This window comes from Clostridium sp. BL-8 (assembly GCF_002006495.1).
Classification (GTDB): domain Bacteria; phylum Bacillota; class Clostridia; order Clostridiales; family Clostridiaceae; genus Clostridium.
Genome location: NZ_LZZL01000014.1, coordinates 1 through 85,530 on the forward strand (window position 1 = coordinate 1; position 85,530 = coordinate 85,530).

Below are 85,530 nucleotides of genomic sequence, written 5' to 3' on the forward strand. Positions count from 1 at the left end.
CAGCGAAAATTTCATAAGTCCTGTGGAATAAAAATGTATGTGATTTCGGTAAGTTTCCAGATAACTCTAAGTTCAAGTTTATAATAAAATATCTCCTTTTTGTAATTCTATCACAAAAAGAAGATATTTCATCTGCTCAATCCCACATATTAACTTTAATTAGAACTATTGTCCTACATGTGTTCCAGTTTTCCCTAAATTCACTTGATGGTCTAGTCCTATAAATTTTCCGTTAGCCTGCCATAAAGTAGGTTGTACAAGTGCTAATTTTTGAGTATCAACAGTTTTAAAATCATATTCTAAGATCCCACCAGTATCACCTGAGTTAGGATTTAAGCACCAAAATGTATGGCTTATGTTATTTTCTTTAATTGTATCAGCTAATGCCTGCATCCATTTTTGATTATCTCCGCCATCCATTTGTCCTCCCCATTCGCCTATTAATAATGGTGCTATATTTTCCTTTTGTATATAAAACCAATTAGGTTCCCACGCATCCTTCATTAAACTATCTTTAGTAAATCCAGCCTGAAACCATGGCTGCGCTGAAACACTTGGACCATAGTCATGAGGTGAATATACAACTTGATTTGGATGATTTGCTATAGTTACTGGATGATCTTTAACTCCTCGAAGATTTCCTCCCCACCAAGTTCCATAATAATTATTAACATCCTTAGTAGTGTAATCAAAACCTTCCTTTGGATAAGTTTCTACCCCTTCTACCATTACTAAAAGGTTTGGATTAATATCTAAAATTTCTTTACCTACTTTTTCCGCTTCATACTTCCAGTTATTTATATCTGTTGTGTTATCCCATTTTGCAGTAACTTCGCCTTGGTAAACCTTTCCATGAGGTTCATTAAAGATATCCATGGCAATTACAGTATCATCATTTTTATAATGATCAGTAAGCCACTTCCAACATTCCTCATAATCATTTACACTATAATCATTTGTATACCAAGTATTTGATTGACTTCCATTTATAACTCTATGCATATCAAGCATAACTTTTATTCCCTTTTCTTTACACTTAGCCATAGCCATATCAAGTATTTCTAAGCTGTTCTTACCTGTCAAATCTGGATTAACATAATCATTAATAGAATCTGGCATTGGGTAAGTTCCCTGTCTCCACTGATTAACTAATTGTACGGATAAAGGCACCCTTAAGGTATTAAAGCCATTATCTGCCACCTTATCTAAAATATCATCCATTGTGTTAGCCCATAATCCATGAAAAGAATTATTTGGAGTTTCAAATCCAAACCATGCTATTCCAGTCATTCTAACCTCATTACCTTTAGAGTCTAAAATTTTGCTTCCATTAGTGTGAAGGTAATCGTCATTACTGCCATTCTCTGCTGCAAACACTATGCTACTTGGTGTCATTAAAGAAAGTACCATAACCAACGTCATTGCAATGTTTTTTAAATTACTTTTCATTGTTAAAACCTTCCCTTCTACAAAATATAATTATTAGAATAACTTTATCTTTGTAAAATTATTCTATTTGATTATAATTTTATATTTTTGCATACGTAATTCAAGATTCTATGCTTTATTGCCCATTTTTTTGTCAAGAAATAAAACATATTTTATATTTTGTATTTTATGTTTAAAATTCAACATTTTAAGGATCTTAAATATCTATAGCTTCATCCATATGCATAAATTAAATACGGAATGACATATTATTGGTATCCATAACGACTTATATTCTTTAAAAAGATATCCTAACACAAGGCTAACTATTGAAATATTAACAGCTGATTTTATAATATCTCCATTAGAATTTATAAGCCATGTTGGTATATGAAATAATATAAATATTACTGTAGTCAGTGTATTTGCCTTCCAAAATCTCATATTTTCATTGAGCTTTTGTAATATGAATCCTCTAAATGGAATTTCCTCTAAAAATCCCACGAGTAAACCACTTACCCATAACATTTTTATATCCAATTTATCGAAAGCAAATACACCATTTCCATTTTTGTAAAATAGTAGTATTATAAAAACAGAACTTATTACAATTCCTATAAGTATGCCCCGTTTAGTATTTCCTAAGAGTCTTAAATAAATTAACGGATTAACCTTACTTTTGAATTTTAGATATAAGAATATTGGAATTATAAATAAAATCAAATATGTTAAAATGCCCTTAACTAATTCTGATATATTATACATGTTAAAATCCACCTCCAAATAAGAAATGATTCATAACAATAGTATAAGATAAATAATACTTTTTTCCAATATACACCATTCGTAATTTCTTTTAATACATAAAAACTTCTGTTTTAATCCGTTTCTCTTTAACTTTTATAGAGAAAATAACATAATAATAGTATGGTATTAGAAAGGTGTTGGATATTTATGAGTATTTCTAAAAAATTAAGTCTAGGCTGCTTAAATTTTGTGAAAAATAATACTACTTCTTCAGAAGATGATTTAGAAAAAATTTATTATGGTATACAGATTTTTTGGATAAATATATTAAAATTCATCCTTTTATTTATAACTGCATATTTATTAGGAGTCCTAAGGTATACGTTTACTGCCTTTGTTATTTTTGCAATTCTTAGAACCTTTGCTTCAGGAGTTCATGCAAATTCCACACTTCAATGTATTATTATAAATTATATATTGTTTTTAGGGAACGTATATCTAAGTTTAAACATAACTTTAAACTTAAATATCAGAACTATTATATACGTCATTAGCTTTGCACTACTTTTATTATATTCTCCGGCTGATACTGAAGAGCGTCCTTTAATAAGTAAGAAATTAAGAAAAATTTTAAAAATAAAATCAATATTAGTTATCATAACCTTTTATATAATAACCTTATTTATTGTAAGCAATGAATACATCAATTTAATAACCTTTTCTATTTTAGAGGAAACCATAGTAATTACACCTATGGCTTATAAATTATTAGGCAAAAAATACGCAAATTATAGAAACGTTAGTATTTAGCACGTTTTCCACTTTATATCATACAAAATTAACTATTAACATGCTTTTCTAAATATATTAGTATTTTTTATTTAAGGAGGTTAATAAAATCATGCTTAATGTTATTATTTGCGAGGATAATGCCGTTCAAAGAAAAGAAATTGAATCTATTATTAACGGAATATCAGATTTTCATGATGAAATTGCACTTTCTACCGATAATCCAAAAGAAGTTCTTACCTATATAGATAATACTGCTGAAAGCTTTATTTATTTTCTTGATGTAGAATTAAATGCTGATCTTAATGGTTTTGAATTAGCTCATTTAATTAGAACTATTGACACTACTGGATATATTATTTTTTTAACTGCTCATGCTGAATTAACTCTGCTTACTTTCCAATATAAAGTACAAGCTCTCGATTATATAATCAAAGGTAATTCTAATATCTTAAAAGAAAAAATATTAGATTGTTTTAAGGCTGTAAATAATTGTTTAAATATTTCAAAATCTAAAATTAATAATAAAATTCCTATAGACATAGGTAATAATATCGTCTTTTGGAACTTTGACGATATTTTGTTTTTTGAAACTGCGGGAAAAGGACATAAAATATCTATACACACAAAAAGTGGGCAATCTGAATTTTATGGAACTTTAAAAAATATAGAAAAAAACGTATCTTCTGACTTCTATAAAACTCATAGATCCTATTTAATTAATACAAAAAAAATCAAATCCATTAATAAGAGCAGTATGGTTGTAGAAATGATAAATGGTGAAATATGCTATGTATCCATAAGATATTTGAAAGGACTGTTAAGGAAATGCTTACATTATTAATAGATATTTTATATCCACTAATTTCTGTACTCACTATACTTGTTCCAGTTATAAATTTCACCTTCTTCACTAAATTAAACAAAAGAAATCTAGTAATATTTACATTCATTCTTTATATATTTACAATTTTTTTATGCAAATACAAATTAAATTATCTATCTACTATCACTTTGTTTATAGGAAGTTTTATATATATATTATTAATTTATAAAACGATTGTTGCATCTATTGTTATTTCGATATTTATAGGAAGCTTTGTCTTTGTTTGTGACGCCATTACAGGCTTTTTGTTTGTGTGTATTTTTCAGTATCGTTACTTAACTTTACTTAACGATACTTTATTATATTTTTTATCTGGGCTTTGTGTTCTTTTATTTAGCTATATTTTCAGTAAGTTGTCGAGAATAATTATATTAAAAATTCTCAATAAAATTGATGTTAACTTAGAATTTCCAAGCAAATTTCGTAAATTAGTTATAATCACTCTTATTATTCCAGCGTCTATATTTTCAATTTTGGTAGGATTTTTAAAAGGAGAAGTAAATATTGGGGACACATCTATAATTTCGATATATACATTAGCAGCATTCTTATTACTGCTATCTGCAGTAACTTTAATATATTATACTTTTAAAACATTAATAAATACTTATAAAGAAAAGGAGTTTATTCAATTAAGAGATTATACCATTATGCTTGAAAATATGTACAAAGATTTACGAAGTTTTAAGCATGACTATTTAAATATACTTTCAACTTTGGAGACATTCATCCAAAATCTAGATATAAATGGACTAAAAAAATACTATTATAAAGATCTATTACCTGAAAGCAATAATATAATGAAGAAAGATATATCATTATCATTGCTATCCCATATTAAGCTCAATCCTTTAAAGGCATTATTATCTTCAAAAATTATTAATGCTCATTCCAAAGGAATTAATGTAAAAATAGAGATACTAGATGATATTGAAAACCTTAATATTAGTACAATTCACATTTGTAGAATTATTGGTATTTTAATGGACAATGCCATTGAAGGAAGTGCTTTATGTAATAATAAATTTATTCACTTCGCTATTATTAAAACTGATACTGATGTTATTTTTAATATAACTAACTCATGTTTAGAATCTACCCCTCCAATTCAAAAGATTTACCAAAAGAATTTTTCTACAAAAGGCGAAAATAGAGGCATTGGTTTAAATACTGTACGTTACCTAATTGATAAATATTATAAAAATATCCTTCTTAACACTTCCATTGAAGATTGTATTTTTAAGCAAGAACTTATAATACATAGCTAGATAAAAACTGTTGCAAGATTTGTGACAGTTTTATAATTTTTCTTAAATTGTAACTATCTTCTTTTTACTACTTGTAATCTTTTCTTATTTCTATTATTAATCAAACTACTAATTTTTTCTATAATATTTCTTAATCGAGAAATACATATTCATTATATAGTATATTTTTACCAATGAGTTTTTTTAAGTTGATATTGTATCATTTTAGGAATTTTATTAATTACAATATAAGACAAGATACTCTTGATCTATAACCGATCAAGAGTATCTAAATCACACACCAAAGTTATATTTAATCAACTTTGTATAGAGATTTTGGCATTTTTATATCTTCAAATCCATAAACTATACACATAGAAGATGAAGTTGCTGCCAAAAACATTGACACCGCAGCTAAGCTAACCGCAATAAGATTTTTAATTTTACTAATTTTCATATAATACACCTCCAATTTATTAACAATAAATGTTATAACATTAGTTTACATAAATATATGCCATCGCTTTTCCGCTATGATAACTTATATATTATGAATTTCATATTATATCATATGTATTAGCTGGATTTCTCTATTTATATAGTACAACATTTTTTATTTTTTGTAAACTTTTTCCAAAAGCACTCCTGAAAACATAAAATAACAGGAATTCTACTCTTGTTTGTTTCATTGTTCACTTAACAAACAAAAGTAGAATTCCTGCCATTAGCCATCATTTTAAACGATAGAATTTCACTTTCTATATCATAGCCCCGTCCTCTCCTAGATAATATCCATCTACATATGTATTATATGCCATAGAACCATCAGAATTTAAATAATACCATGTTGTTCCATCATTTATCCATCCAGTTTGCATTACTCCATCAGCATCCATGTAATACCACTTTCCTCTTACACTTTGCCATCCAGTTGCTGGGCTCCCTTGTTTAATAAGTATCCATTTACCATCTTTAGTCTTTCCCCAGAAGTCTCCTTGAATTCCTGTACTTGGTGAAGTACTTACAATAACATTTCCTAAATTTGAATCTACGGTTGAATTCGTTGTGGAAGAAGAGGAATTAGAACTACTATCCTTTTTAGTAGTAGAGTCTGTCGTTTGTTCGTCTGAAAATGAATTTTTATATGAGTCCACCTTATAAGTGCTTTTATCTATATCATCTTTCTCCCATCCAGGAGTCATATTATCTAATTCATCCTGACTATATTGTTTATTAGTACTACTTGATGAACTTGCTGCATAAGCATAAGCACCTTGAGCTAAAATAGCTATTATTGTAAAAAGTAGAATTCTCAATTTATTTCTTTTCATTCTTATCATCTCCTAGAATATTTTATGTAAAATTTTAATGTCGTCATAGTCCATATTCCTATAATTTAATATCGATTTAATTTTAAAATTCTTAAGCTTAAATTTTTAAAATTTCTAATTTATATTATGATAAGAATTAATTTATTTTCGATCAATATACTGATTAAACTATTAAAGATACATAGTTTTATAAAATTATTTTCAATTAAATTAAGTTCCAATTAATCAACACTTAATTGGAACTCATTATCTAATCATGATATTTATTTTTTATTATAAATTACTTTCTAAAATAAATCTTTAAATAAATGAATGTCAAAACTTTATTATTCTTTATCTTTAAATGAATACGTAGGTTTGTTTATTTATTGAACTTCTTACATAACTCTATCATATCCTCTTGAGCATTAACATTTTTGCCTTCTGCCTCTACCTTTGTATACGATCCATCTGAAAGCAGTATTCTGCTTTTAACATTATCTCTTATATACATCCCCAACATTTCTTTAAGCTCCTTCTTTATGGTTGTGTCCTCAATTATTGTCATAGTTTCAACTCTTTTATCTAAGTTTCTATACATCCAATCAGCACTTGATATATAGATATCTTCTTTACCTTCATTATGAAAGTAATATATCCTACTATGCTCTAGATAACGCCCCACTATGCTTCTAACCGTTATATTTTCACTTAATCCTTTAATTCCGGGTTTTAAACAGCAAATTCCTCTAACTATAAGTTCTACTTTAACACCTGCTTCTGAGGCTTTATATAAAGCTATCATAAGTTTTTTATCTACTAAAGAATTCATTTTAGCAATTATTTTAGCATGTTTACCATTTTTAGCATGCTCGGTTTCTCTTTCTACCAAGTATTCCAATTTTTTTCTTAATCCATATGGTGCAATAGTAATTTTACTCATATTTTCTGGCTTAAAGTATCCTGAAAGCATGTTGAAAATTACAGACGCATCTTCCCCATATTCTGATTTTGATGTTAAAAGACCTATATCAGTATAAAATTTTGCAGTCACATCATTGTAATTTCCAGTTCCTAAATGGACATATCTCTTTATGCCTTTCTTTTCCTGTCTAACTATAAGCAATATCTTACTATGAGTTTTGAGACCTATGACCCCATAAATAACATGACATCCTGCTTTTTCAAGCTGCCTAGCCCAATGAATATTGTTTTCCTCATCGAATCTTGCTTTAAGTTCAACTAAAACGGTAACCTGTTTCCCATTTTCTGCTGCCTTTGAAAGAGCTGCAATAATTGGTGAATTGCCACTTACTCTATATAGAGTTTGTTTTATAGCTAGTACCTTTTCATCTTGTGCAGCAGTTTCCACTAGCTTTACAACTGTAGAAAAACTTTCATAAGGATGATGTAAGAATATATCTTTTTTGCTTATAGCTTGAAACATATCACACTCTTGAAATTCTTTAACTGGTAAGCTCTTTAGCTGTTCAAATTTAAGTTCATTATATCCTTTTATACTATATAATTTATTAATAAAGGTTAAATCAATAGGACCTCTTATCCGAAATATTTGATTACTTGTAATTTCAAATTCCTGCTCTAACTTACTTATAACTCTATTATCATGAGTATCTTCAATTTCTAATCTAACTGCAAGCCCCCATCTTCTTTGTTTTAATGATTCTTCTATAGTCTCAAGTAAATCTTCTGCACCTTCTTCATTTAAACTTAAGTCAGCATTTTTTGTTATTCTATAGCAGGCTGTTGTTAATACTTTGAATCCAAATAATTCGCTTAAATGATTCTTTATTACATCCTCTAATAATATAAAATTTTCCCCTTCACTTCCTGGAATCCGCACCAATCTATCTAATACAGATGGCACCTGAATTGTTGCAAATACTTCATGCTCACTTTTGTTTTCTTTTAATATTACCCCAATATTTAGTGTTTTATTTAATAATAATGGAAATGGTCTTCCTGAATCAATTACCATTGGCGTTAACACTGGATAAAGTACATTTTTGTAATAATCATTTACATAATTAATTTGTTCTTCATTTAACATGTCATATGTAAAAATCCTTATCTTCTTATTTCCTAAATGATCATATAAATGATCATATGTTTGATATTGATCATTTATCATTCCTCTTACTTTATCTAATATTTTTTCGATTTGTTCACTAGGGGTTAATCCTGAAACTTCCCTCTCTTCAAATCCAGCTTGAATTTGACTGTATAACGATCCAACTCTCACCATAAAGAATTCATCTAAGTTAGAACTAGTTATAGCTAAAAATTTTAATCTTTCCAAGAGAGGATTTGTATTATCCTTAGCTTCATTTAAAACTCTTTGGTTAAATTCTAACCAGCTAAGCTCTCTATTAAAAAAATTCTCATAATTATCATATGTATAAATTCTATTCATAATTATTCCCCTTATCCGTTAAGCAAATTTTTTTGTATTATATTTAATTATTTGTAATTATAGTATTTAAAATACTCTTTGAATAATGTAATATATACTAATATAATCTAACATTTTTGTTAACTATATGTTAACACTTTATTATTTATAAGTTAACTTTTTGGCATATTTTATGATAAAAGGAGAATATAAATGAAAAATATTGCAGTTATTGATATTGGCTCTAATTCTATGAGAGTTTTAGTTTATGAAATCTATGAAAATGACTCGTATAAAATAATAGATGAGGAAAAAAGGATGACTAGACTAGGTCAATATATTGATAAGAACGATAATTTGTCATACGAAGGAATCGAAAAATTATTGATTACCTTAGAATTTTTTAAAATTTTATGCGAAAAAAATAATGTTATTGAAACAATTGTAGTAGCTACTGAAGCAATTAGAAGAGCAAAAAATAAAACAAAAATATTAAACTTAGTAAAAGAAAAACTTAATTTTGATATTAGAATATTAAGCGGTCTTGAAGAATCATCATATGGATATACAACAATAAAAGCTACCATGGATATCAATGATGCCATTCTTGTTGATATCGGTGGTTCCAGCATGGAAATCACTTTAGTCAAAAACAGAAGAATTTTAAATGGCATAAGCCTTCCACTAGGTTCAATTCCATTAACTAAGCGTTTTCCTTTTGATTTACCTCAAGAGAAGGATGATATATATGAATTTAAAAAATATATTTTCAGTCAGTTCGATAAACTGCCTTGGCTAAATGATGTCAAAAATCTCCCCCTAATAGGCATAGGCGGAACAGCTCGCTCAATAGGTAAAATCCATAAAAAATTCATTAATTATCCTCTAGATTTATTACACAATTATACTATGTCATTTGAAGAAGTAGAAATAATATATAATCATGTCCTTAGCTTAGATATAAATCAAAAAGCTAAATTAAAAGGACTTCCTAAAGAAAGAGCAGACATATTTACTGCACCTTTTTCTGCCCTAGTAATGCTTATGAATTATTGTAGCTGCCCAATTTTAAAAATTAGCCAGTATGGAATTCGTGAAGGCGTTCTATATGAAAAACTTTTAGGTAAAGACATAGAAAACATTGATATTTTGGATTTTTCTTTAAATAACATCTTAACTAATAATGATTTAAATATTGTTCACGCTAGAAAAATTAGTGATCTATCCCAAGTTCTTTTTAATTACCTAGAGGACCGTACTGTAAAACACTTAAAGTTAGAGCGTAAATTACTTGATGTTTCTGCAAAATTACATGATTTAGGCGTTACTATATCTGTAAAACATTCTTACAAGCATAGTTTTTATATTACAATTAATTCTTTAATATCTGGACTTACTCATAAAGAAATATTGATGGTTGGATATACGATTGCGCTAAGTGGTAAATTCGATTATAAATTAGCTGATGAATATAGAGAATTGCTTAATAAGGATGATATCATGATATGCAAGAAACTTTCTGTTCTTTTATGTCTTGCTCATAAAATTGATAAATATTTTTACAACAGTTTAGCTGAAGTCATTATTAGAAATGAAAAAGATTCTTTTAAAATAGCTCTTTCTAAAAGCAGCGTAAAGTATATGAAAGACAGCTTGCCTATAGAAATGAATGAAAGTTTTAAAAAATGTTTTAACAAAAACTTATCAATTATAGCTATTTAAATGTCAAACTTTGAACTTTGCCTTAAGCGTATATGAATCGATATATAATTTATAATATGTTATAATGTAAGCAATTATATATGAATTACTGTTACCACTAAATTTAGATATTTACAACAAATTCCAAATATATAGCAGTAAAAATAACACCTAACAAGGAGATAAAAACCACTTTATGAAAATTGAATTTGATAAAAAACTACTTAAGTACTCTATATATATCGCTATTACTACGGTCGTAATATATGTCGCATTTTTAGTCATATCAAATGTAGGCACAATATTCAAGACTATATTTGATATTCTAGGGACCGTTCTAGATTTAATTAAACCATTAATTATAGGTATAATAATTGCTTATCTTTTATATCCAATAACTAAAGGTATCGAGAATTTTTTAGAAAAAAATAAATTATATAGAATCCATAAGGCATCACCAAGGCGTATTTTATCTATTATCTGCGCATATCTTTTGATAATAGGCATCTTTTTAGGATTAATATCTGGAATTTATTATATGATTGGTGGGCAAATTTCAAATAATACAACTATATTAAATATGACACAACATATTTCCTCATATGTTAGCAGTACTTCTTTTTCAACAACGTCGATTAAAGAAACCCTAGATAAAATTAATAACCCGTTTATAGATAGTGTTGAGCCGTACATCATAAATGGAATTATTTATTTACAAGAATATGTTAAGGATAATATTGGAAATATGACCTCTTATGCAATGTCTATCGGAACTAGTGTTGCAACATTTTTTATTGCACTTGTAATTAGCATATATTTATTGAAAGATTCTGAATACTTTTTCGGCTTATGGTATAAATTTTATTACTTAATATTTAGAAATAGCAATGTTGGAAATAAGATAACTTATGTTTTTAGAGTTATTCATGAATCTTTCGCTAAATATATAAAAGGACAATTATTAGAAGCATTTTTCGTAGGAATTTTATCAGCTATAGCCCTTTCAATTGCTGGTATAGATTATGCTTTTGTTATTGGTATTATTGCAGGTATCTCCAATATGATTCCATACGTTGGTCCCATTGTTGGAACCGTCCTTGCAGCCGTCATGGGATTGCTTAGTGGAACACCAATTAGGATCTTATATGCTATTATTGCTATGGTAATTGTTCAACAGTTTGACGGCCATATTTTAGCACCTAAGATTGTTGGTGACAGTGTTGGTTTACATGCTGTCTTTATAATACTAGCAATTTTAATTGGCGGCAATGTAGGCGGATTACTTGGAATGCTAATTGCAGTCCCCATTGCTGCTTCCTGCAAAGTACTAATTAATAATTGGTATGAGAATTATAAACATAACCAACCTGAAGCATAAGCTCAAATATATACTAAAATAATATAAATTTAAATTTGTTCCTAATGAGTTTATTTACATAAAACTTATGACATGAAGGCTGTTCTAAATATTTATATAAAACAGCCTTTTTATTAATTGCTTAAAATTAATTGTCCTAATATAACTCATAATTATAAAATTATTTAATTATCTTCACAAACTTCTTTTTACCAATCTTGATTATATCACCGCTTGTAATAACCGCATTTTCAAAATCAGCTATCTTTTCTTTATTTATATATACTCCGCCTTGATTTGCAATTCTTTTAAATTCATTTGCTGATGGTATAATTTTTTCTTTAACAAGAAGTTTACCTATTTCTTTTAATTTCTTGTACTCTTCAGGTATCATTATTTCGGGGACTATATCTGGTAAATTACCATTCCTAAATACATTTTCAAAATATTCAATTGCTAATTGAGTTTCCTCTTCTGTATGATATAATCTGGTGATAGTTTTGGCTAATTCAAGCTTAACGTCTCTTGGATTTTCTCCATTCTCTAGTCTTTCCTTAACTTTTTCAATTCTATCAGGATGCTCATCCGTAGCTAATTCAAAATATTTTATTATAAGATTATCAGAAATCTCCATTACCTTCTTAAACATTACTCCAGCATCATCTTCTATACCAATATAATTTCCTAGACTTTTACTCATTTTTTCTATGCCATCTAAGCCTTCTAAGATTGGCATAAATATAGCGATTTGCTGCTCAATTCCTTCATTTTTTTGAAGTGATCTTCCCATTAAAATATTAAACGTTTGATCTGTTCCTCCTAATTCTACGTCAGCTTTTAATGCTACTGAATCATAACCCTGCATGAGTGGATAGAAAAATTCATGAATTCCAATTGCTATATTGTTATTATAACGATTTTTAAAATCATCTCTTTCTAACATTCTAGCCACAGTAGTAGTTGCTGCTAATTTTAGTACATCTTCAAAATTTAATTTTGACAGCCATTCGCTATTAAATCTTATTTCGGTTTTCTCCTTATCTAATATTTTGAAAATCTGTTTTTCATACGTCAAAGCATTTTCCATTACTTGTTCCTTTGTAAGTGGCTTTCTAGTTTTAGATTTACCAGTTGGATCTCCAATTTTGCCTGTAAAATCTCCAATTACTATTACTGCCTTATGCCCCAAGTCCTGCATCTGCTTAATTTTTCTAAGTACAACAGCATGACCCAAATGAATATCTGGCGCTGTTGGATCTAATCCTAGTTTAATAATCAATGACTTATTTTCCTTCTCAGACTTAATAAGTTTTTCTTTTAATTCTTCTATACTGATTACATCGGCTGCTCCTTTCGTTATAATTTTAATTTGTTCTTCGATAGTTCTTCTCATTTCTTTTAACTCCTTACATATTTTTAATATAAATAACCTATATAAAATTCAATATGCAATAAAAAAACTCTTGTCCTCTACATAATAAAGGACAAGAGTATATCTCTCGTGTTACCACCTTAAATTCATTAACCGCTCACACGATTAACCTCTTCAAGTACGCCAAAAACTTGGTTATACTTTAGCACTATAACGGGTGCAGGGTTCCGTCATCACCTACTCAAGACAATTCTTTTTCAGCTTGAAGCTCTAAGATGTATTCAAAATTAGTTCCCATGCACCTCTCATCATCCGGTAACTTTCTGTTTGGTTTAGACATGCTAGTTAAACACATGCCTTATCTAATTCCTACTTATTCTTTTCATTGCTTTTATTGAAAACATCATGATTAAAAATAAACTCATAAATTTAATCACATTATATATTAAATTAATAAAATTATATTAGAAAACTCCGCTTCTGTCAATATACTTATAGAACTTAAAATTCACATATAATTACAGAATCATAAATTTATGATATCCATGCTCCACTGGAATCAACTTTATATCCATCAATTATAGAATTTACTGCCATGGCTCCACTACCAGGATAGCAATAATACCATTTTCCACTGGAATATATCCAACCAGTTTGCATCACTCCATTATTTCCCAGGTAATACCAATTACTATCAATGATATTCCATCCCATTGCATAATTTCCTGTATTTTTTATAAAATACCAAGAGCCATTAGTAAACTTCCAATTACCATCTATATTTGATATGTATCCACTTGAAGCTTGCTTAGTAATATTTCCTGTTGTTAAATTACTGGTGCTAAGACTTGAATCATTATTTACTTCATAATATTTCTCAGTACATGCTGGATATTCATCGCTATTCCAAGTAAATCCATCTTTCTTCAGCACATCATCAGAGGTTAGGAAATACTTATCTGAATTTGTTGCATCATTGTTTGTTATGTCTAGCTGGTACCACTTATTATTAAGCCTAACCAAATTCCATCCGTGTCCGACTCCATTTATTTTTCCAACAACAATCCTATTTTCAATTCCTGCTAGCTCAAGCATCTTATAAGCAGTTAATGCATAACCTTCACATGTAGCTTTACCTGTTGTTAATGCTGTATATGCCGTATCAGATGTAAGACCATAATCATAATCAAGCCTATTTACTAAATAATCATTTATTTTCTTAACTTTATCAACATCCGTCATATTATCTGTTATTATAGATTTAATTACTTTATTCAATTCCGTATTGATATACTCTTCCTCACTCTTAGTTGTTTTATATGTTATGTATAATTCATCAGTATTTTTATTAAAAACCAATTCCTTAAGAGATAAACTCAAATAATCATCCTTTTCAGCAATATTTCGAACTACATCAAGTACATCACTATTATTATAATCAAGATTAAATTCTGTATCCCAATTTTCTAAATGATTATATACATATGTATTTAAATCATAATCTGCTGCTAATACAGTTTGTCCACCTATTGCTGATATTATCATTAATATTAATAATAAATTTCTAATAAATTTCTTCATCAACAAATACCTTCTTTCCTTTATGGATTTTCATGCATATAAATATTATCTATGAGCTATATAAAATAAACATATTTATATTATATAACAGAATTTTTTTCAAAACTATAATTTAATATATTAAGAAAAAATAACAATTATCTAACATTTTTTTATTATGTCCTATATTAGATAACTGTTACTTATAAATTATTATTAGACTTCAAAACTACTCTGATCCATCCATTTATATTCTGGTCTTATAGCTTTAATCTCCTTTGCTAATAAATATAACGCTTCATCCTTTTGCTTGCATTCTAGCATAACATCAAAATCTCTATCTAAAATTTTAGCTTTTTCCAAAAATTCAATAAAGTCTTTTGCATTTATATAATCAGCATGTTTTCTATCTTTTCCATGATCCTTAGGTGTAGAAAAGTGTATTTTGGGATTTAATCTCTCCTTATTCCATGTATTAAAAATTTCTTCTAATAACTCTTCTATTTTTTCACCATTATTATTGCAATTGTGATGATGTACATCTAGTACCATTGGAATTTCTAAAGTCTTACATAATCCTAATACTTCTTTTGCTGTATACATTTTATCATCATTTTCTATTATTAATTTTGATGTTATTTCCTTTGGAGCCATCTTAAAATTATATATAAATCTCTTAATCCCCTCATCTTTTCCTCCTGTCGCTCCACCAACATGCAGTACCATTTTTCCTGTACTATAATTTAGATCTTCAAACCATGCAGCCTGACTCATTAAATTTCCTATAGTATTTTGAACGACCTCAGGATTGGTGCTATTTAACACGTTAAATTGATCAGGATGAGTGTCAATTCTCATATTATTTTCGTTGATTATTTTTCCTAAATACTCAAAATCCTTTTTAAAAATTTCTCTGTGTCCCCAGTATCCTACTTCTGGATGTGTCTCTAACGGGATTAAAGCAGAAGTTATTCTATAAAAATGTATATTATTTTTTATGTTATATTTAAGTATTATTTCTAAATCATTTAAATTTGAAATAGTAATGCCTTTAAGCTTATCTAATTTATCTTTTTCAGATATTAATTTTTTGTAGTTAGCAAAAGTAACTGTACTTGAGCTAGTAACCTTTTTCCCTAATCTCATGGATACTGCCACATAACCTAATCTCACTTTCATCTATTTCTCCTTTGTAACATTTATTATGTTTACCTATATAATTTTTCACTTTGTCAGTTTATATATACATTAATACTATCATTTTAAACAATGTGATTTTTCAACAAAAAAAGAACTCCATCACTGGAGTTCAATCCTATTATGTAAAGAGAGATTAATGAGTAATTTCAAAGATATTCTTAAAGTTACCCTAATAATTTAGAGCAAACTTTTATATCACTTTTTTACCCATTTCATTTTTTATTATAACTCTTTTATTTTTACTTGTAAACATTTTCTTGTATATACTTTATAATTTTTTTGCATTAATCTGACAATCTATGTTTAAGCCATTTATTTCCACTAAGTCTAATACAATACATAGTTCCTCTTACAATCCAATCTATATACATTGCTATCCAAATGCCTAATACTCCTATTTTTAAAATCACACCTAGAAGATAACCCATAAATATTCTAAAAATCCACATCCCAATGAATGCAGTTAACATTGTAAATCTTGTATCCCCTGCGCCCTTAAGTCCAGATGAAAGTATAAATGATAATCCCCATGCAAGTAAAGCAATACTATTGCTTCTAATTAATACTTTAGAAATCCCTATAACTTCAGGAACATTTGTATATAATGATGCAACCCATCCAGCTATAGGTATAAAGATTAGCCCTAAGGTCACCAAACAAAATGTTCCAAACTTAGTTAGATAAATTAAGGTATTCTTTGCTCCCTTTATATCATTTCTCCCCACATATTGTCCAACTAATGCAGTAGCTGCTAAACAAAGTGCATTTCCTGGAACATTAACCATTATTGCAACTGATGATGAAATGGCATTAGCAGCAATAGAAGCTGTCCCCATTGTCACTATAAACATTTGTACTATTAATTTTCCTGCGTTAAAAATAACTTGTTCCATACCAGCTGGTATTCCTATATTAAATATACTTTTTTGCAAATCAAAGTCAAATTTAAAAGGAATAATGTTTTTAATTTTTATAATTTTGCTTCCTCTAAATAAAACAAACACTATAACAAAAGTTCCAATAAGTCTTGCAATAGCAATAGCAATTGCTGCACCACTTATTCCAAATGAAGGGATATAAATTGCATCAATTCCAAATATCAGTATATATCCTAAAAGTATATTTATACCGTTCATAAACATAGTTATTTTCATAGGAGTTTTTGTATCTCCACACCCTCTTAATATTCCATTGGCGATTTGTTCAATAGCAATAAATGGATATGTAAGTAAGGTAAATTCCAAATATAGTTTTGCATCTGTTTTAACTAATTCTTCTGCTGATCCATATAATACATTAATTAACTGTAATCTAAAGATCCATAAAAGTAATGTTATCACGGAAGATACCAATATACCTGATACAATAGCCTGCTTTGCAGTCTCATTTGCCCTTTTGGGTTTACCTTGTCCAATCTGCTGTGCAACTACTACTGTTGCTCCAACTGATAATGCAGCAAAAAATGATATGAACATATTGTTTATTGAATCGACCATTCCAATTGCTGAAACAGCTTGTTCACCAATATGTCCCGCCATCATTGTATTGCATGTCCCAAGCAGCATGACAAAAGTCTGCTCTACTATTATTGGTATTGCCAATTTTAATACATCTCTTCTTATGAACATAGAATATCCTTCTTCCTCTTAAGCAACTCGTATATTAAAACAAGGGAAATTCTTATTTTAGAGAAAATCCAAGAAATTCCCCTGTATATATTATTATATTAGCTACGAGCGATAAAAAATCTTGTATTTACATATTTTTAAATGTATAAGTTATTCTCTACTTAGTAATTTAATCAATGTTTTTTCTAATTTTCTTTAATACATAAGTTTCTCTAAAAATCCAATTTGCAATTGGTTCAATTCCTGCCGATATTATCTTCTCATTATTATTAATAGCATCTTCTAATGTAATCCATTCTGGTTTAAATCCTAGTTCTGCTTCATATGGATCTAATTTTTGACTCCTTTTTTTATTCAGCACCTCAGCAAAATAATAGTAAGATATCATTTTAAAAACTCTATTATTAACATATCTATCCTTACTTCGCTCTACTACAATTCCAGCTCTATCATTAATTTTGCTGCAGATATAGCCCGTTTCTTCTTGTATTTCTCTTGCTAATGCATTCATATGCCCTTCATCTTTTTTTATTCCTCCACCAGGAAACTTATAATCTTGATTTTTAGAATGCACCATTAAAATTTTCTTATCCTTTATAATAATTCCTCTAACTGCTTCCCTAAAATTAATATTTCCCATAGAATCACTTACTTTATCTATCTCAAAGAGTTTATTAAATAACATAAGCATCACCTCATATTCTATTCTACAAATTCTTAGAATCCAAATTCCTTCTTATGGTCTATACTATCTAAATTAGATAGCATAAAGATAATATTTTTTATATTTTCTGCTCTTCCATTCTAAAATATCCCCATTATAATTATTTATAAAAAATGCCATAACATAAATTATACTGTAATTTATTCTAATTGTAAAAAACAATTAGAATAGCAATTATTTGGTTTCGGTGACTTAATGCCTATATCATACATAAATCTCCAAAAATTATAGGTCCATAAGGCTATGTGCTAACCTTATGAACCTTATATAAATTTCATGGAATGTACGTAATTACTCTAATTAATATCTGTAAGAAATAATTTGTTTGTGTTTCATAGAATGCATTCTTAATGATGTGTGAGCATCAAGAATATTTTGTATGATTAATTATAATATATTATTTAATGGTATGTGATCAATAAATAATATAACTATGGTGGTTAATTACTTTTGTTTACAGCAGTGTGCTGTCAAGAATATTTTCTATTTTAACTTCATAATAATTTTTTTCTATCTAAAATATTAGATAGCATTTACATAGAATGAGGTTTTTATACTTAAAGCGAGGTCATGCGATAAGTATCCTTGAAGCATATTTTTTATGGTGTATTCTTTAACTTTATCATATATGTTGAAGATTATTTTTGCATTCTTACTATCATTGTATACCTTCCAGTATCCGCATAATAGACATTTCTTAGTGGTACATTCCATAAAATCTTTAACATCATCAAAAGGTATTCCCAGAAACAACCCTAATTCATGTGGACAGTGATATTTATCATACCTAGATTTTAATGTATTCATATATTCATCCATTTCTACTTTAGAAGGATAACCTATGCCATTTAAAAATTTTATATAAGATTCCTGATTTAATTCTTTTTCTAGTATTCTTTCATCATAAATCATAATTATTATAGAATTATCGCTTTCTCTTAATTCTATAAACCTTAAATTTAAGTTCTCCAAAAAAATCTTTCCAAACATATTCCAGCTCTCATATAACTTTATGTTATTTTTCTTCAAATTCACTGTTACAGCTGGTTTTACTCCAGCAATTACTAATGATGAATTATACACTAAAAAATTTTCTATATACTCTTTATTTTTCATAGACTCCAATCTCTTATAAAAATCTAGATATTCCATATCACGCCACCACCAACTCAATTTATATACTAGCTATTTTCTTACCAAGATTTATGCACTCTTCTGCCATTTCATCTGGTTCATTTTGAACTATTAATGGTTCATCTATTATAGTGCATCCATAGCCTGTCATTCTTTCTTCAAATTCTCTCATCCATTTACCATCTCCCCAACCATAAGAGCCAAATAGTGCAACTTTCTTTCCTGATACCTTAGTTGAAATTTCCTCTATAAAAGGTTCAAACTCCCCTTCTTCTAATACTTCATCTCCCATTGCTGGGCAACCTAAAACAAGAATCTCTTCATCTAATAATTCTAATAATACACTTATATCTATATTTGAAATATTTATAACCTCAACTTCTTTTCCACTTTCAGTTATTCCTTGTCCAATTAATTGAGCCATTTTTTCTGTATTTCCTGTTCCTGACCAATATACTATTTTCATTTTCTATCTCTCCTTTACTTTTTTAATTAATTATGAGAATCATTTTCAATTAAATAATATTATATATAACCACTTTTGTCAAGTTTTATATTTATTTTTTCACTATCCAATTTGCTATACTTTAGCTTTATAAAAATTATAGCGTATAGATAATTACTAACATTATCTATACGCTTTCTAATATATTATTCTACTAACTCTAAAACTGGTCTATAACCAACTGTTTCATATCTTAAATCTTTAATTGATTGACTTGAATATAGTGTAGCATAAAATCCTCTTATTATACAAAACTTCTCACTTTGCAATTCTTCACTTTGTGTAAAACTAGAAAACTTATACCAATGCCAAAGCTTATTATTTTCTCCATTTAATTTTTTCTCACTATCCTGTTTTGAATTTATATCTGCATCGATAGCACTATTTTTAGGTAATCCGCTAATTTTATCAGTATTTACTATATATTTATCCCATTCATTAGCTTTATGATTTTTCTTTTCACTATAACCAGACAAAAGTCTTAAAATATATTTCTTATCTTCTATCATTACTACTTTACCAAAAATTAAATTTTGCTTATTTAATTCATTCCATGAAATTCCTTTAATAATATTTCTGTCACATATTAAAAGTTTTTTGGCATTATCATCTATTTCTACCCATGACAACATATTTTCATTATTTCCATCCGAATTTCCTATTTCTATTTTTTGACCATTATATTCTGGAATATCACTAAACTCTATGAAGTCTACTGGATTCTTCATCTTTTCATCATCTAAATATAATGTTCCAAATTTTCTAATATTACCTGTAATGTATTCATTTTTTTCTGAAATATTTTGGGCTTTATTTTCTTTAAATTTTTTATGTGCAACTACAGCTATTACACTACTTAAAGCTGCCATTGTTCCAACTCCTAAACCAGCACCAATCAATTTGAACTTTTTATTTTTATCCATGAATCACTTCCCCTTTTCCCCTAAAATCATTAAATATTTTTATGCACTGTGTTATTCTTCTATACCTTATTTATTACTGTCTTCATTCTCTATAATATTTTTTGTATTTTTAATATATTATTTCTTATTATTTTTATTATAATACATTTTTATCAACATTATAACTTAAATTTACATAAATACTATGTTACCGTCTGCAAATTTATTTATTACTTATCTATATCAGCCTATGTTTAAGCCATTTATTTCCCCTAAGTCTAATCAAATACATTGTTCCACGAACACACCAATCGGTATACATTGCAATCCATATTCCAAGAATTCCAACCTTAAGCAATATTCCCAAAACATATCCCAAACATATTCTAAATATCCACATACCTATAAATGCTGTTAGCATAGTATATCTAGTATCTCCTGCTCCTTTGAGTCCTGATGAAACTACAAATGAACTTGCCCAAAATAAAACTGCTATGCTATTACTTTCAAGAAGGATTGATGTAAGCCTTATTACCTCCGGATCGCTTGTATAGAAACTCGCTACCCATCCTGAAATAGGAACAAATATAGCTCCAACCGTTACTAGACAGACAGTTGCGAATTTTGCTAAATAAAATAATGTACTTTTTGCTCCTTTGATATCATCTCGTCCAACATATTGCCCAACTAAAGTTGTGGCAGCTAAGCAAAGTGCATTTCCTGGAACATTTATTATTTGTGTTATGGACATTGTAATAGCATTAGCCGCAATAGACGCTGTTCCCATTGTAACTATAAATACTTGTACAAGTAACTTGCCCATTTGAAAAATCACCTGTTCCATTCCTGCTGGTATTCCTATATTAAATATATCCTTTTGTATTTTCAAATTAAATTTAAAAGGATATATTTTATCAATTTTTATATTTTTGCTTCCTCTAATTAAAACTATTATTATAATTATTGCTCCTATTGTCCTAGCAATAGCTATGGCCATAGCAGCTCCCATTATTCCAAATGGATGTATATGTAAGAGATCTACTCCATATATCAATGTGTATCCTAAAATTATATTCACTATATTCATAAACATAGAGATGTACATCGGTGTTTTAGTATCTCCAGTTCCTCTAAGTATCCCATTAGCAATTTGATCAAGTGCTATAAGCGGATAAGTTAACAATGTAAATTCTATATATAATTTTGCATCTGATTTTACTAATTCTTCTGCAGATCCATAAAGAAAATTTATCACTGGAATCCGTAAAATCCATAGAAGCAAGGTTATAGTCACTGAAACTGCGATTCCAGACACTATAGCCTGTTTTGCAGTCTCATTAGCCCTTTTAGTATAACCTTGTCCAATTTCTTGTGCGACAACTACAGTTGCTCCAACTGATAATGCCGCAAAAAAAGCTATGAATAAGTTATTTATTGAATCGACCATTCCAATAGCTGAAACGGCTTCTTTCCCAATATGCCCTGCCATCATGGTATTACACACTCCTAGCAGCATAACAAAAGTCTGCTCCACCATTATTGGTATTGCAAGCTTCAATATATTTTTTCTTATAAGCACTAGACAACATCATCCTTCCTTACAACCATCATATTCAATTGCATGAAAATTGCTTCTTTTGTTCACGTTTTCACAATTACTAGTTAATTATACCACATATTTTAAATTTTCAAACAAAATACATATTTATCCTAAAACCTTTCTAAAACTTCTTAGAATAAATATGTACATGCTTTATACTTAATTATAAAAATTCAAATTTTTAATTATTAATAGATATTCTATTTTCTGCGACTTCGTTCTTTATAAGCTTATTTCCACTTTTAGATATAATCCCTTTTGAATATGACTGTAGTAATTCGCCTTCATACTTAATGGTCTTTTTACCTATAAGCTCTGAGACACTATTTGAGGCTTTATCATTTATGTAAACATCTCCTGAATAATCGATTATTATATCTTCTCTTGCTACTGGACTTTGTAGCGTTAATGTATGCCATTGAGATTTTTCATTATTTAATACTTTATAATATATTTTGGTTATCTTGCCACTTGCCTCTTCTCCAAAATATACATTATCATTAACATCACTGCCTAATACCCTCGTAACTCCAACATTAGGTATTTCTATATCCGGACCATTTAATATGGTTGCCCCATTCCCCATTTCCATCACTGCATTTGTACTTGTTGTTGGTACCACCACATTTCCTATTTCCTTGTTTGACCTTACCTTTTCCAATTCATTCATTATATTTGCATAATATAAATCGCTCTTTCCACTTGTCTTCTTCACTTTTATATAAAGAGTATGAGTTGCAGTAGAAAATATTACATCATCAACTGTGTCACCTTTATTTACATTTATATTTAATTCATTATAATTAAAATCTGTTAGTTGTCGTGTTTCACCCTTTTGTGCATTAAATGATACTGGTTCAAAATAAGATCCATTATTGGTTTGTACTTGTTGAATAACAATTATACTATTTTCATTTGTTAACCATTTATAAAATACTACTTTTCCGTTATCTTCACTTTGAAATTCTTTTTCACTATTATCATTGCTATCTAATACTTTAAGTTTGCTATCATCTAAATAAGCAGCGAATCTTCCATCCGATGATACTGAAACTTTATCTACACCATTTTTTATATCAATCTCATTTTTTTGCTCTGGAGTAGTTTCCTTTTCTTCAACTTTCTCAGCCTGTATTTTTACATCTGAAGCTAAATATACATTCTCTATATATAAAAATATACCTTGCTGAATTACTAATGCCATAAGTGTCCATGCAATTATTCTTACCAGGTTTTTCATACTTAATCCTCTCCTAAAAATACTTCTTATTCCTATCTCCACTTTACTAATATAATGTTAACCATAACTTGAGATTCTATAAGAAGTTATACTTTATTCAACATAAAATGCAGTAGCAACAGATCTTTCTCCATCCCAAGCATTTGGAGAATTTATTACCTCTCCCTTATAATACATTGTCGATGAATAACCACCATCAAGAGCACCAGCATTAATGGCACCTCTATCTAACATAATTTGCTGAACATCATAAAGACTAGCTCCTGGGGCAGTAATTTTTCTACCATCAATGACCAAAAAAATTACTGTTCCGTCTTCTTTTTGTCCAACTGCTGTTCTAGGATTTAAACCATCTGCATTTTTGTCTTTTACTTGTGGTTCTCCATTAATGATAATATTAGGTCTTCTAAAACACATTGCTTCCTGTACGTTTAATTTCTGCAATTCTGCAAGAGTATGATCTCCAACAATAAGCTTGCCTTCTTTAGTAAAAGCTATAACATTTTCTACATTATCTCTTTTTACATTGCTTTGAGGATATATAAGTTTTCCTCCTGATATTACAAATCCCCCTGGAACTGCTCCTGTTCCTGCATATAAAGTTCCATCTGAAGATTTATCAACAAAAGCTCCTCCATTAATAGCAGCAATAGCATTATGTTCCTCAGCCATTTCACTTGTCTTTTGTCCCATTTTCCCTAAATACTTCGTCATTGCCACTCTGACACCCAATGGATTTTTTATTTCTAGCACATATCCATTATATCTATCTGTATGTATATCGTATCTGGTAATTTCATTTCCACTTGTATATTTAACTTGAACTTTGTTTAAATCTGTAGCGCTTTCCTTAGCTGTATCTTCATTTGTTTCCTCTGCTGCTTCATTAACTCCTAAAATTTCATTTATCTTATCTTGCGATAAGAAATCAGTTAATAAGTAAGCATGCCTCGTTCCAAGCAAAGTTGATACAAAAACCTTGCGCGTATTTTCATATGGTCCAAAAAGTAACACAAGTGGGGTACTTATACTTAAAAAAAGAACTATATAAATTATCCCTGCAAAAAATACTAATATACTAAATTCCTTTTTCTTTGGTTGTTCTTTTACTGGCTTACTATTTTGCATGCCCATAATTACCTCCAAGTTGTTTTCATTTAAAAATTCTAACCATTATATATATATTATAGATTAATATTCTAAAACTCCTAACCAGTTTATTCCATAATTAACTTGCATGTAGTAAACTTGTTTTTCGCTATGTTTCCATATATCTCACTATATATACTCTGCATTTATAAATCAACTATAAAACAGTTTTATTAATCTTAAGAATGATACCTTTAAATTTTCACATTACTTAAGCAAAAATTATATGCACAATGTACAATATCTATAATATATATTTTGTACATTGTGCATTAATTTTAAATATAATTATTAAATATATTTTTTAAATATAATAAACAATTATCCATATATAAACATTCCTGTTATACTTTAGATATTATCTTCTAGCGTCAAGCCTATTTCATTTGGAAATGGATGCTTGTGCGTACTTTCTTGATGCTCCTTTTGAAGTTTAACTTCTTCTTCTAAATTCTTAAATGCAACAGATAGCATTAATTTAATTCTATTTAATTGATTTACATTTGAGGCACCTGGATCATAATCTATAGCCACTATATTAGACTTAGGATATCTTTCCTTTAATGCTTTAATCATTCCTTTTCCTGTTACATGATTAGGCAAGCAAGCAAAAGGTTGAAGGCATACTATATTGGATGCTCCACTTTCTATAAGCTCTATCATTTCAGCAGTTAAAAACCATCCTTCACCTGTTTGATTTCCAAGTGAGAGTATAGGTGATGCCATATTTGCTAGTTCTTTTATGTGTTTTGGCTTAGAGAACCTTTCACTATTTTCTAAAGCTTTTTTCATAGTTTTTCTATATGACTCTATATATATAATTGCAGCATTACTCAAATTTCTTGTCATTTTGCTGCCTGCAAGATATTTAGCTTTAAAATCAGCATCAAAAGCTGAATAGAAAAAGAAATCTAAAAGATCTGGAACAACTGCTTCCGCTCCCTCACTTTCCAAAATTCCTACTACATCATTATTAGCTGTTGGATGGAATTTAACTAAAATCTCCCCAACGACTCCAACTCTTGGTTTCTTAATATTTAATAATGGCAGATTATCAAAGTCACTAATTATTTCTTTTATATTTTTATTAAATTCTTTCTTACTTCCATTTATTAAATTAGCTTTAACTCTTTCAGCCCATTTTCTATGAAGTTCATTTGCAGATCCTTTAACTTTTTCATAAGGCCTTGTTCTATATAGAACACGCATAAATAAGTCACCATAAACCAATGACATTATTGCTCTATGAAGCAGCTTCAATGTAATCTTAAAGCCTGGCTGCTTTTCAAGACCAACCGCATTTAACGATATAATTGGAATATTTTCAAAACCAGCATGTTTTAAAGCAAGCTTTATAAAACCAATATAGTTAGTAGCTCTGCATCCCCCTCCAGTTTGAGACATTATAACTGCAGTACTATTTAAATCATATTTTCCCGATTTAAGAGCTTCAACTATCTGCCCAACAACTATTATTGAAGGATAACAGGCATCATTGTTAACATATTTTAATCCTTCATCAACAGCTTTCATATCCATTGAAGGCATGACCTCTAAATTATATCCTGCAGCTCTCGCAGCTGTTTCTATCAATTCAAAATGAATTGGTGACATTTGAGGACATAAAATTGTATGAGTTTTTCTCATCTCTGGTGTAAATACTGGATTATTATAAACTATCTTTTCTTCAACTGGTTTATAATTCTTTCTTTCTCTCTCATCCACAGCAGCTTTTAATGATCTTATTCTTATTTTAGCTGCACCTAAATTATTTCCTTCATCTATCTTTAATACTGTATATATCTTTCCTTTTGATGATATAATTTCTGAAACTTGATCTGTTGTAACAGCATCTAATCCACAGCCAAAAGAGTTTAACTGAATTATTTCTGTGCATGGCTCATCAGCTACAAAAGCTGCTGCTCTATATAATCTTGAATGATACATCCACTGATCTACAACTCTTAATTTATCCTTTAATCTTCCTAAATGAGATACACTGTCTTCAGTTAATACAGCCATATCAAAAGAAGTTATAATATCAGGAATACCATGATTTATTTCTGGATCTATATGATATGGTCTTCCACATAATACAATTCCCTTTTTATTATTTTTTCTTAAATACTCAAGGACTTCTTCACCCTTATTTCTTATATCTTGTTTATATGCTTCTCTTTCCTTACTTGCTGCTTCAACTGCTTCTTTAGCCTCATCTAGGGTAACATTAAACATCTTAAATTCGTGAGCGATTCTTTTAACAAGTTCTTTATCATTATCTAAAGATAAAAATGGTTCCATAAAGTTAATATTATTAAGCTTTAATTCATCCATATTATTTTTAATTGATTCTGGATAAGAAGTTACCATAGGACAATTATAATGATTTTGGGCCTCTTCAAATTCTTTTTTCTCATATGATATGCAAGGATAGAATATATTTTTAATTCCCCTGTTTATTAAATTCATTATATGTCCATGAGCAAGTTTAGCTGGATAACATGCTGACTCTGAAGGAATTGTTTCAATTCCAAGTTCATATATTTTTTTGTTTGAATGTGCTGAAAGCTTAACGCTGAATCCTAAGTTAGTTAACAATGTAAACCAAAATGGGTAATTTTCATACATATTTAAAACTCTAGGAATCCCTATTACTCCACGCTTTGCTTCTTCTTCTTTAAGTGGCTTATAATTAAATGTTCTCTTATATTTGTAGTCATATAAGTTTGGCAATTTATTCTCTTTAGACTTCTCTATTCCAAGTCCTCTTTCACACCTATTTCCAGAAATAAATTCTTCTTCAGTAGAAAATTTATTTATAGTTAGTAAGCAGTTATTTCCACACTTACCACATCTTCTAAACGATGATGTCATTTCAAATTTATTGATTTTCTCTTTTGGCAGCAATGTTGATTTAGTTTCTTCAACATATCTGTCCTTTGCTATAAGTGCACATCCAAAAGCTCCCATCAGTCCTGATATATCTGGCCTTATGGCTTCTCTTCCAGAAATAAGTTCAAAACTTCTAAGTACAGCTTCATTATAAAAAGTTCCACCTTGTACTATTACCTTTTCACCTATATCTTTTTCATCTCTTAACTTTATTACTTTATATAAAGCATTTTTTATAACTGAATATGAAAGTCCAGCTGAAATATCCGAAATCTCAGCGCCTTCCTTTTGTGACTGCTTAACTCTAGAATTCATAAATACAGTACATCTAGAACCCAAGTCTACTGGTGCTTTTGAACGAATTGCTTCCTTTGCAAAATCTTCAACCTTCATATCTAATGACTTAGCAAAACTTTCAATAAATGAACCGCATCCTGATGAACAAGCTTCATTTAATATTATACTATCTATTGCACCATTTTTTATTTTAATGCATTTCATATCTTGTCCACCTATGTCCAAGATAAAATCTACTCCCGGTAAGAAATAATCTGCAGCCTTGTAGTGAGCAATTGTTTCAATTTCACCAATATCTATATGAAGCGCTGCCTTAATTAAAGCTTCTCCATAACCTGTAACTGTGGAATTTACAATTTCAATGCCTTCTGGAAGCTTTTCATATAAATCTTTAATTATGTGAACAACTTTCTTTAATGGGCTTCCTTCATTACTTCCATAGAAGGAGTATAACAATTCAGAATCTTCTCCTATAAGTGCAACCTTAGTTGTTGTAGAGCCTGCATCAATACCTAAGTACGCTCGCCCCTTGTAGTTTTTAAGTTCTCCTCTTTTTACTACAGCATGGTCATGTCTATTTTTAAATTTGTTATAGTCTTCCTCTCTCTTAAATAATGGTTCAAGTCTTTGATCTGTATCATCTTTTACTTTAGAGATATGAGCAATTTTATCTGCTATTTGTTCTAAAGATGTTATTGGTTCCTTTTCTGCCAAGAGAGCAGCTCCCATTGCAACAAAAAGCTGAGAATTTTCTGGAGCAATAATTTGATCTCCACTTAAATTTAAAGTTTCTATAAATCTATTTCTTAATTCTGATAAGAAGAATAGTGGCCCTCCAAGAAAAGCTACATTTCCTCTTATAGGTTTACCGCAAGCGAGTCCACTAATAGTTTGGTTTACTACTGCTTGGAATATTGATGCTGCTATATCACTCTTTTTAGCCCCTTCATTTATTAAAGGTTGTACATCTGTTTTAGCAAAAACTCCACACCTTGAAGCTATTGGGTACAATACTGTATATTCTTTAGCATATTCGTTAAGACCCAATGCATCCGTATTTAATAGTACTGCCATTTGATCAATAAAAGCTCCGGTCCCCCCTGCACAGCTTCCATTCATTCTTTGCTCTATTCCACCTTTAAAGTATGTTATCTTGGCATCTTCTCCACCAAGCTCTATTACAACATCAGTTCGCGGAATAAATGTTTCAACTGTTTTTGAACACGCAATTACTTCTTGAACAAAACCAAGACTTAACCACTTAGATACAGATAGTCCTCCCGAACCAGTTATATTAATCTTGCAGCTAATATCTCCTAATGTTTGGTAACATTCAGTTATTAAACCAACAATAGTACTTCTTACATCTGAAAAATGCCTTTTATATTTGCTATAAATTAAACTATTATCATTATCAAGAACCGCTAATTTCACTGTTGTTGATCCTATATCTAATCCAATTTTATAATTTGTCATATTTTATTATTCACCTACTCTATTTTTTCAATACGTTTATATTGTTACTATAATCTAATATTATTTAAAAATAAGTCCATATGTATAGTTATTTAAACTATTGTCTATAATCATAAAGTATTCTAGTTAAAACTTATAATTTTGCTTTTGGAGGTTACAAATGAATTACTTTAATGAAGGAAATAAATTTTACAATAGTCAAGACTATGAGAAAGCTATTGCTTACTATAAAAAATCTGCATCTGAAAATACAAACAAAGCTTGTTCATACTATAATTGTGGAGTTTGCTTTATTAAACTAAAAAACTTTGATGATGCCATCATAATGTTAAACAAAGCAATTTCAATTAGTCATGAAAGTAAATATTTCTTTAATCTTGGTTACTGCTATGTTATGAAAGAATGCCTTGATACGGCTTTACGTCTTTTCAATCTAGCCTGGTCTATAGATCCCGCTGACAAAGACTGTGAAAAAGCCATCGATGTTATTATTTCAAAGCTCCAAAAAAAAGTAAATTAATTTATTGCCATTCCCCAGCAACTTCCTCTTCTTTATGTTGGTCAAATAAATTGGAATCAAAGTAATTTCCCCCATCATAAAATGTTGGATCTACATTTACCCATTTTCCTTCATCGCTTAAATAAACTTGATTCCATGCATGTCCTACATATTCTTCCCCATTATATGCCTGTCCACCCACTAACCTTACTTTCAAATCTGCAGCTCTCGCCATTGCTACATAAAGACATGCTTTATCAAAGCATATTCCAGTTCTACTTTTAAAAGCAGAAATTGCGCCACCTTCTGGCATTTTTTGAATATCGCTACCCTTTAATACCTCATCAGCCTTATTATCATCATATTTTATATTACTTCCCACCCAGGTATATAAAATTTTAGCTTTTTCTCTATCACTTTTCGAATTTTGAGTTAACAAAGCAGCCTCATTATTAATCTCTTCATTTGATTTTACTCCTTCATCTATGGTAATTCCATTATAAAGAATAACTTCCCTAGCTTGATCATTTTGACCTAATGTCAATTTTTTTAAAAATGTTTTAATTTCATTTTTATCAGATTTATTAGATGAATACTCTTGACTTAGACCACCGTCTGAGAACAAATTCATGATTTTAGAATTAACTATCCCACTTGGTATAACTAACATTCCAATAATTATACTTACTTGAATACAGCCTGCAACAATCCCAGCAATCACTAATCTAAATTTGTTTCCATTCATGATTTTCTCCCCCCCATCAATAAATTCTCACCCTATCATATTACCATTATAACAAAAATAATAACTTTTCGCATATAAAAGAAACTCTTCTTACTTAATTTATGTCTTCAAATATAATGTTTATAGTGCTATTTTGTTAAAATTCTTCTAAAGACATAACCTCTTTAACAACGCCATTTACAATATCGCTTGCGTATCCTTTTGAAATCAAAAATCTATATAATTTGCCAGAAATTTTATAATTATCATTTTCCGTCTTTTTTATAGTGTTTAATTTTTTCTTTGCTATATTTAGTGCTATATTCTTTTCATTTTCTTTGTTTAAATTAGATAATTCCTCTTCTATAACTTCCTTAGCTATTCCTTTTTGAATTAATGAATATTTTATTTTCTGACTTCCCATTGTTTTCAATTTATCATTTACAAATGCTTTTGCATAAGCTTTATCATTTACGAAATTATATTCTTTAAGAAATTCAATACTTTTTTCTATCGAATTATCGTCATATCCTTTTAACTTTAATTTCTCTCTTACTTCTTTTTCCGTTTTTAAATTTCGTTCAATTATTCTTAAAGCAGATTCCTTACACTTAATATAATTTTCACTTTTGGCTATGCTTTTAACTTTTTCTGCATCAATTTCTGAACTAATCTTAAGACCTTCCTTATAAACTAATTCTGCTGAAATCGAAAAGGCATATTCCCCATCCAAAAATAAATTAACTCTTTCTTTATTTCTTTTTTGAACTTCTATTTTTGTAATTTTTGACATGATATTTTTCACCTTTACTTATACTTTCAATATATATATTAATTGGATTTTAATATATGTATTGTTGGATTTTTCAAAACATTTTTCCCAACTTCATTAATTTTGATTATATTAATGTTATTTAATCTTTCCATATCCTTAACAAATTCAAATATATCCTCATCATCTAATGCTTGATGTAAAATATAATTGCATAATTCTGCCGGATCCTCCAATGTTGATATTACGGCTGTCTTATGAACCTTCTTCATAATATTTAAATCTTTGTCACCTATTTGAATCTCTCCATCAGCTACTTTCTTTAATGTCTCATCAATTGCTTTATTAGCTTCATCAATGTTTTCCTCACTTACTGCAGTATAAATATAAAGAGTTTTTATACTACTGGTTATTTCTAAGTGAGTATATATATCATAAGCTAATCCTCTCTTCTCTCGAATCTCTCTAAATAACAATGAGTTAGAACTTTCTCCTAACCTGTGGTTTAGTATTCTAAGTGGAAGTTCGTCTGATTTCTTCAATTCATTAAAAGTATATAGATAAACTATAGTACTTTGTTCTATATCTTTTTTATAACTTATTCCTACTATATTATTATTTTTTTCCTTTACTATATCTATAGGTTTAGGTTTCTCTCCTGACCATTCTTTGAATTGCTCTTCTATTAATTTTATTGCATCTTCATGACTTAAAGGTGATACCATAGTTATAATTGAATTTTTAGGTGTATAGTATTTCTTATAATAAGACATTATTTCTTTTCTGGTAAACTCCGAAACATTTTCCTCAATTCCAGTCACTTCATATTTAAGAGGACTTTTGGTAAACGCAATTCTATTTACATTTTTAAAACTAAAATCTTCTATATCATCTTTGCTCATTTTTATTTCTGAAAGTATTACCCCTCTCTCTTTTTCTATTTCTTCCTCATCAAATTCAGGGTTTATAATCATATCTCCTAATAGTTCGACTGCATTTTGTAATTCTTCTGCTAAACAGCTGATTGTATACACTGTAGCATCATAGTCTGTATAAGCATTATATTCTCCACCTAATGCTTCTAATTCTTCATTAAGCTCTTCATCACTTCTATTTACAGTCCCCTTAAATAATGTATGTTCAATAAAGTGGCTTATCCCTTTTTCTTTTATATTTTCACATAATGCTCCAACTTTAATTCCAATATTTATTGCCGCTATTTGAGTATCTTTATTTATTGTTATTACCTCTAAACCATTCTTTAAGGTATGTGTCCTTACATCAAAATTTAATTTTATCATTATTTCTCTCCTAAACTGCATATATCTAATCTTATAATTAATATACCTTATAATAATATTTATTATCTATTTTAGTTTATCATAAACTATGCCACACATAATAATATCATAATTTTTTCAATTTCTTCAATCAAAAATCATAAGTTTATATTATAATGAAAGAAATAATATTGCTAATTATACTATTATATTATAAATTAATTAATATAAACTCCTACACTGCTGGATTCTTAAATAGAGATACATAATAAATCTTGCAATGAAAATATAAAAGATTGTAAAATATGTTTTGTGGCTGTTAATAATCAAACTTAAAGTCATGCAAAATATTTTATTTGTAATATATTTGACTTATTTATAAGTTATAATCAATATTATAACTTATTCTTTAATGCTGAATCATTACTTATTTGTAATTTTTGCAATTTACCACATAAGTCTAAGTTCAAAGCTAGCTATCTAGGGGTTTAATGTATTTTGAAGGAGATGATAATTTATGAAGAAATCTATTTTAATCGTTGAAGATGAATTAAGAATAAGATTTTTACTTAGAGACTATTTACTTAAAGAAAATTTTAATGTTTATGAAGCATCAGATGGAGAAGAAGGTTTATTTGTATTCAGCACTCAAAAAATTGATTTAATCCTCTTAGATATAATGATGCCGGTTATGGATGGTTTCACAATGCTTGGTAAATTAAGAGAAGCGTCAACTGTCCCAGTTATTCTTCTTACTGCAAAAGGTGAAGAAGAAGATAAACTTCAAGGATACGATTATGGTGCTGATGATTATATTACAAAACCATTCAGTCCAAAAGTTTTAATGGCTAAAATCAAAGCTCTTTTAAAAAGGACAAGAGAAGATTTAGATTCAAGCCTTCAAGATTTTAGAGGCCTTACTATAAATAAACTTTCTCATGAAGTTAAAATAGATGGACAAGAAATAATATTATCGCCAAAAGAATACGAACTATTAACATATTTAGTTACTAATGAAGGAATTGCTTTAACCAGAGATAATATTTTAGATAATGTATGGGGTATAGATTATTATGGTGATATTCGTACTGTAGATACTAATGTTAAAAGACTTCGTGAAAAATTGTTAGATAAAGCTAATTTTATAGTTACAGTACGTGGCAGCGGCTATAAATTCGAGGTTAAATAATGAAGTATAATTTATCCAAAAGATTATTTATTATAACATTATCTCTTGTTGTAGGATTGCTGCTTATAGCATATGTTGCACAGGCTGTTTTCTTTGAAAGTTTTTATTCTTACAAAAAAACAACTTCATTAGTTAATGAAGTAAATAAATTTCATGATTTATACTCTTATCAGATAAGTAACAATCGTGATTTATATATTGCTATTCAAAAATTTGAAAATGATACTAATTCTAAAGTTATTGTTACTTCTGTAGATGGTAGTAAAGCTATATATCTTCCCAATGCTTATAATACTGATAATGAAAGCCTTAATACCCTAGCTGCTTTTGGTCAAGAATTATTAGATGATAAAGATCTAATCAATCAAGTTGTTAAATATTCTAAAACTGGATATACAAACTTTGATAACAATACTAAGATTGGAGTTATTAGTACTTTGTCCATAAATAGTTCTAATGATAGTCTTATGTTTTGTGTCTCGCCAATTCAGCCCATAAAGGAAGCTTCTGAAGTAATAAGTGAGTTTTTTATTTATCTATTCATTGGTCTAATTGTAATATCAATAATACTATCTTTGATTTATTCTAATTTAATATCTAAACCCCTTGTAAATTTAACTTATGCTGCAAATAAAATTTCTAAAATGAATTTTACTGAAGTTTGTGAAACCGAAAGAGAAGATGAGATCGGCAGCCTCGCAAAATCTCTAAGCTTTCTATCCAAAAATCTTCAAGCTGCGCTCCTCGATTTGCAGAGTAAAAATAAAAAATTAGAAGATGATATTGAAAGAGAACGGCAATTAGAAGATATGCGGAAAGACTTCATATCAAATGTCAGCCATGAACTAAAAACTCCTATTGGAATAATAGAAGGTTATGCTGAAGGACTTAAAGACGGCATAGTATCTGGTGAAGATGCCAATTTATATTTAGAAACCATAATTGATGAATCTAAAAAAATGACTGTTTTAGTTACTAATATGTTAGAGCTTTCAAAACTTGAATCTGGAATTATAAAACCAAACTTTGAATCCTTTAATATTAATAGATTAATTAACAAGATATTAAATAAACATAAACCTGATTTTGAAGAAAATAAGCTTAACATAAACTTCAATCCCGCAGTACCTTATAGCTATGTTTATGCAGACCCATTTCAAATGGAGCAGGTTTTAACTAATCTTATAACAAATGCAATTAAATATACGCCACCTAAAAATAATATTAATATAAACATTGAGGAAAAATTAGATAGATTTAAAATATCAGTACAAAATATGGGAGTCACCATCCCTGAGGAAGAAATAAGTAAGCTTTTTGATAAATTTTATAGACTAGACAGATCCAGAGAAAGAACTCAAAAGAATAGTACAGGAATAGGATTATCAATAGTAAAAAATATCCTGCACCTTCATAATAGCGAATTTAATCTGCAAAACATAAGTGGAGGAGTTGAATTCTACTTCTATCTTGAAAAAATAGTATCATCTGATGATGAAGAAGAAATATAAAACTTTCCTCTAAATGAATCCTCCATCTGCACGTATGATTTGCCCTGTAATATACGATGAATCTTCACTGCTTAAAAATACTGCAAGCTTTCCCACTTCACTTGGATCACCAAATCTTCCTAGAGGAATTTCTTCTTCTAGGGATTTTTTTTCTTCATATCCTAAAAATGAATTCATCTTCGTATTTATTACTCCTGGCGCAATACAGTTTACTCTTATATTTGATGGAGCAATCTCCTTTGCAAGAGCTTTTGTAAATAAGTTTATTCCTCCTTTTGTTGTTGAATAAAGAACTTCACATGATGCTCCTGTTTCTCCCCAAATTGAAGAAATGTTAATTATATTTCCTTGTTTCCTTGAAATCATATACTTCAACACATGCTTTGTTAAATACATAGATCCTAATAAATTAGTATTTACAATCTCGCTTATTTCATCTTCAGTAGAGTCCATAAATAAACCTATTTTACTTATGCCTGCATTATTTATTAAAATATCAATTCTTCCCATTGCAGCTATAACTTCATTAACGATAGTTTCACAATTTTTAAAAGATGAAATATTTCCTTTTACTATAATTCCATACCCACCCGCTTTTTTAATTTCTTCTAAAGTTTCTCTAGCTCCATCGTCATCCTTTGAATAATTTATTACTACACTTGCTCCCTCCTTTGCAAGTTCTATTGCTATAGCCCTTCCAATACCCCTTGATGCTCCTGTAATCAGTGCTACCTTACCACTCAATTTATTCATAATTCTCCTTAGTGAGATATCTATCTACTAAGAGTTCACCACCTATCAAACTTTTTTACTTAATTAATTTTATATACATATTTATCTTCTTATACTTTTTCTTTCTTCTTCATCATAAATAATTATATACTTTAAAAATACTCAATATTATTTTAACGTCTCTTCAAAAACTCTAAGGGAGTTCTTGTAAAATAATTTTTCTATTTCTGCTTCCTTAAAATCATTTTCTTTAAGAGCTGCGTGCAACTTATCAAATTCTGAGGCATTCTTTATTTCCACTTCATTTTTTATTCCATCAAAATCACTGCCAATAGCTAGAACATCAATTCCACCTATATTTCTTATGTGATTTATGTGAAAAACCATATCTTCTATTGAAGATACACTTTTATCACCTAAGAAATCGGCGCAAAAATTCAAACCCATTACACCACCTTTTTCAGCTAATAATTTTATCATATCATCACTTAGATTTCTAGGATGATTTGTTATTGCTCTTGCATTAGAGTGAGATGCTATAAATGGCTTTTTGCAAACTCTAATTAAATCATAAAATCCAGCATCAGATAAATGCGATGAGTCTGGAATTATGCCTAAGCTTTCACATTTATCAATTACTTCAAGCCCTGTTTCAGTTAAATGTTCATTCTTATTAATAAATTCTACATTAGGATAACCCAATTCATTTTTATAATTCCAGGTAATTGTTAATATTCTTATCCCCATTTTATATACTTTTTCTAAAAGCTCTGTATTTCCCTTAACAACTTCCCCCCCTTCAATTGAAAGAAAAGCACCTATTTTACCATCCCTTTGTGCAGAAAATAATTCTTTATTATTTCTCACAATTTCTATTTCTTTAGAGTTCTTTTCGATTTCTTTCGTGAATCTATCATATAAATTAATAAACTCATCATACGGATCATCATTTAATTTTTTATCTATAAAAAAAGCAAATACCTGCCCTAAGTTTCTCCCTACTTTTAAATTTTCAATGTTAACCTTACACAATTTATTTCTAAGGTTCAAATTTTCATAAAATATTCTTCCTGCTGTATCACAATGCAAATCTATATACATCTTTTTCATTCCCCCATGTCAAAAATTCTCCCTATAGAGTTTTTGCATAATCCAAATATTTTTGTATTCTTTCTGGTCCTCCGGTTATACTCCTTGTAATATATAAAATATCATAATTACCTACTTCTATCTCCCATTTAATTAGTGAAATTTCTCCATTTATAATTTCAATGCAGGTTATTGCTGATGGAAATACGCAGCACCCATCATTAAAATAAATTCCTTCGTCAGGTTCTGGAAATATATCATTATGAGTATGCCCGCAGATAATTACCTTTTTTTCTTCTCGCGCGAGTCTTCCTAGTATATCGTCTATCTTGCTTCCCTTATCATAATTACTAGCAGGACTAATTGGCGATTTAAAGCCAGCGACTCCTTCCATGAACCTCCATACATATCTAACCAGAAATCTGCTAGTCTTCCACATATCACAATTTATTATATCAACCTGATGTCCATGAAATGCAATTATATCATCATTATAAGGTATATATCTAAGTATGATCCCCTCATAAAAATCTATTCTGCTGTATAAACTAATCATTTCACGTCCAAATCCATGTCCCATATCTTCAAAAATCTTTTCTTGATCATCCATAAATTGTTGATTTGATTTAACTATATCATGATTTCCAAATACCAAATATAATCTATTATCATCATAAAATCTATTCATCAATGCAAAAATATCCTTATACGTATATGCTATATCCAGACAATTTTTATTTTTCCATAGTTCATCACCATCTCCTAATTCAATTAAAGTATATCCGTTTTGATAATAAAATCCAAGAGCAGCTTTGTAGATATTCCTGTTTTGTCTTAATGAATCTGCATATCCTCCGTCTCCCCTATGAACATCACTTATTATCACTATTTTTGAGTTGTCATCAAATTCAACTAATTTTCCCTCATTTATTAATCTCCTAATAAAATCTTTACTTTTAGTACAATGTTCACTCATTATATTAATCCTATAAAACTACATTAATTTCATAATATTATATGATTCTTAGCCAATAGGTGACAATTTACATTTTTTAAACATTTTATCTGGTATATTGTGGCAAATTCCTGTTACTTTCTATATTTATACTAAAAATATGATCACAAAATTAAGCACATATTAATTCAAAGAAATGAAATAATTGTTTAAAAACAATTATTTACTTATCCTCTGCCAATATGTGCTTAATTTAAATATACTTTTAGTACTCTGCAAAAATTTTTCCTATTTCAGAATAATCCTTTGTTTTAGTCAATGCTAAAGAAAGCAGTATTCTAGCTTTTTGAGGTGATAATGTATAACTCGGAATACAGTTTGAATATTTATCTACATTTGAATCCTTTAATATAATTCCGCTTCCTATTCTTGAAGATCTCACAACAGGAATTCCTTTATTCTCTAACTCTTTAATCTCATCCAGCCACTTTGAACTAAAAGTTCCACTTCCAGCTCCTGCTATTACTATTCCCTCACATCTTTGAGCAAAATAATCGATAATTGAAGGATCAGCATCAATATTAAAATATGCAATAGAAACCTGTGGTAATTTACTTAATTTTGAAATATCAAATTCCGAATATACCGTATGTGGCTTTACAGACTTATTAAAAAAATAAGGAATGTTATCTCTCATGTACCCAAGACATCCAAATTCTATGGAACTAAATGCATTGGTTTTAAAAGTATTTACCTTTTGAACGTTTCGTCCACTATAAATCCCATCAGAAAATACAACCATACATCCCTGCCCTATTGATAAATCACTGGCTGCAAGTGCCACTGATTGATATAAATTCAAGGGTCCATCAGCACTTGTGGCAGTAGAAGGCCTCATTGCACCTGTCACTACCACAGGCTTGTTAGTTTTAACTGTTAAATCCAAAAAATATGCTGTTTCTTCTAATGTATCAGTACCATGAGTTATTACAAAACCATCGATATCATCTTGTTTTGAAAGTTCATTTATTTTATTTGCAAGTGTTAACCAATGATTAATAGTTATATCATTACTATCTACATTCGCTATTTGTTGACCATATATATTAGCTATTTTATCAAGATTAGAAACACTTCTAATTAATGTCTGTATATCCAAATTACCTGCCTGATAATTTGTTGTTTTTCCTTCTTCTCCTGTGCCTGCAATAGTACCTCCAGTAGCTAAAATAACTATATTTTTAAGATTAGAATTATTCTTATTAATTAACAACACGTCTTCCTCCTCTGACATTTTTATATAAATTTTGGTTATTAACTGCTTTTTATTTTGAAAGTCCACTCATATCCATTAAATTAATTTCTCATCGTATCTCACTATCTCTCTTTTCCTATAAATAAACTTATCCTCTTTCACGCCAAATTATAACTACCAATATTTATATACTAGCATATATATGTTGCAATTGAAAATTTTCAATGTGAAATTGATAATTATTGTAAACTGTGCATTGCAAACTGCAATATATATTTAAATATTTTACAGCGATATATCTTTTTCATATTAAAAAATTCTGTTATAAATATTATATAAACAAAGCATTGTTTATATAATTTCATTTACATTAGAAATTTAAACAATGCTTTTATCTTAGGCATTTTAACTATGCCTCATATTAATTATTAATTACTTTATCCAAGAATTCCTTGCATCTTTCACTTGTAGGAGCTGTAAATATTTCTTTTGGATCTCCTTCTTCTACAATATATCCTTGATCCATAAATATAACTCTATCAGATACCTCTTTAGCAAAGTTCATTTCATGAGTTACAACAACCATAGTCATTCCTTCTTGTGCTAAATCCTTCATAACTTTTAATACTTCTCCAACCATTTCAGGATCTAGTGCTGAAGTTGGTTCATCAAATAGCATTATTTTAGGATTCATTTCAAGAGCTCTGGCAATTGCTACTCTTTGCTTTTGTCCTCCTGATAATGTATCTGGATAAACATCTTTTTTATCCTTCAAACCAACCTTATCTAATAAATTTAGAGCTTTTTCAGTTGCTTCACTTCTATTCATCTTTTTTAATTCTAATGGTGCAAGCAACATATTTTCAAGGACTGTTAAATGAGGAAATAAATTAAAGGATTGAAACACCATTCCTATTTCTTCTCTTAACTTATTTATATCTTTATTATTTACAAGCTCTTGTCCTAGTATTGTTATACTACCAGCTTGAATTTCTTCTAAACCATTTAGACACCTTAAGAATGTACTCTTTCCTGAACCCGAAGGTCCTATGATACAAAGAACTTCTCCTTCTGTTACATTTACAGATATATCTTTAAGAACTTCTAATTGTCCATAACGTTTCTTTAAATTCTTAGCGCTTATTACCATAGTTAATTTTCCTTTCTATATAACTTGATACTAAAGTTAGTATTGTAATTACTATAAAATACATACATGCTACAATTGCATACATTTGAAGTGCTTTAAAGTTTCTTGCAATTATAATTTGTCCAGATGATGTAAGTTCTCTTATACTTATAACCGTCAAGATTGATGTATCCTTTAGTGTAACAATAAATTGATTCAATATAGATGGAATCATGATTTTAACTGCTTGAGGCAAAATAACCTTTCTCATAGCTTTAAAATAGCTAAGCCCTAAACATCTTGCAGCTTCCATTTGACCTTTGTCTACTGCTTGAATTCCGCCTCTGAAAATTTCAGCCATATAAGCTGTTGCATTTACTGTAAGGGTTATTATACCTGCTACCATAGGATCAAATCTTATACCTAGTGCTTGTCCAACTCCAAAGTATAAAAATAAAGCTTGAACCATAAGTGGTGTTCCACGAACCATATAGATGTATATTGTCGATATACCTTTTAATATTTTTGAATTACTTATACTGAATATACCTAAAACTATTCCTAATATTACAGCTAATATTAATGATATAACTGCAACTTCTATTGTTACCGAAAGCCCACTTAGTAAGCTAGGAAGGCTATCTTTTAGTAATTGAAAGATTTCCATATTTCATTTCTCCTTACTATTTTCCTATATATTGACCAACTATTTGATCATATTTTCCATTTTCTTTTATTTTCTTAAGACCTTCATTAAATTTATTTAATAAGTCTGTATTTTCACCTTTTTTTACTGCAAATCCATAATCGACAGTATCTAATTTATCTCCAACAATTTTTAGTTTTGAATCACCGTCAACTTTAATTTTATATGCGATAACTGGATAATCCTCTAACAAGAAATCATCATTTCCATTTTCCACCGCCTGGAACATTGATGGCGAATCTTCAAAATAATTTAATTTCAATCCGTATTTAGCTTCATTGTCTTCAGCAAATTTCGCTCCTGCTGTCCCTTTTTTGACTGAAACACTTTTTCCATTTAAATCATTTATGCTATTAATTGAATTATTATCTTTATTAGCTACTATTGATAACCCTGATACAAAGTATCCGTCTGAAAAATCCAAAGTTTGTTTTCTTTCATCAGTTATAGTCATCGCTGATATAGCTCCATCTAATTGATTAGATGTAAGTCCAGGAATTATTCCGTTAAAATCCATTGGTTTTAGATCGTAATCAAAATTTTCTTCTTTAGCAACTTCCTCTAAGATTTCTACATCTATACCTTTATATTTACCATTTTCCTCAAATGAAAATGGTGCAAACTTAGAGTCACATGCGATTACATATTTTTTGTTTCCCGCATCTGCTTTTGTATCTCCTTTAGATGCACCGCAGCCAGCCAATAATCCTACCGACATTGCTGATGCTAATAAAATATTCACTAATACTTTTCTATTCATCGTTAATTTGCCCCTTTGCAATTTATTTAATTAAACTAAAATATTAATTTATTGCATATTTATTAATCTAATACCCCTGCAACAAATTTCTCATAATCTTTATATCTTTCATTATGAAACTTATTATATAGTTCAATTCAAAAACTGTCAATAAGGCTATATTCTTATTATATATAATTCTTTCTGTTTACAACTCCATGCTTTCCCATTATGACAAAGTTTCAAAGTCACTTAACTTGTATTAAAATTAATTTATAATCTCAGATATACATACTCAATTATGAATCAAGATGCATATCTTCCTTCATTTTTATCTTTTTATGCAAGTTGCTTAAATATCCCAATTTCATAATATAAAATGTTATATTATACAACAAAGAGTTATAAATGAGAAATCCATCTCAAACTTATAACTCTTTATGATAATTAAAACATGAATCTTACTTTCAAATAAGTTCGTCTATTTTGCGATATATTGACCAACTATTTTATCATATTCTCCATTATCCTTTAATTTCTTAAGGCCTTCATTAAACTTCTTTAATAAATCTGCATTTTCACCTTTTTTAACTGCAAATCCATAATCAACATTAGTTAATTTATCTCCTGCAATTTTTAGCTTAGAATCTGGATCAACTTTAATCTTATAAGCGATAACAGGATAATCTTCTAATAGGAAATCACAATTCTTGTTTTCAACTGCTTGGAACATTGATGGAGAATCATCAAAATAATTTAATTTTAATCCATACTTGGATTCATTGTCTTCAGCAAATTGTGCTCCTGCTGTACCTTTCTTAAGTGATGCACTTTTTCCATTCAAATCAGCTACACTCTTAATATCATTATTATCCTTATTAACAACTAGTGATAATCCTGATTGGAAGTATCCATCTGAAAAATCTAATGTTTGTTTTCTTTCATCTGTAATACTCATACCAGCTATAGCACCATCTAATTGATTAGATGTAATACCTGGAATTATTCCATTAAAGTCCATTGGCTTTAAATCATAATCAAAATTTTCTTCTTTAGCAATTGCAGCTAAAAGTTCTACATCGATTCCTTTATACTTTCCATCCTCCTCAAAAGAGAATGGTGCATATTTTGCATCACATGCAATTACATATTTCTTATTTCCATCACCGCCATTTGATGAATCCTTTTTTGCTGCTCCACACCCTGCTAATACACTTACTGACATTACTGATGCTAGCAAAATTCCTATTAATGTTTTTTTGTTCATTTATTAATCCCCCTTAAATAATTTTAAGCTCGCAGTATATCTGCATTTTTAAAACATTATTTATATATTTTTATAAACTAAGAGACCTTCTTAATGTATTGTTTGAAGCATTATATTTTTTTATTCAAACATAATTAAGAACTTCTTATTTTATTAAAAGCTTAAATAAAATATAATTTCTTATGCTTTTATACTTTCATAAGAATAAAACCTTGTTTCTAAATTTGAAATATGTTCTACTATCAACTCTTCTGCTTTTTTACTATTTCTATCAAGCAGAGCTTTTGCAATATTTACATGATCATCTTTTTCATTTGTAAATTCTAAGTTCTTGCAATCCATTAACAAAATTCGAGAAAGATTCTCCATTGTTCCCTCACAAGTTTCAATTAATAATGAATTATGAGTTGCTCTTACAATTGACATGTGAAATACATTATTTAATTCATTAAATTTTGCTATTTCACTGCCTTTAGAATCTTCTGGAAATTTCATAGCTAATTCGTATATACTTTCCAGCTCTAATTCGCTAGCTGTTTTAACTGCCAATTTTACAGCAGCTCTTTCTAAAATAGATCTCATTTGGAAAGATTCCCTTATACTTTTCTGCGTTACAGGCCTTACTAAATAACCTTTTCTAGGCAATGATTTCAGATATCCTTCTATTTCCAATGCTCCCAATGCATCTCTCACTGGTGTCTTGCTTACATTGTACTTATCTGCCAATTCAGCTAATGTAAGAAAATCTCCATCTTTTATTTTTAAATTTAAAATATCTAATTTAATATGCTTATATATTTCCTTCGCATATGATTTATCGTCCTGACACAGAATTATCTCTCCTTTCATTGAAATCCCACTGATATATCAACAAATATAAATAAAAAAAGCAACAAAACACCTATATAAATAAATGCTCCATTGCTTTCATTTGAGTCTATTATATTTCAACAAAATATTCTTTGTCAAGTTTTTATCAAAATTATTTTTAGTTATGATTAGATACAATAGCTATTTTAATTTCTATTCACTTATTTGAAATACAACTTCTGCTGCATCTTTAAATACTGATAATACAATTCCGTCTGTAGAGTCTTCTATTGATGCACCTTGAATATTTTTTATATTGTGGATATTTCGCATTACAATTTTAATTCCATCAAAATTATTTGAAAGTTTTATCATTATCTTATTTTCTTTTCTTTCTGCCTTTACTTTGATCAAAGTTTTACCTTGTACATCATTAATTTCTGCATTTGTCTCATTCAATAAATTAAAGATATGAAGCTGCAAATTTTCTAAATAATTATAATCGCAGGTATTATCTTTGCCCCCTATTGGAATGATTGAATTTTCTTTTACCATAAGCGGTAAATTAAAAAAGTCAAATTTTTCATTAATCCAAGATCCTCCTTCTATAATTTCATTTGTAAATATATTCGTCCACTTTCCCCTTGGTAGATAATAATCAACAGTTGACTCAAAATTAAAAATTGGAGCTACTAAAAGCCTGTCTCCAAACATGTATTGTCTTTCAAGATAGTCACACGCTCTATCCTCTGGGAATTCCATAATCATAGATCTCATTACAGGTATTCCTTTTTTATTCGCCTCTACTGCTTTATTATAGATGTAAGGCATCAATCTGCATTTTAACTTAGTAAATTTCCTAACAACATCTACTGATTCTTCATCAAACAACCAAGGTACTCTATAAGAATTTGATCCATGCAGTCTGCTGTGGGATGATAACAAGCCAAATTGTACCCATCTTTTATATACTTCTGGTGGTGCAGTATTTTCAAATCCACTTATATCATGACTCCAGAATCCAAATCCTGATGACATCAAAGATAATCCACCTCTAAGAGTTTCTGCCATGGATTCAAATCTTGATTCACAGTCTCCGCCCCAGTGTACTGGAAACTTTTGACTTCCTGCTGTTGCTGAACGGGCAAATACAATTGCATTCTCTTCTCCAAGTTTTTCTTTAAGTAAATCAAAAACAGTTTTATTATATAAATACGTATAATAATTATGCATTTTCAACGGATCTGATCCATCAAAATATACCCCATCAACTGGTATTCTCTCTCCAAAATCTGTTTTAAAGCAATCTACTCCCATATCAATTAATTTTTCAAGATATGAAGTATACCATTTGCAAGCTTCTGGATTTGTAAAATCAACTATTCCTTGGCCTGCCTGCCACATATCCCACTGCCATATGCCTCCATCTTTATTTTTTATGAAATATCCATTATCCATTCCTTCTTTAAACAATGGTGACTTTTGTCCTATATATGGATTTATCCATACACACACTTTTATACCTTTCGCTTTTATTCTAGATATTAAACCTACTGGATCTGGAAATACCTCTTTATCCCACTCAAAATTACACCATTCATATTCCTTCATCCAAAAACAATCAAAGTGAAATACACTTAACGGAATATCACGATTTATCATACCATCAATAAAACTATTTACAGTATTCTCATCATAGTTAGTTGTAAATGATGTTGAAAGCCACAGTCCAAATGACCAAGCTGGTGGTAATGCTGGCTTTCCTGTAAGATCTGTATATCTTTCTATTGCTTCCTTTGGTTTATCGCCTCCAATAATCATATAATCTATTTTTTCTCCTTGTACAGAAAACTGACACTTTGACACTACTTCTGTTGCAACTTCGAAAGATACTTTTTCAGGTTGATTCACAAAAACACCATAACCTTTGCTTGTAAAATAAAACGGAATATTTTTATAAGCAAGATCAGAACAAGTCCCTCCGTCTTCATTCCAAATATCTATAGTCTGACCATTCTTAACATACTGTGAAAACTGCTCTCCAAATCCATACACACATTCTCCGATGTCTAAATTCAATTGTTCTCTCCAGAAATTCCCATCAGCAGTTTTAATGTAACCTAATTGATTTTTCTGACTTTGTGTTAAAGGCTTTCCTTTATAATAAAAACTTAAGTTCCAATTATTTTTTCCTATTTTTATAGTTGTATCTCCACTTGTAAGCGAAAGAACTTCTTCAGTATCTTCAATACTAACCTTATGCTTATCATTTTCCACTATTTCAAAGGAAGGTCCATTATCTATACCTCCAATATGATGATAGCCTCGTACTCTTATAATATTAGGAAGAGGCGATGATACATAAAAGGTAAGCATTGGATCATTTAAAGTTTGTCCCCTATCTGCGATTTCCTTACCTGATGCATAAATCACTATAGCTCGATCTTCTATCTTATAATCTATCATTTGTATTGGGCTAATTTTATTTACCCCATCTTTTAAAAGCCAATATCCATTTGTAAATTTCATATTTACCTCCAAATTTATATAAATTTTACAACAAAATGTTGCAATTATTCTTAAATAAAATAAATACTTAATTGTTTTAAATTCTACCCGTTAACTGCTAAATTTCTACCATTACTCAATCCATCGACTATTGAGTCATATTCTTTATCTAAATGATAAAATGACATAACAAAAATTTGTAAAACAACGACTACTGCAGGAATATAAATGAATATTGCATTAATTGACATTAATGCTGAAGCACTTTGAGTTACTGCATTTTCTGAATATCCTCCAAATGCCAAGATCCATCCAATCATTGCAGAGCCTAAGCCATTACCAACCTTAAATCCAAAACTTGATGCACTATTTACTAATCCTTCTGTTCTATAACCAGTTTTCCATTCACCATATTCAATAGTGTCAGAAACAATAGCAAACATACAAGATGAAATCCCTGCATTTCCAATACCTTTTAATGCAGATGCAGTCATTATTCCCACATAGCTTGTACCAACAAAACCAAACATGACAAATCCTAAGCCATAAATAACTGAACCAATAATCAGCATATTTCTCTTTCCGGTTCTTTTAATAATAATTGCAGTAAAGAACATTGCTGCAATTTGCACAACACTTGCTATCAAATTCATAGGTCCAATCATATTAGGATCTCTTAGTACAACCTTAGCATAGTAAACTGCTGCCCCACTATTTAAAGAGTAATTTATAAAAATTAGAACCAAAGTCACTGTTATCATTATCCAGTACTTATTTTTAAATAAATACTTAACTCCTGTATGGAATGGTATTTTCTCTTGATGTGTATTTTCAGAAGGTTTTACCCGTTCTTTCGTCCCTGTAAATGTAATCATGAATACTATAATTGAAAGGATACCAAACACTAAAAAGGTTTTTGTCCATGCTGAAGCATTATCCCCAAATAACTTTACTAAAGGTAATGTTAAATTTGTTATTATTAAGGTTCCTACTGTTGCCATAGTCATTCTAAAAATACTTAGAATTGAGCGTTGATATTGATCTTGCGTAATCAACGCATTTAATGTTGCATATGGTACATTTATAGCCGTATAAATAACAGATGAAACCAAATTATATGTAATAAAAATATATATTATTTTCCCACTTTCACCCAAGCCTGCTGGCACCGAAAATAATAAAACTGCTGCAAGTGCAAATGGAATAGTCATACGTAATATCCATGAACGACACTTCCCAAATCTTGATTTAGTTCTATCTACTATAACTCCCATCGCCAAATCCACTACGCCATCAAATAATTTTGAAACCAGCATTACTGTTCCAACTGCAAGTGCACTTACTTTTATATAATCGGTATAATAATACAAAAGAAATGCAGACATAGCTGAATAAATTATATTACAACCTAAATCTCCACAACCATAAGAAAACCTTTCCCAAAAACTGATTTTTATCTTTTTACTAATCTCGTTCATTACACTATATCCTCCTCGAAACGTATTGTAATTGTTATCATATATTTATGATAACAATTACACCTTGCATTCAAAAGCCATTATAGCGACATAAAAATATGACTATTCCGACTTATTTCGAAATAGTCATATTTTTCTCTTTTCTTTTTTCTTTTGGCGTACATCCATATCGTTTCTTAAAAAGCTTCATTGCAACCCTATAATTATTACATCCATGATTTTCAAAAATCTCATTTATATTTAAATCCGTATCAATCAAATCTTTATATATATAATTAATTCGAATTTCATATAAATACTCGATGACTGTTAATCCCATATACTTTTTAAAGAACCTAGAGATGTAATCTGGATTATATCCAAATTTATCTGCCAATTGTTGCATTGTTATCTGCTCATCATGACAGTTATGTAAAAACATAGTGATTTCTTTTAATCTTTCTAAATATTTATTATCTCTTTTTATTTGCTTTAGAGCTAATTTAGAAGAATATGAATGAATCAAAGTAAAAAGCATATCGTAAAGTAAACTATTAAACTTAAGCAAATATCCTTCTGGTTGAATATCATATATTTCATACATATCATGAAATATTCTTTTAATCTTATTTAGCCTTTTAATTTCAACTTCATCTATTGGATTCATATCAACATTAAAATAATACAAATCTATATTGCGAACATATTTTTCAAAAACAGCACTTGGTATCTGCAAGACTAATGCACGATTTTTCTGACTTGTAAATCCATGTACATTTCTTGAGTTTATGACAATAAATTCTTCTGGTAATACAGTAATTTTCTTATTTTCAAAAGCAACTGTAATACTGCCTTCAAGCATATAGACTATTTCTAAACTATTATGCCAGTGCGGTGCTACATACCCGCCTTCATCTATTGATAAATAAAACTTTACCTCTATGTCTGGATTTTCAGAAACGATTTCATGCCTCATGTTTGAAATATCCATTTTTCCTCCTCCTGATCTGCTCATATATCTTTTTACTATCTTTACAATTGTTAATTCTAAATTTTACATTAATGATATATTTATTTTATCACTCTAACATCAATATTCAAAAAACTAAAAGAGGTTTTTATATAATATTTCTATCATATGAATTCAAAAAAGTTTCTACACTTTAACTCACCACCTGTATGTTATTCATGTAGAAACTTTATTTTTTAATAGAAATTTATATTACAATTCTAATATTTGTTTAACTTCATCTATCGATTACTTTTTTAGGACTAGCTATAATTTATATTTTAAACTTTAATACCATTTCATTTAGCCTTTGTGCAAATTCCGTTTGATTTTGTGAAGTTAATGCCACTTGTTCTATTGCCTTTGCTGTTTCATCTATACTTCCCTTTATTGTTTCAACATGTTCTGATGATTTTAGTGAGGCTTCTGCCACATTCTGCATTGCTTCATTCACCTGACCAACTGTTGCAGTAAGTTCTTCTGACATAGATGCTATCTCTTCTGACATTTTACTTACAAAATCTGAATCCCTATAATATTGATTTCCTACCTTTTCAAACTCTTTGAACTGAGGATCCACATTTTCATTTATAAAACCTAACACGTCTTGACCATTTCCAGATAAATTTTTAAATGCCTCTTGAACTTTTCCAATAGTATCATGTATAGAAGCTACTGCCTTAGAAGACTGTTCAGCAAGTTCTCTTACTTCCTCTGCAACTATGGCAAAGCCCTTACCTTGCTCTCCTGCTCTTGCAGCCTCTATAGCAGCATTTAAGGCTAATAAATTAGTCTGTTCTGATATACTTGCAATCGTATCTGCCATAACCTTTATATTATCTACAACTTTGCCCTCCTCAATTGCATTTAGCATATTCTCTCTCTTCTTAGAATATAGTTCTCTAACTCCTTCTATTGCTTTTTTTCCGTGATTCTCTGCTTCTATAGCTCTTTCTTTAGATTGAACTGCATTATTACTTCCTTCCATGGCTTTTCCAGAAAGTTCTCCAATATTCAAGTCAACTTCTTCTATAGATGCAGTCACTTCTTCTGTAACTGCACTTGTTTCTTGTATTCCAGCTACTATATTAGTTACAGCATTATTTATCTCTTCAGTTTTTGCTGATAATTCCTCTACTGTCGCTGAAAGTTCTTCACTTGAATCACTCATCTTTTGCGAACTATTCATAATAACACTTATGAGTTCTTTAATATTTTGCTGAGCTTTTGTGAGAGCTGAACTTGTTTTCCCAAATTCATCATTTCTTATAATTTGAAAATCATTTGACAAATCATATTTCGCTAAGTTTTCAGCAAATTCTTTTATTTTAAGTAATGATGTATTTATGTCCCTTGAAATAATTAATCCAATTGCTAATGCTAATATTAATCCTGTTATCACAAGTATTATCATTATATGATCGCTATGTACATATATATCATTGTTTGTTAAATTATCTGTCTTTGCGCTATTAACATTTATATCTATTATCTTACCTATATTCTCCATAAGCGAATTTCTAATATCCCCTATTTGTTGATATTGATTGGCTGCTTCATCATATTTACCATTATCTATAAGTTTAATAACTTTATCTGTTAACGTTCTATACTGGCTAAGTTGATCTTTAATTGTTGGCCATAATTGCTTTTCAAGAGTGTCCATCTTAATATTTTCATAGTTTGATATATCTTTATCTTCTGTTTCTATATTGGATTGAATCTGTTTTTCTAAATCATCTTTTTTTGAAGCATCTTTAACATAGGTTAATTCAATAATATTACTCTTGCTGCTGAGTAACGACTGTTTAATATCTGTAAGCAACTGTATTGACTGTAAGTCGTCATTATACATTGCTTTTGAATTTGCATCTGATGTTTTTAATGATGCTCTTCCTATCATACCTACAATAGCTATTAACATAGCCATAATAAGAAAAGATGAAATTAATTTAGTTTTTACTTTTATATTCTTTAAAATAAGCATTTTTAATTCCTCCCCATATTCATATTACTAATTTACCTTGAAACCACTACTTTATAATGCATGTACTCATCAATCTCATCTTTGAAATTCAATTTGAATTTTTAAGTTTGTATTTTTTAGGAATACTGTTATTCTATTAGTAGTTCTGTTAAAATTTATTATGTTATTGTCTTAATATTAACTGTAAATTATGGCAAACAGGTGACAATTATCATCCCCTGTAAATTATTGTAGATAGGGTCATAATTAGATCTTTTATATTAAGTTGATTTTCCAATCCAAATTTTAAATTTTTATAAAAAAAGATTAAGGTTTCCCTTAATCCTAATCTTATAATTTCTTATTACTTTTATTTTTCATTATTTTCTACACCTCAATTAGATTTAAATCTAACCACATTATAATTTCTTCAAAAAATTATGCAGCATTTCCGCTGTGATTCCCCAAATATTATAATCTTTATACTTATAAAATAAATATTTATAGTTAGCTTCTCTAAACTTATAGTTTTCTTTATTTACTATCAAATGATATGGAAAATCTTTTGATCTATCTATATTTATTTTTCCATTTACCTCTAAGTATTTATGATTTAGTAAATAATTTAGCGGAACATAAAATACATGGTCGACCTCACTTTCATTTATTTTAATTTCTTCAACCTCTTTAATAACCCCTAAGAAAGGGTGAATTATAATTCCATCATATCTTACTACCGTATCTAATTCATTTATTACATCAATATTATTAATTCCAAGCTCCTCAAATATTTCTCTTACTGCTGCTTCTTTAGGTGTTTCACTTCCATCTATTCTTCCACCTGGAAAGCATATATCTCCAGGCTGGCTATTTAACTTTTTGGCCCTCATTTCAAACAATATACAAACCTCATCTTTTATTTTCACTAGTGGAATAATTACAGAAGACCTTTTCATTCTTTCCCAACCATTAATATATGGTTTAGTTCCTTGTATCTTATTTTTTATACTTTCTATGTCCATATATTCCCCCCCTAACTTAGATTGACTTCTCATTGTTTATAATAAAAAACTACATTTTGCTAATAATTATTATATCCATATAGCTATAGAAATTATCAGCTAAAATGCAGTTACTAATAAATTAAACTTGTCGCAATTATACATTTCCTTTAAATGATACTTTATTTAATTTAGGAATTCTAAATTAAATAAAAATTTTAATTCCATATGTATAGAGTTATCTTACTTTAAACAATTTAGATTTATATGTATAACTGATGCTTTTCTGTATATTAAATTTCAATTAAAAAGCTAATTCCTTATATAGATCCTTAATTGTTTCAAAGCTATATGTTGGTTTAAATTCTGTATCAACTAAATCCTCTTTGGTAGCCTCACCAGTAAATAATACCGCAGTATCCACACCACCATTAATTCCACAAGCAATATCCGTGTAAAGCCTATCTCCTATAACTAAAGTTTCGTCTTTTGTGAATCCAGTCTGCTTTAAACACATTTCAACAATTGCTTTATTAGGCTTTCCAATATATAAAGGTTCTCTTTTAACTGCATTTCCTATCATTTGACATATAGACCCGCAGTCAGGCACAAAACCAAAGCGCGTCGGACAGACAAAATCCGGATTTGTTGCTACATAGTCAATATCTCTAGTTAAGAGTAATTCACATATATTTTCTATCTTTCTATAGTTTAATTCATTATCAAACCCTACTACTGCACATACAATATCCTCTTCTTGTTCTTCAGTGACATTTATATCAAAACTTCTTAGTTCCTGAATAAACGAAGCTGTACCAAGTACAAATATCTTTTTATCCCTATACGTTTCTCTTAAATATAATGCTGTTGCATAAGATGAGGTCACGAAGCTTGTTTTATCTACTTTAATTTCAAACTTTTTAAATTTTGTAATATAGTCTTGAATGCTAGTAGTAGAATTATTTGTTATAAAAATATATTTACCTCCAATACTTAACACATGATTCATAAAATCCAATGTTCCATCTATTAGTGTAGTATCTAATGCAATTGTTCCATCAATATCTAGTAAAAACAATTTTTTATCTTTTAGCATATCTTTACTCTCCATAAAACAAATTTATTACTTTCTACTGTATATACTATTATTATATAATATATTTAAATTTATAAACAGAATTTAAAGTTCTAATATATATGTTGCAATTAAAAATTTGCGATGATTAATTTAAGAGCATAATTAATAATATGTAATTATCATTACTAATTATACTCTTATGACTTTATAAATTAACCATAACTTCTACAGGGCAATGATCTGATCCCATTACATTCATATGAATTTTAGCATCTACTAATTTATCTTTTAAACTTTCTGATGCCAAAAAGTAATCAATTCTCCACCCAGCATTATTACCTCTAGCATTAAATCTATATGACCACCAAGAATATACTCCTTCTGTATTAGGATAAAAATATCTATAAGTATCTATAAATCCTGCATCTAAAAGCTCTGATATCTTATTTCTCTCTTCATCTGTAAATCCAGCATTTTTTCTATTAGCTTTAGGATTTTTAAGATCAATATCCTCATGAGCAACATTTAAATCCCCACATATTATCACTGGTTTCTTCTCTTCCAGTTCCTTTAAATATTTTCTAAAAACGTCTTCCCAAACCATTCGATAATCAAGCCTCTCAAGACCTTGTTTAGAATTTGGAGTATATACATTAACTAAATAAAATTCCTTAAATTCTAACGTTATAACTCGCCCTTCAGTATCATGTTCACTTATTCCAATTCCATTTTTTACACTAATAGGTTCTTCTTTTGAAAATACAGCAGTTCCTGAATATCCTTTTTTCTCTGCATAATTCCAATAATCTTTATAACCTTCTAATTTTAAATCTATTTGGCCTTCTTGAAGTTTACTTTCTTGTATACAAAATATATCTGCATCGGCTTCTTTAAAATATTCTAAAAAGCCTTTATTAACACTAGCTCTCAATCCATTAACATTCCATGAAATTAGTTTTTTCAATATTACACCCTCCTTAGCAAATTTTCTCAACTAATAATTATTATTATATAACATATTGTAAATATAATCTATATTATTTTTTATACGGAACAAATTAAATATTTATAGCTTATAAAATGCTAAAGATCTCCATCTACAATAGTAATGGAGATCTTTAGTATATATAGAAGCCTCTATGCTGCCTGAAAAAAGAATATTAAAAAAGTAATAATACATATACTTACTGGAATGCACATAGAATTTACCACCCCAGCTAATCCCTCATCACTTTTGCATAACCCGGTGAATACTGGCGAAAGAACAGAAACTGGACCAAATACTAGTATTACTAAAACATGCTTTATCTCTACTGAAAAAGGTACTAAGAAATAAATTATCAAAGCAAATATTACAGCACTTAAATAACGAATTCCAAGCATTGATGCAACTTTAACTAATTGTTCTTTTTTAAAATTGCACTCAAAAACCATACCTATCATAAGCATGGACAAAAAAGCATTCCCAGCACTCAAATTTGAAGTCACATTATATATTGCTTGTGGCAATCGTATTCCCGATATTGTTACAATAAACATAAACAGATATGTGTCAAAAGGTACAGACGAAAACATTTTTTTTAGAAATCCTTTAATGCTTTGCTTTCCACCTTCACCTGCTATTCCTGAAGCAATCGCATAAGTCCCTCCGGTACACATTATCGAATTACCAGTATCAAAAAGACTCGCTATTCCAACTGCATATGGCCCTAAAAAACTTTGCACATAAGGAAGTGTAAAACATCCTATATTATATCCTGCAAGATTAAGCATATTAAAAGCCTTTTCTTTGTTATCTTTGTTCCTCGCTAAAATAAAGCCTATCGACGACATAATAATATTAGCTAAAAATCCAAATAAAATAATAAAAAGCATTGAATTATCCATTTTGAAATTTGCAAATCCAGTAATAAGAGCGCATGGCAAAGTAATATTCATAATTATTTTGGTAACAATCTTATAATCCTTACTTTCAAACAAACCTCTTCTTTTAAAAACATATCCTAGTATGATAATAAGCACAAAGCTAAACGCTTTTATTAATATTTCCCCCATTTATATAACTCCTTCTTCTGTAATCTATAAATTGTAAAATTAAACAATTTTTCAATCAAATGTACAAATAATAATAGCACCTGCTATCACTATCCTATTATAGCAACTTATCTTATAAAACCCAATTTTATTTTTAGATACATTTACACATTAAAATTAAAATATATCTTTCAATCGCTATATTACTGCCATTATCAGCTAACAGCAAGATACTTTCCATAATATTTATCTTAAATTTACTTTCCCTATATACCAAAATCATCCTACACTATCCAAGTTATCTTATACAAAAAAATGGTTGCACCACACTTCAATTAATAATTAGCAACGTGCAGTTTACAATGTATAATTTCATATAAAAAAGACCAACAATCGTATTTAATTGCTGGTCAGCTTCACTAGTTTCTACAAATTTTCAAAGTTCACATTTTAAGAAAATTCTTTCTAGCTTCTAAACGTTACAATATTATTTATCTAATTATCTATTTATATTTAACTTCTGTTCTACTTTTATGCTTTTTATTCTTATGATTAGGCTGTTTATTTTTAATTTCTCTATAAATAGTATTTTTATTACTCTTACCATTTGTTTTGCTTTCTTTATATTTATTATATGTATTATTCTTCGACTTGTTACTTTTATCCTTTATAAGACATCTAGTATCATTTCCAATTAAATCTGTTCGTCCTGCCTCTGTTAAGGCTTCGTATACCAAGGTATAATATTTAGGATTTTTAAACTGAAGAAGTGCTCTCTGCATAGCCTTTTCATGCTTACTCTTAGGCACATAAACTTCCTTCATTGTCATTGGATCAAGTCCTGTATAATACATTGTAGTTGCTAATGTTCCTGGTGTTGGATAAAAATCTTGTACCTGCTCTGGCTGATAATTAATATCTCTTAAGTACTCTGCAAGTTCAACAGCACATTTTAAAGTACTTCCAGGATGAGATGACATCAAATATGGAATTATGTATTGCTTTTTACCAAGCTTTTTTGTTATTTTTTCAAACTTAGTTACAAATCTATCATATGTCTCGCCTGCTGGCTTACCCATATATTTTAGGACATCTTTAGATATATGTTCTGGCGCTACTTTTAGCTTTCCACTTACATGATGTTCAACTAATTCTTTAAAGAATGTATCATCTTTATCAGCCATAATGTAATCATATCTAAGACCAGAACGTACAAATGCTTTTTTAACTTTAGGAACTTTCCTTATAGCTCTAAGGAGCTCCAAATATTCAGTATGATCAACTTCCATGTTTTTGCATACATCTGGTGATAAGCACTCTTTCCCCTTACATGCTCCAAACGCTAATTGTTTGCTACAGGCTGGCTTTCTAAAGTTTGCAGTAGGTCCTCCAACATCATGTATATATCCTTTAAAATCTGGCATTTCAGTTATTTCTTCAACCTCTTTTAATATTGATTCTTTACTTCTGCTTTGAACCACTCGTCCTTGATGAAATGTTATAGCACAAAATTTACAATCGCCAAAACAGCCTCTTGAACTTACTGTGCTGAACTTAACTTCCTCAATAGCTGGTATTCCGCCTTTTGCTTCATAAACAGGATGATAATTTCTCATGTATGGAAGATTATATACCTCATCCAATTCCTCTCTATTTAAAGGCGTTTCAGGAACATTTTGAACTAAATACTTATTTCCATGCTTTTGTACAATAATGCGTCCTCTAACCGAATCTTGTTCTTCATCTTCAATCCTGCTAGCTTGCGCATATTTGTATTTATCATCACAAACTTCTTTGTACGAAGGAATTTCAATATAATCTTGAATATCATCTAAACTTTCAGTCAGATAACAAGTCCCTCTTACATAAGTAATATCCTTTGCACGCACTTTATTTTTTAAGCTTTCTGCAACAGCTACAATTTGCTTTTCACCCATGCTGTAAATTAAAAGATCAGCGTTACTATCAACTAACATTGACTTTCTTACTTTATCGCTCCAATAATCATAATGAGCAAATCTTCTAAGGCTGGCTTCTATTCCGCCAATAACGATATCTACATCTTTATACGCTTCTCTTATTTTATTACAATATACAATAGTTGCTCTATCCGGTCTATGGCCCATTTCTCCACCTGGAGAGTATAGATCTTTCTCTCTAAGTTTTTTACTTACAGTATAATGATTAACCATAGAATCCATATTTCCCGCATTAACTAAAAATGCATATTTAGGTCTTCCGAGCCTCTGAAAATCATAAAGACTTTTCCAATCTGGCTGTGGTATAATACCAACTTTATATCCATTAGCTTCAAGAACCCTTGAGATAATTGCAGTTCCAAAACTATGATGATCTATATATGCATCAGCTGTAACAATTATGAAATCACATTCATCCCAGCCTCTTTCTCTCATATCCTTTTTACTTATGGGCAAAAACTTCTTTTCACTTGTCATTTTTTCACCTACACTACATTACTTATTTTTTCTCTTTGCATATTATATCATAAATGTTTTTCGTTTAATATACTTGAATTTTGCATTAATTAACTCTTACGTGTAACACTTTTTTATTATGTTCAATATATTAGTAATATGTAAGGTGTATTAATGATTAAAACCTAAAATATGCCGAACAAATGATTATGATATACAAAAGGAGAAATTAAATTATGAGTAATTGTTGTAAGCACCACCACCATCACCATCATGAATGCTGCTGCCAAACTCCTAACTATGGATATGGAAACTACGGTTATGGTAACTTCAATGGATACGGAAATTATGGATTCCCAAATTATTATGGATATTATAACAATTGGGATTTCTTATTACCTTTATTATTTTTATTGTAGAAAATAAATGATGCCTAATTTTTAAAATTATTCAAAATTGTTAAGATACAAAAGATGAAATCCCTATCAATATCTTTTTGCCAAGATTAACAAAGGATATGATATAAAAATAGACCTAAGAGATACTTTAATAATGTCTTTTAGGTCTTAATTTTTAATTTATTAATCATATTTATTTTAATTAATGAATATACTTATTATGTCATAAAATCCAACAAATAAGGCTCAATTCATATATAACTCTTTCTAGCAACTAAAAATACAGAACAGTAACAAAGGCACACGAAAAATTTATGGATTAAATTTTTCATGTGCTTTTAGCCATTTAATTATTCTAGTTATATTTGTTAATCTGTAATTAATTTTTAAATGAATGTATAGGCGCTGGGATTCTTCCGCCTCTATTTGCGAATAATTCTGATGTTTTTCCATTTACCTTCATTACAGGTGCTCTACCTAAAAGTCCACCAAATTCAACCATATCGCCTACCTTACATCCTGGAGCTGGTATAATTCTAACAGCTGTAGTTTTATTATTGATAACTCCAATTGCTGCTTCATCAGCAATCATACCTGCTATTGTTGATGCTGGAGTATCTCCTGGAATTGCTATCATATCAAGACCAACTGAGCACACGCAGGTCATACCTTCTAGTTTTTCTAGGTTTAATGATCCACTTATTACTGCATCTATCATTCCTGCATCTTCCGATACCGGTATGAAAGCTCCGCTCAAGCCACCTACATGACTACAAGCCATAACTCCACCTTTTTTAACTGCATCATTAAGCATTGCAAGCGCTGCAATTGTACCATGAGTTCCAACCTGTTCAAGACCTATTTCTTCTAAAATTTCAGCAACTGAATCCCCAACAGCCGGAGTTGGCGCGAGTGATAAATCAACTATACCAAAAGGTACACCTAATCTCTTTGATGCTTCATTTGCAACCAATTCACCCATTCTTGTGACTTTAAATGCAGTTTGCTTAATAGTTTCAGCAACAATATCAAAAGATTCTCCTCGAACCTTTTCAAGGGCTCTCTTTACAACTCCAGGTCCGCTCACTCCAACATTTATAATTCTTTCAGCTTCTCCAACACCATGGAAAGCTCCTGCCATAAATGGATTATCTTCAACTGCATTTGCAAACACAACAAGCTTAGCACATCCAAACCCCTTTGTATCCTTAGTAAGTTCAGCAGTTCTCTTTATAACTTCTGCCATATCCCTTACTGCATTCATATTTATTCCTGATTTAGTACATCCAACATTAACTGATGCACAAACTTTCTTTGTTACAGCCAAAGCTTCTGGAATTGATTTTATTAAAATCCTATCCCCTTTAGTACATCCCTTTTGAACTAAAGCTGAAAATCCTCCTAAGAAATCAATTCCTAAAGTTTCAGCTGCTCTGTCTAAAGTTCTTGCAAATTCAACATAATCAGTTTCATCTGTAGCCCCTGCTATTATTGACATTGGAGTTATTGAAACTCTTTTATTTACTATTGGAATTCCAAATTCAGTTTCAATTTGTCTTCCAACTTCAACTAATTGTTCTGCTGATTTTGTAATTTTGTCATATATCTTTGTTCTAGCCTTATTTCCATCTGGGTCTATACAATCTAATAAAGATATCCCCATAGTTATAGTTCTTACATCTAATTTTTCTTCTTCAATCATCTTTATAGTTTCAAGTATATTATTAGTATTCATAAGCCCCTCCTAATTATAGTGAATGCATTGACTTGAATATTTCTTCTCTTTGTATCTTAACTTCAACCCCAAGTCTTTCTCCTTCTGCCACAAGTCCTGCACGAACATCTTCAAAGGATTTATTCATATCCTTACAATCTAAAACCATTATCATTGTAAAAAATCCTTGCATTATTGTTTGGTTAACATCTAAAATGTTAATGCTGTATTCTAACATTTTATTACTTACCCCGGCTATAATACCAACTTTATCTTCCCCAATTACTGTTAATATTGCTTTCATGCTTATCGACTCCATTTCTAAGTTTATTTTATAAGATACTTATTCAGTCATATTTCAATCAATTATAATCTAGCATGTTAGATCATGCATCATTGTTTTACAATTTTCTTTAATATTCCTAAAAATATTATCCAATTCATATTGAATTGGATAATATCTAAAAGCATCATTATTATTACCTTTATTCTATAATTTATATTACCTTTTGTCAATTTTCACTGAACATTTTGTAATATTTTTTTCTTTACGTTCGTATTATTTTTAGAGTTCTTGACATATTGAGAATATTATTATAAATAATAGCTTTATGTGCTATTTCATCTAAAATTCCTTTTGAGTCTATGAGTTTTAGAATTATTATACTTTAACACAATAAATAAGCGGCATACTTTCATCCAATATTCCGCTTAAGCTTCTTATATTAAGAATTAATTTATGTTCTAATCCCTTAATCCCATTCTATTGTTAATATTTCCAATTCGCCTTCCTTAAGAGATACTTTATATCCATCAATTATTAGCCACGTTGCTAAATCTGTAATCATACTTCTTCTAATTTCATCTCTTTTATTTATAGCAAATACTGCAGAAACTTTATTAACCCCAGCTTTTTTCCCTTGCTCAATGTTTCTTAATATTATGTTCTTATTTTCGTTTAACTTTTCTTCATATTCATCATTCACAATATTTCCTCCTTCCAACTTTATTTGATATATCACCCTTCAAATATTAATTTTACAAATTAAGTTTAATTAGTATTTATTTATACTATTATAAATTTATGATATTAATTTCTAAGTTATTCTTTATTTTATTACATAAGGAAAAAACCGTTCTAGAACATGTATGATTCTACATGCTCTAAAACGATTTTAATAATATTCCTTAATCTTTTGCTCTCTTATTTGTTTTCTGCTTCTGATGATACATCTATTCCTCTATGCTCTACAGCTGTGGAAAATACTATTTGAGTATCTGTATTTCCAAACTTCTGCAATTCACCAATAAACGCATCTAACTCCAATGTTGTATGATAAGCAACTTTTATCAACATGGAATACTTACCAGTAACACAATTACATTCAAGTACATTTGGGCAGCTAGCTATAAAAGGATAAAACTCTGGTTTTTGTTTTGGAGTCATTTCCAAATTAATAAATGCCTTAATATTGTATCCTAATTTCAAAGGATCAACATGTGCAGAATATCCTGTAATAACTCCTGATTGTTCTAGTTTTTCAATACGAGCTGATACTGCCGGTGTTGATAAAAACACTTGCTCTGCCAAATGCTTTAATGGATAACGTGCATTTTCTTGTAAAAGTTCAATAATCTTAAAATCAATTTTGTCCATATATAGTACCCCTGCTTCTAAAAAATCATCTATATTTATATAATAAAAAACATATCAAATAATCCCTAAATTCATTAATTAGGTATTGATACGCTTCTTTGCGCTATTTTATTACTTATTTTAAATATACTCTTCTATAATTTAATACACATTTCTTTGATAAGTAGGCCTTTGAATCTATTAATATGTCCTATTAATATTTTAAAGTGTAAAACTGAAAATTACAAGTTTTTTTTATTATGCCTATTAAAAAAATAAACTTACCTTTTATATTCTTCATTGTTATTTCTTATAACTTTTCTTTTTTGGTTTGCGATTTGATTAAATCTTTCTATTTCTAGGTGCATAACTTTTAATTTCTTATTAAGAGCTTAAATTTTTTCGCAATGTACGAACATTAACCACACTTTATTATCCTTAATTCGTTTTTGTCTTATAACATTTGCACTTCATAAAATTAAGCATCTTTTATATGTAATTAAATTTAATTAAGTATAATATACTCATTTTTAGTTTTTATTCACAATTTCTCCTCTGATATTTACATCGATTTGAAATAGTGATAATCTTCATTTCAGGAAGATTAATGAAAAAATATTTTTACTTTAACTTTGGATTAATAACGAAATAATAAATCTAATATTTTAAATTTAAAAGAATTATATAAAATGAAAGTGAGGATTTTTAAATGAGAACAAGAAAAGAATCTGATTCTATAGGAAGTATAAACGTACCTGCTGATTCTTATTATGGCATTCACTCTTTAAGAGCAACTAATAATTTTCATATTACAAATAAAAAATTGCATAGAGACTTTATTATAAGTCTTGTTGAAATAAAAAAGGCTGCTGCTATAGCAAATAGAGATGCTGGAGTTCTAACTTCTACTATTGCTAATGCTATAATAAAAGCTTGTGAAGAAATTATTTGTGGAAAATTACATGAAGAATTTATAGTTGATCCAATTCAAGGTGGTGCTGGAACTTCTGCTAATATGAATGCAAATGAAGTCATTGCTAATCGAGCTATTGAATTACTTGGTGAGACAAAAGGCAATTACTCTGTAATACACCCAAATGATCATGTTAATATGGCACAGTCCACTAATGACGTCTTTCCAACCGCCGGAAAACTTACAGTATTGAAAATGCTTCCAAAAACAATTTCAGAACTTCAACGTTTATATAATACACTTAAATTGAAATCTTTAGAATTTGATAATGTTATAAAAATGGGACGTACTCAACTGCAAGATGCTGTTCCAATTAGACTTGGACAATCTTTTAATGCTTTTGCATCAATGATTAAGCGTGATATAAACCGTTTAAAAGAAACTCAAAAAGAAATGCTTGTTTTAAATATCGGTGGTACTGCCATTGGAACTTCTATCAATGTAAGTTCAAAATACCTAGAAAATATTATACCTGCTCTTAGAAAAGTAAGCGGTTTTAATGTAGTTCAATCTAGTGATTTAATTGATGCAACACAAAACCTTGACTGCTTTGTTGATATTTCAGCTGCTTTAAAAACATGTGCTGTGAATCTTTCTAAAATGGCAAATGACTTAAGATTATTATCGAGTGGACCAAAGACTGGATTTGCTGAAATCAACTTGCCTCCTATGCAAAATGGATCATCCATTATGCCTGGCAAGGTAAATCCTGTTATTTTAGAAGTAGTTTCTCAGGTTGCTTTTAATATCATAGGAAATGATTTCACAATAACAATGGCTGCGGAAGCTGGTCAGCTTGAGCTCAATGCTTTCGAACCTGTTCTGTTCTATAATTTGTTTGAATCTATAGAAACTCTTCAAAATGCAACTACAACTCTAATAGATAATTGTGTTTTAGGAATTACTGCAAACGAAACTAGATGTAAAGAACTCTTGGATAGCAGCATAGGAATTGTAACAGCGCTTTGTCCATATATAGGTTATAAAAAATCAGCTGATATTGCCAAAAAAGCATTAAGCACAGGAAACTCCGTTAAAGAACTTGTATTAAGGGAAGGAATACTGACTGTAGATGAATTAGAAAAAATCCTTGATCCTGTTTCTATGACTGAAATAAATTCCTCATTGAGTTCAAAATCAAGTCTTCAAATAGATGAAGCAATATAAATTTTAAATATATTGAATTAATAATACCATTATTGGCAATACTATTATTTGAACATGATTTTAATAAATTGCAAAATTAACCTAAAAAAGAGATAACATATTATTTTCATATATGCTATCTCTTTTCTATTCAAATTAATATTTATAAATAATATTAACTTGAATAGCATTCATTTGATATATATGTCACTGGTATCCTTTGGTATTTACTAAAATCACGTTTAAATTCGTCGTTTAAAAAATAACGCTTTTTCTTTGAAGTCTCATTCAATCCTTCATTAAAACTTTTCAAATAATAAAAATCTTTTACCGCCTCATTGTCAGATTCTACTCTATACTCTAATGCTGAATGTAAGCTATCCGCTAACTCATATCCTACTGGTATTTTCTTCTTCATCTTCTTAATTAATTCTTGTAAATTATACCCTTCAACCATATACAATTTATTATTAAGCAAAAGCGAAAGCGAGTTACTATAATAATTTTTATTTCTCTCAATTCTAAGCAAAAACTCTTTCACATATTCAATATTATCACAAGTCAGCAATAATGGAATTTTAATATCTATAAAATATTCAATCAATTCATTTTCTTTGAAATTGAATAAATCTTTAATATTTTCTGTATTATCAGTATAGAAATCAAAATTAAATTCCTCATTTTTAAAAATACAATTTCTTACTTTAAGCTCTAATCCCTCTTTAGAAAAACCTACCTCTGCCTGCTCACATCCTAAATCATCAGTATATAAAGCAGGATATTTTACCTTGACCATATAATATTCTGTACCCCTTCTATAGTTATTTTCTCTATCATTTCACCCTAAATTCTCTATTTGCAATACCTTTCTTATGATACCATATTTTTCTACTGATGTAAAAAATATTTTTCCTTATCTGTTCTTCTTATACTAATTCTACGATATTCGTAGCAAAAGTAAAAATCTTTTATTAATTAATAAAAATTATTGTTTAAATCTAGTAATTATAAAATATCAGTTGTATAATTATTATATACTTATTATATTTTGGGAAAGAAGGTAATTTTTAATGTATGAATTTAAAGAAGAATACAAGACAGGAATAGATTTTATTGATGAACAACATAAAGTTCTTTTCGAAATAGCTGATAGAACTTATACTCTCTTAAAAAATGATTTTACAATCGATAAATATGATAAAATAGTAACATTATTAGAAGAGCTACAAAATTACACTGCATTTCATTTTACAGCTGAAGAAGAATACATGAAAAAAATCAACTACAAGAGAATGTTTACTCAGAAAATTGAACATGATGCATTCATAAAGAAGCTTAATGATATAGATCTTTCTACAATAGATGAAAATCAAGATGAATATATAGTTAGTATACTTCAATTTCTTAACGACTGGTTAACAGGACATATTTTTGAAAATGACAAGCTTATAGGAAAATAATATATTCATTTATTTTATTCCATATATAAAATTTTAACCGAGGCTTACTGGAAATTTCTCAAAAAACCTCGGTTAAAATTTACATATGTCTATCAATGTAATATTAATAGGAACTTGTCTTATCAAAAAATTTTATGCCGCATTTAGAATTAATTTCTTTAACATATATATGTATTCTTTGCAGACCTTATAGGTAAAATAATAGTAAATTTAGTTTTAACTTCACTGCTCTCAACAGATATATTACCACCATAACTTTCTATTAACTCTTTAACTATATTTAATCCATAGCCATGATTTTTGTCACTATTATTCTTAGTAGTAAATCCTGCCTCGAAAATTTTATCAATATATTTTTCTGGTATTTTCTCACCATCATTCTCTATTTCAATAATTGTTTTATCATTAGCACTAAATGACTTAGCTATTAATGTACCTCTATTTTTCATAGCCTTTATGGCATTATTAACTATGTTTACAATTATTCTATATAACTCCATTTCTGACATAGCTATTAATTTAAAATCTGCATTATCATCTATTATTATATTTATATCATCACACATAACATGTTTAGTTGCTAGTGATAATAAAGATTCCTTAGTCTGACCCTTTTCACCAGTTTTAGAACTATTAGGTGTATTTATAATACTTTTTAATAAACCAGCTACATCTTCATACTTTTCTCTAAGGCATAATTCATATAGTGATGACATTTGTATTCCATAATCACATTTTATTTTTTTCAATTCACTATTTTTAGCTTCTAAACTTTCATTTAATTGAAATATTTTATTAGCCCGTTCCTTTATTTTTGCAAAGTACACAGCACTAAATCCAATAAACACCATAAAAATCACAATTTTTATATTCTGATATATTAAAGCTTCATCATTGTATTCAATTGAGCCTAGTGAAAGTAAGAAATCTGGAGTAAAACTCATTATAAATATACAACTTATTGTAAACTTTTCAGCCTGCATAATTTTATAGATTTGTCTTATCTTATTAGGATATTTAATACATATTATATACAATAGCAGTTGACATACATAAACGAATAATATGCTTAAAAGCTCTATATGTCTTTTAAAAATAATGCATTCTAAAAATTCATATAAACTATCTCCAAATATAAGCATCCAAATTGCTCCAATTGAATAAATTAAATTAAATGCAACTAATGCTTCAATATATTTGTTTTTGAAAAAAAATACTATTATAACTATACTAAAAATATGTGTAACAAACACACATATAGAAAAATTGCCAAATATGTTAGGAATAAAGTAACCACCACATGATAATAAAAGCATGCATACTATCTTTTTTTTATCACTGAATATTTTTTTATCACGTAAACAATAACTTATCATATAAACAAAAAATATGCCTTGAGATATTGAATCCAAAACATCCATATAATCTATCTCCAATTCACATCCCCCTTACGCGATTTCTTTCTTATCTTAATTTTTTCATTGATTCCGGCATTTCCTCAACACCATGTCCATAATATGATGCTGTGCAAGCCTTAATCATACTACCTGAAATACTTAATAATAATTTTCCGAATACGTTTTTAATTGCCATAAAAATCACCTCTATCAAATTACTAAACTTAGTAAGAAAAATAATCTACAATATTAAAGTAAAAATTTTATAAGAGATGTGAAATTGGAAATATTTTCATTAAGATTTTTTACAAAATCTTATGTGTAATTTAGCTTTTTCCTTACAATCTTTGATTATTTTCCCTTTTACTACCATAATATTATTATATCAACATCTATTATGTTTTTCAACATTATTTCCGACGTTTTAAGGTGCATTTATTTTCATTTAATTCCATATAACATTAGGTTTCCTCTTATATTTTACCAACATTCATAACGAACTATTTCCTCAAAATTCTTTCTCGGACGTGCTTTCGGCTGTTCATCTGGATATCCAACAGTTATAACTCCTACAACATATTTATCAGAAGGAATATTTAGAACTGGTCTAATTTCTTCTTGAGTAAATTCTGCAACCCAGCAAACTCCTAGTCCTAAATTATTAGCCTGTAGCAACATATATCCAGCTGAAATTGATGTATCTCTAATTATTCGCTTTAATTCATCTTGTGGACTATTATCATTTATATCTATATTTATTTCTTCTTTTATTCTACAACGTATGTCTGCAACACATATAATAAATATCGGAGCTGTTAACATCCATTTTTGATTATGAGATGCTTCCATTACCTTTCGTCTCATCTCTTCAGATTTTACAATAATATAACGCCATGGCTGCGTGTTATTACCTGATGGAGCAAGTCTTGCACCTTCAAGTAACTCAATTATTTTTTCATCCTCAACTGGCTTATTAATATATTTTCTTATGCTTCTACGAATCTCAATTTCTTTAATCATACTAACAAAAACCTCCATTGTACTTGTTCAGATCAATAGTATATACTGTTCCATTTAAATTTGTTTAATTATTTATGTATTTAATCTCCTCTTATTTTTATGATTATTATAACATAATTTATAATGCCTAAAATAAAAGTGAACTTATTAACAGATTAAATTTTACGACTTAACTTTAATTTTCGATTGATATTTATTACTAGAAACATATAATTCACAGTAGAATTACTATATTTTATAAATATTAAATTATCACTTAACATGTTTCTTATGTTTTTTCAAAAATAAGGAGTGCAAAAATTAGTTATGTGTTCAATATCAATAACAACCTTATTATTAATATTGACATAAGCATTTTACACACCTTCTTATATATCAGTATTTTTTAACAAATTCCTCCCATATGTCATTCTTCATAATGGGTGTTCCATGAGCTGGGCAAATCCATTCACATTCTAGATTTTTTAACAGCCCTAAAGATTTTTCAAGATTATATTGATTCCAATTCCTATCCTTCGGTAATAATTTAATATTTTCTTTAACAATCTTAAACAAGTCGCCTGTAAACAAAACATTTTTATACATAAAAATAACATGCCCTGGAGTATGTCCTGGAGTTTTAATTACTCGTATTCCTCTAATATTTTCATAACCATTATAAAAATAATTTATGATAGGTTTTTTGTATCTTATAAAAGTTTGAATAATTCTCTTAACTCCAAGCCTGCTTTTCTTTCCAATAATATATGGAGCATCTTCTTTAGATGCCCAAAGTGCTGCTCCTGTTTCATCCTGTAATATTTTTGCATTTCCCACATGACCAATATCATGATGAGTTAAAAGAATGTGTTTTATACTATTCAACTCAATATTCATAAATTTTATTTCACTTAAAATTTTTTCAGCTTCTCCTGGCAATCCAGTATCAATTAAAATATTTTCTTTATCTCTAATTAAATACACATGACTTTTTTCCGTACAATCAAGCATATTTACACCTTCTATTATTTCCATATTCTCACCCTTTAACATCTCCAATTCCTGTAAAACTCCAAGAGCTTCTTTTCATATCATTTTATTAATTTATATAACAAATTGTTATTCTCTTAGATTAATATATTACATAAATTTCTCATATATATTTTATAAAGACATCTCATGATGTAAATAATGATTAAGCTTTTCATTCAATTTTTAATAATAAATAATCAAATATAATGGAGGAACAATCAATGCAAAAATGGGAAAAATTTTTAATTGTAAATCTTTTTATTCTTGGCTTATTAGGGTGGCTAATTGGATTCCTTTTAGCAAAGTCTGGGATGGAGGAAATAAAAATTTTAGGTAATATCGACATATTTAGTCTAATAGAATTGATTTTATTAATAATAGTAACTGTCTGTTCTATCTTTGATTTCCATGAAACATATAATAGTAATATAAAATTCTGCAATCCAGAATTCAAGGTAATACCATATTATAAAAATAGATTTAAAAATATTTTTATATTCCTTGTATTACTCAGCTCTTCTGAATTCGTTGTATTTATAATTTCAGTTGATATGTATATACTTACTTTATTTCTTATAACATTGATCTTTACTTCTATTTTCGCTTTTCATAATAGTCTCAATGATTATATAGCCGATAATGGAATATTATATTGGGGAATATATTATACTTGGAATGATGTGAAATCCTATTATATAAGTAATGAAACTTTACTTGTGATAAACGTTATAAATAACTTTATATGTTTTGAATATAATAATGAAATCAAATTTACTATTGATAACAACTCAAAAAATAGTATAACTAAATTAATAACCGAAAAATTATGTATTCTTGCTATCGAAAAACAAAATGCTGATTAAATTAATGAACATTTAGCTATTTACTGAATATTATATATGAAAAGAAAAAATATCATATGATAACGTAATTATCAGGAGATGTGGTTTATGTTAAAGGCAAATAATGATTATATTCTTGAGAGTAAAGCAGCTAAGCCTCAAAAAGTAGTTAGTATTCCAGTACCTCTATTTGAATCAATGGAAGGAAAATACTTTGTAGGTCAAACAGATATTCTATGTGTAAAAAAAGGAGTAAATGCCTGGGCAGCTTTAGTAAATCCATATGACTCAGCCGTTAATTTATATACCAATGTTTTTACTATTTCAAATTTCTCTAATGAATATTTAACTGCAGAAATATGGCTCAACACTAATAAACCACCACTAGGGAGTATATCAGATAAAGTTTCTCCAACAAATACTTCCTTAAATCCACTTCCTAAAAATGAAGTGAATATTCAATTTGTAAAATCTACTACTAAAGTTCCCATAAAGGGAGTTAATGTATATAAACGAATAGTTCCTCCAAATTCTACTCTAGTATCTGAGGAAGATGGTAAATTTATTTCGGCTCCATCTGGAAACTATTCCATTATTATAAAATCTTCAAGTCAGTTAGTTAGTAAAGTAATAACTGCATTTGGATGGTTTGAAAGGTCAATATTGTGTTAATATATGCTGAATCATAAGAGGTTTATTTTTTTACAATTGATACTAAATATCTAATAAATTTTATTAATATTCTCGATATATGAAAGAAAATAACAATTCTAAATATGACGAGAATATTTTTCATAAAAACATATAATTATTTCATTTGCCCTCAAATACAACTTGAGTAACTTTTCCGCATTCAATAAAGCCAACATTTTTATAAGCTTTATTAGATGCAGGATTAGATAAGTCCGCATATAGGACAGGAATTTTATTTTCATTTAAAATAATTTTACTAATCCCAGATACAATCATTGCTCCAAAACCTTTTCCTCTCATATAAGGTTTTGTATATACTGCATTAAGTCTAGCATGGCGCCTTGCGCAATGTGCAATATTAGCCATAGAAATCACTTCGTCATTGTTACTCCAAACATACAAATTTCCACTTTCTATATACGCTTTTGCAGTTTCTCGCTGTTCTTCTGAGCTTGTCTTTTTACCAAAACAGTCATAAATAAATCCAGATAAAAATTCTGAAATAACACTAATATCATTCATTACAGCTTTCCTTAAGAATCCTTGTATTGATTTAGGTTCTATAATTTGACTACACTTAAATGATTCCATTTGTAAATGTGCATGATACTTCATTTTAGTATTAGCATAATAATATTCTGCTAGTGTAACTGCAATATCTGGTCTTGCCACAAAGGTCAGTGCATCTACATCCTTATATAATTCGATAAAATCCTTTTTCAACTTTTCAATATCTTCATTTTCAATTTCTTTTAAAGTCCATATCCAAGCTGGATGCTTAAGAGTAGACTGGCCGATTATCACATTCCTATTTTCATTCATATATAAAAGTGGTGATTTACTTTCTCTTATTAAATGAAGCAGATTAAATTGTACTTCATCATCTATAAATGGCTTAGAATCTAATATATTATCTTGTCCAGAAAATTTAATTAACAAGTAAAATGCCTCCTTTATCTGCTTTACGTTTAATATAAAATCATAATCCAAAATTTAATCTTCCCAAGATCAGATACTCTTTCAAAATAATCTACTTTTTTGAATCCAAGCTTTTCATATACTTTAATTGCTCGTTCATTAAAGTCTGCCACAGTTAATCGAAACTTTTCTATAGATAATTCATTTCTTGCAAACTCTAAACCTTTTCTAAAAAAGTCTATTCCCGTTCCTTTTCCACATAAGCTAGGCTTCATTCCTAAGCCAACATCTGTAAATTCTTTTGAATCATAGGCCCCGAACTGATTTCCTATAGGTACTTGAGCAAATTTTCCAAAACAATAATATCCTATAAGCTTTTTTTCTTTATTTGAAACTGAAAAATAATATCCACTAAGAAATTCCTTTATACATTCATCACTTCCATCCATATTATACATTGAATATGGATCTTTATAAGTCCATATTGAAATCTCTCTTGCTTTATCATGATCCATTTGTTGTATATTTAGTTCCATACAATATTGCACCTTCTTGCATTTACTATTTTATTTTCTTCCATCATATCATTATATATAGTAATCTTCTCTTTTAAGTGCTGCATATTTTCCTCTATTTTTTCTTTTTCTGCCTTTAATCTATTCATATGTTCATTTAATAATTCTAGTCGTTCCTGAATTGTATTATTACCTTCATATCTTAACTTTGAATAATATTGTATCTGTTTTATTGGCATATTTGTTTCTTTTAAGCGCATTATAAATTTTAACCATTCTATATCCTTTTCTGAATATATTCGTTTATTAATCTTATCCCTTTCCGGGTAAATCAAACCTATTTTCTCATAATACCTTAATGTATCAATGCTAATATCAAATTTTTTTGAAAATTCCCCAATATAATAATTCAAAATTTTTCCCCTTCCTATTGACATGGAGTTAACTCCATCATTTATCCTAATATTATCAAAAAACAGGAGGTATTACAATTATGGAAATAAGATATACAAATGGAATTAATAAACTTAATGAGGTTGATGGAAACGGAGGTGCTGCTGTAATAGAATCCTTAAAAAATATAGCCCCAGATCTTGGTAAATATATTATTGAATTTGCTTTTGGTGATATTTACACCAGACCCGCCTTTGATTTGAAGCAAAGAGAACTTATTACCTTATCAACTCTTGCTACACTTGGAGGTTGTGAAAATCAATTAAAAGTTCATATTAATGGTGCACTAAATGTTGGGGTATCAAAAGATGAAATTATAGAAGTATTTTTGCAATGTATTCCTTATATAGGTTTCCCAAAAGTATTAAATGCAGTTTTCGTAGCAAAAGAAATTTTCAACGCCTAAGACGTAATTATATCATCTCATAAAATTAATCAATGAAAAAATGCAGTCATGGGGATGACTGCATTCACAAATTATTAGGGTAAGTAAATAAGGGGTTATTTACTTTAGGGTATGTAGATATTATAACATAATATACCACAATAATCCATATTAATTGATAATTTTTATTGCTCATTTCAAAAAATATATAAGCATTAGTTAAATTGCCTCTACTGCTTATACTATAGAATACTAAAAATCTATTTATTATAATGTAATGTATTTATACTATCTCTTCTATAGCTAATATCCTTGGATTATTCCCTTCTTGAACTTTTATATATATTCTTGCCATCTTCATTTGCAAATTTTCTATTATTGTTTTTACTTTACATATGAAATAATAATCTTCCATGTCATTTGTAATTACTGCTACAGGATTAAAATTCCATCCTTTTATTCCATCCAATGCTTTGGTCAATATTTTCTTATCTTTTTTTGTGATTGCATTTCTAATCTCTAATTTTTCATTTTCATTTATCATTATATCAACCACCCTTTCTACTATTTATATTAATACTGATTTTTGTCAGTTGTTTGTCAAACTTATTAACCTTTTGTTAACATTATCATAAATCCATATTACCTTTAATTATGAAATGCTATTAAAATAAACATCTAAACTGAAAACAAAAAATACATAATTTTTTATATATGGCAAAAATCATTTTTTTAAATTTATAATATATATAGCTTAAATGCTTATTATTATTAACAATGCCGGGAGAATTTTATTAATTTAAGTTGTTTTTTTAAAATTTATTGACAAATATTAAAATGATAGTATAATGAAATCATACGCAAGGACTGGTGTAGATATACTCCAGTCCTATTTTTTTTAATAAACATATGTTTGTTGAAAAATTTTAGACATTATTAAAATGAGGGGAGTACATTATTATGAAAGACATTTTTAGAACAAAATCGGTCAAAAGTTTAATTAATGAAACTCAAGGTGAAAATTCCTTGAAGAAGGCATTAGGTTCTTTTGAGCTTACAATGCTTGGAATTGGTGCTATTGTTGGAAGCGGTATTTTCGTACTTACAGGAGTAGCAGCTGCAAAATTCTCTGGACCAGCTCTGGTACTATCATTTATTGTTGCTGGTTTTGCCTGCGCATTTGCCGCTCTGTGTTATGCTGAATTTGCAGCAATGATTCCAGTAGCTGGAAGTGCTTATACTTACGGTTATGCAGCTCTTGGGGAAGTTTGGGCCTGGATAATAGGCTGGGATTTAATATTAGAGTATGCCGTTGCAATTGGAGCTGTAGCAATTGGATGGTCTGGATATATGGTAAATCTTCTTAAGAACATCGGTATTATTTTACCTGCAAACTTAGTCAATTCTCCAGCTGATGGTGGAATTGTAAACTTACCAGCGATGCTTATAATCGCACTTATTTCTTTTTTCTTAATTATAGGTGTTAAAGAAAGTGCTAGATTTAATAATGTTATAGTCGCAATAAAAATCGCAATTATATTTCTATTTATATTCTTAGCAGTAGGACATGTACAACCTGCAAATTGGACACCATTTATGCCTTATGGTTTTAACGGAGTATTACAAGGTGCTGCATATGTATTCTTTGCATATATAGGCTTTGATGCAGTATCTACAGCAGCTGAAGAAGTTAAAAATCCTCAAAAAGATTTACCAAAAGGAATTATAGCATCACTTTTAATATGTACAGTATTATATATAGTTGTATCTGCAATTCTTACAGGCGTAGTTCCTTATTTAAACTATATGAACACAGCAGCACCAGTTGCTTTTGCTCTTGAGCAATTAGGAATTAACTGGGGATCAGCATTGGTATCAGTAGGTGCAATATTCGGATTAACTTCTGTACTTCTAGTTATGATGTTTGGTCAAACAAGAATATTCTTTGCAATGTCTAGAGATGGACTTTTACCAGAAGTTATCGGAGGTGTAAACAAAAAGACAAAAACACCTGTAAACAGTACTCTTATGGTTGGAATTGCAACTGCGCTTATCGCTGGTTTCTTACCAATAGGAATAGTTTCAGAATTGACTAATATAGGTACACTTGCAGCATTTATCATTGTTTCTCTTGGAGTAATTGCATTAAGAAAGAAGAGACCTGATTTAAAAAGATCATTTAAATGCCCATTCGTACCTGTAACACCAATAATTTCAGCTTTAGCATGTTTTGGACTTATTTTACAACTTCAAACTGCAACCAAAATAAGATTTGTTGTTTGGTTTCTCTTAGGACTTGTAGTATATTTTGCTTATGGAAAATCTCATAGTACCATGAACGATGAGGTGGCTCCCGTGGAAAATATATCTGATGGAAACTCTTTAAAATCAAATCCTACAGATTAATTCCTACATTAGAAATAAAAAAGAATTTTAATTAATATTATGAAGATAAAAAATAGCACAGGATTAAATCCTTTGCTATTTTTCATTTAATATATTTTATATGTTCTGTTCCATTGATTTAGAATAATGAATTATGTTATTTTCGTTTTTTACTGTTCTTATTGTTAAATTACTTATCTCATTCTGCAATGCTTCAATCTTATTATTAAAGATGTTTATAGCTTCTGTATTCTGCTTATATCCGTCAAATAAAGCTTTGCTTCTAGGTTTAATATCATTTTCAATAATAATATTAGTTTTATCAACTTTATGTCCTAAATCATCAAATCTACTTTCTAGTTTATCCATCCTCACACTAAAATCTGATTTTATTCCTTGAATTTCGGAATACATCTTAATAAGTAACTCAAATACCTCATTATTATCATCCATTAACCCGCCTCCTTTATATTGCACTTTTCTGTTACCTGATTTAAATCTACAGCCATATGTTATAACTTAAACTGAATAATAATTAATCTATGCTTACTTTTTTATTTCTTAACTGTTATACTTGTTTTGCCTCAAATATAGATTATAGCATAAACTTAACTTTTAGTATTCATATATTCATACTATAATTATTTCCAATATTACAAATAATATATACATATTAATTCTGTTAAATATTATGAAATAATCTAATCCTTCTTTTGCTAGTTTGCTGCTGATGTCATTTGGTCAGATTTTATATTTTCAGTATTCATTTTATTCTTCAACATAAACCCAAGTGGTAATCCAATTAATACAATAATTGTAGATAAAAAATATATATCATTTATACCCATTGTATATGCCTTTTGCGCAAGCAAGTCACTAGCTGTATTATTTACACTCTCAAATATCCTTGTATGATAATCAATACGAATAAGGAGTAATGAACTAAATATACCGATAGCTAAAGAACTCGATACTTGGCGTAACCAGTTATTAATAGACGAAGCATGACCAGATAATGTTCGAGGTATTATTGACATTCCTGAATTTGTTATAGGCATTGTTGAAAAAGAAATGCCTACATACCTTATTGTCATCCAAAAAATTATATATAAATGAGATGTATTTAATTGTAACTTAGACATTTCCCATGATCCTAAAGCTATAAAGCAAATTCCTGATATTATTAAGATTCTTGGATCAATACGATTATATAAAATTCCAACTATTGGCATCATAAATGCCATAACTAATGATGGTGGTAATAAAATAAGCCCTGTATCTAAAGTAGATAAATGTTGTGAATTTTGTAAATATAACGGAGTTAACAATGTTCCAGCATATAGAGCAATTGTTACTATGCTAACTGCCGCTATACTTATAGTATATTTCTTAAATTTAAATACCCTTATATTAAGTGCTGGTGAATTTATTTTTAGTTCTCTCAATATGAATAGTACAAGCGAAACAGCTCCAATTATAATAAGAGAAATTATTTTTAAAGAAAGCCATCCCCATACAGATCCTTCACTGAAAGCTACTAATATTGATAGACTTAAAATAATAACCTCCATAAATCCGATTAAATCAAATGAATTTGCTTTTGATAAATTATATTGCGGAATAAAACGAATTACCAAAATAATAGCAATAATACCTATTGGCACATTTACCATAAAAATTGCTTTCCAACTGAAACATTGAATCAGCCATCCACTTAAAGTTGGCCCAAGTGCAGGGGCAAGCATAGAAGCCATGCTCCATAAACTTATAGCAAAAGCATGTCTATCTTTTGGAATTACCTGGTAAATAATTGTCATAGTTGAAGGTATAACTAGTCCACTAAATATACCTTGAATAATACGGAAACTTATAAGCATAAAAATATTAACTGAAAGTGCACAAAAGATTGATGCTAATATAAATCCAGTAAGAGCAAATAAATATAGTTTCTTAAAACTAAACTTTTCTCCTAAATATCCAGCTAAAGGGCATGCTGCACCTGTTGCAAGCATGAATCCTGTCAATATCCACTTTACAGAATCTAAACTTGTATTAAATATTTTTATAAATTCGGTTAATGCAATATTTATGGCACTCATATTAAAAGTTCCTAAAAAAACTCCTAAAAATATTGGAAACATTACTGACCAAAAAGGCATTTTATTATCTTTTGTACTTTTCATTCTTATCATCCTCGATTTCTAAGTTTTATATTATTTAAATTTAACTAAGATTACTTTTAGCTTTGTCAATTTGATTATATGACAAAATGGACATATAATGTTTTTATGATACTATTTAAAAGTTAATATGTCAATTTGTACATATAAAGGAGAGTTTTCATGAATACATTATCATATGGCCTTTTAGCACTTTTAGCCAATGAATCTATGTCAGGTTATGACTTGAATCTAAAAATGAATTTGTTTTGGCATACTAGACATAGTCATATCTATCCGCTCCTTTCTAAATTAGAGGAAAATGGATATGTAGAATTTGTTTTAGTAAAGCAAACTGGTAAGCCTGACAAAAAAATTTATACCCCCACTAAAATTGGACTTGATGCTACAAAGGAATGGCTTGAAAAAACAACCATAGCTCCTATTACTAAAGATGAGATGTTACTTAAAACATATTGCTTACACGTATTAGATAAAGACAAAGCCAAAAAGATACTTAAGGAACGTGAAAAAATGTATCTTGATAAATTTTTATCATGTAAAAAAAGGATTGAGGATCTTAAAGCACAAGGGGGAATACTTGAAAGTACAAATTCTGGCTACTTTGGAAGGTTTCTTATACTTACAAAAATTTTAGGCGATGCAAAATGGGGAATTGAATGGTGTCAATGGGCATATAGCCTATATGATACAGGAAATATAGATAATATTTTTGATGAAAGTCCATTTATTTAAATCCTTGCGTTCTATAAATATTTAAAGCACAATCATATACCCTCTTTTCCAAGTTCATCTCCTTCTCACTAACTTTTTGAATATTTATTCTAGCAATGACCATATATTAATTATAACGTCAACTAACAAATATAAAATGCAATATTTCAAATCTTATATAATATATAATAATCTTGTGATAATATCATCATTAATTAAAAAAAGCTGTTGAAAAATGACTTTTTCAACAGCTTATCTTTTACAAAAACATTTTCCAAAATTTCATCAAAACTCTGGAATGATTTCTACTATTTTTATACTCTTTTCTTGTTTTCCTAATATCTTATATTGTATTTCCACTTTGAATTTATCAGTAAAGCTAATATCAATGTATTGGTATTCCTCTTTTTCTTTTTTATCTTCAATTATTCCCATACTCATAGCCATTGGATTTTTTATAAAATGCAATTCATACAAGCATTCTTCAACGTGAATTAACTCTTTTTGAGAAAAATTCACAACATTACTTAAATTTTTAAATTCAAATATAAACTTATCAAAGAAGCTAGTCCATCTTTCGAATATTTCATTTCTTTTAAACTCTTCTCTTTGAATTACGTCTTTTTTCTTTTCGTTATACTCATTTACTAAATTTTCAGCATCCATTTTAAATTGTTGAAATTCACTTCCAATCTGCTTTATGGTTTCTTCTCTGCCTGTTATTACCTTAATACTATCTTCTATTAACTCATTTTTATATGTAATTTCTATATTAATATCTGAAATTCTATTATTAATATCAATCGATTCAAATTTAACTGTTCTAAATTCCTCTGTTAATGAATCTAATACATCTACTAATGCTGCATTTTCTATCTTTTCCTTAATTTCATTTACCTTATCTTCATATGCTTTCTTCACTTCTTCTAATTTAGAATTTTGTTCTTTTAGCTCTTCTATATCTTCTTCAGCTTTACTTTTATTTTTAACTGCAATGTTTAACAAACGATTTTCTTTTTTTAAATTACTTTCTATAGAATTTATTTTATCCTTACAGATTTCTATTTTATTTTCTAATTCAAATAATGCTCTCTGTGACTTTTTTAATTCTTCATCTCTTTTTAATGCTTCTACTTCTTTATCACCATCTACAAAACTTGGAAGTATTTCCTCTTTAGGCGTAAACCTACCTTTATAAGCCTTTACTGCCATCCATATAAGTCTTGCAAAATGCTGCCTATCTATTTTTTTCCACACGTTTAATAATGTTAGATTTTCTACTTCCATGGATTTCAAGAATTCCTTCCTGCGTTTTTCATCCATATTGTTTATAATTTCTTCTATATTTTCTTCTGTTTCTTGTAAATCAATGAAAGGTTGATCATTTATAAACTCTTTTGCTTTGCCTTCAAGCTTTTCATTATATTTTAAATAAATATTATCAGCTTTTTTACCTGGAGTTAGATTTTCGTAAACCTTGTATAACTTAGATGCTTCTTCTATCACTTCTATGGATATAGCATCCTCAGATTCATCTTCAATATCACCTTTAATCTTCTCTAAAAGAATATTTAATAATCTTTCATTCAATTCTTCTCTTGTGCAATCTTTTAATTCTTCTTTTTTTTCATCAATTAAAGCCCATATTTCAGTTACTTCCGGTTCTTCAATCACATTATTTCTTCCAATTTTGCTTCCTATAAGATTAATTATGCTTATAGTTCTTTTTTTAGCCTTTTGTATAACAGGCTTTGATATATTAGTTATATTCATAGTTTCAAGTAATGCAACTTGTTCAATTATATCATTATCTGCAATTTTTCTAAGTCCATCAAAAATATTAGGCATGTCTCTCTCCCTCGTATTCCTTATTAATTCTACTATTATTTTCTCTCGATTACATGTTACACCTTAAAAGCGCTTCACATACTTATACTTATTAATTAGCACTTTTTATATGTCATAAAATTACATAAAAAATAAGCCATATCTATATAATAGCATAAATAATCCAAAGATTGCATTATAACACTATTTTAGCACAAAATAATATACTATATTACATTAATTCTTATTTTTCTATTATGATGCAATAAATTTAGTAATTCTTTTATCTATAATAAACCTGCTTTATATGAATCACAATTTCATTCATGACATTTTTTATATTACATTCATCTTTTATGAATTTATATTTTTCTTTGTAAATAGAAAAAGGTACTCGTTATTGAGTACCCTTCTCTGACAAATTTTTATTTTAATGTATTTTTAATAACCTTTTTATTTTAAGCCTTGTTCATAGCTTTCTATCATGTGTTTTACCATGAACCCACCAACACTACCGTTTTGTCTTGAAGAAAGATTTCCTTTGTCTACGCTTTCATAGTTTCCTAATCCTATTTCTGAAGCAACCTCAGTTTTTAATCTGCTTAAACCTGCCTTTGCCTCTGGAATTAAAGTTCTGTTACTACCACTATTGCTTGAAGCCATATGAATCTACCTCCTTAAATATAATTATTATTTTGTTTGGCAGTAATATATTAACCACTATTACAAATTATAATCTAGTAGAATGTTGGTATGAGTAGAATTTATACACTGTATTAGTTAAATCTGATATATTGTTATCCTAAATCTTTAATATTAAGCTCATTTTAATAAAAATTATTAAGCTTATTTATAGTAAGATTACGACGTTTTAATCCATTCTCCATAATATTTTTTATTCCTTGAATTCTTCTTCATAAACATATTTGCTAAATGAACGTTAATCTTTTCAATATCAAACACATCTTCATAGTGTTGATTACTCACCCATTCCTTTGTTTCTTCATATTCTGGATGTTTCTCGTTGTTTATAATTTCCAAAAATTCTGTATATCCGCATATTCCTCCTATATCCTCTGGTGGGCATGCCCCCTCACCTTCTAAACACATTGGGCATTCATATTCATAGTCTTCAATTTTCTCTTCTAAAGCTATTTCATGTTTCCAGTATTCACCTAGGTCATATATGTATGCAATATTAAAATCTTGATTTAAATACTTATCTATTTTAACCTTGCTGCTTAGTTTTGGTTTTACCTCTAATAAATTTGCAATAAAACCATATGGATCGTTTTTCTTTGTTAATTTAATTTTTGAATACATTTCATATTCTGCAATTGATTCTTCATCGCCAGTTATTCTCAATTTTTCCTCCACAAGATTAAAATCATACAGATGGCAGTTACTCCATCCCATAGAAAGTTGAATTATGTCATGCAATCTTTTAAATGTAATTTCTGCTGGAACGATTACGCGCCTCCATATTAGTGGTGCACTTCCCTGTAATGTTATTTTTATTTTGTATGCTTTCATAAACTATCATCCTATTCATTATTTTTATCTATAATTTTTTATGACTAGCATTATTATCTTCCTTACCCAAAAAATTATTCTACAAATTCAGAATCTTATTTTATGAGATTTAACTAAATTATAATATATGAAAAATGCTTAACCATAATAAATTTATCGTGGCTAAGCATTTTTATAAAATTATATGTTGTAATAAAATGCACTTATCATTATTTAATTTATGACTCATTAACTTTTTTATATCTATATCCTATCTAATAACTTTCTACATTCCCTGTGATTATGTACTATAAATACCTTCTTGTCTTTTGCATTTGATAATACTTGATAATATTTATCTCTATGAACTTTGTTAAAATTCCATATCCACTTCAAAAATTCCATATCAAATTTTTCTGGACAATTCTCCCCCATATCAGAACGTGTCTGTCCATAGTTTTTTAGCACACGCTTTATCACTCCAAATAAGCACCTAACTCTAGAAAAATCAAGGTAAATCACCGTATCACATCTACCTAATCTTTCACTTATTGTTCTGTTAAAATTGCCATCAATAATCCAATAATCTTTTATAAGTTCATTATGTAGAATAGTATCAAATTCTTCATCAGAAATTGATTTCCATCCCGCTCTCCAGAATAATTTATCTAAATGTATAACAGGTATACTCATCTTTTTCCCAAGATTTCTTGCCAATGTTGATTTGCCACTTCCACCACAACCAATAATCATAATTCTTTTACTTCTCATAACTATTAATATACCTCACCAAAATTGAATTCATTTTATTCTCTACTCTAGGAGTTTTTTAAATATTTATTCACTTTAATTTATTCATAATGATATTATACATTAAAATAATTAATAAACTCAAAGAAATTTCATTAATATAGCAAATGATAGATATATCCATATATTTTATAATGCTAAAATGCTCACCCAGATGCCAATATTATTTGATATACTATTTCTACGTAATTGAATATACTTTCGGATGAGCATTAGAGCCTAAAACCGCATAAAATCCACTGATATATATTTATGCTCCTAGCTTAACAGTCCAAATATCCATTAGATATTCGAACATACTATAAGGTATATAGCAATATCCTTCATCTCCCCATGCATCTCCCCAAGAGTTTCTAACAATGAAACTTCCATTATTAAAATTATCATCATATCCTACAATGCACAGAGCATGTCCACCAAGTTCCTTTTCTCCGTCCTTTGGCACTGGTACAATACCATCAGTTTTAACAGTTTCAAAAGATTCATATACAGTTATCCCAAATACCACTAAATGTTCAATTAGTAAAGCATGTTTAATCTCATCAATAGACTTTATTCTTTGATATCCTGAAATTGTATAGTTTTTTGCCTCTTCTAACTCTTTCTCCGTAGGAGAATTTTCAAAAGTTTTTATATCATATGGCCATGAAGCTTCTAAGCAGACTCCTTGGTTTTTTAAAACCTTCATTCCGTCTCTAAGAGATGCCCCACTATCTCTATAAACAGTTCCTTCTAAGTCTCTTTCCCACCAGTATAAAAAAAGTCTAGATAATCTTTCAAAGTGGCTGCGATTGTCATTTAACAGCATAAACTCCCTGAGTCCTGAAACAATTGCATTTGCAGTGCAGCTTCCTAACTGTCCCTGATCTACAACAGGTGAACATTTTTCCCTAAGATCAATTTTTTCTGGGAGTATTTCACTCTTCACAACATGTCTTTTTCCATACATTAAATCTCTTGAATCGACTTTGTCCTTAACTAAATCGTACTTTCTCATATAAATGCGCCCCTTTCCTTTACATTTTTTTCCTATGACCTAATCATAATATTTCTTTATTTAAATTACAACATACTACATAATGATTTTAAGTATAAATATACGCATTTTAAGTTAAAATTCAGTAAACTTTATTCAACCTAAATTTCTAATACTCTAGGGTATATTTTTTCTCAAAAATATTAAACTATTACTAACATGGAGGTGTTAAACATGAGTAGACGGCCTTTAATTCCAGAAGCAAAAGTAAAACTAGAAAATTTAAAAACTGAATTTGAAAATGAAATTGGAATAGAATTTAATGAAAAATATAATGGAAATAAGAGTTCAAGATCAAATGGACACATTGGTGGAAATATTGGCGGATTAATGACTAAAAAAATGGTTGAGGAATTTGAAAAGAATTTACTTGATTGATTAAGAAAACCCCTCCTATTTCTAGGAAGGGTTTCTCACAAGCTTACATTAAACTCTAAAAATATACTAACTCATCGTCAATTTTATTTATTACTTTATAGTCTTTTATAGCTATAAATGGAATTTCTCTTTGCTCTTGAGATATGAACTTTTTATGTATTACGCCTTCTATCTCAACCCATTCTTTCTCCTTGAAATTTACTGTTTTATTGCTTTGACATAAAAGCCCTAAGAAAGAAATATCATCTTCACAACAGGTCATAGCATTTCTTCCAAAGGCAAAAACATTCTTAGGATACTTAGGATGGCTTAATGCAATTCCTTTTATTTTTACATTTTTTCCTTCGTACTTTTCTGGTGATTCTGTCACATCTAGATACCACACACCAAAATCATAATCCTTAAATTCAATTACCTTCGCATTTATATCAAAAGGTAATTGTAGTGGACTATCATCAATTTCACCATTTTCCAACTCAAAAATTATATTTGCTCTTGCATTGACAGCCTTTATGCTATTCCTAAACTTTAATTTATCTGTTTTTTCATTGCACCTATTAAAAATAATCAAATCTGAGTTCTTGAATTGTTCTATAATAAGAGACTTCATATTTCCCATATAGCTCTCAAACGTACTAGCATCAATAGGTGTTATTATTTGAGCAAACTCCCACTCCTCTGGAAAGCTTATCTTCTCTATAACATCGAACTGCCACATACCATTGTATTCTATTAAGACTTTACTTGGCTTCGTATTCTTATTGCACTCTTTTAAAAATGAATCCGTTAATTCTTCCTGACTATTAATATTCACTAATGTAATATTATTTTCTTTTAAGAAATCTCTTTCGCATTCTTCTATGCCACTTTCACAAACAATTAAAGTAATTTTTTCTCCTTGTGCAAAATCTGGATCATTAAATATTTCTTTAATAAACGTAGTTTTGCCACACTCTAAGAAACCTGTAATAAGAAAAACTGGTATATCCGTCATAAGTTTACGCCTTCTTTCTTTACGTATTTCAATTTATATTTCTGTAAATTATATTACGCAATATAATTTATAATTTAATTCTTCAAGTTACTTTCTATTATGTAATCTTATATATGAAACAACTCTTCTATTCTAGCCTTGTCAAGTTTAGTTCCTATAACACATAATCTTCCTGTATAATCTGGTTTTCCTTCACGAATTTCGTATTCTCCTGGAACTAAATCAAAATTAATCCATCCGCCTTCGCTACAAGATATTATTCCTTTTGCTCGTAAGATAATTCCATATTCTGAAGAATCAGATAAAGTTTTTAAAATTTCATCTAATTCTGTTTTAGAATACTTTCTTGGTGTTTCTATCCCCCAGCTTGTAAATACTTCATCTGCATGATGATGTTCATGATTATGACAATTGCAATTTTCATCATGATGGTGATGTTCATGATCATGGCAGTCACATTCTTCATCATGATGGTGATGTTCATGATCATGGCAGTCACATTCTTCATCGTGATGGTGATGTTCATGATCATGGCAGCTACATTCTTTATCATGATGATGATGTTCATGATCATGACAATCACATTCTTCATCGTGGTGATGATGTTCATGATCATGACAGTTACATTCTTCATCGTGGTGATGATGTTCATGATCGTTGCAGTTACATTCTTCACTATGATGATGTTCGTGATGCTTTGCTTCACTTAAAAGTTCTTTTTCAAAAGAATTTTTATTTTCCATTGCCTGAAGAATTTGTTTTCCACTTATCTCATCCCAATTTGTAGTTATTATAGCTGCATCACTATTGTGTTCTTTTATTTGAGATACGCACAATTCTAGTTTTTCTTCTGAAAGTTTTTGGGTACGGCTTAAAACAATTGTGTTAGCATTTTCAATTTGATTATTAAAAAATTCTCCAAAATTATTCATATACATTTTGCATTTTACTGCATCAACTACTGCAGTAAAACTATTAAGTTTTATAGGTGCCTCATCCTTTATGCTTTCTACAGCTCTAATCACATCAGATAGCTTTCCCACTCCTGATGGTTCTATTATTATACGTTCTGGAGAATACTTCACTAATGCATCTTTTAGCGCAACTCCAAAATCACCTACCAATGAACAACAGATACATCCTGAGTTCATTTCAGTAATCTCAATTCCTGAATTGTTTAAAAATCCACCATCTATTCCTATTTCACCAAATTCATTTTCAATTATCATAAGCTTTTCGCCATTAAAAGCTTCTTGAATTAATTTTTTTATTAATGTAGTTTTTCCTGCTCCTAGGAATCCTGAAATAATATCTATTTTTGTCATTTAAAAACCCTTCCTTAATTTAAATTTACTATTTAATTAATAATTTTATTAATATATATATGTTGCAATAATAAAATTACATTTAGGATGTCTATCCGCTAAGTAA

The 85,530-nt window shown here is 28.8% G+C and carries 77 protein-coding genes; 17 read left to right on the forward strand and 60 right to left on the reverse strand.

What is annotated here, in order from left to right; genetic code table 11:
* Positions 1 to 165: 165 nt before the first annotated feature.
* Both CLOBL_RS06710 and CLOBL_RS06715 read right to left on the reverse strand, forming a co-directional pair.
* Positions 166 to 1,449 (reverse strand): glycoside hydrolase family 5 protein, encoded by a 1,284-nt coding sequence (locus CLOBL_RS06710; protein ID WP_077858318.1) that lies wholly within the window; start codon positions 1,447 to 1,449, stop codon positions 166 to 168.
* 204 nt (positions 1,450 to 1,653) lie between these two features.
* On the reverse strand, positions 1,654 to 2,193 hold the full coding sequence (locus tag CLOBL_RS06715) for a CPBP family intramembrane glutamic endopeptidase (protein ID WP_077858319.1): 540 nt from the start codon (positions 2,191 to 2,193) through the stop codon (positions 1,654 to 1,656).
* A 189-nt stretch (positions 2,194 to 2,382) separates the two neighbouring features.
* On the opposite strand from CLOBL_RS06715, the gene CLOBL_RS06720 reads away from it, so the two are divergent.
* The 3 genes from CLOBL_RS06720 to CLOBL_RS28480 all read left to right on the forward strand — a co-directional run bounded on the left by CLOBL_RS06720 (position 2,383) and on the right by CLOBL_RS28480 (position 5,118).
* Complete coding sequence (locus tag CLOBL_RS06720) at positions 2,383 to 2,985, forward strand: accessory gene regulator B family protein (protein WP_077858320.1); 603 nt, start codon at positions 2,383 to 2,385, stop codon at positions 2,983 to 2,985.
* 91 nt (positions 2,986 to 3,076) lie between these two features.
* Positions 3,077 to 3,808 carry a LytTR family DNA-binding domain-containing protein gene (locus tag CLOBL_RS06725; protein WP_077858321.1) on the forward strand — a complete coding sequence of 244 codons (732 nt, stop codon included), beginning with the start codon at positions 3,077 to 3,079 and terminating at the stop codon, positions 3,806 to 3,808.
* A gap of 692 nt (positions 3,809 to 4,500) precedes the next feature.
* Positions 4,501 to 5,118: a GHKL domain-containing protein gene (locus CLOBL_RS28480; protein WP_242953794.1), complete on the forward strand. Its 618-nt coding sequence runs from the start codon at positions 4,501 to 4,503 to the stop codon at positions 5,116 to 5,118.
* A 292-nt stretch (positions 5,119 to 5,410) separates the two neighbouring features.
* On the opposite strand, the gene CLOBL_RS27460 is transcribed toward CLOBL_RS28480, so the two are convergent.
* The 3 genes from CLOBL_RS27460 to CLOBL_RS06740 all read right to left on the reverse strand — a co-directional run bounded on the left by CLOBL_RS27460 (position 5,411) and on the right by CLOBL_RS06740 (position 8,841).
* On the reverse strand, positions 5,411 to 5,554 hold the full coding sequence (locus CLOBL_RS27460) for a cyclic lactone autoinducer peptide (protein WP_143323842.1): 144 nt from the start codon (positions 5,552 to 5,554) through the stop codon (positions 5,411 to 5,413).
* 301 nt (positions 5,555 to 5,855) lie between these two features.
* A complete protein-coding gene (locus CLOBL_RS06735) occupies positions 5,856 to 6,428 on the reverse strand; it encodes a cell wall-binding protein (protein WP_077858323.1) in 573 nt (190 codons plus the stop codon).
* A 361-nt stretch (positions 6,429 to 6,789) separates the two neighbouring features.
* Entirely contained in the window at positions 6,790 to 8,841 is a 2,052-nt protein-coding gene (locus CLOBL_RS06740; RefSeq protein ID WP_077858324.1) for an RNA degradosome polyphosphate kinase, read from the reverse strand.
* 192 nt (positions 8,842 to 9,033) lie between these two features.
* On the opposite strand from CLOBL_RS06740, the gene ppx reads away from it, so the two are divergent.
* The gene (gene ppx, locus CLOBL_RS06745; RefSeq protein ID WP_077858325.1) at positions 9,034 to 10,542 is read left to right on the forward strand and encodes an exopolyphosphatase; all 1,509 of its coding nucleotides are present in this window, start codon (positions 9,034 to 9,036) and stop codon (positions 10,540 to 10,542) included.
* A gap of 175 nt (positions 10,543 to 10,717) precedes the next feature.
* Positions 10,718 to 11,899, forward strand: a complete 1,182-nt coding sequence (locus CLOBL_RS06750; protein ID WP_077858326.1) for an AI-2E family transporter — start codon at positions 10,718 to 10,720, stop codon at positions 11,897 to 11,899.
* Positions 11,900 to 12,059: 160 nt separating this feature from the next.
* On the opposite strand, the gene tyrS is transcribed toward CLOBL_RS06750, so the two are convergent.
* From tyrS to CLOBL_RS06810, 12 genes are all read right to left on the reverse strand, one after another.
* Positions 12,060 to 13,271, reverse strand: a complete 1,212-nt coding sequence (gene tyrS / locus CLOBL_RS06755) for a tyrosine--tRNA ligase (RefSeq protein ID WP_077858327.1) — start codon at positions 13,269 to 13,271, stop codon at positions 12,060 to 12,062.
* A gap of 513 nt (positions 13,272 to 13,784) precedes the next feature.
* Positions 13,785 to 14,831, reverse strand: a complete 1,047-nt coding sequence (locus CLOBL_RS06760) for a transglutaminase-like domain-containing protein (protein WP_077858328.1) — start codon at positions 14,829 to 14,831, stop codon at positions 13,785 to 13,787.
* A gap of 195 nt (positions 14,832 to 15,026) precedes the next feature.
* Positions 15,027 to 15,989: a UV DNA damage repair endonuclease UvsE gene (uvsE, locus tag CLOBL_RS06765; RefSeq protein WP_077858329.1), complete on the reverse strand. Its 963-nt coding sequence runs from the start codon at positions 15,987 to 15,989 to the stop codon at positions 15,027 to 15,029.
* A 305-nt stretch (positions 15,990 to 16,294) separates the two neighbouring features.
* On the reverse strand, positions 16,295 to 17,638 hold the full coding sequence (locus CLOBL_RS06770) for an MATE family efflux transporter (protein WP_077858330.1): 1,344 nt from the start codon (positions 17,636 to 17,638) through the stop codon (positions 16,295 to 16,297).
* A gap of 169 nt (positions 17,639 to 17,807) precedes the next feature.
* Positions 17,808 to 18,323: an NUDIX domain-containing protein gene (locus CLOBL_RS06775; protein ID WP_179117696.1), complete on the reverse strand. Its 516-nt coding sequence runs from the start codon at positions 18,321 to 18,323 to the stop codon at positions 17,808 to 17,810.
* 561 nt (positions 18,324 to 18,884) lie between these two features.
* Positions 18,885 to 19,514, reverse strand: a complete 630-nt coding sequence (locus CLOBL_RS06780) for a DUF3793 family protein (protein WP_077858332.1) — start codon at positions 19,512 to 19,514, stop codon at positions 18,885 to 18,887.
* Positions 19,515 to 19,536: 22 nt separating this feature from the next.
* The gene (locus CLOBL_RS06785; protein WP_077858333.1) at positions 19,537 to 19,962 is read right to left on the reverse strand and encodes a flavodoxin; all 426 of its coding nucleotides are present in this window, start codon (positions 19,960 to 19,962) and stop codon (positions 19,537 to 19,539) included.
* A gap of 185 nt (positions 19,963 to 20,147) precedes the next feature.
* Positions 20,148 to 20,924: a hypothetical protein gene (locus tag CLOBL_RS06790; protein ID WP_077858334.1), complete on the reverse strand. Its 777-nt coding sequence runs from the start codon at positions 20,922 to 20,924 to the stop codon at positions 20,148 to 20,150.
* Between the two features lie 217 nt (positions 20,925 to 21,141).
* The gene (locus CLOBL_RS06795) at positions 21,142 to 22,482 is read right to left on the reverse strand and encodes an MATE family efflux transporter (RefSeq protein ID WP_077858335.1); all 1,341 of its coding nucleotides are present in this window, start codon (positions 22,480 to 22,482) and stop codon (positions 21,142 to 21,144) included.
* 202 nt (positions 22,483 to 22,684) lie between these two features.
* Entirely contained in the window at positions 22,685 to 23,743 is a 1,059-nt protein-coding gene (locus CLOBL_RS06800) for a hypothetical protein (RefSeq protein ID WP_077858336.1), read from the reverse strand.
* A gap of 93 nt (positions 23,744 to 23,836) precedes the next feature.
* Positions 23,837 to 24,877 carry a phosphodiester glycosidase family protein gene (locus CLOBL_RS06805; RefSeq protein WP_077858337.1) on the reverse strand — a complete coding sequence of 347 codons (1,041 nt, stop codon included), beginning with the start codon at positions 24,875 to 24,877 and terminating at the stop codon, positions 23,837 to 23,839.
* Positions 24,878 to 25,243: 366 nt separating this feature from the next.
* On the reverse strand, positions 25,244 to 29,557 hold the full coding sequence (locus tag CLOBL_RS06810) for a 2-hydroxyacyl-CoA dehydratase (protein ID WP_077858338.1): 4,314 nt from the start codon (positions 29,555 to 29,557) through the stop codon (positions 25,244 to 25,246).
* Positions 29,558 to 29,717: 160 nt separating this feature from the next.
* Here CLOBL_RS06810 and CLOBL_RS06815 point away from each other — a divergent pair, with 160 nt between their 5' ends.
* Positions 29,718 to 30,077: a tetratricopeptide repeat protein gene (locus CLOBL_RS06815; protein ID WP_009170098.1), complete on the forward strand. Its 360-nt coding sequence runs from the start codon at positions 29,718 to 29,720 to the stop codon at positions 30,075 to 30,077.
* A gap of 1 nt (position 30,078) precedes the next feature.
* Here CLOBL_RS06815 and CLOBL_RS06820 read toward each other — a convergent pair whose 3' ends face one another.
* From CLOBL_RS06820 to CLOBL_RS06830, 3 genes are all read right to left on the reverse strand, one after another.
* A complete protein-coding gene (locus CLOBL_RS06820; protein ID WP_077858339.1) occupies positions 30,079 to 30,801 on the reverse strand; it encodes a transglutaminase-like domain-containing protein in 723 nt (240 codons plus the stop codon).
* Positions 30,802 to 30,937: 136 nt separating this feature from the next.
* The gene (gene recX, locus CLOBL_RS06825; protein WP_077858340.1) at positions 30,938 to 31,573 is read right to left on the reverse strand and encodes a recombination regulator RecX; all 636 of its coding nucleotides are present in this window, start codon (positions 31,571 to 31,573) and stop codon (positions 30,938 to 30,940) included.
* A gap of 38 nt (positions 31,574 to 31,611) precedes the next feature.
* Positions 31,612 to 32,853: a pitrilysin family protein gene (locus CLOBL_RS06830; protein WP_077858341.1), complete on the reverse strand. Its 1,242-nt coding sequence runs from the start codon at positions 32,851 to 32,853 to the stop codon at positions 31,612 to 31,614.
* Positions 32,854 to 33,349: 496 nt separating this feature from the next.
* On the opposite strand from CLOBL_RS06830, the gene CLOBL_RS06835 reads away from it, so the two are divergent.
* Positions 33,350 to 34,021 (forward strand): response regulator transcription factor, encoded by a 672-nt coding sequence (locus CLOBL_RS06835; RefSeq protein WP_077858342.1) that lies wholly within the window; start codon positions 33,350 to 33,352, stop codon positions 34,019 to 34,021.
* Positions 34,021 to 35,532, forward strand: coding sequence for a HAMP domain-containing sensor histidine kinase (locus CLOBL_RS06840; protein WP_077858343.1), 1,512 nt, complete (start codon positions 34,021 to 34,023; stop codon positions 35,530 to 35,532). The genes CLOBL_RS06835 and CLOBL_RS06840 overlap by 1 nt, the downstream gene beginning before the upstream one ends.
* A gap of 9 nt (positions 35,533 to 35,541) precedes the next feature.
* On the opposite strand, the gene CLOBL_RS06845 is transcribed toward CLOBL_RS06840, so the two are convergent.
* The 18 genes from CLOBL_RS06845 to CLOBL_RS06930 all read right to left on the reverse strand — a co-directional run bounded on the left by CLOBL_RS06845 (position 35,542) and on the right by CLOBL_RS06930 (position 57,723).
* Positions 35,542 to 36,285, reverse strand: a complete 744-nt coding sequence (locus tag CLOBL_RS06845) for an SDR family oxidoreductase (protein ID WP_077858344.1) — start codon at positions 36,283 to 36,285, stop codon at positions 35,542 to 35,544.
* A 147-nt stretch (positions 36,286 to 36,432) separates the two neighbouring features.
* Positions 36,433 to 37,374, reverse strand: a complete 942-nt coding sequence (locus CLOBL_RS06850) for a dipeptidase (RefSeq protein WP_179117697.1) — start codon at positions 37,372 to 37,374, stop codon at positions 36,433 to 36,435.
* A gap of 22 nt (positions 37,375 to 37,396) precedes the next feature.
* Positions 37,397 to 38,329, reverse strand: a complete 933-nt coding sequence (locus CLOBL_RS06855) for a metallophosphoesterase (protein ID WP_077858346.1) — start codon at positions 38,327 to 38,329, stop codon at positions 37,397 to 37,399.
* 244 nt (positions 38,330 to 38,573) lie between these two features.
* Positions 38,574 to 39,584 carry an asparaginase gene (locus CLOBL_RS06860; RefSeq protein ID WP_179117698.1) on the reverse strand — a complete coding sequence of 337 codons (1,011 nt, stop codon included), beginning with the start codon at positions 39,582 to 39,584 and terminating at the stop codon, positions 38,574 to 38,576.
* A gap of 400 nt (positions 39,585 to 39,984) precedes the next feature.
* A complete protein-coding gene (locus tag CLOBL_RS06865; protein ID WP_009170088.1) occupies positions 39,985 to 40,713 on the reverse strand; it encodes an amino acid ABC transporter ATP-binding protein in 729 nt (242 codons plus the stop codon).
* Positions 40,697 to 41,359: an amino acid ABC transporter permease gene (locus CLOBL_RS06870; protein WP_077858348.1), complete on the reverse strand. Its 663-nt coding sequence runs from the start codon at positions 41,357 to 41,359 to the stop codon at positions 40,697 to 40,699. The genes CLOBL_RS06865 and CLOBL_RS06870 overlap by 17 nt, the downstream gene beginning before the upstream one ends.
* 16 nt (positions 41,360 to 41,375) lie before the next feature.
* Positions 41,376 to 42,158 (reverse strand): transporter substrate-binding domain-containing protein, encoded by a 783-nt coding sequence (locus tag CLOBL_RS06875; RefSeq protein WP_077858349.1) that lies wholly within the window; start codon positions 42,156 to 42,158, stop codon positions 41,376 to 41,378.
* 460 nt (positions 42,159 to 42,618) lie between these two features.
* Positions 42,619 to 43,404 (reverse strand): transporter substrate-binding domain-containing protein, encoded by a 786-nt coding sequence (locus CLOBL_RS06880; protein ID WP_077858350.1) that lies wholly within the window; start codon positions 43,402 to 43,404, stop codon positions 42,619 to 42,621.
* A 180-nt stretch (positions 43,405 to 43,584) separates the two neighbouring features.
* A complete protein-coding gene (locus CLOBL_RS06885) occupies positions 43,585 to 44,253 on the reverse strand; it encodes a GntR family transcriptional regulator (protein WP_143323843.1) in 669 nt (222 codons plus the stop codon).
* A gap of 174 nt (positions 44,254 to 44,427) precedes the next feature.
* Complete coding sequence (gene yicI, locus CLOBL_RS06890; RefSeq protein ID WP_077858351.1) at positions 44,428 to 46,743, reverse strand: alpha-xylosidase; 2,316 nt, start codon at positions 46,741 to 46,743, stop codon at positions 44,428 to 44,430.
* Positions 46,744 to 46,826: 83 nt separating this feature from the next.
* A complete protein-coding gene (locus CLOBL_RS06895) occupies positions 46,827 to 48,200 on the reverse strand; it encodes an MFS transporter (RefSeq protein ID WP_009170082.1) in 1,374 nt (457 codons plus the stop codon).
* 112 nt (positions 48,201 to 48,312) lie between these two features.
* Positions 48,313 to 49,170, reverse strand: a complete 858-nt coding sequence (locus CLOBL_RS06900) for an AraC family transcriptional regulator (protein WP_077858352.1) — start codon at positions 49,168 to 49,170, stop codon at positions 48,313 to 48,315.
* 292 nt (positions 49,171 to 49,462) lie between these two features.
* A complete protein-coding gene (locus tag CLOBL_RS06905) occupies positions 49,463 to 51,175 on the reverse strand; it encodes a methyl-accepting chemotaxis protein (protein WP_077858353.1) in 1,713 nt (570 codons plus the stop codon).
* A gap of 398 nt (positions 51,176 to 51,573) precedes the next feature.
* A complete protein-coding gene (locus CLOBL_RS06910; protein WP_077858354.1) occupies positions 51,574 to 52,176 on the reverse strand; it encodes a CoA pyrophosphatase in 603 nt (200 codons plus the stop codon).
* Between the two features lie 283 nt (positions 52,177 to 52,459).
* A complete protein-coding gene (locus CLOBL_RS06915) occupies positions 52,460 to 53,251 on the reverse strand; it encodes an HAD-IIA family hydrolase (RefSeq protein WP_077858355.1) in 792 nt (263 codons plus the stop codon).
* Between the two features lie 187 nt (positions 53,252 to 53,438).
* Entirely contained in the window at positions 53,439 to 54,197 is a 759-nt protein-coding gene (locus CLOBL_RS06920; RefSeq protein ID WP_077858356.1) for an exodeoxyribonuclease III, read from the reverse strand.
* Between the two features lie 173 nt (positions 54,198 to 54,370).
* Entirely contained in the window at positions 54,371 to 55,288 is a 918-nt protein-coding gene (locus tag CLOBL_RS06925; protein WP_009170076.1) for an AEC family transporter, read from the reverse strand.
* 482 nt (positions 55,289 to 55,770) lie between these two features.
* Complete coding sequence (locus CLOBL_RS06930; protein ID WP_077858357.1) at positions 55,771 to 57,723, reverse strand: YgiQ family radical SAM protein; 1,953 nt, start codon at positions 57,721 to 57,723, stop codon at positions 55,771 to 55,773.
* A 215-nt stretch (positions 57,724 to 57,938) separates the two neighbouring features.
* Between CLOBL_RS06930 and CLOBL_RS27465 the strand changes: the two genes are divergently transcribed.
* A complete protein-coding gene (locus tag CLOBL_RS27465; protein ID WP_143323844.1) occupies positions 57,939 to 58,121 on the forward strand; it encodes a hypothetical protein in 183 nt (60 codons plus the stop codon).
* Positions 58,122 to 58,479: 358 nt separating this feature from the next.
* On the opposite strand, the gene CLOBL_RS06935 is transcribed toward CLOBL_RS27465, so the two are convergent.
* From CLOBL_RS06935 to CLOBL_RS06950, 4 genes are all read right to left on the reverse strand, one after another.
* Entirely contained in the window at positions 58,480 to 59,835 is a 1,356-nt protein-coding gene (locus CLOBL_RS06935) for a PFL family protein (protein WP_077858358.1), read from the reverse strand.
* A 13-nt stretch (positions 59,836 to 59,848) separates the two neighbouring features.
* Positions 59,849 to 60,118, reverse strand: coding sequence for an ACT domain-containing protein (locus CLOBL_RS06940; protein ID WP_077858359.1), 270 nt, complete (start codon positions 60,116 to 60,118; stop codon positions 59,849 to 59,851).
* A 448-nt stretch (positions 60,119 to 60,566) separates the two neighbouring features.
* The gene (locus CLOBL_RS06945) at positions 60,567 to 60,800 is read right to left on the reverse strand and encodes a hypothetical protein (protein ID WP_009170071.1); all 234 of its coding nucleotides are present in this window, start codon (positions 60,798 to 60,800) and stop codon (positions 60,567 to 60,569) included.
* Positions 60,801 to 61,018: 218 nt separating this feature from the next.
* Positions 61,019 to 61,471, reverse strand: coding sequence for an Lrp/AsnC family transcriptional regulator (locus CLOBL_RS06950; protein WP_077858360.1), 453 nt, complete (start codon positions 61,469 to 61,471; stop codon positions 61,019 to 61,021).
* A 688-nt stretch (positions 61,472 to 62,159) separates the two neighbouring features.
* Here CLOBL_RS06950 and CLOBL_RS06955 point away from each other — a divergent pair.
* Complete coding sequence (locus tag CLOBL_RS06955) at positions 62,160 to 63,590, forward strand: aspartate ammonia-lyase (protein ID WP_009170069.1); 1,431 nt, start codon at positions 62,160 to 62,162, stop codon at positions 63,588 to 63,590.
* 154 nt (positions 63,591 to 63,744) lie between these two features.
* Here the strand turns inward: CLOBL_RS06955 and CLOBL_RS06960 are convergent, their stop codons facing one another.
* Positions 63,745 to 64,365, reverse strand: a complete 621-nt coding sequence (locus CLOBL_RS06960) for a DUF6304 family protein (protein ID WP_077858361.1) — start codon at positions 64,363 to 64,365, stop codon at positions 63,745 to 63,747.
* A gap of 274 nt (positions 64,366 to 64,639) precedes the next feature.
* On the opposite strand from CLOBL_RS06960, the gene CLOBL_RS06965 reads away from it, so the two are divergent.
* Positions 64,640 to 65,029, forward strand: coding sequence for a hemerythrin family protein (locus tag CLOBL_RS06965; protein WP_077858362.1), 390 nt, complete (start codon positions 64,640 to 64,642; stop codon positions 65,027 to 65,029).
* Positions 65,030 to 65,187: 158 nt separating this feature from the next.
* On the opposite strand, the gene CLOBL_RS06970 is transcribed toward CLOBL_RS06965, so the two are convergent.
* From CLOBL_RS06970 to CLOBL_RS06980, 4 genes are all read right to left on the reverse strand, one after another.
* Positions 65,188 to 66,465 carry an ATP-binding protein gene (locus CLOBL_RS06970; RefSeq protein WP_242953795.1) on the reverse strand — a complete coding sequence of 426 codons (1,278 nt, stop codon included), beginning with the start codon at positions 66,463 to 66,465 and terminating at the stop codon, positions 65,188 to 65,190.
* Between the two features lie 28 nt (positions 66,466 to 66,493).
* Complete coding sequence (locus CLOBL_RS28910; protein WP_009170065.1) at positions 66,494 to 66,622, reverse strand: hypothetical protein; 129 nt, start codon at positions 66,620 to 66,622, stop codon at positions 66,494 to 66,496.
* Between the two features lie 284 nt (positions 66,623 to 66,906).
* The gene (locus tag CLOBL_RS06975; protein ID WP_077858363.1) at positions 66,907 to 67,446 is read right to left on the reverse strand and encodes a nitroreductase family protein; all 540 of its coding nucleotides are present in this window, start codon (positions 67,444 to 67,446) and stop codon (positions 66,907 to 66,909) included.
* Between the two features lie 375 nt (positions 67,447 to 67,821).
* The gene (locus CLOBL_RS06980; RefSeq protein ID WP_242953796.1) at positions 67,822 to 68,478 is read right to left on the reverse strand and encodes an MBL fold metallo-hydrolase; all 657 of its coding nucleotides are present in this window, start codon (positions 68,476 to 68,478) and stop codon (positions 67,822 to 67,824) included.
* Between the two features lie 200 nt (positions 68,479 to 68,678).
* On the opposite strand from CLOBL_RS06980, the gene CLOBL_RS06985 reads away from it, so the two are divergent.
* A complete protein-coding gene (locus CLOBL_RS06985) occupies positions 68,679 to 69,320 on the forward strand; it encodes a hypothetical protein (protein ID WP_077858364.1) in 642 nt (213 codons plus the stop codon).
* An 87-nt stretch (positions 69,321 to 69,407) separates the two neighbouring features.
* Positions 69,408 to 69,971 (forward strand): DUF6143 family protein, encoded by a 564-nt coding sequence (locus CLOBL_RS06990; protein ID WP_077858365.1) that lies wholly within the window; start codon positions 69,408 to 69,410, stop codon positions 69,969 to 69,971.
* 141 nt (positions 69,972 to 70,112) lie between these two features.
* On the opposite strand, the gene CLOBL_RS06995 is transcribed toward CLOBL_RS06990, so the two are convergent.
* From CLOBL_RS06995 to CLOBL_RS07005, 3 genes are read right to left on the reverse strand one after another with little or no spacing between them, the layout of a single operon-like run.
* A complete protein-coding gene (locus CLOBL_RS06995) occupies positions 70,113 to 70,931 on the reverse strand; it encodes a GNAT family N-acetyltransferase (RefSeq protein WP_077858382.1) in 819 nt (272 codons plus the stop codon).
* A 29-nt stretch (positions 70,932 to 70,960) separates the two neighbouring features.
* Positions 70,961 to 71,446 (reverse strand): GNAT family protein, encoded by a 486-nt coding sequence (locus tag CLOBL_RS07000; RefSeq protein ID WP_077858366.1) that lies wholly within the window; start codon positions 71,444 to 71,446, stop codon positions 70,961 to 70,963.
* Positions 71,437 to 71,838 carry a MerR family transcriptional regulator gene (locus tag CLOBL_RS07005; protein ID WP_077858383.1) on the reverse strand — a complete coding sequence of 134 codons (402 nt, stop codon included), beginning with the start codon at positions 71,836 to 71,838 and terminating at the stop codon, positions 71,437 to 71,439. The genes CLOBL_RS07000 and CLOBL_RS07005 overlap by 10 nt, the downstream gene beginning before the upstream one ends.
* A gap of 80 nt (positions 71,839 to 71,918) precedes the next feature.
* Between CLOBL_RS07005 and CLOBL_RS07010 the strand changes: the two genes are divergently transcribed.
* Positions 71,919 to 72,284 carry a carboxymuconolactone decarboxylase family protein gene (locus tag CLOBL_RS07010; protein ID WP_077858367.1) on the forward strand — a complete coding sequence of 122 codons (366 nt, stop codon included), beginning with the start codon at positions 71,919 to 71,921 and terminating at the stop codon, positions 72,282 to 72,284.
* 262 nt (positions 72,285 to 72,546) lie between these two features.
* Here the strand turns inward: CLOBL_RS07010 and CLOBL_RS07015 are convergent, their stop codons facing one another.
* Positions 72,547 to 72,807, reverse strand: coding sequence for a hypothetical protein (locus CLOBL_RS07015; protein ID WP_077858368.1), 261 nt, complete (start codon positions 72,805 to 72,807; stop codon positions 72,547 to 72,549).
* A gap of 416 nt (positions 72,808 to 73,223) precedes the next feature.
* Here CLOBL_RS07015 and CLOBL_RS07020 point away from each other — a divergent pair, with 416 nt between their 5' ends.
* Entirely contained in the window at positions 73,224 to 74,669 is a 1,446-nt protein-coding gene (locus CLOBL_RS07020; RefSeq protein WP_077858369.1) for an amino acid permease, read from the forward strand.
* 96 nt (positions 74,670 to 74,765) lie between these two features.
* On the opposite strand, the gene CLOBL_RS07025 is transcribed toward CLOBL_RS07020, so the two are convergent.
* A complete protein-coding gene (locus CLOBL_RS07025) occupies positions 74,766 to 75,101 on the reverse strand; it encodes a hypothetical protein (RefSeq protein ID WP_077858370.1) in 336 nt (111 codons plus the stop codon).
* Positions 75,102 to 75,364: 263 nt separating this feature from the next.
* Positions 75,365 to 76,831 (reverse strand): MDR family MFS transporter, encoded by a 1,467-nt coding sequence (locus CLOBL_RS07030; protein ID WP_077858371.1) that lies wholly within the window; start codon positions 76,829 to 76,831, stop codon positions 75,365 to 75,367.
* 159 nt (positions 76,832 to 76,990) lie between these two features.
* Between CLOBL_RS07030 and CLOBL_RS07035 the strand changes: the two genes are divergently transcribed.
* Positions 76,991 to 77,563 (forward strand): PadR family transcriptional regulator, encoded by a 573-nt coding sequence (locus tag CLOBL_RS07035; protein ID WP_077858372.1) that lies wholly within the window; start codon positions 76,991 to 76,993, stop codon positions 77,561 to 77,563.
* A 264-nt stretch (positions 77,564 to 77,827) separates the two neighbouring features.
* Here the strand turns inward: CLOBL_RS07035 and CLOBL_RS07040 are convergent, their stop codons facing one another.
* The 5 genes from CLOBL_RS07040 to CLOBL_RS07060 all read right to left on the reverse strand — a co-directional run bounded on the left by CLOBL_RS07040 (position 77,828) and on the right by CLOBL_RS07060 (position 82,688).
* Positions 77,828 to 79,390, reverse strand: a complete 1,563-nt coding sequence (locus tag CLOBL_RS07040) for a hypothetical protein (protein ID WP_077858373.1) — start codon at positions 79,388 to 79,390, stop codon at positions 77,828 to 77,830.
* 432 nt (positions 79,391 to 79,822) lie between these two features.
* A complete protein-coding gene (locus CLOBL_RS07045) occupies positions 79,823 to 80,032 on the reverse strand; it encodes an alpha/beta-type small acid-soluble spore protein (RefSeq protein ID WP_077858374.1) in 210 nt (69 codons plus the stop codon).
* Positions 80,033 to 80,230: 198 nt separating this feature from the next.
* Complete coding sequence (locus tag CLOBL_RS07050) at positions 80,231 to 80,902, reverse strand: plasmid pRiA4b ORF-3 family protein (protein ID WP_077858375.1); 672 nt, start codon at positions 80,900 to 80,902, stop codon at positions 80,231 to 80,233.
* A 243-nt stretch (positions 80,903 to 81,145) separates the two neighbouring features.
* The gene (locus CLOBL_RS07055; protein WP_077858376.1) at positions 81,146 to 81,652 is read right to left on the reverse strand and encodes a topology modulation protein; all 507 of its coding nucleotides are present in this window, start codon (positions 81,650 to 81,652) and stop codon (positions 81,146 to 81,148) included.
* A 289-nt stretch (positions 81,653 to 81,941) separates the two neighbouring features.
* Positions 81,942 to 82,688: a C1 family peptidase gene (locus CLOBL_RS07060; protein ID WP_207652350.1), complete on the reverse strand. Its 747-nt coding sequence runs from the start codon at positions 82,686 to 82,688 to the stop codon at positions 81,942 to 81,944.
* A gap of 213 nt (positions 82,689 to 82,901) precedes the next feature.
* On the opposite strand from CLOBL_RS07060, the gene CLOBL_RS07065 reads away from it, so the two are divergent.
* The gene (locus CLOBL_RS07065) at positions 82,902 to 83,105 is read left to right on the forward strand and encodes an alpha/beta-type small acid-soluble spore protein (RefSeq protein WP_077858377.1); all 204 of its coding nucleotides are present in this window, start codon (positions 82,902 to 82,904) and stop codon (positions 83,103 to 83,105) included.
* Between the two features lie 55 nt (positions 83,106 to 83,160).
* Here the strand turns inward: CLOBL_RS07065 and CLOBL_RS07070 are convergent, their stop codons facing one another.
* Together CLOBL_RS07070 and CLOBL_RS07075 are read right to left on the reverse strand one after the other, a co-directional pair.
* On the reverse strand, positions 83,161 to 84,099 hold the full coding sequence (locus CLOBL_RS07070; protein WP_077858378.1) for a GTP-binding protein: 939 nt from the start codon (positions 84,097 to 84,099) through the stop codon (positions 83,161 to 83,163).
* A gap of 107 nt (positions 84,100 to 84,206) precedes the next feature.
* Positions 84,207 to 85,424, reverse strand: coding sequence for a GTP-binding protein (locus CLOBL_RS07075; RefSeq protein WP_077858379.1), 1,218 nt, complete (start codon positions 85,422 to 85,424; stop codon positions 84,207 to 84,209).
* Between the last annotated feature and the right edge of the window lie 106 nt (positions 85,425 to 85,530).

Excerpts from the sequence above, each read along its gene's own strand:
- CLOBL_RS06710 (WP_077858318.1), bottom strand. The coding sequence starts at position 1,449 with ATGAAAAGTAATTTAAAAAACATTGCAATGACGTTGGTTATGGTACTT.
- CLOBL_RS06715 (WP_077858319.1), bottom strand. The coding sequence starts at position 2,193 with ATGTATAATATATCAGAATTAGTTAAGGGCATTTTAACATATTTGATT.
- CLOBL_RS06720 (WP_077858320.1), top strand. The coding sequence starts at position 2,383 with ATGAGTATTTCTAAAAAATTAAGTCTAGGCTGCTTAAATTTTGTGAAA.
- CLOBL_RS06725 (WP_077858321.1), top strand. The coding sequence starts at position 3,077 with ATGCTTAATGTTATTATTTGCGAGGATAATGCCGTTCAAAGAAAAGAA.
- CLOBL_RS28480 (WP_242953794.1), top strand. The coding sequence starts at position 4,501 with ATGCTTGAAAATATGTACAAAGATTTACGAAGTTTTAAGCATGACTAT.
- CLOBL_RS27460 (WP_143323842.1), bottom strand. The coding sequence starts at position 5,554 with ATGAAAATTAGTAAAATTAAAAATCTTATTGCGGTTAGCTTAGCTGCG.
- CLOBL_RS06735 (WP_077858323.1), bottom strand. The coding sequence starts at position 6,428 with ATGAAAAGAAATAAATTGAGAATTCTACTTTTTACAATAATAGCTATT.
- CLOBL_RS06740 (WP_077858324.1), bottom strand. The coding sequence starts at position 8,841 with ATGAATAGAATTTATACATATGATAATTATGAGAATTTTTTTAATAGA.
- ppx (WP_077858325.1), top strand. The coding sequence starts at position 9,034 with ATGAAAAATATTGCAGTTATTGATATTGGCTCTAATTCTATGAGAGTT.
- CLOBL_RS06750 (WP_077858326.1), top strand. The coding sequence starts at position 10,718 with ATGAAAATTGAATTTGATAAAAAACTACTTAAGTACTCTATATATATC.
- tyrS (WP_077858327.1), bottom strand. The coding sequence starts at position 13,271 with ATGAGAAGAACTATCGAAGAACAAATTAAAATTATAACGAAAGGAGCA.
- CLOBL_RS06760 (WP_077858328.1), bottom strand. The coding sequence starts at position 14,831 with ATGAAGAAATTTATTAGAAATTTATTATTAATATTAATGATAATATCA.
- uvsE (WP_077858329.1), bottom strand. The coding sequence starts at position 15,989 with ATGAAAGTGAGATTAGGTTATGTGGCAGTATCCATGAGATTAGGGAAA.
- CLOBL_RS06770 (WP_077858330.1), bottom strand. The coding sequence starts at position 17,638 with ATGTTCATAAGAAGAGATGTATTAAAATTGGCAATACCAATAATAGTA.
- CLOBL_RS06775 (WP_179117696.1), bottom strand. The coding sequence starts at position 18,323 with ATGTTATTTAATAAACTCTTTGAGATAGATAAAGTAAGTGATTCTATG.
- CLOBL_RS06780 (WP_077858332.1), bottom strand. The coding sequence starts at position 19,514 with ATGGAATATCTAGATTTTTATAAGAGATTGGAGTCTATGAAAAATAAA.
- CLOBL_RS06785 (WP_077858333.1), bottom strand. The coding sequence starts at position 19,962 with ATGAAAATAGTATATTGGTCAGGAACAGGAAATACAGAAAAAATGGCT.
- CLOBL_RS06790 (WP_077858334.1), bottom strand. The coding sequence starts at position 20,924 with ATGGATAAAAATAAAAAGTTCAAATTGATTGGTGCTGGTTTAGGAGTT.
- CLOBL_RS06800 (WP_077858336.1), bottom strand. The coding sequence starts at position 23,743 with ATGAAAAACCTGGTAAGAATAATTGCATGGACACTTATGGCATTAGTA.
- CLOBL_RS06805 (WP_077858337.1), bottom strand. The coding sequence starts at position 24,877 with ATGGGCATGCAAAATAGTAAGCCAGTAAAAGAACAACCAAAGAAAAAG.
- CLOBL_RS06810 (WP_077858338.1), bottom strand. The coding sequence starts at position 29,557 with ATGACAAATTATAAAATTGGATTAGATATAGGATCAACAACAGTGAAA.
- CLOBL_RS06815 (WP_009170098.1), top strand. The coding sequence starts at position 29,718 with ATGAATTACTTTAATGAAGGAAATAAATTTTACAATAGTCAAGACTAT.
- CLOBL_RS06820 (WP_077858339.1), bottom strand. The coding sequence starts at position 30,801 with ATGAATGGAAACAAATTTAGATTAGTGATTGCTGGGATTGTTGCAGGC.
- recX (WP_077858340.1), bottom strand. The coding sequence starts at position 31,573 with ATGTCAAAAATTACAAAAATAGAAGTTCAAAAAAGAAATAAAGAAAGA.
- CLOBL_RS06830 (WP_077858341.1), bottom strand. The coding sequence starts at position 32,853 with ATGATAAAATTAAATTTTGATGTAAGGACACATACCTTAAAGAATGGT.
- CLOBL_RS06835 (WP_077858342.1), top strand. The coding sequence starts at position 33,350 with ATGAAGAAATCTATTTTAATCGTTGAAGATGAATTAAGAATAAGATTT.
- CLOBL_RS06840 (WP_077858343.1), top strand. The coding sequence starts at position 34,021 with ATGAAGTATAATTTATCCAAAAGATTATTTATTATAACATTATCTCTT.
- CLOBL_RS06845 (WP_077858344.1), bottom strand. The coding sequence starts at position 36,285 with ATGAATAAATTGAGTGGTAAGGTAGCACTGATTACAGGAGCATCAAGG.
- CLOBL_RS06850 (WP_179117697.1), bottom strand. The coding sequence starts at position 37,374 with ATGAAAAAGATGTATATAGATTTGCATTGTGATACAGCAGGAAGAATA.
- CLOBL_RS06855 (WP_077858346.1), bottom strand. The coding sequence starts at position 38,329 with ATGAGTGAACATTGTACTAAAAGTAAAGATTTTATTAGGAGATTAATA.
- CLOBL_RS06865 (WP_009170088.1), bottom strand. The coding sequence starts at position 40,713 with ATGGTAATAAGCGCTAAGAATTTAAAGAAACGTTATGGACAATTAGAA.
- CLOBL_RS06870 (WP_077858348.1), bottom strand. The coding sequence starts at position 41,359 with ATGGAAATCTTTCAATTACTAAAAGATAGCCTTCCTAGCTTACTAAGT.
- CLOBL_RS06875 (WP_077858349.1), bottom strand. The coding sequence starts at position 42,158 with ATGAATAGAAAAGTATTAGTGAATATTTTATTAGCATCAGCAATGTCG.
- CLOBL_RS06880 (WP_077858350.1), bottom strand. The coding sequence starts at position 43,404 with ATGAACAAAAAAACATTAATAGGAATTTTGCTAGCATCAGTAATGTCA.
- CLOBL_RS06885 (WP_143323843.1), bottom strand. The coding sequence starts at position 44,253 with ATGAAAGGAGAGATAATTCTGTGTCAGGACGATAAATCATATGCGAAG.
- yicI (WP_077858351.1), bottom strand. The coding sequence starts at position 46,743 with ATGAAATTTACAAATGGATATTGGCTTTTAAAAGATGGGGTAAATAAA.
- CLOBL_RS06895 (WP_009170082.1), bottom strand. The coding sequence starts at position 48,200 with ATGAACGAGATTAGTAAAAAGATAAAAATCAGTTTTTGGGAAAGGTTT.
- CLOBL_RS06900 (WP_077858352.1), bottom strand. The coding sequence starts at position 49,170 with ATGGATATTTCAAACATGAGGCATGAAATCGTTTCTGAAAATCCAGAC.
- CLOBL_RS06905 (WP_077858353.1), bottom strand. The coding sequence starts at position 51,175 with ATGCTTATTTTAAAGAATATAAAAGTAAAAACTAAATTAATTTCATCT.
- CLOBL_RS06910 (WP_077858354.1), bottom strand. The coding sequence starts at position 52,176 with ATGGACATAGAAAGTATAAAAAATAAGATACAAGGAACTAAACCATAT.
- CLOBL_RS06915 (WP_077858355.1), bottom strand. The coding sequence starts at position 53,251 with ATGCTAAAAGATAAAAAATTGTTTTTACTAGATATTGATGGAACAATT.
- CLOBL_RS06925 (WP_009170076.1), bottom strand. The coding sequence starts at position 55,288 with ATGGGGGAAATATTAATAAAAGCGTTTAGCTTTGTGCTTATTATCATA.
- CLOBL_RS06930 (WP_077858357.1), bottom strand. The coding sequence starts at position 57,723 with ATGACAAGTGAAAAGAAGTTTTTGCCCATAAGTAAAAAGGATATGAGA.
- CLOBL_RS27465 (WP_143323844.1), top strand. The coding sequence starts at position 57,939 with ATGAGTAATTGTTGTAAGCACCACCACCATCACCATCATGAATGCTGC.
- CLOBL_RS06935 (WP_077858358.1), bottom strand. The coding sequence starts at position 59,835 with ATGAATACTAATAATATACTTGAAACTATAAAGATGATTGAAGAAGAA.
- CLOBL_RS06940 (WP_077858359.1), bottom strand. The coding sequence starts at position 60,118 with ATGAAAGCAATATTAACAGTAATTGGGGAAGATAAAGTTGGTATTATA.
- CLOBL_RS06950 (WP_077858360.1), bottom strand. The coding sequence starts at position 61,471 with ATGGACAAAATTGATTTTAAGATTATTGAACTTTTACAAGAAAATGCA.
- CLOBL_RS06955 (WP_009170069.1), top strand. The coding sequence starts at position 62,160 with ATGAGAACAAGAAAAGAATCTGATTCTATAGGAAGTATAAACGTACCT.
- CLOBL_RS06960 (WP_077858361.1), bottom strand. The coding sequence starts at position 64,365 with ATGGTCAAGGTAAAATATCCTGCTTTATATACTGATGATTTAGGATGT.
- CLOBL_RS06965 (WP_077858362.1), top strand. The coding sequence starts at position 64,640 with ATGTATGAATTTAAAGAAGAATACAAGACAGGAATAGATTTTATTGAT.
- CLOBL_RS28910 (WP_009170065.1), bottom strand. The coding sequence starts at position 66,622 with ATGGCAATTAAAAACGTATTCGGAAAATTATTATTAAGTATTTCAGGT.
- CLOBL_RS06975 (WP_077858363.1), bottom strand. The coding sequence starts at position 67,446 with ATGATTAAAGAAATTGAGATTCGTAGAAGCATAAGAAAATATATTAAT.
- CLOBL_RS06980 (WP_242953796.1), bottom strand. The coding sequence starts at position 68,478 with ATGTTAAAGGGTGAGAATATGGAAATAATAGAAGGTGTAAATATGCTT.
- CLOBL_RS06985 (WP_077858364.1), top strand. The coding sequence starts at position 68,679 with ATGCAAAAATGGGAAAAATTTTTAATTGTAAATCTTTTTATTCTTGGC.
- CLOBL_RS06990 (WP_077858365.1), top strand. The coding sequence starts at position 69,408 with ATGTTAAAGGCAAATAATGATTATATTCTTGAGAGTAAAGCAGCTAAG.
- CLOBL_RS07000 (WP_077858366.1), bottom strand. The coding sequence starts at position 71,446 with ATGGAACTAAATATACAACAAATGGATCATGATAAAGCAAGAGAGATT.
- CLOBL_RS07010 (WP_077858367.1), top strand. The coding sequence starts at position 71,919 with ATGGAAATAAGATATACAAATGGAATTAATAAACTTAATGAGGTTGAT.
- CLOBL_RS07015 (WP_077858368.1), bottom strand. The coding sequence starts at position 72,807 with ATGATAAATGAAAATGAAAAATTAGAGATTAGAAATGCAATCACAAAA.
- CLOBL_RS07020 (WP_077858369.1), top strand. The coding sequence starts at position 73,224 with ATGAAAGACATTTTTAGAACAAAATCGGTCAAAAGTTTAATTAATGAA.
- CLOBL_RS07025 (WP_077858370.1), bottom strand. The coding sequence starts at position 75,101 with ATGGATGATAATAATGAGGTATTTGAGTTACTTATTAAGATGTATTCC.
- CLOBL_RS07030 (WP_077858371.1), bottom strand. The coding sequence starts at position 76,831 with ATGAAAAGTACAAAAGATAATAAAATGCCTTTTTGGTCAGTAATGTTT.
- CLOBL_RS07035 (WP_077858372.1), top strand. The coding sequence starts at position 76,991 with ATGAATACATTATCATATGGCCTTTTAGCACTTTTAGCCAATGAATCT.
- CLOBL_RS07040 (WP_077858373.1), bottom strand. The coding sequence starts at position 79,390 with ATGCCTAATATTTTTGATGGACTTAGAAAAATTGCAGATAATGATATA.
- CLOBL_RS07045 (WP_077858374.1), bottom strand. The coding sequence starts at position 80,032 with ATGGCTTCAAGCAATAGTGGTAGTAACAGAACTTTAATTCCAGAGGCA.
- CLOBL_RS07050 (WP_077858375.1), bottom strand. The coding sequence starts at position 80,902 with ATGAAAGCATACAAAATAAAAATAACATTACAGGGAAGTGCACCACTA.
- CLOBL_RS07055 (WP_077858376.1), bottom strand. The coding sequence starts at position 81,652 with ATGAGAAGTAAAAGAATTATGATTATTGGTTGTGGTGGAAGTGGCAAA.
- CLOBL_RS07060 (WP_207652350.1), bottom strand. The coding sequence starts at position 82,688 with ATGAGAAAGTACGATTTAGTTAAGGACAAAGTCGATTCAAGAGATTTA.
- CLOBL_RS07065 (WP_077858377.1), top strand. The coding sequence starts at position 82,902 with ATGAGTAGACGGCCTTTAATTCCAGAAGCAAAAGTAAAACTAGAAAAT.
- CLOBL_RS07070 (WP_077858378.1), bottom strand. The coding sequence starts at position 84,099 with ATGACGGATATACCAGTTTTTCTTATTACAGGTTTCTTAGAGTGTGGC.
- CLOBL_RS07075 (WP_077858379.1), bottom strand. The coding sequence starts at position 85,424 with ATGACAAAAATAGATATTATTTCAGGATTCCTAGGAGCAGGAAAAACT.